The sequence below is a fragment of the Spirosoma oryzicola genome (assembly GCF_021233055.1).
Classification (GTDB): domain Bacteria; phylum Bacteroidota; class Bacteroidia; order Cytophagales; family Spirosomataceae; genus Spirosoma; species Spirosoma oryzicola.
On record NZ_CP089538.1, the window covers coordinates 5,167,631 to 5,282,973 of the forward strand.

Below are 115,343 nucleotides of genomic sequence, written 5' to 3' on the forward strand. Positions count from 1 at the left end.
CAACCGAGGCAACAGCGGCTCTGGCCCGTTCAATAAAAGCGGGACCCGTTTGCCAGACGACCTGCACACCCGCATCGACAAAGCGTTGAAGACCAGACTCCAGGCTTTCGTTCAGGGTTCTGGCTCCCTGGCTGCCGCCAATCACCAGCAGGGTCGGTCGGCCCGGCTCCAATCCGAACAGGTTTCGTCCGGCATCGACTTGCGTATCGGCAAACTGAATATCGCTACGAACTGGATTGCCGGTTAATTTAATTTTATCTGCCGGAAAAAAAGCCTCCATTCCCGGATAGGCCACACAGATGCGTTTCGCCCACCGCGCTAAGGCCTTATTGGTTATACCAGCGTACGAATTCTGTTCCTGGATGAGCGTGGGAATCCCTTTCATCGACGCAGCCAGCAGCAACGGCCCACTCGCGTAACCACCGACGCCAACAGCTGCATCGGGTTGGAAGTCGCGTACAATCTGCTGCGCCCGCAGAAAGCTCCGGCCCAATTTGAACGGGAAAGCCAGATTAGCGAGCGTCAGTTCTCGCTTGATGCCGACAACCGGTAACCCCACGATCTGGTAACCAGCCCGCGGTACTTTTTCCATTTCCATTTTGCCCTCTGCTCCCACGAACAAAATTTCGGTAGCTGGATCGATGGTTTTCAATTCATTAGCAATCGCGATAGCCGGATAGATATGACCGCCGGTTCCGCCCCCGCTGATAATTATTCTCATAGTGTTCAGTTTGCGGTTTACAGCTAGCGGATACAAGCTCATGGCTGTCTATCACGCTATACCAAACCGAATACCTAAATTTTACTCTCGTCGGCTTCGTCCCGGCTGACGCTCAGCACAATACCAATGGCTAATCCCGTGAAGATCAATGAGGTCCCCCCCATGCTAAGAAGTGGCAGCGGTTGCCCCGTAACCGGAGCTAACCCAATGGCTACGCAAATACTGGCAAATGCCTGGAAGACAATGCTAAAGGTTAATCCAGCGGACAGAAGCCCGCCAAACGGTCGTGTTGTTTTTTGTATAGCCTTGATCCCTCGCCAAAGAAACCAGATGTAAGCCAACACGACCGGAATACCACCCAGCAACAAACCGTATTCTTCAACAATGATCGCGTAAATAAAGTCGGAGAATGGGTTCGGCAGGGTGTTTCGCTGGTGACTGTTACCGGGTCCCTGCCCCGTCAAACCACCATTAGCAAGCGCGATGTACGACTGCTCAACCTGATAGACGACAGATTCGGAGTCCATAAAATTTTTGATCCGGTTGGTAGCCGTACCAAATCGCTGGCCCAGGTATAATCCAATACCGCCAAAGACAATACAGGCGCTCACCATGATTGCCAGATACCGAACCGGTACCCGACCAATATACATCAACAGAAAACAGGTCGCACCCAACAGCAAAGCAGTTGAGGTATTCGACAGGACAATCAGCGAACAGATAAGCGCGATCCAGAAGATCATGTTGATCAATACGCTGGGGTCGCTCATGAACCGTTGCCGCTTAGCCAACATAGCCGCCAAGCTCGAAATAAGCGCTAGTTTGGCTAAGTCAGACGGTTGAAAGGTCTGATTGATAATCGGAATCGTAACCCAGCGTGATGCGTCGTTCAAGGTCGACCCCTTAAAAAAAGCCCACAGCAGCAGGGGGATGGACAGCCATAAACCAAACTTTGCCAATCGGGCGTAGTAGATGTAGTTGATGCGATGGGCAAAATAAGTACACACCAGACCCAGCATCAGCAGTGATCCATGCTTGAGCAAGAAAATCTCGGTGTTGCCGTCTAACTCCCGAAACGCTTTTGTACCGGTTGCACTATATACGACCAGTACGCTCATGATCGATAAATACAACACAATCCACCAGATTTGGCGGTCGCCTTTAAGATGCGTACGAATCCAGTCGCGAAGGGCCATGATTGTAAAAAGATAGTATGTAGACGATACGGTTGCTAAATTTTACTATGGCCTGTGCTAGACCTCATCGATTAATTTTTGAACGGCAGCTTTAAACTGATTCCCCCGGTCTTCGTAGTTCTTAAACAAATCGAAACTAGCGCAGGCGGGCGACAACAGTACCGCATCTCCCGGCTGTGCCCATTCAAGTCCTTTCGCCACAGCGTCCGTAATCTGCTGCGTTTCGTAGATGGCGGGTATCTTGTTACCGAAGTAATTTATGAGTTTCTGATTGTCAATGCCTAAGCAAATCAACGCTTTTACTTTCCGGCTTACCACTTCGTCCAGCTGGCTGTAATCGTTCCCCTTATCCTGACCGCCCGCAATCCAGATTGTTGGTGCTTCCATGCTCGATAATGCATAAAATACCGAGTCTACATTGGTTGCTTTTGAGTCATTGATAAACTGAACGTCGTTTATCGTTCCGGCTGGTTCGAGCCGGTGCGCGGCATTCTGGAACGTTTTCAATCCTTCGGTGATCGATTCGTTGTCAATACCCACCGCTTTGGCCGCCAGTACAGCCGCCAACGTATTGATAGCGTTGTGTGGTCCCCGGAGCGTGGTATCGGTCATTGCCATCTGGAACGATGAATCGCCCAATGTTGCGGTTAGCTGCCCATTCTGAAAGAACCCACCTGGACTGGGTGTTGCTTGCAGCGAAATCGGCAGCTTATTTACCGATGGATTACGCTTCGCCAGTTCATCGAGGATAGGTTGACTTTCCTCAAAGTAAATGAACGTATCACTGGGCTGGGCGTTCTGTAAAATCCGGAATTTTGAATCGATGTAATTCTGAAAGTTGTAGCCGTACCGGTCCAGGTGATCAGGTGTAATATTAAGCAATACCATCACATCGAGATGGGTATCGACCATATCATCCAGCTGGAAACTACTCAACTCTAACACGTAGTAGTCAAACGAACCGTCGATCACCTGAGCGGCAAAACTATCGCCTACGTTGCCCGCCAGTCCGACATTTAGCCCCGCTTTTTTCAGCAAATGATAGATTAGCAGCGTCGTTGTCGTTTTTCCATTGCTGCCTGTGATTCCGATCAGCTTGGCGTTCGTGTAACGAGCAGCAAACTCAATCTCCGAAATAACCGGTGTACCTTGTGCTTTCAGCTTTTGCACCAGCGGCACCGTTGCCGGAATGCCGGGGCTTTTCACGACTTCTACAGCGTCAAGAATCTTTTCTTCGGTATGTTCTCCTTCTTCAAACGGAATACCAGCGGCTCGCAGCGTAGCCCGGTAGCTTTCTTTCAAAGAGCCCTTATCCGACAAAAAAACGTCAAACCCTTTTGCTTGGGCTAATAAGGCCGCCCCTACTCCGCTTTCTCCTCCGCCAAGAACCGCTATTTTCTTTGCTACCATAATGAATTAAACAAGTAGCAAAATAACGCATAAATGAAGAAGCCCCGGTTACGCACCGGGGCTTTTCCTGTATTTTTCGATTGTAATTACGGTTTAGAGCCAAGTGAACTCGAAAGACGGGCACGGTTGGCTAGCTTGACGATTAGAAAAACAACCCAGGCGATAATCAGAAACTGAATGGCTACGTTCAGGAAGTTTCCGTAACGGATTGCCACTTCAGGCGTTGTCCCAACGGCTTCTTTCAACACTATCTTCATCTGGCTAAAGTCAATACCCCCAATGACTAAACCTAGTATCGGATTGATTATATCCTCTACTAATGACGTGGTAATTTTTCCAAAAGCCGCGCCAATGATAATACCAACGGCCAGATCTAGTACATTCCCTTGCGCAATGAATGCTCGAAACTCGCTCAGCATAAGACGGTTATTTTAGTTCTGAAATAGTCATTAACGCTGTCAAACTATATAATCCTTATTTCAAATCAAAATCGTCCCGGTAACGGATCGGTCGATTTAAGTGGATCTCTTTTCTGCCGAAATGAACTGATGTTGTACACTAACCCAATGGCCAATGTCTGCTGTATTTGAAGCGATGAACTGAAATCTTTGTTGTACAAAGCAATCAGGCCAAAGGTTGTGTTTAGATAGCGACTTACTTTAGCGGTCAGGAGGAGGTCGAGCCGGTGGTTGACATTCCTCAAATTCTCATAAACGGTAAACAGTTGATACCGGGCGTTCAGCGCTATGTTCTGGGTCAAGTTTCGGTTTATAACTGTTTGTAACTGAAAGGCCAGCCACTCTGTCCGCATCTTTCGACCGGGTTGAACACCATAAGCCACTTGGGTAGGATCGGCAACAAACGTACCATCCGATAACTCGCGCACCCGTACCGCGTCGTCGGACACGAATGTAAAGCGGGGAGCAACGGGGCTCATCCGAAGCGAAAACCAGTCATTTGGCCGATAAGCCACCCCTACACCAAAGGTGAGCTGGGCGGGCGCAAAGAAATTCGACACCTTCAGCCGGGGCTGATCGGCGGGGAGCTTATCGTACCGGTAACCAGGGGCAAAAAAGGTGTTGAACGTCCCGGAGACAAATAAATCCCATTTGGGAGCAATCTTGCGGCCCAGTACCGAAATCAAAATAAGCTGATCAGCAGCCTTGCGCGTAGTACCGACCTGCGTGACATAGCCCAACTGAAGATCAGCGGTGTTGTCCCATGACATTTTTTCTTTTTCGTAGAAGGCACGCGCTGCGACAACAGCTCCTAACGATACGGAATTGACGCCCCCCCCTGACCAGTTGCTAAACGATGCCTGGTTGAAGTTGATACCGCCACTAAACGATTTTTGCCAGTACGAGGTGTCGGGCTTCACCGCGACGGTATCTTTAAAATTAGTGGTGATTCGGGTAGAATCTTGTCCAAAGGCATGGGCCAAGCTCAGCCAGCATACGGTGGTGTACAGTAATTTTTTCATACCCCGTATAGACGGACAACCTTTGCCAAAGCCACAGCAGAAAAGCCTTTTAATTGAAAATTTCTACTTTTTTGGTTTGTAAGACCTGCATTGGAAAAACAGTTGTTGTATCGCCGGTCTGAAGCGTCAGGCTAGTCCCATCAACTTTAATGATTTCTCCCTTTACGTCGTCGATTTGGATGACTTGTCCTTCTTTGTATTTACTTCTGGAATAGAACGAAGACAGGATGTTTGACATTACGTCCCGTGAAGCAATTCCGTAGCCGACGGCAAACGCAAAAATTACGCCCCCGATGATGAGGTTGAAACTCGACTCCAGCAATTCTGTATTGATTCCTGCCTGACCGAGTGCGCTGATAACGGTAATGACGAGAAAGAAAACAAAAACTATCATACTTAGCAGACGCCCCGACGAGATGTTGAACGATTGACACATGCTCAACACGGCTTCCCGCAACGTATCAGCCACCAATACACCCACTTGTAGCATGATGGCTGCCGCAATCACTTTTGGAATAAAGCTGACCAACGACGAGACCATATCCGTGATAGCGGCCACACCCAAGGTTTCGGTAGCAGCCGTGATAAAAACCAGCAGGACAAAGTAGTAAAGTACTTTTCCGATAATTTCGCTTAGCTTGATTTCGGTGTTGAGTTGCTTGATAATGCTTATTTCGTTCAGTCGGCTACCGATTTTGTCGAATCCAACCTGAGCCAGCACACGCCGAACAATAAATGCCATCAAACGCGCAACGCCAATACCAATTAACAGAATGACAATGGCCCCCAATATGCGTGGCACAAACTCGACGAACTGATCAATAAGCGTTTGAAATGTATTGCGTAAAACTTCGGTAATATTAGGGAGTTCTTTCATAAAGGTACGGTGTTCACTATTAATACAATTGGGCTATTGAGCAGGGTTAGCCAATACAGATACTACGCCAAACAGGTGGCCAACATAAAGCTCCGTTACAGTAGCAAAATCTCGGATTAAGTCTATTTCCGAAAAAATTTCGGCTTTTAAGTGGGGTGGACATTCGGCGTCCGGTTCCATTTCCAGAAATGGGTTAGGCGTTTCCATCGCAATAATTAGTTTTTATTTAAAGGGCCATCGAATAGACAAAGCAGCTTTGATAGCCAGGAGTAACCAGAATACGGCTCCTTCCAAATAGTACTTCCGAAGTTTGTCACGCGTTCGCTTTAAGCGCATTTTTATAGCGCTTTCTGTAGTACCATGCATATCGGCAAGTTCGCGGATGCTGACATCATCCTGGTATTTCATGAGCAACAGGCTTTGCTCGGTCGGGTCCAGGTGCTCCATAGCTTTTTTGAGCTGCTGCGCTTCCAGTTCGGCCAACTCCGCCAGTCCATCGTCGCTGTTATCAACTTCCAGACGTTCCCAACCCTCGTCCATGTAGATTTCTGAGCGTCGGTGTGGCGCTCTTACGTGGTCGGTGCAGTAGTTATAGGTGATTGAGTATAGCCAGGTAGAAAACCTTGATTGCTCCTTAAAGCTGCCTATTTTGATGACAAGCTTTAGAAAAATATCGTGCGTAAGGTCCTCGGCCTGCTGGCTATCTTTAGTGAACGAAAGGCATTTTCTGTAGACCTTATCACAGTAGCGCTCATACAAACGCTCGAAATACGTATTCTTCTGCGTTTCAATATATAACCGGACCAATTCTTCGTCCGTCAATTGCTTCATTAGTTCGGTGGGGCTATTAGAAACTCACAAAGCAGACAAAGTAACGGTTTTTGACTATTTAGTTAACAATGAGCTTGCATTAACTCATAAAAATGGCTCTTCCTGGCGTTAACTATTCGATTTTCTACTACGAAATCGCCAATTAATTTATAAGCATTTAGATGGCGTTTCCGTAGTCAACTTTCTGGAAAAACAAAAAGCCCGGCTCCGAGCCAGGCTTTTTGTAAAATGAGTATCGCTAAAAACTTAACCGATTGCTACGCGTTTGAACGCCGATACGGTCAGACCTTTGCTTGTTTTGTCGAGCAGTTGTGCGATCGTCAAAGAGTTGTCTTTCACGAACTCCTGATTCAACAACGTATTCTCTTTGTAGAACTTGTTCAGCTTGCCCAGTGCGATTTTTTCGAGCATGGCTTCAGGCTTGCCTTCTTGACGAGCCTGTTCTTTACCAATCTCGATTTCACGCTCAACGATAGTCGAATCAACGCCGTCTTTGTCCAAAGCAACCGGCTTCATGGCCGCAATCTGCATGGCGATGTCTTTACCCACTTCGGCTACATCCGTACCGTTTGTGTTGGTCAGGCCAACCAGAACGCCCAGTTTACCGTTTGAGTGAATGTAAGAAACGACTTGATCAGCGGTGACGGTTTCGAACGAAGCAACGTCGATTTTCTCACCAATTTTACCCATCAGGTCCGTGATATGATCCTGAAGAGCACGGCCATCAGCCTGAGGTGTAGCCAGCAAAGTAGCTTTGTCAGTTGCATCTGTTGCAACTGCTGTGCTAATTACGGCCATTGCCAGATTCTGGAAATCAGCAACTTTCGAAACAGGCTCCGTTTCGCAAGCCAGTGCAATTACTTTACCACTTTTTCCGTCGGGGCTAACGTGTGCCAATACAACACCTTCGGCCGTTGCGTTGTCAGCCCGTTTGTCAGCTATTTTCTGACCCTGCTTCCGCAGAATCTCTTTTGCTTTTTCAAAATCGCCTTCGGCTTCGGTAAGGGCCTTTTTACAGTCCATCATACCTGCTCCGGTCTCTTGCCGAAGTTTGTTTACGTCAGCAGCGGTAATTGCCATTGTTTTGGAGTTTTCAGTTTAATTGTTTTCCGTTTTCAGTCTATGATAAACCGAAAATGAAATCGAAATTAATTTTTATAGAATAGCCCATAGCGGATGGCTACGGGCTATCGTTTGACATTCAATATTCAGTTAGGCTGGATAGCACCATCTGTACCCTGAATGTTTTATGCTTCTTGCTCATCTTCAGCAACAGCCGCTGGCGAAGAGGTAGCTTCTGGCTGTGATTCGCCTTCGGCTTTAGCCTGAGCAAGATCTTCAGCACGTTTCGCTTCTTCTTCTTCCTGGACGCGCTGATCGTCTTTATCCTGCTTCCGCTCCATCAGACCTTCTTCGATGGCCTTACCGATAGCAAGCGTAATCAGCGATATTGACTTATAAGCATCATCATTAGCTGGAATAGCGAAGTCAACAGCTTCTGGATTCGAGTTTGTATCGCACATAGCAAATACAGGGATACCCAGGCGGTGTGCTTCAGCAACAGCGATGTGTTCGCGTTTTACGTCAACAACGAACAGAGCAGCTGGCAGACGGGTCAGATCGGCGATACCACCGAGTACACGCTCCAGTTTTTCTTTATCACGGGTCCGTGTCAAACGCTCCCGCTTGGCAATGCTTTTGATGGTCTCCTCATCTTTCAGCATTTTGTCCAGCGTTTGCATTTTTTTCAGCGATTTGCGGATCGTCGCGAAGTTCGTCAACATACCGCCCTGCCAGCGGTCGGTAACGTAAGGCATTTTCAGACGACGCGCTTCTTCCGAAACGATCTCCTGCGCCTGTTTCTTCGTGGCCACAAACATCACTTTCCGGCCCGAGCGAACGATACCTTTGATAGCGTTCGAAGCCTCTTCCAGCGCGGCTACTGTTTTGTTGAGGTCAATAATGTGGATGCCGTTCTTCTCCATGAAGATGTACGGAGCCATCCGGGGGTCCCACTTACGCGTAAGGTGGCCAAAGTGCACACCAGCGTCGAGGAGGTCTTTATATTCGATTTGTGCCATTTCCGTTAAGAAAAATGAGTTTTTAAAAGTACGCAGCACCACCCGTCGGCATCATCTAAGGGCAGTCTGGACGAGATAAAGTTTCCAGTTGGTTTGGCCTGCGTTTTCCTTGTCAATACAAGTGAAAGCCACAACCGAAACAACCGTAAACTGATATTAGCGTTTCGAGAACTGGAACCGACGACGTGCTTTCCGGCGACCGTATTTCTTACGCTCAACCATGCGCGAGTCACGCGTCAGGAAGCCTTCTTTCTTGAGGGCAGGACGGAAGTCACCGTTCAGTTCAACCAACGCACGAGCAATTGCCATGCGAGTAGCTTCAGCCTGACCCGATACACCACCACCACGAACGTTTACTTTTACGTCGTAGCCGCCAACACCGTTAACGGTTGAGAAAGGCTGGTTCAAGATAATTTGCAGTACTTCGGTAGGGAAATATTGTTTGTAATCTTTCCCGTTTACCGAGATGGCTCCGCTGCCCGCCGACAGATAAACGCGGGAGATGGCAGTTTTACGGCGGCCAATGGTGTTAATACGATCCATTATGACTTAGAATTTAACTGCTTTAGGTTGCTGAGCCTCGTGCGGATGTTGATCACCAGCGTAAACGTACAGATTCGTGTACAACCGACGACCAAGCCGATTTTTCGGCAACATGCCTTTTACGGCGTGTTCGATGATGCGCTCGGGGTGCTTTTCCAGCAACAACCGGGGCGTAGCGAACCGTTGACCACCCGGATAACCCGTGTGGCGGACATAAACTTTGTCGGTCAACTTCGAGCCGGTCAGGCGAACCTTATCGGCATTGATGACGATCACGTTATCCCCGCAGTCAACGTGTGGCGTAAAGTTGGTTTTGTGTTTGCCGCGGATCAGACGTGCGATTTGACTGGCCAACCGACCAAGCACTTCGCCCTGAGCGTCAACCACAATCCACTCCTTTTGCGCCGTTTCTTTGTTGGCAGAGATGGTTTTGTAACTGAGCGTATTCACTGTTATGGAGACTAATTAATTGATTTCTAAAACGTTGCTTAAATAAAAAGCACTCCCGCTTCGAAACGGGAGTGCAAATATAGGCGTTATCTTGCTGAAAAACAAGGTCCTGCCGATTTTTCCTTCTTAGCGTAGTTTCAGCGTTGCCAAAGCCAGTACGGCCAGAATGATTCCGACAATCCAGAAACGGGTTACTAATTTGGCTTCGTGGTACCCTTTCTTCTGAAAATGGTGATGCAGGGGCGACATGAGAAATACGCGTCTACCCTCTCCGTACTTACGCTTGGTGTATTTGAAATAGCTGACCTGTATGATGACCGATAGATTTTCGATCAGGAAAATTCCGCAGACGAGAGGAATCATTAGCTCTTTACGGATCGCCAGAAACAGTACGGCAATAACACCACCAATCATTAAGCTGCCGGTATCGCCCATAAACACCTGCGCCGGGTACGAATTGTACCAGAGAAAGCCCACGCAGGCTCCCACAAAAGCCGCGCAGAAAACGACCAACTCACCCGAATTGGGAATGAACATGATCGTTAAGTACTGCGATGCAATCTTGTTGCTCGATAGCCAGGCCAATATCGCTAAGGTTATTCCTATGACAACCGATGTACCAGCTGCCAACCCATCAATCCCATCTGTAATATTAGCACCGTTCGAGACAGCCGTAATGATAAAGATACACACTAATACATAGACAATCCAGGTGTAACTATCAGGTAATAAGCCAAACAACAGCGAGCTGTAATCGAAGTCAATGTTCTTGACAAACGGAACTGTTGTCAGCGTGGACTTTATATCGGTGTATACATCGGGGACGGCGGATGTATTCAGCAAACGCGGAGCGTACTTACGAATTTTAACGTACTGGTTGAAATAGAGCGTCAGGCCGACAATCAATCCTAATCCGATTTGCCCGACCACTTTAAATCTGCCTTCTAGTCCTTCTTTATTCTTTTTGAAGACTTTGATGTAATCATCCAAAAAGCCGATCAGTCCCGTCCATACGGTTGAAACCAAGGCGAGTACGATATAAACGTTTGACAACTTGGCAAAGAGCAGGGCGGGGATCAGCAACGACGCCAGGATGATAAAACCACCCATTGTTGGGGTTCCGCGCTTCTGCATTTGTCCTTCCAACCCAAGGTCCCGAATGGATTCACCGATCTGAAGATTTCGCAGTATGTCGATAATACGACGACCAAAGACAGCCGCAATCAGAAGCGAGGTGATGACAGCACCGAGTGCCCGGAACGAAATATATTGGAAAACCCCGGCGCCAGGGAAGTTGTAGCGTTCGTCAAGAAAATGAAAGAGGTAATAAAGCATAAAGTGTGATGACCGGGCCGCCGGTGCGGTGAATGAGCGATTGGGCGATTGAGTGAATAAAAATAAGCGTCAGCTATTCACTCAATCGCTCAATCGCTTAGTCACAATTAGATTACACGCCAAAGTTACTGATTTCCGCGTTCCGAGAAAGTCTCCCGCAATACGGCCCGGTCATCAAAATCGTACTTAACGCCCTTAATTTCCTGATAGGTCTCGTGACCTTTGCCCGCTACCAGAATAATGTCGTGTGGGCCAGCCAATGAAACAGCTCGCCGGATGGCTTCGTGACGATCTTCAATCGTTACCGTTTTTTTGACATCAACGGGAGAAACACCAGCCTGCATTTGCTCCAAGATCGCCATCGGATCTTCATTGCGCGGATTGTCGGAGGTAAGAATAACCCGGTTGCTGAACCGACAGGCAATATCAGCCATAACGGGTCGCTTGGCGGCATCGCGATTGCCCCCACACCCCACAACGGTTATCACCTGCGGTAAATAGCCCTGTTCGTTAGCCTGACGCAGTCCGTTGATCGTTTCCAGCACATTTTGCAAGGCATCGGGCGTGTGAGCGTAATCGACGATACCAACAATCTTGTCGTCGGAAATAACCTGCTCAAAACGGCCCGGCGGTGGTGTAATACCCGATAACAACGTAAGCACTTCGTCGGCATCTTCGCCTAACAGGATCGCTGCACCATAAACGCTCAGTAGGTTATAGGCATTAAATCGACCAATGAGCTTAAACCATACCTCTTTGTCGTTGACCAGCATGTTTAGCCCAAACAGGCTATCGGCCAGAATTTTACCTTTGAAACTGGCAAGCGTCTGTAACGAGTAGGTTTCTTTTTGGGCAGCCGTATTCTGGAGCATAACCAGTCCTCGCTTATCGTCTACATTGGTCAGTGCAAACGCCGTGGCAGGAAGCTGGTCGAAAAAGCCTTTTTTTGCCCGAATATAATTGTCGAAGGTACCGTGAAAGTCGAGGTGATCGTGGGTAATGTTCGTAAAGATCCCACCCGCAAAGGTTAGGCCGGCAATGCGCTCCTGCACGACCGAATGTGAGCTTACCTCCATGAACACATGCGTGCAACCGTTGGCCAGCATCTGCGTCAACAACTGGTTGATGGTGATCACATCGGGGGTAGTATGCGTGGCCGGAATGATCTGATCGTCAATCTGGTTCTGAACCGTCGACAGCAGCCCACACCGGTAGCCTAATCCACGAAAGAGCCGGAATAGCAGGGTAGCCACAGACGTTTTACCATTGGTTCCTGTTACGCCCACCAATTTGAGTTTCCGCGATGGTTGATCATAGAAATTGGCGGCTACCAATCCCATCGACCGGGCGGAATCCAGCACCCCTACGTAGGCAACCTGCGGATTAATGTCATCCGGAAGTTCTTCGCACAAAATCGCTGCGGCTCCCTGACGAACGGCGGTTGCGATAAAATTGTGGCCGTCGGTAACGGTTCCGCGCACGGCCACGAACAAACTACCCGGACCAACCTTGCGGGAGTCCATGGTGATACCGGTAATCTCGGTTTCCATACTGCCCGAAGTCGCCAGCAGGGATACTTTATAGAAAAGGTCTTTAAGCTGCATATAGATGGAACGAGTCTCATACCCGTCTTGCGATTGCAAAAAAACGGATTGAGACTCGTTCTACCTAATTTTCGGGAAGACGACCTGTATTGTCAGGAATCAGTAAAACGCGTGATAGGCTGCTAAGTGAGTGGTGTCGGCGGGGCCGCCCGCGCGGTTCTCAAAAACCGACACCACCAGAGAAGAATATTAGAGTAGGCAAATCCAATAGTTCGGACAATATAGGAAGACGACCGGGCCGTACTTTAGCCCATTTTCAGTGTAATCACCTTCGAACTTACTTCGTCAGCCCCTGCTCCGGGCGTAATGGATTGCTCTTTAACCTTCCCGTGTCCTTCGATAACGACTCTGAAGCCACGATTTTCCAGCAGATACACAGCATCACGCAAGGTTAGCCCGCGCACATCAGGAACCTGGCCGGGCCGGGTTGGACGCGATTTCCAGCGACCATTCTTCGTCACCTCTACCCAGCCTTCCGTAGCGGGTTCGTTCTTGATGTTCAGCGTTCCGTCTATGGTATGCAGGTCATCGGCGTATCCGGCCAGCAATCCGGTTGTTGAACGTGGTTGCGACGCCTTCGCGCGAATCGGGGCATGCATCCGAATATCGTAGGCAACAATCCGGTCGGCTACCTCTTTGAAAACAGGAGCGGCCACAGCACCCGCATAAAGCAAGTCAATGTTGTCGCCCTGCGGTGTATCGACAACCGTGATCATGCTGTATTTGGGTTTATCAGCCGGAAAATAGCCGATAAATGACGTATAATATTTTCCGACCTGGTACCGACCGTTGATAATTTTTTGAGCTGTACCCGTTTTACCCGCAATCGCGTAATTAGGATTATTGATATGTTTGGCAGTCCCGTGCTCCACAACGCCCCGTAATAGTTCCTGCGCTTTGCGGGCGGTTTGTGGGGAACAGATTGGCTCTGGCAATACATAAGGAGCATTGTCCTCGATAACTTCATCGGCCAGTTTAACCTGCTTGACAATCATTGGTCTTACCCATTTACCGCCGTTAGCCACGGCGTTATAAAATGCCAGCATTTGCAAGGGCGTAATCTGCATTTCGTATCCGTACGACATGGAGGTGAGTGACACCTTACTCCAGCCTTTCATGTCGGGGTTACGAACAATTGGATTGGCTTCGCCTTTCATGTGAATGCCCGTTGGCTTGTCCAGATGAAAGCGACGCAGGTATTCGCAGTAGCGGTCGGCCCGGCTGTAGAAATAGCTTTTCATAAGCAGGTGCGTGCCGACATTCGACGATTTTTCGAAAACCTCGCGGGCCGTAATCGTTCCTTTTCCGTGCCGGGAAGCATCGTGAATGTTAAGACCGTTGTAGCGCGCTGACCCATTTCCCGTAGCCACCAGTTGGTTAAGCGAAATGGCTTTCTCTTCCATCAGGGCCATCATCGTGGCTAACTTAAACGTAGAACCTGGATCGGTACGTCCTGCTAAGGCATGGTTGAAGTTCTCGACGTATCGATTCCCTTGTTTTGTCAGATTGGCCATCGCCCGAATTTCACCCGTGGCTACCTCCATCACGATGACGCTTCCTTTGGCCGCGTTGTATTTCTCAAGTGCCGAGTGCAAAGCCGTTTCGGCCATATCCTGATAGTTGACGTCGATGGTGGTGTACAGATCCATACCGGGTTCGGGCTTCATCTCTGGTCCATCGTCAACGGGTTTGCGAACGCCCCCCGATAGCACCTCGACCAGCCCAACGGCGTTTTTACCCGCCAGCGCCGGTTGAAAACTAGCTTCCAGTCCCATCAGACCGCGCCCGGTTCGAGCGTCAAGATTGCCGATTGTCCGCTCTGCCATGCGCCCGAACGGATGGTATCGATCGTAGTAGGGCCGCAACACCCCGCCCCGAGCCGCCACTTTCGGCGTTGAGCGGAAGAATGGCCACTTTAGCATGTATTGCCGTTCCTGAAACGTAACACGCCGACGATTCAGCAGTACATACCGGCGTTTACGAGCGCGGGCATCGCTGACCAGATCCGTATAATCCCTGGCCGAACGGTCGCCATAAATGCGAGAAAGCAGCAGACCCAATGAATCTTTCTTTTTCTCGAAATAATCGGGCTTGGCCATCGTCGGATCAAGGCCAACCACGTAGCTCGGTAATGACGTTGCCAGCAAACTGCCGTCGGTGGCGTAAATATTGCCGCGCATAGCCCGGATGGTATCGCGCTGGATAAGCGTTGCCGCTACGCGATCACGCCAGAATTTTCCTTTGAACGTTTGAAAATACTGCACGTACACAAGCCGAAACACGACACTCATCGCCAGGACGATAACAATGTAGAAGACGTGATTAGCCCGCTGAATGATGTCCTGTTTAATGTTCATCGCTTTTGACAACTACTTTGTGGGGTGGGTTCTGGCTATCCGTCAATCCTAGCGCGGCCATGCGTTTGCTAAGCTCAGACTGTTTGCCACTTTTCATAAAATCAGCCTGCAAAACGGTATACTGCGACCGGAGTTCATCGACCTGCGTTTTGGTCCGCTGAATCCGACGCACCAGCCGTTCGGCATTGTGGTTTAACCCAATGTAAATAACGAGCAGAAATGTGACCCACAGAATGCGGTCGATGTGCCGAATAGGCCAGGCATTGTCTTCACCGAACAGCCGGTCCAGTCCAATAAAGTCATTCAGCCACGAGGCAATCCAGAGCCTGCGCCGTTGCTTTTTCTGCTTAGCCCCCTGCTCGGGTTGACGAAATGTATTTTTAGCCATGATAGGTCGGGATTCCTGTGCACAAAGTAACAAAAAACGTCCGGCCACTGGTAGCCTATAAATAAGAAACGATGGCCCCCTCTTGAGAAAGAGCCATCGCTTCCAGCAAACATAACTAGCTTACTTTATTCTTTCCAGCGCCACTCGTTGGCAATCTGCAACGGCGTTCTGAGACCCTGAGCGACCAGATAATCACGCGTTTGCGTATCGGTCTGGCGACGGGTTGGAATGTCGTCGGCATCGGCAAGTGCAAAGAGCAGCATGGTTGAATACCGAACCGTATTTTTTAGCTGATCGGCATCGACCAGGTTGATCCGGTCGCAGTTGGCGTGGTAGCAATCCAGCACTTCGCGCGAAAGATGACCGTTCATGCCAACCACGGGAACGCCTTCGAGCATAAAGGGCTGATGATCGGAATGCAGCCCAGCCTGATTTTGCATCTGGTTGGCAAACGCCGGTTCTGCCCGTTTCATGGTTTCACCGACGGTGCTCAAAAACGGAACGATATCGGAGCGGCCGAAGGCATTCAGCCCCGTTGGGTCGTTGGTCATGTCCAGGTTCAACATGTAGCGAACCTTATCGAGTTGTCCTTTCTTTTTCAGATTTTCAACCATCGCCCGCGAACCAAGCAAGCCCTGCTCCTCGCCCATAAACAGGACAAACTCAATTGTCCGCTTTGGTTTTAGTTTCAATGCCTTGAACGTCCGGGCGATATCCATAACGGCAAACGAACCAATCCCGTTGTCAATCGCCCCGGTTGCCAGATCCCAGGAATCCAGATGCCCACCGACGATGATTTTCTCATCGGGGTACTTCGAGCCTTTCAAGGTAGCAATCACGTTACGCGCCCGAATTTTCCGGCTCGTATTCGCCATGTCGATTATCGCGTGCAAAGGACTCATTTCTTCCTGCATCCACGCCCGCAAAGCCTGCCCACTTTCGTAGGAGATACACACCGACGGAATGGGGATCAGCTTGCCCGTAACCGATGCTGTACCCGTCAGCAGTACATTGCCCGGTACGAGGTTGACCATGATGACACCCGCAGCACCGTATTGAATGGCCAGGGCCGTTTTCTCAGAACGATGCAGATTTCGAGCGCCTTTCGTTGGTGCCGCCAAACCAATGTTGACAAGCGCCACTTTACCTTTCAGCTTATCTTTCAAAGCCGCAAAATCGCCCTCGAGTCCGTTGCCGACATCGATGATTTCGCCTTTTACGTGCGCATCCACCGGCGAATGAGCCAGCGATACCACCTGTAGTTCACGAAAATTATCACTGCGATTGGGCACAACCGACAGCGTAACCGTGTCGCGCGTCCAGGCTTCCACCTCAAAAGGCTCGTACTGAACGTCTTTGAACCCATACGACGACAGTAGATCAAAGGCGTAGGTTTCGGCGCGGGTTCCGTTTGGGCTGCCCGTCAGCCGGTGTCCTACCTGCTTCGTTGCGTCGGAGAGTGTTTCGAAAGCCCGGCTATGTTGCACAACCTCCTCATTGATCCTGAGAAAGGCTTTTTCGAGCGAAATTGAGTTGAACGTAAAAGCGGCCAGCAAACCGGCGGTACCGAAACAAAAGAAGACGAACCGAAAAGAAGATACGTAAAGAGTTCGGTGCATAAAGGCGTGTTTAATTCTTCGCTAAATATACAAAAAAGGTCGCTGATTATGGGACTAAAAAGGTAGACACCCTATCTACTAAAAGCGTTCGTTTTAAGACCTAAACTATTTTTACGGTGACAGGTGCGTCATTTATTATTGTTCGGGCGTTTGGTGCTTCATCGGTTTCAGGTAAACCGTTTGCCGACCAGCTAACCAAACCGGATCAATACCAGTCAGACCAAAGACGCGATCCCAACTCCGCTCGAAGCAGTGAGCCGCATCAGGAAACGTAATCGAAACGGCCAGCGCGCGTTCGTAAAAAGACAAAGGGTGCCGTACAATAGCTTCCCGGTGAATAGCGAACTGCGCACCGAGCACAAAGGTGTACAGGTCTGGTCCATCGGTATCAAACAAAGCCCGGTGAAAGCCGCGCAGGTCAAGACCGCGTCCGTCTTCGTTTTTACTCCACGGTTGAAAGAGCCGCTCCCCCCGGTTGTCGTCCGTATCGATTAAGTGCCCTAACCAGCGAAACGGCATTTGAACCGGATCGCCAATGGTATCAGGCTGTCCGGAAAAGGATCGCATCGTTTTTTTGAAGTCGTACGCATGGTCAAACGGCTTTCCCTGACAAAATACGGTCCATTGGGCTAGCGAATCGTAGCGGCTGACGATGTGATGCAAGTACGTATGCGCTTCCCGCCCAATGTTAGGAAGTGGAATAGCCCCCGCTCCCGCCGAATGATCCGCGCTTTTGTCGTAAACAGTCATGCGAAGCTGCGCAGGCAGATTACGGAGCCAGTTCAGGTTTTCGGTATAGCGGGCAACAACGAGTTCGAGTGGTAGCACAGAATCCAATAGCGTTTGCAGAATTACGGCAAAGAAACCGGGTTTGCGCCGTTAATCCTTTATTTTCTCGACGGTCAGTCTGTAAACCTTTATTTTTACAAGCCAGCTCCAGAAACGAACTATGAAACGAACGTGTTTTACGTTTATAACCACACTCACGCTGTACAGCATGACGCAAGCACAACCCCTTACGGCTCCCAAAGCCGCTATCAAACCGAAAGAACTGATTACCAACGGTCACAAGCGGACTGATAATTATTACTACCTCAACGAGCGCGAAAACCCGGAGGTCATCAAATACCTCAACGCCGAAAATGCCTACCTCGAACAGGTACTCGCTCCGGTCAAAGGCTTACAGGATAAGCTCTTCGAGGAAATGAAGGGCCGGATCAAGCAACAGGACGAATCGGTTCCATACAAAGAAGGACCCTACTATTATTACACGCGCTACATAACCGGGGGCGAATATCCAATCTACTGCCGCAAAAAAGGCTCGCTGGAAGGTGCCGAAGAAATTATGTTCGACGGCAATGCCCTGGCGAAAGGCCACAACTATTATCAGCTTGGTGGCTATGAGGTATCAGACAATGACGAGCTGGCCATTTTTGCCGAAGATACTGTTAGTCGCCGGTTGTACACGCTGCGCATCAAGAACCTGAAAACGGGTCAGGTTTATCCCGAAACCATTGCGGACACGGAAGCGGGAAGTTTTGCCTGGGCTACGGATAACAAGACGCTTTTTTACATCAAGAAAGATCCGCAAACTTTACTCGGCTATCAGGTATACCGCCACGTGTTAGGTACCGATCCAAAGACCGATGTGCTGGTGTACGAGGAAGAAGACAACCAGTTTTACATGGGCCTGGGCCGGTCGAAGTCGAAAAAATACATCACGATTGGTTCGGACCATAACGGTGTATCAACGGAATACCGGCTACTCGAAGCTAGCCAGCCGATGGGTACGTTCAAATCGTTTCTGCCCCGCGAGAAAGGCCACGAGTACGAGATTGTCCATTACAAAGATAAGTTCTACGTTCGTACGAACTGGAAAGCCGAAAACTTCCGCCTGATGGAAGTACCCGAAGGCAAGACCACCGACCGTACCGCCTGGAAAGAAGTGATTCCTCATCGCCCGGACGTGTATCTGGCCGACATTGACGTATTTGCCAATCACCTCGTATTGGGCGAACGCAAAGCGGGCTTGACCAACATTCGGGTAATCAATCAGAAGACGAAAACCGACGAGTATCTCGACTTTGGCGAACCGGCCTACGTAGCGGGCATCGGCTACAACCCTGATTTCAACACCAACGTGTTGCGGTACAGCTACGCATCGCTGACAACGCCCAACTCGACTTTTGATTACAACATGGACACCCACGACAAAACGTTGCTCAAACAACAGGAAGTGCTGGGTGGCTTTGACAAAAATAATTACGTATCGGAACGGTTCTACGTCACCGCCCGCGATGGTGCGCAAGTGCCGGTTTCGCTGGTGTACCGCAAAGGCACAAAGAAAGACGGTTCGGCTCCGCTGCTTCAATATTCGTACGGATCGTATGGCTACTCGACCGATCCCGGATTTAGCTCTACGCGGTTGAGTCTGCTCGACCGGGGCTTTATCTACGCCATTGCGCACATCCGGGGTGGGCAGGAAATGGGCCGTCGGTGGTACGAAGATGGAAAGATGCTGAAAAAGAAAAACACCTTCAACGACTTCGTAGATGTATCCGAATACCTCATCAAAAACAAGTACACCAGCGCCGACAAGTTGTTTGCCATGGGTGGCAGCGCGGGTGGTTTACTGATGGGTGCCGTAATTAATCAGGCTCCACAACTGTACCGGGGCGTTGTGGCAGCGGTACCGTTCGTCGATGTTGTGACCACGATGCTCGACGAAAGTATTCCGCTCACGACGGGCGAGTTTGAGGAATGGGGCAATCCGAAACAGCCGGTTTATTACGATTACATGCTGTCGTATTCGCCTTACGACAACGTCGAGAAAAAAGCGTACCCGAACCTACTCGTAACTACGGGTCTGCACGATTCGCAGGTGCAATACTGGGAACCCGCCAAGTGGGTCGCGAAACTCAGAACGTTGAAAACGGATAACAACCAATTGCTGCTGCACACCAACATGGAAGCGGGGCACGGTGGCGCATCGGGACGATTCCAGGCATTGAAAGAAATTGCTCTGGAGTTTGCTTTTATGCTCAATCTGGTTGGCGAAAAACAATAAGCCCGTTCTTTAATCGAACGCCCTCTGCAAACGAATTTTTCCGTTTCAGAGGGCGTTTCCCGTTATATGTCATCAAACCAGCCCCAGGTCGTTCGTATTCCGACGCTTAGCAAAGACAACCCGTCTTTATCGAAAAATCAGAAAGAATTTAACCGGCTGACGGCGAAAATAGGTGAGCTAGAGGACGAGCTGAGCCAATTCCGCGCGCAGGCAACGACCATCCAGCAACGAATTTACACCGAATACGAACCGCTGTTGCGGGAGTACAATGGGCATAAAGCAACCCTTGTGCGAGTTTTCGACCGCGCTTATGAACGTCCCGAAGCGACCAAGAACGAAAAGAAAAAACTGGCCGACCTGATCGTCAATCTAGCGTATGATCTGATCAGCGAACACGGCATGGACGATCTCAAGCCGATTTTCGACAAGTATGACCCCGACGGATTTGACACCACCGATGCAGAGGCCGACCAACAGGTTTCGGAAGCGATGAAAGAAATGGTTAGCTCGTTGTATGGCATTACCTTCGACGATCAGATTGATGTCAGCACCAGAGAGAAATTCATGGCTTATCTGGACGAACAGTTGCAAGCGCGTCAGGGCGCTGACCAGCAACGTCAGCAGGATAAGGCAGACAAGCGGGCTAAAAGACCAAAGTCGGCGAAGCAGCAGGAGCGCGAAGCTAAAAAGCAGCTTGACGCACGTAACATCACCAAGGCCGTGCGGACGCTTTACATGGATCTGGTGAAAGCCTTCCACCCCGACCGCGAACCCGATGAATCCGAGAAAATCCGGAAAACCGAGATCATGCAACGGGTGACCGAAGCATACGAAAAAAGTGATCTCTTGGCGCTTCTTCGCCTGCAACTCGAATTCAACCGGATCGATCAGCAGCACCTCGAATCGCTGGCCGACGAACAGTTGCGCTACTACAACAAGATTCTGAAACAACAGGCCGACGAGCTAAGTAGTGAGCTGTTTGATCTGCAAAGTCAATTAGCGTCGATGCTGGGAAAACCGTTCTCGGTAGTTCGGTCGCTCATTGGCCTGGAGATGAGTTTCAACAACAGCATCCGCGATCTAAAGAAAAGCGTTAAAGAAGCGAAAAAGGACGTGAAAGACCTTTCCGATCCGGCTATTCTGAAAGTGTGGCTGAGATCCTATCAGATTCAGTAAGCTGTTTTCATTACTTACTAAGCACGATTGTCCAGTCGGCTCCGCTGAACACTTTGTACTTATCCGAAAAATTCCCCTGGTTGACAGCTACCGAAAAATTGAGCAGGCTGTTAACATACGCGACGTCATCACCAACAGCCGCTTCCCCGAAGGTGTTGACCATCCGAACCGCTTTGTCGTAGATTGTCTTGTTCTGGTGCAGAATCTTGACACGTACGCTATCGCCCGATTTAACGCCCAGTTTTTCCAGCATAGCTTTCGGTATGTTGGTCCAGACGTTACCGTACTGAACATCCAAAATCGGAATATTGCCTTGTAGTACGCCGTTTGCGTAGTCAGCTTTTTGGTACGGTAAGCTCACTACGGTGCGACGAACGGTATTTCCTACTTGCTGAAAGGTAATGGTGCGGGAGGCTAGGCGAGCCGCCGTGTAAGCGTACACGTCGCGCCCATGAAACGTATAGGATTCGTTTGAATTCTTAAGCCGGTTGACAGCCTCATCAATCTCCCGAACCTCCTGAATACCCAGTTTCTCCGCGATCAAGGTTAGTGTTCCGTTGTCGGGCGTGACGATGTAATGGCCTGTTTTCGTCAGTAGGACAACCGAATGGCGGTCGGTGCCAACGCCGGGATCGCAGACCGAGACAAACACCGTTCCTGCCGGGTAGTACGGAACGGTCTGGTACAGTCGATAAGCCGCTTCCCAAATGTCATAAGCCGGAATCTCGTGGGTCAGATCAAACAGCTTTAGGTTCGGTGACACACCCATAGCGACGCCCTTCATTGCCGACACCGCGCCGTCTTTCAGGCCAAAATCAGATTGAAAAACAACAATGCCATTTTGGGCGAACGCTAGTTGCTGGTAACCCAGAAGAAGCAGAACTAAGAATTTGTACAGTGTTTTCATGGTGGGTAGTCATACAATAAGAAAACAAATATACAGTACTGACATCTTTCTGTTTAACGCGATGACCTTACTTAAATAAAGTCCTGTCGGCCTTATTTTCCCGAGCGTCTAGTCATCACAAAAACAAACCCGCCAGCAACCTAAGTCACTGACGGGAAAATGAGTAATCGAATACGAAGAAAAATTATGCACCTACTGCCACCGGACGAGCGACGGGTACCGAAACGCTGGCTGAGCGACGCCCTGCATGAACGAGCGAATAAATGAACACCATGCCAAAGCCGACCATCAACATAATGTGCAGAAAAAACATGCGAAAATCGTTGACGTAAAAGGCAAGAACCAGACCGCCGACGAAATACAGAGCAAGTCCACCCTCGGCCAGCGTCAGCCAGCTGAGTTTTCGACTGACGTACTTGTTCGCATCCCAACTGTCCTTTGCCGTTGTCACGTTGAATTTTGGGGTTCGAACAAACGGTGTCTTACGACCAATGTAGCCTTCGATAACGGCGATTGTATTGTGCAACGACAAGCCCATCATCAACGACGAGTACATGGGGAAATACCAGGCCAGCTTCGCTTTGTTTTTTTGTCCCAACAACCAGAACGGTATTCCGTAGAACGTTATCAAAATTAACAAGTTGCCTTGAAACAGATTGATTATACGAAATATGTACTCCCATTCCGGGTGGCGATGGCGTATGTAAATAAGCGGCACGCTCATAACGCCGAGTAATAGCACGAGTATAAATGTTGCACTGCTAAAGAGGTGAAAAAACGCGTGAAGTTTCATCGCGAAGGACGTATTCGGTGACCTCAATACTTTGACGAAAAGCTTACGGGCGCACTCAGCGGCTCCCTTCATCCAGCGGTACTGCTGCGATTTTAGCGCATTCATCGCTACGGGTAACTCTGCCGGAGAGCCTACGTCTTCGCGGTAAACAAATTTCCAGCCGCGCAACTGAGCCCGGTAGCTTAAGTCCAAATCTTCGGTCAGCGTATCGCTTTGCCAGCCACCCGCATCGGCGATGGCTACTTTCCGCCAGACGCCCCCCGTTCCATTGAAGTTAGCCAGAAAACCAGCCGCGTATCGTCCGCTTTGTTCAATGGTAAAGTGTGCATTCAGTCCAAACGCCTGTAACTGGGTCATAAGCGAAAAGTCTTCGTTCAGATGCTCCCAGCGAGTTTGAACGATCGCTACTTTAGGATCGCTGAAATGCGGTACTGTTTTCAGCAAAAAATTAGGATCGGGCACAAAGTCCGCGTCGAAGATCGCGATGAACTCGCCTTTCGCAAACTCTAGTCCGTATGCCAGCGCTCCCGCTTTAAAGCCCTTACGCACCGGACGCCGGACGTGTTCAATGTCAAATCCCTGGCTCTGGTACTCATTTACCTTAGCCGAAATGATCTGAACGGTCTCATCGGTCGAATCATCCAGTACCTGAATATCGAGTTTGTCTTTGGGATAATTCAATTGCACTACCGCGTCAATCAATCGCTCGATCACGTAGAGTTCGTTGTAAACCGGCAACTGAATCGTAACGCGTGGCAGTGTATCCGAACTGCTGGCCGACAAAACCGCTGCCCGACGCTTTCGCTCAGAACGTAAATAAATGATGATTAGACTTAGCTGGCCGCAGTTATACAGGAATAACAGCATCAAAGCCAGTCCATACAAAAGCAGGACGGTAATTTCCATGTTGGTGAAAAGACAAAATCGTTCTAACGTTAAATTTGCACGCTACTTTTAGTATCTGGGGTAACGGGGTGTTTAAGCAATTAGGTTTTCGATCCGGTAAAATCCACGGAATACCTTACTGCTCATCAAACCTGCGTTACCGTTCATTGACGGCGCATTCACAGGAAATTCCGATCAATCAGCATCGAAGAGAACAAGCGCTTTCCGCTTTTGTTGCCAATTTTGAGCGTAGGCGAATTGTATCCTCTACCGGTACCGAAAAGCAGCCGGGCTGACCGTACCGACTACCTTGCATTTATGCGGCTGATTGTTGCAAGTTGCTCCGCTCATTTACCATCGAAGCCATGATGGAAATTTCAAGTAAAATGTTCTATACTTGGCCTATGGAAATATCCTTTATTGGCGCAGGTAATCTAGCATGGCATCTCGCTCCGGCTCTCGAAAATGCGGGCCATCACATCAACGAGGTTTACAGTCGGCAACTTCAGCACAGCCGACAACTAATCAGCAATCTCTACGACGCGCAGACGCATTCCGACCTCAACTTCGCCGATAGCCCCTCTCAACTGTTTGTTTTGGCCGTCCCCGACGACGCGCTCGAAACGGTTTGTTCCCGCTTGGTTTTGCCCGAAAAGGCCATTCTTGTTCACACATCGGGCAACCAATCCCTTAGCGTGCTGGAAAACTGGATGACCATCTACAGCGACATCCCCGTGCAAACTGGCGTCTTTTACGGCTTACAAACCTTCACCAAAGGCCAGCCGTTTATGGACTTCAGAGGAGTGCCCCTCTGCATTGAAGCAACAGATAAAGAAACGGAAGATGTACTGGTCCGATTAGGGCAGGAGCTAAGCGACATTGTGTACATTATCACATCTGCCGAACGTAGAGCCCTGCACGTTGCCGCTGTATTTGCCTGCAACTTCACGAATCACTTACTGGCTATCGCCCACGATCTGACGACGACCAACGGACTGGAATTTGATTTACTACAGCCTATCATTCGCGAAACCATTCGAAAAGGACTGGCCGTTGAAAACCCAGCTACGGTACAGACCGGGCCCGCCCGCCGAGGGGATCTGACAACGATTGAAAGTCATTTGTCGTGGTTAGCAATACATCCCCAACTAGCTGAAATCTACCAGCTGATGACCCAAAGTATTAAGCAACAGTATAGCTAATCATTGCTAGTCTACTTATTCTAAGCCATGGAAACCTATTGATTTACAGAAACAGGACTATATCAACTACTTGTATCAAATAAATCAATTCTATAATTTTACACTACTATTCAACGATCTCTCATTCTTCTATCCTTGCTTCGTGCGTATCAATCAAAAGTTGGTAAGCTAATAGTTTATATACCAACGGATTATTCTTAATTAATTTTACTATAGGTGAACTTTACAGGGTTCTATTTTATTTATTGATCGGTATGGGTTCGTTAAAGCGATTAGAGGAAACGTCAGTTTCTAAAAGTACCGAGCGGCTTGCGTTGTACGAGAAGTACGGTGCGATGGCTTACGGTGTTATCCTGCAAATAATTCCGCAGCCTGAGCTTGCCCAGCAGGTTATGGTCGATTTGTTTGCGTCACCACAACTTGAGCAATGTATTAAAGCACCCACGAGTCCGGGCTGCAACATTGTTCGGCTCGCCCGTTCGAAAGCACTGGAAGCCAATTTGAGGGCAACCTCTTCCGCTCCTCTTTCCGAACCACCACAAAGCAAGGATGACAACGCAGCAAGCCTTGTTTTTGATCTGTCATTCCGCCAGGGATACCCATTGAGGACGGTAGCTGAACGTTTACAAATGCCTTATGCAGATGTAATGAAGTCTATTCGTAATTATTTTAAGTATCTTCGTACATCATAACTGTACTCACATTGAAGAACTATCAATATTTAACGGATGGCATTCTGGAGTCCTATCTGTTAGGCTTAGCTTCTGACGATGAGAAACAGGAGGTAGAACGCTTGTTGACTACTGATCCGGACATTTTATCTCAGTTAGAAGAATTGGAGACAGAGATGGAGCAGCATTTTATGAGTAACGCTGTACCTCCCCCGCCAGCCCTCAGAACGGCCATTTTTGAGCAGATCAATAAAACCGAGCTAAAAAAGCGCGAGCAGGAAGACTATACCCGTTTCAAACGCAGACCCGTAGAGGAAGAGCCCGCCAAGCCAAACTACATCGACGTAGAAGTAGACGATACCCATATCCGGGTGCACAAATACTGGCGGCCTGCTTTCATCGCGGTCTTTGTTCTATCAAAGATTTTTCTCATTCTCGGTCTGTATTATTACTTCAAAACAAATAGCCTGGAACAGGAAATTACCCGGCTTAAAGCTGCTACGGAACAGACGACTCCCGTATCGCCCGGACGAACACCCTAGCTTTTCGCCATTATATTAATTGACGACAAAATGGTCTATGTCTTTACGATGTGCCATTTTGTCGTCAATTTTATATCCATGAAGCAAACCATTCTTTCTTGTTTAGCCTATTTCACGGTCGCGTTTTCGACATTTGCTCAGTGGCAACCCCAATTGGTACAAACGGATGCCAGTTTCCGGGCGGTGAGCGTAGCCAGTCCTGACATTGCCTGGATCGGCGGAACCAAAGGAACCTTTGTTCGTACCACAGACGGCGGAAAAACCTGGCAAACCGGTACCGTTTCCGACGCACAAGCCTGTGACTTTCGCGATGTGCAGGCCGTTGACGAGCAAACTGCTTACCTGATGAGCGCTGGCCCTGCCGAGAAAGGCCAGGCCCGGATCTATAAAACGACCAACGGTGGCCAAACCTGGTCGCTGCTGTACCAGACGCAGCAACAAGGCGTTTTTTTCGACGGTATCGACTTTTGGGACAAGCAGCATGGCATTGTGCTTAGTGATCCTATCGATGGCAAATGGTTTATCCTGACGACCGACGACGGTGGACAAACCTGGAAACAGGTCCCCGCCGGTAACCTGCCCCCAATGCAACCCAACGAGGCCGCCTTTGCCGCTAGTGGAACCAGCCTTATTGTTCAGGGCAAGCGCGATGCCTGGATCGTATCGGGGGGCGGAACAAATGGTCGCGTTTTTCACTCCAAAGATCGAGGTCAGACATGGACTGTTACGAATACACCCCTTCCAGCGGGAGAAGCTACGGGTTTGTTCGGCGCACGTTTTTTCAGCGAGAAGGCCGGAGTCGTAGTTGGCGGTAACTATAAACAGGAACAGCAGCCAGGACCCAATGCGGCTATCACCCGCGACGGAGGACAATCCTGGCAACTCCTGGCACCGACCAACCCACCGGGTCTCAAAGAGGCCGTCGCCCTAATTCCCGGCGACCGTCTGCTCGCGGTTGGTCCTTCGGGCACAAGCTTATCGGCTGACCAAGGTCAAACCTGGCAGAAATTAGATAACGACGGTTTTCACTCGCTTGCCTGCGCTAAAGGGACCTGCTACGCCGTGGGCGCTAAGGGTAAGATAGCCGTGCAACGGTTCAAGTAATTCATTTTAGCCGTTTCCGTCAACCTGTCGGAGCGACTCGTGGTGTCTGGTTCTCAAACCAGACACCACGAGTCGCTCCGACAGGTCTTTTCGTCATATTCTACGGCTCCAATCACGCAGTCATAAGTTGATAAGGTAAGGGAATAAATTGTACCGTATAATTTACATTCCTCTTTAAAATAGGAGTCTGTATCTGTTCGTTATTCAGCCGTACGGACGATCAATTCTCCTCGTTTATGCCTGTGAAAGCGGCTTTATCTTTACCCACTATCTTGCTAAGTGCGGCCTTATCAGGTACCCTGATGGCCCAGACACCGGCTCAGGATACATTCATCTGCAAATACACCGGTGGCAACGTTGGTCCTCAGGTTATTTGCTCAAACGTCAATGCTCCGTCTACCGGCCATGCCGAACGCGTCGTGGACCGTATTCTGAAGCCTATTGGCCTGATGCGTAATTTCAAGGTTATGGAGTGCGCCAATACGGACAACTGTTTTGCGACAGTCGTTAAAGGCCAACGGTTTATTATCTACGATGCCGCTTTTATGCAGGGTATTGAGGAGGAAACCGAGACCGACTGGTCGGCTATCAGTATCATGGCGCACGAAATCGGTCATCACCTACAGGGGCACACCATTGACGGACGGGGTGGCCAACCCCAAAAGGAAATCGAGGCCGACAAATTTTCGGGTTTTGTACTGCACCAACTAGGCGCATCGCTCGATGAAGCAACCGTAGCAGTACGGGCACTCGGTGATGAACACGCCACATCGACGCACCCGGCTAAACCCACTCGCATCGAAGCGATCCGGAAAGGATGGCTGGAAGCAGAAGCGATGTACCCCAAAAGCCGGGTGTTGGTCAAAGCGCCAACGGCTATGGCTCCTAAACCCATCGCGACAAACAGCAATCCGTCGGTAGCCTCCCGCCCGGTCGTTGTACCTAGCACCCCCACCCGCGCGACGGTGGGATGCGTTTCGGGCGACTGCGAAGACGGAAAAGGTACATTCGTGTATCCGACCCGCGAACGGTACGCCGGCGAGTTTGAAGAAGGCGACAAACACGGCGAAGGGGTAGAATACTACGCCGATGGGAAAGTAAAATACAAAGGCAACTTCCGGGACAACCTCCGCTCCGACTACGGGGTTTATTTTTACCCGAATGGCGATAAATATGCGGGCTGGTTCCAGAAAAATGTTCCGCACGGCAAAGGCACGTACTACTTCGCCGACGGAGGCCGTTTGGTGGCTACATTTAAGAACGGTCAGCCGGGGCCAGACCGAGTTTTATACAGTGGCAGTAAAGCGGAATAAGAACCACCAGCTACCACCCACTACAAACAAGAAGGACTTGCCACTGGCAAGTCCTTCTTGTTTAAAATGCGAGCATTGTCTTCTCGATAATATCGCAGGCTTCGTGCATCTGGTCCTCACTGATAACCAGCGGTGGCGCGAACCGGATCTTATCACCGTGCGTCGGCTTGGTCAGCAAACCGTTATCTTTTAGCTTTAGACAGATCTCCCAGGCTGTTTCAGCGCCCAGATCAGGCCGTTCGGTAATGACAATCGCGTTGAGTAATCCCTTACCACGAACCGACTTCACCAAATCCGTTTTGTGGCTCAGTGCCGTCATTCGGGCGCGAAAAACTTCGCCCATCGCCTGCGCATTTTCAGCTAGTTTTTCGTCTTCCACCACCTGAAGTGCTTCCATTGTTACGACACAGGCCAGCGGATTGCCCCCGTAGGTGCTACCGTGTTCGCCCGGCTTAATGGTCAGCATCACTTCATCAGATGTCAGTACCGCCGAAACGGGCATCGTTCCGCCCGAAAGTGCTTTGCCCAGCACGAGTACATCCGGCTTCACTTCTTCGTGATCGCAGGCCACGCGTTTACCCGTACGACCGATACCCGTTTGAACCTCATCGGCAATGAACAGAACATTGTATTTCGTGCATAATTTACGAACACCACGCAAGTAGCCTTCGTGGGGAACAACCACGCCCGCTTCGCCCTGAATGGGTTCGACCATAAAACCCGCAATGTTCGGATCGCTCTTGAAGGTTTCTTCTAATGCGTTCAGGTCATTGTAGGGAATAATGATGTAGCCGGGTAAGAGCGGCCCAAAGTCGTTGGTACTACTCGCATCCGTCGAGGAGGAGATAGCCGCTAATGTACGACCCCAGAAATTACCGGCAGCGTAAACAGTTTTTGCTTCATTCTGCAGAATGCCTTTCACTTTGTACGCCCATTTGCGCGTTAGTTTAAGGGCCGTTTCTCCACCTTCGGCTCCGGAATTCATCAGCAGTGCTTTGTCGTACCCAAAATAATCACACAGGTACTTTTCGCACAGGCCGGTTTTATCGTTGTAAAAAGCCCGTGACGTAAGCGTCAGCCGTTGAGCCTGCCGAATCATGGCGCTGATAATTCGCGGATGACAATGCCCCTGACTCACGGCACTATAAGCCGACAGAAAATCGAAATAACGTTTATCCTCCACATCCCAGACAAAGACCCCTTCGCCCCGCGTCAATACAGCCGGGATCGGGTGATAATTGTGAGCGCCGTAGTTCCATTCCAGTTGCATAGCCTGGTCGGTGGCAGAGATTGGCATTGTCGTATCCATAGCTGGCAGTGAGACGTTAAAAGTGAGTACGTTTGTGAGGAGATTACAAAGGGCGGATACAAACAAGTACCTGCCCGAAGCTACTGGGTCTAGTAGCCCGTTGTCTGTTTCGGCAACCATTCGATGAAACAGACCGTTTTTTCAAATATACATTTATTCGGGCAGACGCCCAAGTCTATGTCACCTACTTCTCAAAAGAACGAAACTCCTGACTTGACCGACGCTGATTACTACTACACGCCTGAAGGCTATGTAGTCTTTACGGGTACTTATCACCTCAAACGCGGGTATTGCTGCCAGAACGGTTGCCGTCACTGTCCGTACGGATTCAAAAAAAAGAAGCAATGAGTTGCAGATAATGAATTGATTAGCTAATTTTGCGCCCTCATACGGAAAACGAGTACGGTAATGGCCAAAGTTTGTCAAATCACAGGAAAGCGCACGCGTACGGGAAACAACGTTTCTCACGCCAATAATAAAACCAAGCGTAAATTTTTCCCAAACCTGCAAAAGAAGCGGTTCTTCGTCGAATCAACCGGCGAGTGGGTTACGCTGAAAGTAGCTACGTCAGCTATCAAGACTATCAACAAGAACGGTCTGGAAGCAACGCTTCGCAAGGCATACGAGCGCGGTACGCTGTCCGTATAGTCTTTCGCACGATATTCATTATTGAGCCTCTTCCGCTACGGAGGAGGCTTTTTGTGTTCAGAATGAGTCAGCTATACGCTGTGTTTTGGCTGTAAGACAATGCCCGCAAAACCCTAAGCAATGAAACTGAATTTTGAAGATCTCATCGTTTTTGAGAACGATGATTACATATTGATTAACAAGCCTCCTCACGTAGCCTCACTCGATGAACGTACGAGCGACCGGGGTGGGCAAAGCATTGTGCGGATGGCAAAAGCCTATCATCCCGATGCACAGCTTGGTCACCGGCTTGACAAGGAAACATCGGGTATTTTAGCGATTGCAAAGAATCCGGACGCTTACCGGCATCTGGCTATGCAGTTTGAGCATCGCGAGGTTACGAAACGCTATCACGCGGTTGCGAATGGCGTACACGATTTCGACGGCATTTCGGTATATCTACCGATTTCGCCCATTAAAGACGGTACAGCCGTTCGGATTGACCGCGAGAAAGGTAAAGTTGCTGAAACCATCTTTAACACCTTACAGGCTTACCGCACTACCACACTGGTCGAATGTATGCCCATTACAGGACGGATGCACCAGATTCGGGTGCACCTGATGTGCTTAAAAGCGCCCATCGTCAACGACGCTACGTATGGCGGAGAACCGGTTTATTTGTCGGACGTGAAGCGGAAGTTCAACTTAAAGCAGGGAACAGAAGAACAACCTCTTATTCAACGGGTTGCGCTTCACGCCTATGCATTAACGTTCACGCTGCTGGATGGCGAAGAAAAAACATTTGTAGCCCCCTACCCAAAAGACTTTGGGGTATTGGTTAAGCAGCTGGAAAAATTTAGTTGAGCTGTTTGTGATTTTCGATTTACGGTTTGTGGTAGTTTCGCGTTGCTCTATCGTTTTAATAAACTGTAAATCGAAAAACTACAACTGCCCATGTTCGTTCATACCGTTTTCTTCTGGCTTAAGCACCCCGAAAATCAAGACGACCACAAAGCACTCCGTGCTGGTCTCGATTCGCTCAATGGCATCAAAGACATCTCAGCGGCTTACATCGGAACGCCCGCCGAAACCCGGCGCCCGGTTATTGATCACTCGTACGACTTCTCGCTGACCTTTGTCTTTACGGACAAAGCGGCTCACGATGCTTACCAGGTGCACCCGATTCACCAGGAGTTTGTGGCCGAGTGTTCTCACCTCTGGGAGCGTGTGCAGATTTACGACGCGGTAAGTTAGCCAAGCGAAATAAGCAGGGAGCGCGGGGAAAGTAGAATGACACCTCTCCCCGCGCTCCCTGCCTTGCTTTTACACAAACACTTCGATTTTCATATCCATATTGCCTTTAACGGCTTTCGAATACGGACAGACAGCATGCGCCGTTTCGGCCAGTTGCTGAAGCTGATCGTGTTCCATGCCCGGCGCTTTCACGACAATTTTACCCGACAGAAACATGCTTTCGCCGTCCTGATTAAGCGAAATACTGACCTCAACGGCGTGTTCGGGCAGAATAACCTTTTTCTTCTTGGCGACGGCCATCAGTGCTCCATTGTAACACGAGCTGTAGGCAGCGGCAAACAGCATTTCCGGATTGGGCTTTCCCCCTTTTCCGTGCATCTCAACAGGTCGCCGGATGTCCATTTCCAGCACTCCATCCAACGATTTAACATCTCCTTCGCGCCCTCCGATATTACTAACCGTGGCAGTGTACAGCGTATCCATTCGTTAAGTTTTCGAGTTTATCTGCTTTTACGCAGTAAGTGATTAACCGTACTCGTCCCGAAAAGTTGGCGCTTGTCATCCCGGTCCACTTTTAACAATAATCGGTGATGCCTGCGTGAGTTGTTTACCGATTCATTAGCAGGCATTTAGAAGCCATAGAAATCGACCGAACGGTCTGAGTGGATAAAGGCAAAGAATTTGCTTAAATTTATAGAAACGCAACTGAATAGACATCAGTAACGATCCGCTCCCTCTACTTACCGGATAGTGACATTACACCATTTTGAACTACCTTTGTCTTAGGGGTTTATTTACGCCAAAGGTGCAATAGAACGGGGTGAGTCGCGTTTTTCGTTAACTATAGCACTACGACCGCTGACCAACATGAATACGTCATATAGATTTTGCCTTACTCGTCAACTAATCGGGCTGGTTGGTGGCCTGAGTATGGTGCTATGGCTCAGCTGTACACCAGCGCTGGCTCAGCGCAAACGCGCTAAAGCGGATTCAACCATTGCCAAGCCGGGTTCTGGCTCAACCACTACGGTGCGCATGGAGGAAGAAACGCTCTTTGCCGAGGGAATGCGGTACATGATGACTGACGAACCGGCAAAGGCAATTGCGCAGTTCACTAAAATTCTCCAAAAGTACCCCAACAATGCAGCGGCTCAGTATTCTACCGCCAATGCGTTGCTGAAAAGCGGAAAAGTCACCGAGGCTATTCCGCATGCGTCTAAAGCGTATTCGCTGGATAAAGAAAATAAATTTTACTCGCTCCTGCTGGCCGAACTCTACGTTAAACAGAAACGCTACGGCGAAGCGGAAGAACTTTACGAAGCGTTGCTGAAAAAGGGCGTTGAAAATGCGGAGTACGGTGTTGAACTGGCTGCTATCTACCTCTTCGACGAAAAACCCGACAAAGCGCTTGAAACGTACGATAAGGTTGAGCGAGAACTGGGTTTAAACGAGGAAATCACCCGGCAAAAGCAGCGGATCTACCTCAAGCAGAACAAAATCGATAAAGCCATTGCGGAGGCTGAAAAATTAGTGGCTTCCGAACCAAGTGATCCTGACTATTTGCTCGAAGGAGCCGAAATGCTCGTAGCCAACGACCGCACTGACCAAGCCATAGTCTGGATCGACAAGGCACTGAAACTTAACGCCGACTTACCACAAGCGCATGTCCTGCTCGCCGATATCTACCGCAAAAAAGGCGACATGGACCGCGTCAGTAAAGAACTAAACCAGGTTCTGTCTAATCCAAATCTGGAAGCCGGTTTAAAAGCCCGAATCTTATCAAGCTACGTTGGTATGACGGGTGAAAATGCAACGGCCCAGAAGGATGCGCTGGCAATGGCGCAGAATCTGGCCAAAACGTCACCCAACGATCCCAAAACGCAGGTGATGGTCGCTGACTTACTAATGCAGCAGGGTAAAAAAGTTGAAGCGCGGGATGCGTACGCTAAAGCGGCTCGCCTGGATGGGTCAATCTACGAAGTGTGGGGTGCGTTGCTGCAATTGGATGGCGAGCTAAATCAGGTTGACAGTTTGCTCACGCATTCGCAGCAGGCACTCGAAGTGTTTCCAACGCAGGGTCTGTTCTGGTACTCCAATGGCTCAGCCAACTTGTTTAAACGGAAGTATCAGGAAGCCGTTGATGCATTCGAAGAAAGCAAAAAGCTGCTGGCGGCTACCAGTAACACCGAGCTTAAGCGCGGTATCGACGCTCAGCTCGGCGACGCATACAACGGCCTCGGCGACTATGCCAAGTCGGACGAAGCGTACGAAGCCGTGTTGAAAGCCGACCCGCTAAACGATCATGTGCTGAATAACTACAGCTATTTTCTATCGTTACGGAAGGCGAACTTACCGCGTGCACAGCAACTAGCTCAGAAACTCGTCGAACGGCATCCCACCAACGCGACGTACTTGGATACATACGCCTGGGTTCTTTACGTAGCGAAAGACTACGCAAAGGCGAAGCAGTACTTGGAAAAAGCGGTGGCTGATCCGGCTGGTGCCAGCGGTACAATTATTGAACACTACGGCGATGTTTTATATCAACTCGGTCAGCACGACAAAGCGGCTGAACAGTGGAAACTCGCTAAAACGAAGGGTGGAGGCAGCCCGGATCTAGATAAGAAAATTGCCAGCGGAAAGTTGTAAAACGGTTTTCAGTCTGTTGTCCACACACTGAAAACTGAAAATAACCCAAATGAATAAATACCTGTTGTTTGCCCTTCTTCTAGGCGTGTTGGTAAACTCGGAAAGCTGTCGACGTCGGCAGTTGTCTCGTTCGAGTGGCTCTCAGCCGACCGTTACTGTTTCAACACCAAATTCTACCACTGCCGTAACTGCCGATTCTTCCGTTGCCACACGACCAGCCGATTCTTCGGCAACTCGACCAACAACCCGCCCAGGCATTGAAGAGGCTCGTTCGAACGTGGCCGAGATTGACTTTCGCTACCTGACGGCTAAATCAAAGATCTCATTTAAAAGCCCGAATCAGGATATCGACAACGCGAACATCAACATCAGAGTTCGTAAAGATAGCGTTATCTGGCTGTCGGTGTCAAAGCTTGGTATCGAAGCCGTGCGGGGAATGATTACCCGCGATTCGATAACCATCATCGACAAGATTCACAAGGAGTACTCCGTTTATGATTTCCCGACACTAAGCAAGCAATTCAATTTCAACATGAATTTTGAGCTATTGCAAGCGTTGATCATTGGAAACCTTCCTTTACCCAAACGGCCGGCTCAAAAAATCAAGAACGAACGGGATTACTTACTGCTGCGGCAAAGTGAGGGTAAAGTGCTGGTTGAAAATTACATTGGCGAACAGGATCGGAAACTAAAAAAACTGATGGTAACCGAACAGCCAACGAAAAATACGTTGCGGTTAGATTATGAAGATTTCACATCGCTCAATAACTTTCTGTTTCCGTATACCAGCCTCGTGACGCTTGATTATAAGTCACGTACCGACGGGCAGTTTTACCAGACGCTACTTCGCATCAAACACAACAAAGTTGAGCTGGTTGATAAAAGTCCGGGCTTCCCGTTTACGATTCCAGCCAGCTACCAACGTCGCCCCTAAGTAATTTTGTTTTCCAGCCCTTATGTTAGTCAAACCGTTTTCGCTTCCTGTTCCTTTCTCGATAAACTTGGGTTTGCTGCTAAGCCTGTGGTTTGTGGCGATACCCGGAATGGCCCAGCTAACCCAACGGAATCGGCAAACGCTGGAAAAAGAGAAAAAGCAAAACCTGGAGAAGATGGGGCAGATTCGGAATATTCTCAAACAGACTGCATCCGAGAAACAGGTTGGCTTGGGACAGCTCAAAGCACTCAATCAGCAAATCAGCACCCAGTCGCAGCAGATCAATCTACTAAACAAGGATCTACGCCTGACAGAAACGGAGATTGGCGAATTACGTCAGGCCAGCACTACCCTGAAGCGCGACCTCTCCAAGCTCAAAGCGGAGTATGGCTCGATGGTGTACGCGGCTGACAAACGCCGTCAGCAAGTGAATCCAATGGGCTTTCTGTTCGCATCCGATAACTTTAATCAGTTGGTTGCCCGTTACCGCTACCTTCGTCAATATTCGGATGCCCGGCAAAGTCAGGTTCGGCAGATGAATAATGTTCAGACGATGCTCCAAGGCAAGCAGGAGGCTACGCAGCGCAAGCGGAAAGAGCAGCAGGGAACGCTGACAACGAAGGTAAACGAAAGTAAAAAGCTCGAATCCCTGAAGGAAGAAAAGAATCTGGTTGTTAAAGAACTAAGCCAGAAGGAAACCGAACTTCGCACGGAACTGGCCGAAAGCCGCCGGTCTATTGATCGGCTGGAAGCCATGATCAAGCGCCTTATCGTGCGGGAAGCGAAAGAGCGAGCCGAGCGTGAAGCCCGCGAACGTGCCGAACGCGAACGGATCGCGAAGGCCGAAGCAGCCCGTAAAGCCGCCGAACGGAGAAGAGCTGAAGAAGCCATTGCAGCCGCCGAAAAAGCAGGCGAAAAACCGGCTCCCGCCGACGTAGCAAAAGTGGAAAGCCCACCAGCGCCCGAACCAAAGAAACCTGACGAACGACGTAATAATAATCTGAACGATGAAGAAACGGCACTGGCTTCTTCGTTCACGGCTTCGCGTTCCCGGCTTCCCTGGCCCGTCGGCAAAGGCTTTATCTCGGATCGATTCGGGCGTAAGCCGCATCCTGTACTAAAAGGTATTTACGTTGAAAACCAAGGCGTAGATATTCAGACCAACGCGGGCGAAGGGGTGCGCTCTGTTTACGACGGTGTCGTCCAGGACGTAACCAACATGCCTGGTATGAACAACGTCGTAGCCATTCAGCACGGGGATTACTTCACGGTGTATGCCAAGCTCAAAAGTGTTTCGGTTCGTGTTGGCCAGCGCGTTAAAGCCCGCGAATCGATTGGCACGGTCGCGACCGACAAGAACGGCGTTTCTGAAATTCAATTTCAGATCTGGAAAGAGTTTACGAAGCTTAATCCGGAGTCCTGGCTTCAGCCCCACTAAGCAGACATCGGCCTTCGGTCGGCAGTCGGTAAAAAGCTGTACCTTTGCAGCGATTTGATTGCTTATTGACAACTGCCTGCTGGCCCCTGCTATGTCTGTTCATAATCCCGATATCAAGCGCGTTACCACGCACACCATTCAGGAACTGAAAAATAAAGGTGAGAAAATTTCAGCCCTCACCGCCTACGATTACTCAATGGCGCGCGTGGTGGATGCGGCTGGCGTTGAACTGATCTTAGTTGGTGACTCCGCTTCGAACGTGATGGCGGGTCATGAAACGACGCTACCCATCACTCTCGACCAGATGATCTACCACGCGAGTTCGGTGGTACGCGGTGTAAAGCGAGCTTTGGTGGTCGTTGATCTACCCTTCGGTTCCTATCAGGGCAATTCTTCGGAAGCTCTTCGTTCGGCCATCCGCATCATGAAAGAGTCGGGGGCTCACGCCGTCAAGATGGAGGGTGGTCAGGAAATTCGCGAGTCTATCGTGCGTATTCTGAGCGCGGGCGTACCGGTAATGGGCCACCTGGGATTGACTCCCCAATCGATTTACAAATTTGGGACTTACGCCGTTCGGGCCAAGGAAGAAGCGGAAGCGCAAAAGCTGATCGATGATGCAAACATGCTTCAGGACATCGGCTGTTTTGGTGTTGTCCTCGAAAAGATTCCGGCGGCTCTTACCAAAACGGTTTCCCAAAGCCTTACGATCCCAACCATAGGGATTGGCGCGGGACCGGATGCCGACGGTCAGATTCTGGTAATCCATGATATGCTCGGCATCAACAATGCGTTCAAACCACGTTTTCTACGTCAGTATGCCGATCTGCACACGGTAATGACGGAGGCCATTGCCCACTACGTCGATGACGTAAAAGCCAACGATTTTCCGAACGAGAAAGAAGCATATTAAGTTAATAGATAGTCAATTAGTTGTCATTGTCAATACGAGGGTGAGCAACTGTACATTATGAGAAAGAAACCATTTCAGGTTGTATACGAAGACAATCATTTGCTGATTGTCAATAAAGACCCAGGGATTCTGGTTCAGGGTGACCGTACAGGCGATGTCACGCTGCTGGAATTGCTGAAGCAGTACGTTAAAGAGAAGTACGACAAACCCGGCGAAGTGTTCTTGGGGCTTGTGCATCGGCTCGACCGGCCCGTCAGCGGACTTGTGGTATTTGCCCGGACGTCGAAAGCGCTGGAACGGATGAACGAAATCTTCCGGAAACGGCAGGTTCAAAAAACGTACTGGGCTGTCGTCCGGCAGAAACCGCCAAAAAACGCAGACAAACTGGTGAACTGGCTCGTGAAGGACGAGCAGAAAAATCAGGTTACCGTCTATGACTACGAGGTCCCTAACTCGCAGAAAGCCGAACTATCGTACCGGGTGTTAGGTCGAATCAATGAGCATTACCTGCTGGAAGTAAATCCGATTACGGGTCGTCCCCATCAAATCCGGTCACAGCTGGCGCACATGGGTTGCCCGATTCGGGGTGATGTCAAATACGGTTACGACCGGGCTGTAGCCGACAAGAAGATTTATCTCCATGCCCGTCGTCTGTACTTTATTCACCCGGTCAAACAGCCCGACGCACCTGACCGCCCGATTATTTGCAAGGCGGGTCTGCCGAATGATCCTTTCTGGGAAGAATTTCTGGAGTTGGACGATGAAAACTACAAAGACAAAAACATGGATTTCATTTACGAGTAATCCATACCGAGCTATCGTTTTGGGTAAACGAATCAGGTTATGACCTCGGGTCAATAAGAAAGGCGGAGCTGACTAGCCCCGCCTTTGCTGATTCAGGTTGATTCAACAAAATGACAACTAAAATCGTGTAGTGAATGATGAGATGAGCAATTAATAACCGCCAATGGGAAACGAATAACCCAGCGATACGGCGACACCCCGGTTGCGGGCGTTGATGTTGACGACGGGCACTTGCACCTGACGCGTGAATCCGTGCGTGTAGCGGCCTTCGATAAAGAACTTACCAGCACCGGCATCCATCGCTAAGCCCAATCCACCGACAGCACTGGCATCCCAACGGTTGAGCATATCGCCGTAATTAACGTTAACGTCAATCGGCCGGGTTGTAATAAGGGCGGTAGCACGGGTACGAACACGGCCGCTGAGGGCGTAACCCACCGAGGGACCAGCTATCAGATAGGGCTGCACGGGCCCGTCAGTTAGGTTGACCTTGAACAGCAATGGCAATTCAATGTTTTGCGACTGGTAGGCAATCCGCGCGCCGAGTGGCAACGTAAATCCACCTAAATTAAGATCCATGCTTTGTTTGACGGCAAATCCTTTTTGTACGTAAGCGACTTCAGGACGGAACGAAACACGGTCGCTAAGAGGAACATCCAGGAAAATAGCAGCGGTAGGACCTGCCGATAGTTGTAACACCGGATTTAAGCTATTGAGAAAATCAGGCTTTGAGGCAAACCCCCAGTTGGCACCACCCCGAATACCGACCTGAACTTGGGCAAATGCCGTTTGAGCAGTTACTAGGGCGACAACAAATGCAACAACACCGGCAAGCACAATACGTTTCATGGGAAATTGATTGGTAAACTGTGAAATGAAATTAATTGTGTAAAGCGTCGGCGATAGGCTATCTGTTATTTTGTTTAACTTGACAGTTAGACGCAGCAAGCAGTAAAAAGATTAACGACAGATTGAAAATATTTTACAATGCATTATGAATGAGCAACTAAATTTTTTATCAAACCGTATTGAGCCGCTTCGTCAGCAATTGACGAGCCATCCCTTGTACGCTTCGGTACAAACCATTGACGACTTGCGTGTATTCATGCAATCGCACGTGTGGGCTGTCTGGGATTTTATGTCGCTTCTCAAAGCGCTGCAACGTAAACTCACCAGCGTTGATGTTCCCTGGCTACCCGTTGGCAATCCCGAAACACGGTATTTGATCAACGAAATTGTGGTGGGTGAAGAAAGTGACGTTGATCCCGACGGTAACCGGGCAAGCCACTTTGAGCTTTACCTGAAAGCAATGAACGAAGCGGGAGCAGATACCCGTTCGATTGAATCGTTTATCGGCGAACTGACCGCAGGGCGCTCACTCGACGAATCACTGGAAACCATGACTGCACCAGCGGGCAGCCGTCAGTTTGTCAATTTCACGTTTGACCTCATCAACAAAGGTAAACTTCACGAAATCGCTGCGGTCTTTACGTTTGGTCGTGAAGATCTAATTCCGGATATGTTTATCGCCCTGGTACGGCAACTACGCGATCAGTCTCCTACCCAGTTAGGTCTGTTCACGTACTATCTGGAACGTCACATTGAAGTCGATGGTGATCACCACTCACATCTGGCGAAAGCGATGACGGCTGAGCTTTGCGGAGCGGACACCCAAAAATGGGAGGATGCTACCTTAGCCGTTGAAGCCGCCTTACAAGCCCGACTCGCGCTGTGGGATAGCGTGTATAGTCTAATTTCTTTGCCAGAGCAAGCCTAAAAACCCCTTACAGCCCTAAACTGAGTTGGTTCAGATTTAGGGCTGCTTCATAACCTGTTGTTCGTTCTTCTTCCCGAAAACATTGTAGCAGGCTTACCGCTTTAGTAGTTTAGTGCTTCCGTTTGTAATCGTCCGCTTGGTGAAAGTGGACCAATTAAGAACGCTCTGCTACTCTTAACCTGCGATGAAATACGTAAAGCCAACTAAATTTAGCTACCTGCCTAAATTTCTAATGCCCTTGGATGTGCTCGGCATTTTCGAGCGGGACCCATTTGGCAATTCGCTTTTAGTTAGACGTATGCTAATCGGTATCGTGGGCTGGCTTACCTACGCTCGTTACACCGTCGTCAACCGGATTCAGATCGAGGGTACCGAAAATCTAGAAAACTTACCCATCAATAACGTCCTGTTTCTGTCGAATCACCAGACTTACTTTGCCGACGTTATTGCTTTCTTCCATATCTTCTGCGCCGTTAAATGGGGCTTTCAGAATACCATGCTCCCGCCGGTTTATTTGCTAGGCCCCCGCGCCCGACAGTATTACGTAGCGGCATCGGAGACGATGAAGAAAGGAATTGTTCCGCGTATTTTTTCGGCGGGTGGAGCCATTACCATCGAACGCTCCTGGCGCGCTGAAGGGCGGGAAGTCCAACGCGCGGTTGATACAACGGCCAACGATAAGATCGCGAAGGCTCTTGAGCACGGATGGGTGGTTAGTTTTCCGCAGGGAACAACGAGTCCATATGCACCCGTGCGCAAAGGAACGGGTCACCTGATCAAGAATATTGACCCGATTGTGGTGCCTGTTGTCATTAACGGTTTTCGACGCGCCTTCGATAAAAAAGGATTGCGGTTCAAAAAACGAAATACCCTATTAACGGTAAAATTTAAAGAACCCCTGACTATCAGTCCCGAAGACAGCGTCGATGATATTGTTGCCAAAGTCCGGCACGCCATTGAGCAGGACGCGCCGGAATGGGTCAAGTGATTTTTACAGCAACCAGCGGAAGAACAGGTACAGCGTGAAAGACAGCAATACCGATACCGGTAATGTGAGTACCCAAGCCAAAGCAATATTCCGAATCGTACCCGCCTGTAAGTTTTTAACTCCTTTGCTGGCAACCATGCTACCCGCGATTCCGGAAGAAAGAACGTGGGTCGTACTCACGGGTAATTTCAGCGCAGAAGCCAATCCAATCATGCTGGCAGCTACCAATTCTGCTGATGCGCCCTGAGCATATGTTAGGTGCTGCTTACCGATCTTTTCGCCGACCGTTACTACAATCCGGCGCCAGCCGATCATCGTACCAAGACCCAGCGAGAGAGCAACCATCAGAATAACCCAAAGCGGGGCGTAGTCCGTGAACCGGCGCAACCCACTTTCCTCGCCCAAGCTTTTGCGCATTAGAGCCAGTTGGTTCGTGCTCAGATTCGCCCCTTCGTCTTCCACAATTTTGTTCATGTTGCTGTTGATCAGCAATAGGTCACGACGAACACTCAACCGCTCCTCCTTCGGAATTTTGTTTTCTGGCATCGGAGCGTTGATCATTGCTTTCAATTCGGCCAGTTCAGTACGCGTACGCGCTAGTCGATCCCGATTGACTGGCGCAAGTTGATTAGAGTCCAAAGCGGCAATCGTTTGTTCGATACCGGCAATGTTGGGTTGCAGCAAACGTGGATCTAGATCAGGTTGTACGGCAAAATGAAACGGTACAATACCAATCAGAATAAGCATGATCAGTCCAACCCCTTTCTGTCCGTCGTTGCTACCGTGGAAGAAACTGACCAGCGAGCAGGTTGCAATCAGGACACCCCGAATCCAGGTCGGCGGCAGGCTATTCTTTTTAGGTTCTTTGAAAAGCTGGCCTTTTACCTCTTCGGATACGGATCGACGTATCACGAACATCAATACAATAGCCAGACTAAAGCCTAACAGTGGAGACAACAGCAGTGCTTCACCGGTTTCGATGGCTTTTTCCCAGTTCACGGCTGAACCGGCTTTGTTGTCAGGCATAGTCGAGAAGGCGAGCCCTACCCCCAGAATCGAACCGATGAGCGTGTGCGAACTGGAGCTTGGCAAACCAAAATACCAGGTTCCCAGATTCCAGATAATGGCACTCAACAGCAAAGCGAGTACCATCGCGACACTGTGATAAACGTTCTGATCGACGAGTAATTCAACCGGGAGCAGGTTGACAATTCCCATAGCTACACCGATTCCACCGAGCAAAACGCCAGTGAAATTACAAATCCCCGACCAGACAACGGCAGCTGTCGGTTTTAGTGAATTGGTGTAAATAACCGTAGCAACAGCGTTGGCTGTATCGTGGAAACCGTTAACGAACTCGAAAGCACAAGCAGCGAATAAGCTGATAAAGAGGAGGATAAAAACATCCGTTTCTAATCCAAACATGGGTGGGTGATCTTCGATGATTAGGCGTACAGCAAGTCCGTAAGCCGATGATTGCCACAAAAGTACGGTAAACTAACCAGAGCCATATTACCAAATTGTTAAGCAAATGTAATATGACATCAACGCTGGCCCTGTATTTTGCCAGCGTTAGGCTGTTTGCTTTTTACCGGCCAGCTGCCCACAAGCGGCATCGATGTCTTTCCCACGGCTCCGGCGGACGTTCACCGTTACTCCCCTATCGTCCAGAAAGCCAGCAAACTTATCCAGCGTCTGCGGGTCGGTATTCTTGAAATTAGCCGCAGCAATCGGATTATACTCGATGATATTAATTTTTGCAGGAACCCGCTTGGTGAACTTCCACAGTTCCTGCGCGTCCTGTACCGTGTCGTTGAAGTTATAAAACAGGATGTACTCGAACGTAATGCGCGTACCCGTCTTTTTGTAGAAATAGCTTAGCGCATCACCCAGTGCCTGTAGCGTGTTGCTTTCGTTGATTGGCATGATCTGATCGCGCTTTTGATCGTTGGCCGCGTGAAGCGAAAGCGCCAGATTGAACTTTACAGCATCGTCGCCGAGCTGCCGGATCATCTTGGCAATACCTGCCGTTGACACCGTAATCCGCTTCGGCGACATGTTTAATCCATCCGGTGCGGTAATTCGGTCAACGGATTCAAGTACGTTTTTGTAATTCAACAGCGGTTCACCCATCCCCATGTAAACAATGTTCGAGAGGGGAACGTCGTAGTTTTCTTTTGCCTGCCGATCAATGGCAACGACCTGATCGTAGATTTCGGCGGCATCGAGGTTGCGCTTGCGGTCCATGTAGCCCGTTGCGCAAAATTTACACGTTAGTGAACAACCCACCTGGCTCGATACGCAGGCTGTCATGCGGTCGTTATCATCGTTCCGCAGAGCCGGGATTAGAACACCCTCAACCAGATTATCGTCAAACAGCCGGAACGATGATTTGATGGTTCCGTCACTACTGCGCTGCTGCTGATCGACCGTTAGAGAACGAATCTCAAAGTTGGTACTCAGCAGCTCCCGTGTCGACAGCGATAGGTTGGTCATCTGCTCAAACGACTGCGCCGACTTTTTCCAGAGCCATTCATAAACTTGCTTGGCCCTGAAACCCTGTTCGCCATGTTGCGTAAGCCAGTCTTTCAGTTGAGCGGCTGTAAGTTTGCGAATATCCTGTTTCATCTTTTGTTTATGCGTAAACGAGCGAATAAGGGATTAGCGACTTGTTATAGAATCCATTCACAAAATCGCTCAATTACCAACTCGCTATTTATTTTCGGCCCGCCATTTTTTTCCAGCTTCCAGTCCTTTAGGCACCCAAACAGCCGCTTTGTCCATCACTTTTGGCGCAATGGGTCGTATCAGCGGGTAAAGAAAGGCTCCTTCCACCTGGCGAGGGGGTATTTTGACACCCATATAGCTGAACAACCAAAGGATTACACTAATTCCAAAAATCCACGTAAAAAGACCAACGGCGGCTCCGGCAATACTATCGAACGTCCCTAAAATGGTGTACCGCAACGACCGACGCAGCGAAAAACCCATCTTATTGATCATGAACACCGTAGGAAAGAAAATAAACGAGAAGCCCATCCAGGGTAGCAGTCTGCGGGCTAGTTCGCGACTGATGTAAGGACTCAACAGTTCGATACCGAAAGCCAAAAACTTGAATCCTACAATCATGGCCACTACAAACGCAATGACCGCAACAACCTCGATCAAAAGACCCTTGCGGTAACCATTATAAGCGCCCCAGGCCAGGGGGACAAACATAAGTAGATCGAGCGTATTCAACGAGCAGGTAAATAGGTGAGCGAACGAGCGAATGAATGGTCCAGCTTTTTCGCTCGTTCACTCATCCGCTCATTTCCGCTTAAGATAGTAGTTGCTTGACAGCCGCCGATATTGCTTTTCCGTCGGTCTGACCGGCGAGTTCTTTCGTGGCAACGCCCATCACTTTTCCCATATCGGAAGGTGCCGACGCGCCAACACGCGCGATAATAGCCTGTAATTTTTCTTTCAGTTCATCTTCCGAAAGCTGCTTGGGCAGATATTGTTCGATGATCGCAATTTCGGCTTCTTCCGTAGCCAGTAAGTCAGCCCGGTTCTGTTGCCGGTAGATGTCGGCAGAGTCTTTACGCTGTTTTACCGCCTTCGTTAAAATGCGCGTTTCGTCTTCGGTTTTAAGTTCTCCAGCAGCTCCCTCTTTCGTTTCTTCGAGCAAAATCATTGATTTGATTGCCCGCAATGCCCGGAGTTTATCTTGATCTTTGGCCAGCATTGCCTGTTTAATATCGGCGTCAATTTGTTGTTTCAGAGCCATACGTGTAAAGCGAAAAGGTGAATGAGTAAAAGAGCCATACGAATCGATGAACCTTCACTCTCCCGGCAAAGTTACAAAACCAGAAGGACCATTCACCGGTATGGCGACTGGTTCTTTCGTTCATTCACTTTTTCGCTCGTCAAAGAAATGACTCGTTTAAGCGTTAATATCAATAAAATTGCCACGATCCGGAATGCGCGTGGCGGCAACAACCCCAATCTTGTTCAGATCGCCATCGACTGCGAACGGTTTGGCGCACAAGGTATCACCGTTCACCCCCGCCCCGATGAACGGCATATTCGCTACCAGGATGTGCTGGACCTAAAAGAGGTGGTCACCACCGAGTTCAACATTGAAGGCAATCCCGACGAACGATTTATTGAGTTGGTAAAACGCGTAAAACCGGAACAGGTAACGCTCGTCCCGGATGCGCCCGATGCGATCACCTCCAATGCGGGCTGGGATACCATTCGTCACGCTGACCACTTGCGGTATCTGGTCGATACGTTTAAAGAGGATGGTATACGGGTGTCTATTTTCGTCGATGCTGACGAACGTATGGTCGAAGGGGCGAAGGCCGTTGGCACTGACCGGATCGAATTGTACACCGAGCCTTACGCAACGCAGTACCCAACAGACCAGGAAGCAGCGGTCACTTCTTTTGTGCGGGCGGCACAGAAAGCCCACGAACTAGGGCTGGAACTTAACGCCGGGCACGACTTAAGCCTCGAAAACCTGCGTTTTTTCAATGAACGAATTCCTTATCTGAAAGAAGTCTCCATCGGTCATGCACTTATCTCCGATGCGCTTTATTTTGGGCTGGAAAACACGATTCAAATGTATTTACGCTGTCTGGTTCAGGATTCGTAAAATTGTGATGATCCGCAGCATTGTCTGTCTACCTTTATAGTCAGATTACTTAGCGTAACTACGGTTTGGTCAATGGTTCATCAGTTATCCGTCGAGGACTTTTTAGCGAAATCCCAAACATTACCCGTTATCGATGTTCGGTCGCCGGGCGAATACGATCACGCTCACATTCCAGGCGCGGTTAGCATTCCTTTGTTCGACAATGAGGAACGGGCGCAGGTCGGCACCAAGTACAAGCAGGCAGGTAAAGATGCAGCGGTTTTATTGGGTCTCGATTTGGTTGGCCCAAAACTTACAGGGTTCGTCAAGCAGTCGAAGAAGCTGAATGCGCAGGACAAAGAGGTTTTGGTGCACTGTTGGCGGGGTGGTATGCGCAGCGGCTCTTTTGCCTGGCTGCTCGATACCGCCGGTCTGACTGCATCGACGTTGGTAGGTGGCTATAAGGCTTACCGAAACGCCGTACTGGCGGCCTTTAGCCAACCCCGAAAACTGGTAATTTTGGGCGGTAAAACGGGTAGTGGCAAAACCGAAATCCTGAAGGAGCTGGCCCAACAGGGTGAGCAGGTTATTGACCTCGAAAAACTGGCTCACCACAAAGGTTCATCATACGGCGCTATTGGCCAACCTCGACAGCCAACAACCGAGCAGTTTGAAAACAGTTTGTTTGCCCAATGGCGACAGCTAGACCCCAATCGACGCATCTGGCTGGAAGACGAGAGCCGAAGTATCGGCTCCTGCTTTGTTCCGATGGCGCTGTGGCAACAGATGCGAGTAACTCCCGTTGCCTTTGTCGATGTGCCCAAAGCGGCTCGGATCAATCGGCTGGTATCCGAATACGCTGGTATCGATCATACGTTACTCGTTGAAGCAACCGAACGAATACGCAAGCGGCTTGGCGGCAAAATAACGAAAGATGCGCTGGACGCATTGACAAAGCGCGACTATGCTACGGTTGCCGATTTAACGCTGGATTACTACGACAAAGCGTACCTACACGGACTGTCACAGCGCGATCCGGCAACCGTTCATCCGCTGATTAGTCAGGACGACAAGCCAGCCGAAACGGCGAAGAGACTCATCAGTTGGGCCGACTCATTATAAACGGTTACTTTTTTGACGAATTCATCCGCCGAATTACTTCCCGTTTGCTAAACGCCAGCCGCCAGACAGCAAACGGAACTTCTTGTTTACCGAAGCAGGCTTCGCAAATCGGACTGTCAGCCGGGAGCGCCATGTTGTAGACGAAAAGTGTATCGCTAATCTTCTGAATGTTCGAAATCGGCGCTAGTTTTTGTTTTGCGTTGTACTGGTACGCATCCAGGATCTCGCGCTCTTTCTGGCTGAACGCTTTATTTTGCACATCCTGAGGTCCCAGCAGACGGATATCTAGTGCGTATCGTTCGGCAATAGCCTTTGTCCGAGGTAAATTTTGTAGCTGACAAAGTTTTGTCCGTTCAGCTGGGTTTGTTGTCTTCTGGAGGTCGGTGATTAATTCGCGTTGTACGGTTGCGCTGATCTTCCCGCCCAGATCATCAATCGTTTCGATTAAATCGACGTCAGTAATGCGTTTGATTTTCGAATCGGCCATTTCCCGCTTCAGCTCGTTGGTATATTGAACCCGATCGGGTCCACAGGAAACTAAAAAGCTGATTGACAAGACAGAAAGTAATACTGAGCGTATCATAAACAGGAACTTAATGCGGTTGCGTTTCGTCATTTGTATAGAAAACGATCCTGCAAACAGCTTGGTTGCACATCACAAACATAAAGCCTAACTGCCAGGATTTTTGTAATTTTGTTTTCAGGCCGTTAGACATGGGTAAGTTGGATTGATTATCCACCCCTCCTCGACATAAACGGTCCAACGTCCAATACTTAGTAGCTAACGTCTTTTCCAATATCTATGCTTGACCAGTTAGAAGCCATTAGCGAACGCTTCGACGAAGTAGCTCAGCAGATCGTGCAGCCCGAGGTCGTTTCGGACCAGAAACGCTTCATGAAAATGAGCAAAGAATATAAGGATCTCGACAAGATAGTTGTGCAATATCGAGCGTATAAGCAACTGCTGGAAGAGATTGATAATGCCAAACAGATTATTGCCACCGAAAAAGACGAAGATTTTCGGGAGTTGGCAAAAGCTGAGTTGGACGAGTTGCTGCCGCGTCGGGAAACGATGGAAGAAACGCTCAAAGAGATGTTGATTCCGAAAGATCCGAACGATAGTAAAAACGTCATTCTCGAAATTCGCGGGGGTACCGGGGGCGACGAAGCGGCCATTTTTGCGGGCGACCTGTTCCGTATGTACCAGCGTTTCTGCGAGAAAATGGGTTGGCGCATGTCGCTGGTCGATTTCACGGAAGGAACATCCGGTGGTTATAAAGAAATTGTGACAGAGGTAGAAGGCGAAGATGTATACGGCAAATTGAAATTCGAGTCGGGCGTTCACCGCGTACAGCGTGTGCCAGCCACCGAAACGCAGGGCCGGATTCATACATCAGCCGCCAGTGTGGCCGTGTTACCCGAAGCCGAAGAGGTAGACGTTGAGCTGAACATGAACGACATTCGCAAAGATACGTTCTGTTCATCGGGAGCCGGTGGTCAGTCGGTAAACACGACGTATTCGGCCGTTCGCCTGACGCACCTTCCTACGGGTCTGGTTGTCCAATGTCAGGATGAACGCTCGCAGTTAAAAAACTTCGATAAAGCGCTTACTGTACTGCGCTCACGGCTTTACGAAATCGAGTTGCAGAAGCACAATGAAGCCATTGCATCACAGCGCAAGACGATGGTCGGTAGCGGTGACCGCTCGGATAAAATTCGGACGTATAACTACCCACAGAGCCGCGTAACCGATCACCGCATTGGTCTGACGGTTTATAACCTACCGGCTGTAATGGACGGTGACATCGGTGATTTTATAGAACAACTTCGTATTGCCGAAAACGCCGAACGTCTGAAAGAGGGCGCTACAGCGTAAGGCCAAAGCCATAAACGTAAAAAGTCCGGTACCTTTGTGGCACCGGACTTTTTTTGTAGACACTCGTTGGTCTTATGCGTTGTTCGAGGTCAGCTTAGCGCCCAAGTACTCACGGTTCATCCGCGCGATGTGGTCCAGCGAAATCGATTTCGGGCATTCTACCGAGCAAGCGCCCGTAAACGAACAGGCTCCGAATCCTTCAGCATCCATCTGGGCAACCATGCGTTCAGCGCGCTCTTTGTGTTCGGCCTGGCCTTGTGGCAAGATAGCCAATTGCGATACTTTAGCCGATACAAACAGCATAGCCGACGCATTTTTGCAAGCGGCTACACAGGCTCCGCAAGCGATACAGGCAGCCGCGTCCATAGCCTCATCGGCTACAGTACGTGGAATAAGAATTTCGTTAGCATCCCGAGCCGAACCTGTATTAACCGACACGTAACCTCCCGACTGAATAACCCGGTCGAAGGCAGAACGGTCAACCATCAAATCCTTAATGACGGGGAAAGCCCGCGCCCGCCAAGGCTCTACCACAATCGTGTCGCCATCATTGAACGAACGCATGTGCAGCTGACAGGTTGTTGCCCCCGTTTGTGGTCCGTGCGCCCGACCATTGATGTACATCGAGCACGTACCGCAAATACCTTCGCGGCAATCGTGATCAAAGGTAACCGGATCTTCGCCCTTCCGGGTCAGCGAGTCGTTCAACACGTCGAACATCTCTAGAAATGACATATCCTCGGATATGTTATCCAGTTGATATTCGACCAGTTTACCTTCTGTATTGCTATTTTTCTGTCTCCAGACTTTTAGAATAATTTTCATTGCTTGAGCGTTTTCAAGTCTCCGGTTCTTACCAGATACTTATCACTGAAAACTTATTTGTAACTACGCTGTGTCAGTTTAACATTTTCAAACACAAGCTCTTCTTTGTTAAGAATTTCGGGCTTGTCTTCACCCTGGTATTCCCAAGCGGCTGCGTATGTGTAGTTAGCATCATCACGGAGCGCTTCACCATCGGGGGTCTGGTATTCCTCACGGAAGTGTCCACCACAGGATTCATTCCGGTTTAAAGCGTCTTCGACCATCAGCGCGCCTAATTCAATGAAATCGGCCACGCGTGAAGCGGCTTCCAGTGCCTGGTTCATCTCCTGTGACTCACCCAGCACTTTCACATTTGACCAGAATTCCTTCTTAAGCGCTTTTATCTTCTCACGGGCAATTTGCAAGCCTTCGGCAGTACGCGCCATACCGCAATATTCCCACATGATGTGACCAAGCTCCTTGTGCAGATCATCGACCGGGCGCTCACCCTTGATCGACAACAAAAGATTGATCTGATCGTGAATTTTTTGTTCTGCTTCCTTAAAGGCAGGCGAATCGACTGGTATTTTATCAGCCGGGCCGATAGTAGCCAGGTAATCACCAACCGTGTAAGGAATCACAAAGTAACCATCGGCAAGGCCCTGCATCAGCGCCGAAGCACCCAGGCGGTTTGCTCCGTGGTCAGAGAAATTGGCTTCTCCGAGAGCGTACAGGCCAGGAATGGTCGTCATCAGGTTATAATCTACCCATAGACCGCCCATCGTATAGTGAACAGCAGGGTAAATCATCATCGGTGTTTCGTAAGGATTTTCACCGACGATTTTTTCGTACATCTCGAACAGGTTACCGTACTTGGCTTCAATCGTCTTCCGACCGTCGCGTTTGATTGCTTCGGCGAAATCCAGATAAACCGCCAGACCTGTTTTACTTACACCCCGACCTTCGTCACAAACGTATTTAGCATTCCGGGATGCAACGTCACGCGGAACAAGGTTACCGAATGACGGATAGCGACGTTCGAGGAAGTAATCACGTGCGTCTTCGGCTAAATCATTCGCTTTGATTTCTCCTTTTTGAATTCGCTTAGCGTCTTCTTTTGTCTTTGGAGCCCACACCCGGCCATCATTCCGTAACGACTCCGACATCAGCGTTAGTTTCGACTGATAGTGGCCTGATACGGGAATACAGGTTGGGTGAATCTGCGTAAAACAAGGGTTCGCAAACAAAGCGCCTTTTTTGTGCGCCCGCCAAGCTGCGGTTGCGTTCGAACCCATTGCGTTTGTCGAGAGGTAGAATACGTTTCCGTACCCACCTGAACAGATAAGTACCGCATGCGCCGAGTGAGACTCGATCTTACCCGTAATCAGGTTACGAGTGACAATCCCCCGCGCTTTTCCGCCTTCGACAACAAGATCAAGCATCTCGGTGCGTGGGAAAAGCTTTACTTTTCCGTTTGCTACCTGACGGCTCAACGCCGAGTAAGCACCCAGCAATAACTGCTGACCGGTTTGTCCACGAGCATAGAACGTACGCGATACCTGCGAACCACCGAATGACCGGTTTGCCAGCAGACCGCCGTACTCCCGTGCGAAAGGAACACCCTGTGCTACACACTGGTCGATAATATTAACGCTAACTTCGGCCAGACGATAGACGTTTCCCTCACGGGCCCGGTAGTCACCGCCTTTAACCGTATCATAAAACAACCGGAATACGCTGTCGCCATCGTTCTGGTAGTTTTTCGCGGCATTGATACCACCCTGCGCAGCAATGGAGTGCGCCCGGCGTGGGCTGTCCTGAAAGCAGAACGCTTTCACGTTATAACCTAACTCGGCCAGCGACGCAGCGGCAGAAGCTCCGGCTAATCCTGTACCGACTACAATAATTTCGTATTTCCGCTTGTTGGCTGGGTTAACCAGTTTCAAGCCAAATTTATGCCGGGCCCACTTCTCGGCTAAAGGCCCTTCAGGAATTTTAGACTCCAGTTTCATACCTTCTTAAAAAGTAAAAGGCAAAAGCGTGAAAGAATGAAAGAGTACACGTATCGCTCCTTCCTTCCTTCGCTCTTTCACTCATTATATAATTCCATGAACCTGTAAAAACACGTAAACGGGCATAGCGGCAAAAGCAGCAGGAATGACAATCGCAAAGAAATACTTACCCACGAACTCGATGAGTGGTGTATATTTCTTGTGCCGGATGCCCAGTGACTGAAAACCGCTTTGAAAACCATGCGCCAAGTGGAAGCCAATGGCAACCATACAAATCACGTACAGCAGTACATACCACCACTGACTAAACGCTTCTTTCACAACGGCGTACAGGTCTTTGTACTGCTTGCCATCATACTCAGCCATCGGTACCGAACCAAAGTGCATCTCGTACCAGAATGTCTTCATGTGAATAACAATGAATAGAAGCAAAATGGTCCCGAGGATGCCCATATTGCGTGACGACCAATCACTATTTGCTTCAGGCTTGCTGTACGCATATTTAACAGGTCGTGATTCCTGGTTATGACGCGTTAAGACCCACGCCATCAGCGCGTGTACCAGAATAGACGTGTAAAGCAGATACGAGACAGTGAGAATAAGCGGATTGTGGGTCATGAAGTACGTATACTCATTGAAAGCCCGTCCGTTATCCCCCTTGAAAAGCTGCAAATTACCAGCCATGTGAACAATTAGGAAGGTACTGAGAAAAAGCCCCGTCAACGACATGATCACTTTGCGACCGAGGGAGCTGGATAGTGTTTGTATTACCCAAGCCATATGGTAAATGACACGAAATTTTAGTGGTAAACTATTGAAAAAAAGCCGCTTCAAACGGCGCATCAAAGCTAAAGCACAAACCCGACGCAAACAACTTTACAGCTTATTTTCGATGAACTTCTGTCTAATATAGAGCCTGTAAAAATTAGACAAATCACCTGTTTTCATAACATAGTGCGTCAATTTTTTGTTTGCCCGTCTTTATGAAAAATCAGGCAAAGGATAACAATTTTTCATGCCCCCATTCTTTCATTAAAATCTTCTATCCACCACATTTGTCATCTAACCGTTTCGGGCAGTGACGAGCGAATTCTTGAATAAATGCAATTGGTCTTGTTATTTTGCCCATAATACGTGCACATCTGAACGTGCATCCACTAATTGACTTGCTAATGGCCAGTCTTTATTTTTTATGAAAGCATACGTATTTCCAGGCCAAGGTTCCCAGTTTCGGGGTATGGGTCTCGACATTTACCAGAACTCGGAAGCCGCTCGCCAACTTTTCGACCAGGCAAATCAAATACTAGGTTATGATTTGACCCGAATCATGTTCGAGGGAACGGACGAAGAGCTGAAACAAACTATTTACACTCAGCCAGCCGTACTGCTGCACGGTGTCGTACTGGCATTGACCAACGAGTCGTTTGCACCGGACATGGTAGCAGGTCACTCCCTTGGTGAACTTGCAGCGCTGACAGCAGCGGGTGTATTGTCCTTCGAGAACGGTTTGACATTAGCGTCTATTCGTGCAACGGCCATGCAGCAAGCCTGTGAACTGGCACCATCGAGCATGGCGGCTGTGTTAGGCTTAGCGGATGAAGTAATCGAGCGGATATGCGCCGGTATAACAACCGAAATCGTCGTTCCTGCTAATTACAACTGTCCGGGCCAGGTTGTCATTTCAGGAAGTGTTGCTGGACTCGAGCAGGCAGCCGAACAACTCAAAGCAGCCGGGGCAAAACGTGTCGTGACGCTGGCGGTCAGTGGGGCCTTCCATTCTCCTTTCATGGAACCCGCCCGTGAGCAATTTGCTCAAGCGGTTGAGCGTATGCCATTCAATGAACCTCGCTGTCCGGTTTATCAGAACGTGAATGCGCAGCCGACCAACGATCCGACTGCAATTAAAGCGAACCTGATTGCTCAACTGACAGCACCTGTTCGCTGGACGCAGTCGGTAGAACGCATGGCGGCAGATGGAGCAACTGAGTTTATTGAGTGCGGTCCGGGCAAAGTTTTACAGGGTTTGGTCAAGAAAATTGTCCCAAGTGCCACGATTACGGCTGTCTAGGAAATTTTTTTGCGCTGATTGTCAGCAAGAAACCAGAATAGCGAGACAAAAATCAGATTTTTTTAAGGCTAACACTTGTTTTTGACATTCTAAGCCTATTATCTTTGCACTCGCAATTGCCCGATCGTCTAAGGGTAGGACGACAGATTTTGGTTCTGTTTGTGGAGGTTCGAATCCTTCTCGGGCAACTTTAAAAGCCGCTTAACATTGATTAAGCGGCTTTTTTTGTATCCCTTTTCGCAGAGGCATCAACATTTGGTACTTTTATTCAGGATTTATTAATCGTTAGTTAATTTTTTTTCCTAATCAAAAATACCTACTATTGCCAAGCGATGGACGTAGTCGTATAATTCGCTATATACCTGAAATAAAACGAAATAGCCCGTTTAATATAAGATTGCTGGATAAAATTCGTTTTGTAAACAGAGAACGACAACTGGTATAATTGGTATTTATAACCATAGTTTAACGTTACAAATTTTCCGTTCGTAAGTTCTCAATGTGACCGTACCTTTCTAATTACGTCCAATTGATATAAGATAATGAATTTTAATGCATTTTAGATACATGGAGAAGGACGACAAGGTCAGACGTAACCGCGCTAAAACAACTCAGCGCATTGTAGAAGCGCTGGAAGAAGTAATCGCAGAACGGGGCTTAGAAGGCGTAGGTGTTAACAGAGTAGCTGAAAAGGCTAACGTCAGTAAAGTACTGATCTACCGTTATTTCGGCGGTATGGAAGGACTTCTTGAGTACTACGTGAAAATGGGTAAACTATTTCCAGTATTCAATCCAGCTGTTCTTGATCAAATTCGTCCTTTACAAGATTCCGACGTAGCACGTATCTGGTATCGTCAGGTTATTCAGACCTACCGCTACTTCCGCACGTTTAAAGCAGCCCGTGAGATTCTGAAAGCAACTGTTATCGAAAACGATTCGATTGCAGAAACAACAGCAAAAGCACAGGACGAAGAGATGACTCGGCTTGTTGAGCAGCTTTCGTTTGTTAAAGGAGCTGATACGCAAGCGATTTCGGCGATCATTTTGGGCGCTATGACTTACCTTACGATCATGGCTCAGAACGACCGCACAATGATCAGTATTGATCTTCGGAGCGAAGAGGGTTGGAAGCGGATCGAAAATGCCGTTAAGACCATTTACATCTCTCTGAATAAAATGGCTATTCAGTCGAAAGAAGTTAACCTTGAATTGCAGTCGGCTCACCTGCCGATGGCTCAGTGGTAATTAAGGCTTACACATAAAACGGGTTGAACAGGCAGGGCTACGGCTGCTATCTGTTCAACCCGTTTTGTTTTATTTCTGATTTACCTTGTTTCTTCCGTTACCATCTTTATTAAACTGGGCCTTTACGCAAATTAGGTGCTTGAGCTTATTTTGTTCTGGGTGAGCGGAGCAAAGGGAAATGGAAAGTTAGAAGCTATCCCTGATAACTACAATCCTTGTAAGACCAGTTAGCGAACAAAGAGTACGGACGGGAGGAGCAACTTATCGACCGCGCCCATGACCTGACCGACCGGTTCGACCAAGCCGGGGCCTGCCTATTCGAATCAAACTTCCTGAGTCGGTGCGTAGTAGACCATACCGAACGCATATTCCGTAAAATGTTTTGGACGCATCGGAAGTCTCATTGCTAAAGTCATAATAACCTGTTGTTAACCCAATGGCAAAGCGGGGTGCAATCTGAGCTATGATATTGTACGTCAGTTCCAGCATCAGACTGCCCTGCTGATCGAAGACCCGTCCGGCACCAATGGTCATCTCGTTCGCAAAAACGCCGTAGTTCGCCACGTCCATTGTAACCCGGCCCTCCACAAAGAATGTTGAGTCAGGACGAAGCGCGTTTCGCCCAACCGCAATGCCCAGGTCGATTACGTTGAAGGATTTGCCAACCTCAATGCTTTGCGCGATGCGATCTTTAGGCTTCCCAGCACCCGTATAAATCAGGAATGGTGAAGCACGAACATACCAGGGGGCTGCCTTGAAGTTAAAAACAGAACGGGTCGTATCTTCGGGAGAACGGCTCAAGGCACGGTATGCATCCCGATTCTGGGCCGCTCTCGATTTAAGCGAATCGGTCGGGCTCTGTGCTAACAGGTTGGTTGATTGTACAAGTAGTGTGGTTAAAAAGAACGCTAGTAAACGTACCTGCATGACGACTGGATGATAGATGTCTATTTATAATAGTCTCTAAAAAGAAGAACCGCTGGATCAGCGGTTCTTCTTTTTAGGTTGTACTTACTATCGGCTAGCGACAGCCGTTTTTCTGGTCTGTATTTTCTGAATTACCCACTTACCAACTTTCTCTCCTTCCACTTGTCCATTCTCTAATGCCGAGCGGTAGTGAATTCCGCCGTACATACGACTAATTGAGGCTTCGTCAGCCGCGTTCCGGAATGAAGTAAACGAGCGTACCCCGTGACCGTATGGATGCTCCGTTGAGTCGGTGAAAGCAATATTATCACCAATCAGGTTGGTCAGTACAGTAGCCGCTGCGGTCGAAATAACACTGTGCCCGCTAGGATATTCGGGAAAAGGGGGTGTTTGTAAGAACGGCGTCCATTTGGGATCGATCGATTTATTGATAACCGTTTCGGGCCGAATGGTCTTCGTTCGGTATTTTTCGTCCCAGCAGGAAATAAAGCCATCGGACAGCGCAAACGAAGTTAATGCATACGCTTCAACGGTACGCATCATGTTCAGCTTCTTCTGCCGTGCTACCGTTTCTGCGATAGCGAGCCAATGCCCGCCGGGTGTCATTTTCTTACTGGCGTACATCACGTGGCCAGCTACGTTCATAACGAACGCATTATCATCCCAGAAGTAAGCAATGTCCTGCTCTTTCTTATTTAGTTTTTTGCCGACCTGATATACTTCGTCGAGTTCCTTTTCGTAGGGTGTGCCTTTCTTCAGACTGAAAGGAAAGGGTCGAGGAGGCATAAACTGATTACAGGTATCCATGGCCCAGCAGCGCAGTTTGTTCCATTGAGGCTCCGCAGCATCCATATAAGCGGGCGGTGTCGGTACCCAGGTTCCTTCTTCATTCGTCACGGTATGTTTGAAGCCGCGCGTCTGTTTGTAACTGTCTTTGGCCGCGTAATCCAGAATATGCTTAGCGACCGCTTCACCATACGCCATCGACCGCTCGTAAACCTCATCTGGTACACCATCTTTTTTGTACTGCTCGTAGAAAGGCTTCTCGAAGGTATCGTAAAATTCAACGGAGAAGGTTAGCGCCCGCGCAACCGTCAGAAACGCGTGGGTACTGGCCAATGGAAAGCAGTACTCCTGACCAGGCTGTGGCTTAGGGCTTGCCTGAAAACGCTTTAGTTTACCACCCAGTGATTCGTATTGGGGGTCAAAAGGAACGAGTGCTTCGTAACCAGCTAGATTGGCATAGGAATAGATTCGGCTCGCTACCGGTGGCGAAAAAATATCGTGAATGATAACCTCCGTTAGTTTATTCAGAGCCGAATTATAGTATTCCGGATTAGACGCTTTAGCATTATATTCAGCAGGAGATGCGGACTTTTGACAGCCAACTACGGCTACCCAACAGGCAGCCAGCAGGCAACTAAATCGAAGGGTAAATTTCATAGAATCAGTAACAAGTAAGACGGTACAAACTGGATTTCAACTAATCCATACGTACAAAATTAACGGAAAATACGGGACAAAACGGAGTATCTTCGACTACTTTATTTCAAAAGCAACGGCTTAAAGAGCTGTATACCTGCGCTGTTACGGGCAACGGCGATCAGCATTCCTTTTGTCGTACGAAGGGGACGAATATCCCGGATTTCCCCATTCAGCATAAAGCCAGTATCGACTGGTGATAAGGCCGTAAAATGCCCTTTCCCGTCATTTTGTAAGACTAAGCCATAGTTGGCGTCGTACCGCCCCTGATAGGTACTGACATTATAAAAATTGCCGCCACCCAACACATCCAGATCGCCGTCCTGGTCGATATCAATTGCCTGTAACGCAAAAAGCTTCGATACCTGCGCCATCATCGGAAGTTCGTGCACGACAAATTTACCGTTTCTGTTTTCCAAATAAACCGACGCAAATTGGTTCGCAGTAAATTCCTCCGCTTCGTTCAGCTCCTGGCTGCTCAGCACGTTTTCCAGCGGCTTCCCGGCAAATGATACATAGTCGGTAAAGCGCTTGTTGATTATGCCTGGCATCTGTTTGCCCAGCTCGTCTTTGAAGGCGAGGGGATACCACTCCTTACCTCGGTTGTACGCGATGATCTGCTCCGTTGTCTGGTTGTTGTCAACGTCTTTTACCCACATGCGCAACTGTGAGTCAGGTGTCTTCCGAAGCTTCGTGTTTGTTCCCAGATTGCCCGCTACAAGATCAATATCGCCGTCTCGGTCAAAGTCAGCGGCAATAATGCGCTGAAAAAAGCCATTTAATGGCGTTTCGCTTTCGGTGATCGTGCTAACCTCCGAAAGTTTGCCTTTATCATTGGCGAAAATCTTGATCGGCATCCAGTCACCGGCCAGAATCAAATCCTGATCTTTGTCGCCATCGTAATCGGCCCAGACAGCATCGGTAATCATTCCCGCCTTTCGGAGACCGCTAGCCAGTTTATCCGTCTGATCGGAGAAGTGTCCTTTTCCGTCATTGATCAGCAGGTAGGAGTTCGGCGACTTCCCGTAGTTGAAACCAACAACACGACCGCCAACAAATAAGTCCAGATCACCATCCTGATCGATATCAAAGGGGCGAACGCAGCTTTTGTTGTCGTACATAGGCGGAAGCGCACTGGTAGCCCGGCTAAAATTACCCTGACCGTCGTTTAGGTAAAGTCGATCAAACTGTTCGGGCATTTTATCGTAAAACTCGTTGCCACCCGATACGACATACAGGTCAAGATCTTTATCACCGTCCGCATCGAAGAACGTAGCGTCTACATCTTCATAGGTCGAATCGGCAACAAAGGCTCGTTGAACCGACGGCTTGAAACGTCCATCGGACTGCTGGATCAATAAGCTGCCAGCCTGCCACTTGGCCCCCCCGGCATACACGTCCTCCAATCCATCGCCGTTTACGTCACCAACAGCCAAATGCGGCCCTTCGGTCGATATCTCAAACGGCATCAGGGGTTCACGCACAAAATCGAAATACTCTCTGTTCTCCTTATGCTTGTACGGAATGGAATCATTCGTGGTCATATCGGCGAAGAGCGGGGAGATCGACGGAGCCGTATACCGGAAGTTTTTCCCATCCAGCTTTGCGTTGGTCTGCTGTAGTGTAATTGTTTGATTGGCCTTTACATTCCGCTGGATTTCCATCTGCTGGTTTGGCCAGATCACAATCAGTGAATCAACCGAATCATGTTGTCCAACACCAAACAGCAGTTCTGGCGCAACGGATGATTCAAACCCACGCGTCGGCATCAGCTGCTGAACAAGCGTCGTGTCCTTGTATTTGAGAATTACTTTCGCGCCTACCCCGAACGTATTTGGTGCCTCGCCTTTTAGTTTGACCGTCAGGTGTTTGTTATTCGGAAAGAGTTCGTTAGCATCGTTGCGATACAGTCCTGCCGGATCGTCAATGTTATTGGTAATCAGATCCAGATCACCGTCGTTGTCCAGATCCGCGTAAGCGGCCCCATTCGAAAAATTGGGTGTCTCGAACCCCCAGGCAATGGACTTGTCTTCAAACCGCAGACTTGGCGTTCCCCGGTACAGATAGTTATGTACCTTTCCTTCGGGCATAAGTTTCGTAGCCCGTTCATCGAGCGAGCGCGACGTTTCCATCGCATAGCGCAATGAGTCATCGGCGGCAAACTTCACGTAGTCCAGGTTGTTTGGGCGGTGAACGATGCCGTTGGCAACGAACAAGTCTTTTATTCCGTCGTTATCGTAGTCGGCCAGTAGTGGTGACCAGCTCCAGTCGGTAGCCGCCACACCCGTCATAGCCCCAACATCCATAAACTTCTTTCCTGACAGATTCAGTTGAAGGCAGTTCCGGCTATACTGGTTCATGTAACCGTGAGCCAGCTTATAAAAATAAATGTCCAGCGGATCTTCACCAAGCGATGATTTTTCGACGGTTTCATCTTCCGGGTACATGTCAAGCGTCATGACATCGGCAAAGCCATCGTTGTTTACATCAGCAATGTCGTTACCCATCGAGAATCGGCTGGTATGCTGAAACGCTTTTCGAACACTTTCCGTAAACGTACCATTCTGATTATTAACGTAGTAGTAGTCGTCCTCGTGGAAGTCGTTCGAAATGTACAGATCTTCCCATCCGTCGTTGTTCAGGTCAGCGACGGATATGCCTAAGCCATAGCCCATAGCTGCCCCGTAAATTCCAGCTTTTTCGCTTACGTTAACGAAACGGGCCGTTTTGCCAGCTGGTGCTTTCCCCGCTTTGGTTACTAACTGATTTTCGTACAGATAGTCGCCTGACTCGTTATGCCGCAGATTACGAGCCGTTACACGATCATAGCTACGAGACGTGTGCACGGCATGATTTAACAGGTAGCAATCGAGGTCACCATCGTGGTCATAATCGAAGAAGGCAGCCTGCGTTGAAAAGCCCGTAAAATCGAGTCCGTAGTCAGCCGCTTTTTCGGTGAATGTACCATCTCCGTTGTTGATGTATAACTCGTTAGCCCCTTCAAGACCTCGGAAATTACCGACGGCGCAGACGTAAATATCGAGGAATCCGTCACCATTTACATCCGCCATCGTTGAGCCGGTCTGCCAATCCGAAAACCCCTCAACACCCGCTTTGGCGGTTATATCCTCAAATTTAAAGTTTCCTTTATTAAGGTATAACTTGTTTTTTCCCTGGTTCGAGACAAAGTACAGATCGGTCAATCCGTCATTGTTGATATCACCCGCTGATACCCCGCCCCCGTTGTAGAAGTACAGGTAATCGAGAATATTTAGCTTTTCGGAAGGCACCAGACGATTTGCAAATGAGACACCCGTCTGGGTGGAATCAAGAGACTGAAAAAGCGGCTTTTCTGACTTGAATGAATTACAGCCTGCCAGCAGTGTACTGGCAGCCAGCATCAATAAACCAATTCGTTTCATTATAGGCGAGTCGTTGACACCTTGCTGCTTACCGCCTGGTGTCAACTTTTTTTAGCGTGCCATAGCGGTTCTGGAACCGTTGGCAGTGGGTGTTTTAAGCGTAAATAATTGCGCGCGGTCGTTGTTCTTCGCCAGAATCAGTTGTCCCTGCGCCAGGCGTTTCATCCGTCGGACCTGACCACGTACAAAGAAACCCGATACGGCGGGATTAATTGACGTGTATTTTACAGAATGCTGTTTGGCTTTTCCTTCGTTTCGTAAGATAACTCCATAACTAGCGTCGTAACGGCCAATTTCGGGCAGCACATCGAAGAAATTACCCGCCAATGCCAAGTCGGTTCGACCGTCGCCGTCGTAATCGAGGAATGTCGCATTGCACATGGGCGAAAACTGGGCTTCGGCCGGTAGCGTTTGCAGGGTAAGCTTACCTTTTCCATCATTCACCAGCAGTACGGACCTGCTTATAAACGATTGCTTGACGACAGCCTGCTTTAGCTGATCTTCATCCAGTATGTCCGTGATTTTTTTACCAGCATAATCATTGTACTTCACGTATTTCTTTTTGATGCTAGGCATCTCTTTCTGCAAATCATGTTTCAGTACCATCGGGTACAATTCACCCGTTTCGTCGGCGCAGTTGATAATCTGCTCCATGGTGCCGTTGTGATCAAAATCTCCCGCGTAGAGTTCAGCGGGTACCGTCTGACTTACCCGAATGCGCGAATTAAGGCCTAAGTTACCGACAACCAGATCCAGATCGCCATCCCCATCCGCGTCGCCTGCCGTTACGCAGTTCCACCAGCCGTTGGTTTTTAAGGCTTCTCCATTGATCCCGGTGATCGTCATCACCGACGATTGACTCAACTTACCGCGCTTGTTTTCGAACACGCGTATGGGTTCCCAATCACCGACAACCAGTAGTTCCGGGTACTGATCGCCGTTGAGGTCGGCCCAGGTAGCAGCCGTAACCATACCCAATTGATCCACTTCGGGCAGGAATCGTTTGGTATAGTTTTTAAAATTTCCGGTGCCATCATTGGTGAGCAAATAGCTGGCGGGATTGACGCCATACTGACCCGGAATCATTCGAGCGCCAATAAACAAATCAATATCACCGTCCTGATCGTAGTCGGCAGCGGCTACGCACGAACCACTCGCTTTTAAATTAGGCAGGTTCGTTTCTGAACGGGTGAAACCCCCTTTCCCATCGTTCAGGTACAAACGGTCCAGCAGTTCATCAGCATCAGCGCCAAATTCGTTACTCCCTGATACCACATACAGGTCGAGATCCTTATCGCCGTCAGCATCGAAAAGTACGGCGTCTACAGCTTCATAGGTCGTGTCCTGCCTGATTGCCGTTGGCGTTTTATCCGTAAACGTACCCCCTGCCTGCTGCACGAACAGTTGATGTGATTGGCCGCTTGCTCCACCAAAGAATATATCGTCTAAACCGTCTCCATTCACGTCGCCGGTAGCCATTGCCGGGCCCTGCGTAGAAAATTGCTGCTTCAACAACGCATCGCGATTGTAATCGACAAAGGGACTTTCCTTGTGGGTGAACGCTAGTCCCGCAGCGAGCGTATTATCCTGAAAAACGGGCTTTTGAATGCTACTGGAAGGCTTCCATATCTGGTTAGCATCCTGCTGACGAACGGTCAATAGCTGATTCGCTTTGGGATGCAGTATGGTCTGCATTTTATCATCGGGCCATACCACCACAACCGAATCAATCTGCGGCTGATTACCCAGGCCAAACACCATGTTCAAATCGACGGACGACTGGAATCCACGATTCGGCATCTGCTGTAACAACTGCATCCGCGAACCCGTCGAATCCCCCGACTGATAAACCATCACTTTGGTTCCGATAGCGTCCTGGTTTAGGCCCTGCCCTTTCAGCTTTACTTTTAAATAATTCGTGCTGCGCTTTTCCGTCGATTGATTTTTATAAACGGCGACGGGCGAATTGACATTATTTACGATCAAATCCAGGTCGCCGTCATTGTCTAAGTCTCCATAGGCGGCCCCGTTCGAAAAATCGGGTTCCGAAAGTCCCCAATCCAGCGCCTTGTTCGTAAACTGTAAGTTTCCGTCGTTGTGAAAGGCGTAGTTCGGAACGGCTTCCGAGGGCGCTTTATCCATGAAGTCTTTGAAATTAACTCCCCCCTGCCGGGCAATCTGAGCCATGTTTTCGCTATCGCCCAAAAAGTTGATGAAGTCCTGATTCGTTACATCTTTCGCGATTCCATTCGCGACAAAAATATCTTTAAGACCATCGTTGTCCATGTCGAATATCAACGCGCCCCAACTCCAGTCCGTCGCATCAACACCCGAAAAACGCGCTACATCGCTGAAAACAGGTAGTCCGTTGTTATCCGGCTGATTGCCGTTGTTCAGATGCAGCATGTTCTGCATAAACTGGTAATGGAAATCGCGACCGAGCTTAAGCTGTTCCAGATCGTGGCTTTCGAACGTCGACGTTTTTTTCAGGCGCTGGTCATTACCGGGCAGCATATCGGTCACAAAGATGTCGAGCTTCCCGTCATTATTGACGTCGGCCACATCCGCTCCCATTGATGACAGGCTGATGTGCGGCATCGCGTCTTTTATCGACTCTCGAAACGTACCGTCGTGGTTGTTAATGTACAGATAATCCCGCTCGTAAAAATCGTTGGAGATGTATACATCCGGCCAGTTGTCTTCATTTACATCACCAATGGTAATGCCTAGTCCGAAACCGATCAGGCTTCCATAAATTCCTGCCTGCTCCGATACATCGGTAAAGGTGGTCGAAGTAGTTGCTTTTCCCTTGCTCCGCTCTATCGTCCAGTTACGGAATAACTTATGCCCGCCCAACGAGTCCCGCTGATCCCGTATGTTGGCATAGGATAATCGTTCGACAGGCAAGAAACTGTTGTTGAGCAGATACATATCCAGATCACCGTCGCGGTCGTAATCGAAGAAAGCCGCGTGTGTCGAGTAGCCTTTATCGTTCAGACCATATTCGGCGGCTCGTTCCGTGAAGGTTGGGACACCATTCGCATCGTTACCGTTATTGATGAATAGCTCGTTTGCCCGATCATCACCCGGCTGGTTACCGGCATTACACACGTATAGATCCAGCCGTCCGTCGCCGTTAACATCCACAAACGTAGCGCCCGTGCTCCAGGCCCGCTTACCAGCCACTCCTGCTTTCGCCGTGATATCGTCAAACTGGAAAGACTCCTGCCCCTTCTCCGATTTATTCAGGTATAACTGGTTATCGCCCATGTTCGCGATTAGGAACACATCGGACAAACCGTCGTTGTTAACATCGCCAATAGCGACTCCGCCACCGTGATAGAAGTTACGGTAGTTGAAAACATTAAGCTCTTTGGAGTCGGTTACTGTATTGGTAAAATTAATGTGGGTTTCGTCAGGCGACAACTTACGAAACAAAGCATCAGCGGACTGCTGTTGCCCTAACTGACAACCAGCTAACAAGCTTGCCATCAGAATAATCAAACTAATGCGCATTAGTACAGCTAGATGAGAAATAAACCGTATTGAAGCGAAGGCCAAAGAAAGCATTCAGAAAATGCTGATCGTTAAGGGGCCACAAATATAACGAATCGTCAAGGTTAATTAGTCCTTTCCCGCTAATTAATTAGCTTTTAATCAGCTTATAAAACAAAAAAAGCAGACTCCGTAGAGCCTGCTTTTCTATCCGTTAATCCTAAGTATTAATAACCAGGATTTTGCTTCAGGTTTGGATTGAGGGATATCTGGTCTCTTGGGATTGGGAACAGCGTCCGGTAATCCTGTGAGGCAGCTTTCAAGCGCCATGCTTTGGTGTACTGTCCAAACCGGATCAGGTCTTGACGACGGTGCATTTCCCACGCCAGTTCGCGTCCGCGCTCTGCCAGCAGCTCATTCAACGTAAGTGTCGTCGTTGTGTAAGCCGACATACCGGCACGGGCACGAATTATGTTTGCATCCGTAACGGCAGCTGCCGCATTGCCAAGACGCAGGTTAGCTTCAGCCCGCATCAGGTACGCATCACCCAAACGGTAGATAATGAAATCGTTATCCTGCCACGAATCCTGCGTAAAGTTGTTCCGCTGAATCTGGTATTTCGCGTTCCGAGCACCAGCCGACCGACCTACATAACCAGCCTGATAAGCAAGCGTCGTTACTTCAGGATTAAGAACTACCGGTTGCGAATCATCGATCAACGGCGTACCATCCGCTTTATACTGCGGTCCAACGAGCCACATTCTTTTGCGGGCGTCTTTGTCATCGAACGAGTTATAGAACTCCGTAACTGCACAGAATCCATTCCAAGGCTGTTGCCCCAGGTTATAGGTCAGCTGATGCAGGTAGTGCAGGGTCTGCATCTGCGGGCGGAATCCAGTCCGTTTGGTGCTGCTGAACGGCGTAGCCAGAATGATTTCGGCCGAACCCTGGTTCTGAGTCGAGAAGTTGCTTAAAAAATCAGAAGCCAGTGCAAACTTGCCCGAACCAATGATCGTATCCAGACGGGTCACGGCATCTTTCCAGCGTGGGGTACCCGTATAAACCTGTGCGTTCAAGTACAGTTTAGCTAGGATCATATCTGAGACGTACTTATTCATACGCCCGTAATTCGCTCCTCCTACTGTACTCGATAAAGCAGCCCGGTTATCCAGCAATTCTTTTTCAACAAACGCAAATACCTGCGCACGGGTGCTCTGCTGGGGTGTCGATCCTCCCAACTGATTGGCAATAATTACATTACCAAACAGGTCCATCGCCTGGTAGTGGAAAAATGCCCGCAGCGTTTTCAACTCGGCAATGCTAGTCGCGTCAGTAAGCGTTCCTAGCTGCTGATTAATCGCTGTGATATTGTTATAACACCAGTTCCAACGATCATTGAATACGCTGTTATCGGTAACAGGATCCCAGGTGTGGGTATAATACCGAACCCACTTGTCGCCATCCTTCCAGTCACCTCCACGGGTAGGTACAACCTGTTCGTCCGTCGTCGTGTTCAGATCGGTCATGTTGCTCCAATAGTCACCAAGACCATTGTAAAGCGGTCCGATCAAGGCATTCCGCTGAGCTTGTGTATTGCCAAAATCACCCGATGTAGGCAATACATCGAACGTTTTTTCGGTCAAGTCTGTACAGGCTTGTCCAGCTAATAGCAGCGCTGCACAGCCCATTACGACTTTTATACTTATAGTTTTCATTGCTTTTTGAATTAGATCTTTATAGCACTTTGTTCGTAAGATTCTAACGAAGCATTCACAGACCAAGTACGTATTAACTCTTTAGATTTGTGAATGCCTAGCCTTAGAATGTCAGATTCAGACCCAACTGGAATGTACGTGTTTTTGGATAGAAACCAGCGTTAGCATCGTCCAACCCGACTGGGTTCGGAGCTTGCCCGATTGGCAGGTTACCTGTCGTTACACCACTTGATGCAGGATTCGACACTAAGCCATTGGTGTTGTTACTAGCTAGGTTACCAGCTGCCTGTAACTCAGGATCGATACCTTTGTATGCCGTAATGACGAACAGGTTGTTACCCCCCACATAAACCCGAGCACCCGAGAAGTACTTGTTTGGCCGAACGGGGACGTTGTAGCCGATCTGCCAGTTGTTCAACCGAACAAACGTACCGCTCTCGATCCAGTTGGTCGACAGTACGTTGACGCCGTAGTTGTTTGGTAGCGACGTTACGTCACGCAACATATTTGTTTCCAGGATCGATCCAGGAATCGAGTAGTTCGAACGCGTATTGTTCAGAATTTTGTTACCGAACACACCACGCAACAGGAAGTTCAAATCGAAGTTTTTGTACCGGAACGAGTTAATAAACGAACCATTCAAGAATGGCTGCGGATTACCCTGGTTGATTGGGTTGCCAGCAGCAACTGCTGCTGCGGCATCAGCCAATGCTACACTCGGCGTAGGGGTGTCGCCCGAAGCGGGACGCAACAAGGGTTGTCCATCCGAATTGTAGCTGCCAGCAAACGTGGGTACGTTGTTGAACTCGCCCAACGGACGGCCCACTGTCAGGATCGACGCGTATACGTCAGACAAGCCTCGACCACTGAACGGATTGAAGCGAACCTGACCGATGTTGAACTGATCATTCGTTAGCGATACAATTTTGTTCTTGTTGTACGAGCCAACGATCCGGGCATTCCAGTTAAAGTCGCCTTTCTTGATGATGTCGCCACCAAACGAGATTTCAAACCCGCTGTTGCTCATGCTACCAATGTTAGCCAGGATGGTATTAGCAAAGTAGTTTACTCCATCAGCAGGTACGTTGATATTATACAGCATGTCGCTTGTCAGCTTGTTATAATACTCGATCGATCCCGAGAAACGGCTGCTAAACATCTGGAAGTCGATACCAACGTTGGTTTGGCCAACAACCTCCCATTTGAGGTTGGGGTTAGCATTCTGCGTGATACCATAACCTGGCAGGAAGTCGCCGACAGTACCATCGTAGTAGGTACCTTTCTGACCATACAGCTGAGTTGATGTGTATGGGTTGATACCCTCCGAGTTTCCTGTCTGTCCCCAACCTACCCGTAGCTTCACGAAGTTCACCACGTTTGATTTGGGGAAGAACGATTCATTCGAAAGATTCCAGCCCGCAGCGATCGATGGGAAAATACCCCATTTGTTGTTCGTACCAAATTTAGAGCTACCATCCCGACGTACCGTAGCCGTCACATTATACTTGTCAACCAGATTAACCGTTGCCCGACCGAAGAACGAGATCAGTTTGCTTTGGTTCCGGTACGAGTTGGCAAACGTGTTACTTGGGTAAATCAGTGTACCACTTCCCAAACCTAAGTTGTTGAATCCAGTAGAAGTCGTCACAAAGGCGCTGTTCGCAGCGGCAAATCCATCATTGTCCAATTGCTGGAACGAATAACCGCCTAACAACGAAAGGTTACTGCTTGTACCAAGGCTCCGGTTGTACGTAAGCGTCGTTTCGAGCAGTTGGTTGAGCGTATTATACTGACGGCGTTCAGCCCGACCGTTGTTACCAGCGTACGCTTTGATAGCCGGGTTCGTTACGTAGTTATTGTTGGTCTGGTCATTCTGCAATTGAGCATTCACACCGAAGGTTAAACCGTCGATAATCTCGTAACGTAGGTTAGCACCCAAGATAGCGGTGTTACGTGTCCCATTGTTAGTTACGTTCTCCAGCATAGCAACCGGGTTGTTCAAATCGAACGCGCCACCCACTTCAGCGTAACCACCAAGGTTATTAGTCAAACTAGTAGGGTCTGTATACCGAACAGGCAACGTAGGCAGAAACTGAGCAGCACGACGCAGAATACCATTATCAGAAAATTTCTGATTGGTGCGCGTGTATTGCAGGTTATACTGAACGTTCAACCGGTTGTCCAATGCTTTCTGATCTAAGTTGATGCGGCCAATGATCCGATCAAAACCCGTGTTTTTAACAATACCCTGCTGATTGATATAATCAACCGAGCCACGGTAGCTAAATGTCTGCGAACCGCCCGATACCGCAATATTGTGGTTGTTCGTGATCGCTGTACGCGTTACCTGGTCGATCCAGTTCGTGTTGTAATAGTTTCCGCTGGCATCTTTTGGGAAACGCTGACCATCGCTAAGTGCCGAAGCCCCTTTGATTTGCGTTACCGCATTAACGTAGCCTGGGCCATCAAGTAAATCAAGGCGTCTTGAAATCGTTTCAACACCCACGTAGTTATTGAATGCAACCGTCGCCTGTCCTGCTTTACCACGCTTGGTTGTAACGATGATTACCCCGTTAGCAGCCCGCGAACCATAGATGGCCGCTGCCGACGCATCTTTCAATACGTCCATTGACTCGATGTCGTTCGGGTTTACCTGGCTGATTGGGACACCAATCATACCGTCAACTACGTAAAGAGGCTCAGAACCACCAGCCAGCGAGGTATACCCGCGCAGACGAACGGTTGGCTGTTGGTTGGGGTCACCCGATGGAGTCGTGATAACCAGACCAGCTACTTTACCTTGAATAGCCTGTAACGGGTTGGGGTTGATACCAGGGTTAAATTCTCTGGAAGTTACCTGTGCTACCGAACCTGTCAGATCTTTCCGTTTCGCAGTACCGTAACCAACGACAACGACTTCTTCAAGTGCTTTAGTGTCGTCCGCCAGTTTTACGTCAACCGAAGACCGGTTACCAACAGGTACTTCCTGGGAGGTGTAGCCAATGAAACTTAGTACAAGCGTGGCATTGTCAGGCACATTGTTAAGCGTGTACTTACCGGATGCGTCTGTGTTTGTCCCCCGCTGTGTACCTTTAATTTGTACACTTACCCCCGGCAAGGTAGCTCCTGACGGATCAGTTACTGTACCTGTTACAGTCCGTCCTTGCGCCCATGCCGCCGAGTTGCTCAACAGCAGCATCATTACCAGCATTGTCAGGAAGCTTCCCAAAGCGTTCCGTCCAAACAGCTGGGGTTGGGGAGTCCCAACCTGACCTACGTAACCCGCGAAGCGGCTCATTTTGTAGGATTTGTCCATCATAGGTTTTAGTAAAAATTTGAAAATAGTAAAGAGATTTGCTAGTGAAAGCTAATAAACTAAATACTCTTAAATTATGTTTTGTCGCCTTTAAGTACAATTTTTAAGAATAGAAGAACCGAACGTACTTACGTAGGAGTATAGCAACTAGGCATGAATTTATAGAATATATGCTTGAACCAGCGAGCAAATTACTAAACGACATATCTAAAATCCAAGCTTAAAAGGTTAATATTAGCTTAGGGAAAGACAATATTGTATCAAAATTATTGTTAAAAATTCCCAGTAAAATACCACTAATCCGATAGGAGTATAAATACTCTGAAGCCTATCCCCTTGATTATAAATGAAATGATTCTTAAGATAAGTATAAATATTTATAAGTTTTCCGAGTTTCGTTACTAATAGAATTTCATAGGCTCACACTAATATTTTTGGCTGATTTACAACTATTTTTGCCTTTATTCTGGCACAGGCCATTGATTAAGAATTATGGATTCAGAGGTTATAAGGCATCTTGCCAGTCAGCTCTCCGGCGATGTCTACGACGATAGTACGTATCGTACACTTTATGCAACGGATGCTTCGGCTTATCGAGAGGTACCAACTGCCGTTGCTATTCCCAAAACGATTGATGACCTAAAGACGCTGATTGCCTTTGCCCGCGAGCACAAAACGTCGCTGATTCCCCGCACGGCAGGGACATCCTTAGCCGGTCAGGTTGTTGGCAGTGGTATTGTGGTTGATGTGTCGAAGCACTTTACGAAAATTCTGGAAGTCAACCCCGAAGAGCGCTGGGTACGTGTTCAGCCCGGCGTCGTGCGCGATGAGCTTAATCTGTTTTTGAAACCGTACGGCCTATATTTTGGTCCCGAAACGTCCACGGCTAATCGCGCTATGATCGGCGGTATGGTGGGCAATAACTCCTGCGGCTCTAACTCGGTCGTTTACCGGGCCACCCGCGAACACACGCTGTCGGTAAAAGCGTTACTGGCCGATGGATCGGAAGCGGAGTTTGGCGATCTAACAAGCTGGGATTATACAAAGCTGGTTGGCGATGCAAGCCGTAAAAATGGCTCGGCAACGTTGGCTGACAAAATACTGCTCAAGACAAACGCTATTTTGGCGGATCCGGTTAACCAGGAAGAGATACGGCGGAACTTCCCAAAGCGGACCATCGAACGGCGAAATACGGGTTACGCGCTGGACGCGCTGCTCGACATGGTCCCCTTCGCGTCCGATGGCGAGCCGTTTAACCTGGCAAAATTCATTACCGGCTCCGAAGGAACGCTTTGTTTCTTAACCGAAATCAAGCTGAATCTGGTCCCCCTTCCTCCAAAAGAAAGTGGGCTGGTTTGTATTCACTGCCATTCGATCGATGAATCGCTTCGTGCGACGCTGGTGGCCCTGAATTATAAACCTTACGCCGTTGAGCTGATCGACGATATTATTCTGGAGCGGGCCGATACGAATCCAGAACAGCGCAAAAACAGCTTCTTTGTCCAGAAAACGCCGACGGATCACTTCCCGATTATTCTGGTTGTCGATCTCTCGCGCGACACACGGGCGGAAATCGAGTTGCTGGCGGCTCAGATGGAAGCGGAGTTACGGGCAGCTAATCTGGGCTATCATTACCCGCTCCTATTCGGCGAAGACACCAAAAAGATCTGGACCCTCCGCAAAGCCGGTTTGGGCTTGCTCGGGAATCTACCCGGCGACGAAAAAGCCGTCGCTGTTATTGAAGATACGGCGGTTGATGTTCATGATCTTCCCGACTACATCCGCGATTTCAATGAAATCCTGAAAAAGCATAATATGCATTCGGTGCACTATGCGCACGCAGGATCGGGCGAACTACATCTTCGGCCTATCATCAATCTGAAAACCGAAGAAGGTCACCGTCAGTACCGGCTTATTGCGGAGGAAATTGCGACGCTGGTCAAAAAGTACGACGGCTCACTCTCGGGCGAACATGGCGACGGGCGATTACGGGGCGAGTTTATTCCGCAAATGGTTGGGCCGCACAACTACGAACTGATGCGGCAAATTAAGCATACCTGGGACCCGCAGGGAATTTTCAATCCCGGTAAAATTGTAGAAACGCCCCCCATGGATACGTTTCTACGGTACGAAGCGGGTCAGCAGACGCCAGAGTTCAAAACGTATTTCCGGTACAAAGATCAGAACGTACTTCAGCACGCCGAGCAGTGCAACGGTTCGGGCGACTGCCGGAAAACGCAGGTATCCGGTGGAACCATGTGTCCTAGCTACATGGCCACCCGTAACGAGAAGGATACGACCCGCGCTCGCGCCAACGTTTTACGCGAGATGCTGACGCGCTCCCCCAAGGAGAATCGTTTCGATCACGAAGAAATAAAAGAAGTGTATGACCTTTGTCTTTCCTGCAAAGGATGCAAAAACGAATGCCCTTCCAACGTTGATGTTGCGAAGCTCAAGGCCGAGTTTCTACAACAGTATTACGACACAAACGGCGTTCCAATTCGCTCACGACTGATTGCTAATTTCGCCCGGCTGTCGAGTCTTGCTTCTTTGGTTCCCTGGGCCTGGAATGGTGTCTTGGGAACGCCTTCGCTTCGACGGGTAGCCAATCGCCTGGTTGGTTTCCACCCCGACCGGACGATGCCTTTGCTAGAAAACACGACACTAAAAAAATGGTGGTCAAAACGGGCTAGTAGCGGTAAACAAGCGTCAGCAACAGCAGCATCCGAACCACGCACCGTACTTCTTTTCTGCGATGAGTTTACCAATTACAATGATGTTGAAGTAGGTCAGAAAGCAATCCAGCTGTTCGAGCGGTTGGGGTATACGGTTGTTATTCCTGAGCATGGCGAGAGTGGCCGCGCGGCCTTGTCCAAAGGCATGCTCAAATACGCTAAAACACTGGCTGAGCGCAACGTCCGGCTTTTGAAGGATGTCGTCACCGCCGAAACGCCACTGGTTGGTCTGGAACCATCCGCTATCCTGACTTTCCGTGACGAATACCCCGATCTGGTCGATGAATCGCTCGTGGCCGATGCGAAGAACCTGGCTCAGCACACGCTGACATTCGAAGAATTTATCGCGCGCGAATCGGATGCTGGTCGTATTGGCTCCGGTCAATTCACGGATGAAAAGCGGTTAATCAAGTTGCACGGGCACTGCCAGCAAAAAGCGGTCTCGTCATTGGTACCGGGTAAAAAGGCGCTGTCGCTCCCGCAGAACTACACGACGCAGCTTATCCCATCGGGTTGTTGTGGCATGGCCGGTTCGTTTGGCTACGAGGCCGAGCACTACGACGTTTCGATGCAGGTTGGCGAATTAGTTTTATTTCCGACCGTCCGGCAGCAGCCCGATGATGTTCTTATCGCAGCCCCCGGCACCTCCTGCCGCCATCAGATCAAAGATGGTACCGCTCGAAAGGCCAAGCACCCGGCTGAGATTTTGTTTGACGCTTTAAAATAAAATGATAAAGAACCACCGCTTTCACCCAGATCGAGCGGTGGTTCTTTACAAGATGGGGCAGAAATTAAAAATTCTGTTTCAAGAAATGCTCATACTATTCTGTATTGATACAATTCAAGCGTATACAGCAAAATAATTGTATAAACGCCTAAAATAGCTATTGCATATTAGGAAACAATATTTTACTTTCGGTATACTAAACACAATCCTAAACATCAGCCTTGTTGAATGACACCTTGTCTACGGCTTATACTAATTTGCCTGTGCACCTTGTCTGTGCACTTTTCGGTGGCTCAACGGGCTCCTCTCGTGCTTCCCCCCCTGTGTGCAACACCCGATCTGACGGAAGCCCAACGCCATGAATTATCCCGCGAGGCAGCCTTTGCCTTAAGTGTGAAACAAGCTTCAGGCGAAGCCTTGACGGGTATTGTATACGTTCCGATCCGCCCCCACATTTTCCGGAGCAGCAATGGAACCGGCGGTATGACGATGACTAAGCTGAACAATATCATCGCTATCACCAACAGTTATTATCTCCTTAACGGCAGCGGAATTCAGTTTTATTTCTGCGGTACGTCACCCGACTACATCGACAACGATAATCTGTATAATAGCTTCCCGGCGTACAGCGAAACCTCGGTGAATGGCCGTGACGCGACCAATGCGATGAACCAGTACTACGTCAATGCGTTCGATCAAAGCGGCCTGGGCGGCTATGCGTATTTTCCGGGAAATAGCCTTCAGTCAACCCGTTCGTTTATCCTCAATGAGTCCGATGAGGTCGATCTCGCAAACCGACTGCTGCCCCACGAAATCGGGCACAACTTTAACCTGTACCACACGTTCGGCAATAGCGGTTCGGGCACCAATGAACTAGTGACCAGAGGTGCTGGCGCTAATTGTACAACAGCTGGCGATGAGCTTTGTGACACCCCCGCCGATCCGTACGGACTGCCTGGTGCAACGACGGTTTATATCAATGGCTGTCAAACCTATAACGGAACGGTTACCGATTCGCAGGGAAATCGATACGCGCCTTCCATCACCAACATTATGTCGTACTATTTTCCGTGTACGCACGATTTTACGGAAGGGCAATACAACCGAATGCAGGCCGGTCTGGCACTGCGACAAACACACACCGCCTACTCACTGGGTTGTCCGGCTACAGCCGTAACGGCACCTAGCAATGTGGTTGCCGCGATAAGCAATGGTAACGTACTGCTGTCATGGCAGGATAACGGAACCAACGAGATGGGTTACTTCATCGAGCGTTCGACCAGTTCCAATACCGGCTTTGTACCCATCGGCGGAGTAGGACCTAACACATCCAGCTATACCGATACCAAGACAGCGCCTGTAACCACGTACTATTATCGGATACGTCCGTCAAACAGTACTACGCAAGGACTTAGCTCAGTAGCTAGTGTTACAACATTGGCTTGTCGCCCAACCTACAGCGCGTATGCCTGCTCAGAGAACGACGGATTAGATGGCTTTTCCCTTAATGGCGCTACGCTCAGTCAGAATTCAGGTTGCTCAGCGGGAGGGTATAGTCTAGTGAATGCATCGTCGGCTCTTGTCCAACCCGGCCAGTCGATTCCTTTTACGGCGACTTTATTACCTTCACAATACAGCCAGGGGGTGTCTATATGGGCTGATCTCAACCGGAATGGCTATTTTGAAACCGACCGGAACGAATTGCTCTACCAAACACCTAACACCGTTACGGGCCAGTTCTCGGGAAATTTGGCTTTACCGAACACGTTGACAGCGGGTACGTTGATGATCCGTGTCGTTGTCACCTATAACGGGATTCCAACCGATGCATGCGGCATCTATTCGTATGGCGAAACGGAAGATTACCAGATCACCGTTGCCGGCCAGTCGCAGGCTGATCTTAAACTAAGCATGAAGTCCAGCGCCCGCATACCAGCGCTGAATCAGCCCGTCAGCTTTTCGGTAACGATTCAAAACAACGGGCCATCCAACGCAACGGGTGTTAGCTGGCAAAACAACTTACCGCCTAACCTTACCTTTGTTAGCGGGGGAGCGGGCGTATCAGGTTCGGGTAGCGCCGTTGGCGGAAGCGGTATAAGCCTGAACAGCGGTGCGTCGGCTACGTACGTTTACCAACTCAGACCGACTCAGGCAGGCGCTTACGTAAATGCCGCTCAGATTTTGACCAGCGATCAACCCGACCCGACCTCCCAGCCAGGCTCTGGTACCGGCGATGGACAGGACGACGCAGCAAATACTGACTTCCGAACGTCAACCAGTAGTTCATCCATCTACGTATCGCCTAATCCTAACCAGACACCCCTACCCGCGCCCCAGTCCAATCAACCCGCGCCCGTAGCGAACAAAGCCGATCTGTCGATGAGTATGCAAGTCAGTAACCGAGCCCTTCGCGTTTCTCAGCCCGTAACATTCACACTGACGGTAGCGAACGCGGGCGGACTGACAGCCACCAACATCGTCGTGCGGGACACGTTACGCAATCTTACCCTGACCAGTACCCCGGCGGGTATGAACGTGGTGGCTATCGGAAACGGCTACTCGATTGTCGAAGGAACCATTAGCTCGCTGGCGGCAGGTGCAACCGCTCAGTTTGTATTGACCGCCCAGCCTACTCAAGTCGGAAACCTGATGAATGCGGCTCAGATCTGGTCAGCTGGTACGCCCGACCCCGATTCGACACCGGGCTCCGTTACGCCTAATGCGAATAACCTGAACGGCGAAGACGACGTAGCTTGGCTCGACTTACGAGTAAGCCCATGATGCCTCACTTACCGAACGGCCATTGCTGACGTACGCCAGCTGATACAAGGAAGGCGACGATACCCAGGCCAATGACGGTTAGGCCAGAAAGCATGAACGTCAGTCCGGTCGAAAAGAAGATGAACAGCCACACGGTAATCGCTAACAGCACGGGTAGCGGGTATAGCGGCATTCGGAAAGGAAATTCACGGATGGCTCGTCGGCGGTGAAGCAACAGCAAGCCAACGGCCTGCCCGACAAATTGCACAACGATCCGCATCGCTAAAATAGCCGTAATCACATCGCCCAGCCGGAATAGTAAGCTAAACACAAAGCCGACACCCCCTAAGAACAACAGCGAGATATACGGAAACTGGCGCGTCGGGTGCAACCGCGCGAAAATCGGAAAGAATTGCCCATCGGCGGCAGCTGCGTACGGCACCCGCGAATAGCCCAGCAAGACGGCAAACAACGAAGAAAAAGCAACCAGCAAAACCAGAACGGTTGCCAGCTTAGCAGCAGCCGGACCGTAAAGCGTTTCGACAAACGTGCTGACGATAAAGTCACTGTTTTGAGCCTCCTGCCAGGGCACGACACTCACCACGCTCAGGTTCATCAACAAATAAAGTCCCGCGATACCCGCAATAGAGATAAACATACTGGCGGGAATGTTGCGCGTTGGTTTTTGAATCTCTCCGCCAAGGTGACAAACATTGTAGTAACCCAGGTAACAGTAGATCGTTTTGACCGATGCTTGCCCAAGACCAGCGGCTATTAATCCACCACTCACCGATCCCATCGAACTTAATGTCTCCGTCAGCGGAATGCGGGCGTTGCTTAAACCGCCAACAATAATCCAGCCCAGCGTCAACAACACCGCCCCCCACATAACCAGCCCGATTTTACCAATCGAGTCAATTTTTCGGTATAACAGGATGATAATGACCAGCACAACTCCGCCCGATACCGCTTTACGCTGCCATTCGTCCAGCGGTATCAGGTACGACATGTACTGCGAAAAACCGATAGCGCCCGAAGCCATCACCAGCGGAGCCTGGATCATGGTCTGCCAGACGTACAGAAAAGCCAGCAGACGCCCCCAACGCTGTTCTCCGTACGAGATTTTCAGAAAATTATAGCTTCCGCCTGCCTTGGGAAAGGCAGCTCCCAGTTCAGCCCAGACAAATGCATCAACGACCGAAACGAGCGCACCTAGCACCCACGCCCACATAAACTGCGGTCCGCCGAGGGTTTTTATGACCAATGGCAACACAACGAATGGTCCGATACCGACCATATCGATCATGTTTAGCGCTGTGCCCTGAAGCAACGTAAGCCGCCGTGGTAATGCGGAGTCAGTATCCAGTCTGGACGGATTAGACGGCTCTGAGGAGCTGGAAGATGTAGAATCAATCAATAGCGTAAAAGGAAAATCAGAGTGACCTACCAAATGATCAGGCAACGGTCATTTTACGCGTAAAAGTTCGATTCTGCTTTTCATTTTGACGGCTTAGTCAATAACCCGCTGGAAATACGAAGGCCCGTCGATTTGTTGCAAACGAAAAACGTCGTCACAAGACAGCTCGTAACGACGTTTTTCTTAAAGCTACAGGTCTGCTTAGTTCATCAGTTGATCGAAGGACAAACTGACGTAGTACATCGATCCCACGCTGGGGTTACCCCAGGACTGCGTATAAAGTTTACCCAGCAAGTTGGTACCACCGACTTTTAGAATGGATTTAACTCCCGGTATTTTTTTGCTGATCTGCGCATCCAGCGTGCTATAGGCGAGAATAATGGTCTGCTGACGAGCCGTAGCCTCTGCATTAGCAAAGCTAGCTTCCCACAAAAAGGAATCCTGAGCCCGCCAAACGACGTTGAAGCCAAAACCGCTACCAGCAACATTCCGATTGCCAACCGATAGGTTGTACCGATATTTAGGCGTGTTGAACTGCGTCACGAAACCCGCTGGCAGCTTATCCCGGTCAATCAAGTAGTTCGACGCTACGTTAGCACCAACCGTATAGTTACCGGGTAACAGGTAATCCAGACCAATCGCCCAGCCTGCATTTTTTAACTGAGTGCTTGAGTTGACCGGGTAGAAATAAACGTTACGCGTTGACGCACTGATGAGTTGCAAGGCCGTGGCCGGATTGGTGAGCGAAACGGGCTGCACACCCTGTACGACCGTTTGCGTACCCAACAAGTTCAGGAACCGGTTATAGTAATAATAGGCGTCGATAAACAACTTATTTCCGAGCAGTCCCTTATAGCCGACTTCGTAGGTTTCTACGCGTTCGGGATCGTAGCCCGGATCAGCGGCTGGTCTCAATAAGGCAAGGGCTTGTGGCAAAGCAGCGGCTCCACCCGTCTGCAAGGCGGCTCCAAAAGCTTGTACTGACTGAAGCGTATACACCGGACTGCCGCTGAAATTATACCGTTGCTTGAACAAAGGCAAACCACCGATCAAGTGAGCCGAAGGTGTGTTCAGATCGATATACTGGTCCTGCGTTGTTGGAATACGGAAACCGCGTTGGAACGACGCCCGAACGTTGTGCACCTTCGCTAAGGTCAGTACCGCCGATAGACGGGGGCTTATCTGCGCTTTGAAGTTCTGGTTTTTGTCGTAACGCAGGGAACCGGTTAGCTTCAATACATCAGCCAACGTTTTCGACGCCTGCGCGTAAGCACCGTATTCATCAATCGTAAATTCTTTGCCATTTTCGTCACGAGCAAATAAGGTACCTTCCGAATTCAAGGCATACCGCCGAACATTACCGCCAACGATCAGTTCGACCAGTTTTGGATCAATTACCTTGTTGAAGTTGTACATGGCCTCACCGTGGTAAAGATTGGTTTTGTCGAGAAAGCGCGCGCCCACGCCCTGCGCATCCCCCGGAATCGGTTTTCCAGATACGGCATCAAACGCCTGTTGGAAGCCAGCGGTACCCGGCATCAACCGACCTTGATCAGCCGTGCCGCGCGCGACGTTCAACCAGTTCGTTTGTTGACTGGCTGCGTAGCCCTGCGCTGTGGCTACGGCAGCGGCCTGATTCTGCCCACTGCTAAGAGCCTGTAAAAGCGCTCCGGCGTATCCCTGAAACGCGGTTTGCGTGTACGTTCCGAAGAACGTCGGAAACCATTTGGCGGCACTACCGCTCCAGTACTCGTTGATTCCCTGACCCAGTATCCCCGTTGCGTACGCGTCGCCCGAACGCTCCTGCGTCGTATACGCTCGTACAAAGAAATTAGACCCTTTCAGTTCGAGTTTATATTGACCAAGTTTGAATCCTTTGATGTAATACCGGTCAGCTCCTGTGTACACCGTCGTACCCGTACCCCAGTTGGCCTGTACAATTGCTTCGACATTTTCGTTTAGCCGGTAGTGCAATGCGCCATTCAGTTTGAGGTTATTGACATTGTAGTCGACAAGCTCGTTTTCCAAATAACCCGTCCGCGAAATGTTCAGGTTGGGAATAATCGCATTGAAAAGCTGCTGTGGGGTCAACCCGGTCAGCTGCGGTAACGTTTGATTACCCGCCTGTGGAATCTGGGTGGTCGCAATCAATCCCAGTACCTGCGATGAGCCGTTGGCGCCCGTTCCGGGTTGTCCATTAGCGAACAAGTTCGAATACAGGTTAGCACTCGCATCACCGTAAATATTGATACCATCATAGCCTGGGTTATTCGCCCGATTGCCGGTTTGCAGATTATAATTATTCGAGAAGCTTTGATCACGGTAGTCGGTAGCCTGCCAGTCTTTAGCCGACAGATAAGAAACCCCGACCTTAAACGCCAATCGGTTATTGAACGCCTTCGCGTAGCGGAAAGCGGCATCGTAAAAAGGCGTCGTTGCGGTCGAATGATTGCTGGCATTCATCACACCCCCTTTAACATACGCACTGAGTCCCTGATACTGAAACGGATTTTTAGAAGTCATCAAGAGCAAACCGTTAACGGCGTTTGGACCGTAAAGGGCTGATGCCGCACCGGGCAGTAACTCAACGCTTTCCAGATCCAGTTCTGACACCCCGGCGATATTACCCACCGAGAAGTTCAAGCCTGGTGCCTGATTGTCCATCCCATCGAGCATTTGCACGACACGGGTATTGCCGTTCGCACCGAAGCCGCGCACGTTGACCGATTTGAAGGTCAGACTTTGCGTAGCCATATCGACCCCCTTGATGTTTTGTAGCGCATCGTAAAACGAAGCCGACGGCGTGGCTTGAAACGATCGAATATCCAGCCGCTCGACCGATACCGGCGATTTAAGTACGCTTTCCTCGACCCGCGATGCCGACACAACTACTTCCTGGCCGATCGTGACCTGCTCTTTCAGACTTACGGTTATGTCCGAGCGGCTGCCGGTGATGACCAATTCCTGCGCCTGAAAACCTACGGCTGAAACAGCGATTGTGAAGGGCGTAGGCGTGTTGGTTGTTAACGAGAAGTTTCCTTTCTGGTCGGTTATTGTGCCGATTACCTTACCCTTAACGGCAATGCTGATACCGGCTAGTGGCTCTTTTGTCTCTGCTGCGGTTACCGTCCCCGCAATGCGCGTTTGGGCCATAGCCGCTGTGGTCAGCAGACACAAAAAGAACACATGAATTAGTGAATACGTAGTGGATTTATGCATAGATAGTCAATAAAAAAAGGTTGTTTATAGACGCTTTCTCTTCTCCTCTAAACATACGGATAACTCTTCTCTCCGTACAAAAAAATCTTGTTATTAAATAAATTATTTTCAGAAAATAGCCTTGTTACCTATGCGCTAAAACCCGAGAAACATCCCTGTCACTGGCAGCTTTAGCTTGTTCGCGTTAAGGTTTCGGAAAACGAACTAGTAAATCTAAATACCAGCTACCTTTAGTAATAAGCGTTCCATTTTTCAACCGAACTTCTTACTCCAATGACGAACGAATCGAACCGACGCGATTTCCTTAAAACGTCCGGGCTATTGACAGGCAGTGCGCTACTGGGCGGTTTGCCATTTGGTGCACAAGCCGAGATGGCTGGCTATGGCTACCATACTTCGGCAAACGACACCATAAAAGTAGCGTTGATCGGCTGTGGCGGACGGGGCACCGGGGCCGCTCAGCAAGCCTTAAGCACGAAGCAAAACGTTAAAATTGTGGCACTAGCCGACGCCTTCCGCGACCGGGTGGACGATGCCTATAAAGCGCTGACCGAGCGCGGAGCCAAAGCCGCCGACGGAACGCCTAAAGTAGACATACCAGAGGACCGTAAATTTGTCGGATTCGACGCTTACAAGCAAGCCATCCCGTTAGCCGATGTCGTTATTCTGGCTACGCCACCGGGCTTTCGGCCAAGTCATTTTGAAGAAGCCGTTCGTCAGGGTAAGCACGTGTTTATGGAAAAACCGGTGGCTACCGATGCACCGGGCATCCGGCGAGTACTGGCTGCTGCGGAAGAAGCGAAACGGAAAAAACTGAACGTAGTCGTTGGACTCCAACGGCGTTACCAGCCTAGCTACCGCGAGATGATCAAGCGGATTCACGACGGCGCACTCGGCGACATTGTGGGTGGACAGGTTTACTGGATCAGCGGTGGGGTCTGGCACAAGCCACGTAAGCCCAACCAAACCGAAATGGAGTATCAGATGCGCAACTGGTACTACTTCAACTGGCTGTGCGGTGATCATATCAACGAGCAGCACGTCCACAACATCGACGTAGCCAACTGGGTCAAAAACAGTTATCCCGTGTCTTGTCAGGGAACGGGCGGACGTCAGGTTCGGACAAGCAAAGAAGATGGCGAAATCTTTGACCATCATATTGTCGACTTTGTTTACGCCGATGGTACAACCATCAATAGCCAATGCCGACACTACGAAGGCACCTTTAGCCGGGTAGACGAAATGTTCCTGGGCACCAAAGGTAAAGTTGAAGGGATGGAGAAAAGAACCAGCGTCTTGATGGGTTATAACGGTCAGCCTATCCATACGTATGACGCCAAAGCGGATGGCAATCCGTACCAGATTGAACATGACGAGCTGTTTGCTGCCATTGCCAAGGGCGACTACAAATTTGCCGACGCCGAACGGGTAGCGAAAAGTACCATGACGGCCATTATGGGCCGAATGGCGACTTATTCCGGTAAAGTGGTGAAGTGGGACGAAGCGTTAAATTCCCAGATTGACCTCTTTCCAACTACCCTCGCCTGGGACGCTATGCCTAAGAGCCTGCCAGACAAAGACGGTTTCTACCCAATAGCCGTACCTGGTAAAACGATAGCCGTTTAACTAACTCCATTGTTAATCAATCGCTGGTCTGACTTGCCGGACTAGCGATTGATCAACCGTAAATAGCCAGACTGTTTAAAAGCGGCCTGACTGTTCTTCCAAGACTTCACTCCGTTCGGTCAGGTAACTATGATTACGCTAAAAAAGCGCATCGTCACAATTCTCATGGTCGTTATCTGGGGAATCACGGCCATCCTGCTGTTTAACACAACGCATTCGAAAGGCATCTTTTCCATTCTATTCAGCGGCATTTTTATCAATGTCTTGCTGGCTGTCTATTACAGTTGCCTTGGACAACGCATCGTTAGTTTACGCGACTGGTTAAGTCGATAAGCCATTGGCCTCTAAACGCTGATCTTCAACGGCCATAACCAATACCAGGCCAGCCATTTCACGCGCTGACCAGGGTGAAGGCTGTTAGCAGAGGGCCAATTGTGCCAAAATAATGGTTATAGCTGTAGGATAACCGATTTAACAGCTATGTTCAACTCCTTCTTCCTGGCACTGGCCCTAAACAGCTTCGGCATGCTCCTACCGGTTCAACAGCAGTCAACGCCCGCTCACGCCGTAAGTCCCAAATACATGTCTACGCCAACCGGCTATGTAATGGTCCTACGACAAGGCGACAACGTTCTTTACGAACTGGAGCAGTTAGCGGTGAACGAAAAGATTCCCAGCGCCAGCTTCAGCGGCTTTGGCTTTGTTCACCCAACCTTCGGATTTTGGAACGCCGAGAAAAAAGACTACGATCCCAAATCCATGCGAGACACAGAAATGGCCAGCATGACCGGTAGCATTGCCTGGAAGGACGACAAGCCCGCCTTGCATGTACATGGCGTCGTTACGGATAAAAACTTCAACGCTTTTGGTGGTCATATCCTGGCGCTTGAAGTTGGCACTGGGTCGGTAGAAATTACAATCACCGTTCACAAAAAACGGCTGGAACGTGAGGTCGATCAGACGACCGGCGCGGCTGTACTGCGCTTGTAGAAAGTAAGTCCTGTCGTTTGTGCTAGGGAAGAATTCTCTTGAAACCAGCCGATTTCCATGCGTGCCGTTTGCCGGTTTTGTTTTCGAGAAAGAGTAGCTCGGCTCCCGGAAAGCGCTTGAGCAACCGCCGACTTTTCCGTAAGCCAGCCACGCTGAATACTTTCGTCAGTGCATCGGCATGATAGCCATCCGGAGCGAGTACGGTAGCTTGCACGAAGTGGTGCAGCCCTAACCCGGAGCGTGGGTTCATGATGTGCGAGTAACGTCGGCCTTTGTGTTCCAGAAAGCGGTATGTGTCACCCGATGTCGTTATAGCCGCATTTTTCAGTAAAACAGTAGCCGTATCTGAACTGCCTGCTTTGCCAGAACCGAGGCTTACCCGCCATCCCGCCGGATGGTCGGGCGGTGCATCGCTTACAAGGATGTCTCCTCCAATGTCGAGTAGAGCCGAGCGGATTCCGAATTGATGCAGTACCGTGAGCGCTTCGTCAATGGCAAATCCCTGCCCAATGCCGCCAACATCCAGCCGCATCCCCGACCGCCGAAGTTTTACGGTTTGATTGGTCCGATCCAGTTTCATCAGCCGATACCCAACGGCCCGTCTGGCCTTGCGTCGCTGGCTAGCCGTAGGAAATTCCTTGCGCCGGACGGCTCTCCGCCATAACAACGACAACGGCCCAACCGTCGGATCGTAACGTCCGTGCGAAAGCTGGGCTATGGATTGCGCTTTCTGCAAGACATGAAATAAATCGGCGGACACCGTTATCCACTTACCCGAACCGCTGGTTGCCGACAACCGGTTTATTTCTGAACCGTCCAGATAATCGCTCATGATCGCATTCAACGTATCCATTCGGACCGAAACAGCCCGATTGGCCTGATAAGCAACTACGCTATCCGGTGTGTAAAAAATGACGTTGAATTCCGTGCCCATCAGGCCCTGAGTAAACGAGAACCGCTGTAGCCGGGTCTGAGCATTCCCTGACAGAGGTAGCAACAACCAAGCGCCCAGCGAAAACAGCCGCCAATGTGCCTTTGTATTAAAGAGAAAAGAGCGCTTATGCTGTACTTTTACGAACTGAACAAAGCTGTTTACCTGAAATTGAGTTTTAGGTAAACAGCTTATCCCTTGTCTTATGGTCACGATCAAAAACAAATTCGTTTTACTGGCCGCTGGTTTCTGGCTAACTGGTATAGTGCTGCTATTGGCTGGTGCCTGGGCCAGACGTACGCATTCCGATACCGCCGACACCTTGCTCAGTTTGGGCATCATCGGGCAGGCTATTGGCTTCGGCTTCCTGGGTTTCGTTATTATGCAGGCCGTTCTAAACAAAAGTAAGCGATAAACGGGCTACAGCCGTGCCGCTTTGTCACGCAGATACATGTCGGCCAGCACCAGCGCAGCCATTGCTTCTACGATGGGCACAGCGCGGGGTACTACGCATGGGTCGTGCCGCCCTTTTCCAGAAACCGTTACCGACTGACCATGCACGTCCACGCTTTCCTGGTCCTGCATGATGGTAGCTACGGGTTTAAACGCCGTCCGGAAATAGATAGCCTCTCCGTTGCTGATTCCTCCCTGAATACCACCCGACAGATTCGTTTTTGTCCGAACACGTCCCTGCTCATCGGTGTAAAATTCGTCGTTGTGCTGGGAGCCGTACAGTTCAACTCCGGCAAAGCCGCTTCCGTATTCAAACCCTTTGACGGCATTGATACTAAGCATCGCTTTGCCTAGTTCGGCGTGCAGTTTATCGAAAACGGGTTCGCCCCAGCCAACCGGAACCCCCGTAACGACGCAGTCAACCACGCCACCAATTGAATCGCCCTGCTTACGCGTCTCGTCGATGTATTGAAACATGCGTTCTGCCGTTTCAGGATCGGGGCAACGAACCGGGTTTTCTTCCGCCAACGCCAGCGTTAATTCCGAGTAGGGCTTATCGAGTTTGAGCGCCCCAACCTGCGACACGTAAGCCTGAACCTGAACACCCAGTTCCTTTAGTAGCAGTTTTGCGATGGCACCGGCAGCCACCCGCGCGGCTGTTTCGCGCGCTGAAGACCGACCACCGCCCCGGTAATCGCGGGAACCGTACTTCGTCTGATAGGTATAATCGGCGTGAGAAGGCCGGAACTGCTCGGCTATGTGTCCATAGTCTTTACTCCGCTGATCGGTATTGCGAATAAGCAGTGCGATTGGTGTCCCCTGCGTTTTTCCCTCAAACACACCCGACAGCACGTCAAACTCATCGGCTTCCCGCCGTTGGGTAGTGATTCTGGACTGTCCCGGTTTACGACGGTCTAATTCATGCTGAATGAAATCCGTATCAAAAGACAGCCCGGCTGGACAGCCATCGATAACAACGCCAATGCCGGGACCGTGTGATTCGCCGAAGGTAGAAATTTTGAATAGTGTTCCGTACGTACTGCTCATGCTTGCTTATGGAGACTAGTCGTGGGCGTTTAAACAGATCGTCAACGACCAGTTATTGATCCATTCGTTTATTTCTTAAAGAATACAAAGATGACTCCTAATAACATTATTACAATCAACACATTGGCAATTGACCGGATTAAAGCCGGAACACTCATCGATTGCTGGGTGCTGTCTATTGCTTCGATCCCGCTGTACAACGAGTTGCCGGTTGTTGCTGGTACAACCTCACCGGTAGTACCCGATAAAGCGGCCTGTACGGTTGCGTTGGCCAATAAGCCGGCTCCTTTTCCGCCGACCTGTAGCTGCGCCCGAGGACGAAGGGTATCGTAACGCGCGGTATGCGGATTGAAGTATATCCACTGAAAACGGTTAACCAGCGGAATAGAACCGTCCTGATGAGGAACGATGAAGTACGTGAATAACTTGCGGCCCGTCACCTGCGTACCGTTGTTTTCGATGGTGTGTCGCTCTTTGGGCGGAAATATGTCAACGGCGGTGGTATCGTTCAGTGTAGCCGGAGCGGGAAGGGTCGCGATGTTGCCTTCTCCCGTTACCGTAAAGGTGTAGCGAATGCTTTGCCCCACGCGCACCCGTTGCCGTTCGAGGTTTTCTTCCAGCCGAAACGTACCAACCGGGACGCGGCCGCGCAACGGATGAGCCGGAAGCGGTCGGACGGCAATGGTGATAGGCTTACTGGTAAACGTGATCGTTTCGGGTTTAGCCGATGGTGGACCGATAATGGGTCGTTCCTTTTCCATCCACAAGGTCACTGCCGGTAATTGCAGGGTACGGTTTGCCAGCGGAAAAAAGACGGATTGATACAAGCGGTACTCCCGGAATTTTTTTCCTCCCACCAATACAGGTACCGGATTCAACTCCGTGATGCCAACGCTTTCCTCCCATGCATTGGCCGGACGGATTTTTTTAGTGATCGTCTGCAACTGCTTATCGAGTGCCCTGAACTGGAGTCGATACGGGTAATTGTCAGCAATAAAGAACGACAGGGTCAAGGCGACATCCTCACCAGCGTACAAGGTAGCTTTCGACGCTCTCAGCGATAGAAAAGCCGCTCCACTGGATGGGATAGCCAGCGTAACAGCCGTCGATGTAACCGGACCAGACGCCACACCTGAAGGCCGAACCACCACGATGGTCCCTTCGGATTGTACCGTTTCGTCATTGACTTCTATGCTAAAGGGAGGAATGCGAAAACGACCGGGAGCGCGAGCCTGATAATTCTGCGTGATGACCTGATTCGTGATTGTTTTACCCCCAATTTCACTGGGTGTCACGCTGGCCGATGTACCTTTTTTTGTGAACCCCGGAATGTCAGGAAATAGAACAGAAGGACGTGAATCGCTGTTAGGAATAATAATGGATATTGTAAAGGGCCACTCAATCGGAAAATTAGTTTGCCCTAGCTCAATAGTAATGTCATTATCAATCGCTTGCCCAAAAGTAACGGCAGAAATTAAATAAAATAATACAAAATATTTTAGGAATATTTCTATAAACATTGTTATTTTTGAGCAACAATTTATAAAGAACGCCGTTACGGATTTAGGTACTTTATCAGAACGAACTAACTACTATCTTTCAGTATCTGTAAGCTTCTTTAACCAAAAAATGAGATACTATGCTTTCAATGCTAGAGTATATCAAAACGATCCTTCAAAAGGTAAGCTTTGACAGAGGATTATTTGAAAAAGAGTTGGCGAAAGCCATTAAAATGCTCATTCCTAAAGAAGTAAAGCAACTCAGACGCTGGTGTTACGCACAATTCGGTAAAATGTATCGTGTCGTGCTGAACCGCTGCTTTGCGCGGGTGCCACGAGTACGATTTACTTGACGACTGCACGAACGCCACTACAAAAATAATCCCCCGGCTTTACAAAAACCGGGGGATTATTTTATTTATACCAAAAAGCAGCGAAGCGGCCCGTAGCACTATTTACAACGTGACCTGTTCCCGCATATCAGGGATTCGAACCGTACGGAAACCAGCCCCTTCTAATTTTTCTTTCCAGACTACTTGCTTGTCGTATTCTCCATGAACCAGAAATACGGTTTTAACGCGAGCGGGGTCCTGACAACTTAAGAATTGAAGCATTTCGCGGTAATCACCGTGAGCCGAGAATGAGTCCATAATCTCGACTCTGGCAGCTACATGATAGCGTTCTCCAAAGATGGTAACTTCTTTGTCACCCCGCTTGAGTGCCCCACCCAGACTGTTCGGTGACGCGTACCCAACCAGCAAAATAGTCGTATTCGGCTTCTCGACGTTGTTTTTGATGTGATGCTTGATACGACCAGCTTCCGCCATGCCCGATGGTGCGATAATAATACACGGCTCCTGGCTGTTGTTGATCGCTTTTGATTCCTCTACATCGGACACGTAACGCAAGTTAGGGAAGCAGAACGCATCGCCGTCTTTTTTAATATACGCCAGAATTTCGGGGTTGAAGTCTTCTTCGTGATCCCGCATAATATCGGTGGCTTTTACGGACATCGGGCTGTCTATGTACACCGGTATTTTTGGCAAATGACCTTCGCTCGACAGTTGATCCAGCGCGTAGATCAACTCCTGCGTCCGGTCAACGGCGAAGGCAGGAATAAGAAGTTTGCCCCGCTCCTGAACGCAGGTTTGCTGCACAATGCGTAACAGATGCGCTTTCATGTCGGGCTCAGCTTCGTGGAGTCGGTCGCCGTACGTTGATTCGCAGATAATATAATCAGCCTGCGGAAACTTGTCGGGGAATCGTAAAATCTTGTCGTCGGGTCGGCCAATGTCACCACTGAAAAACAACCGTTTTTCGGTCCCCTCCTCCCGAATCGTCAGGCTAACCGACGCGCTACCCAGCAGATGTGCGGCATCGGTCAACAATCCGGTTACTTCATTGCCTATTGCAAACGGCTTGTTGTACTCCACCGGTTGCATCTGCCCGAGGGCTTTCTGAACGTCGTCTTCATCATAAAGCGCTTCCAGATCAGGCTGACCTCGGTGCTGCCGTCGTCTGTTCACCCGTTCGAGATCGCGCTCCTGAATGCGGGCACTGTCCATAAGCATTACTTCGCAGAGATCAATAGTAGCCGATGTGGTGTAAATAGGGCCGGTGAACCCTTGCCGCACAAGTCGGGGAATGAGTCCGGTATGGTCAATGTGAGCGTGCGACAATACCATGTAATCAACGTTGGCGGAATCGAAGCCAAACTGTTGGTTGAGTTCGTCGGTATTGATGCCTTGAAATAATCCGCAGTCAAGCAAAATCTGGGTGCCGCTAGCTGTAGTGATCAGGTGTTTACTACCCGTTACGGTGCGGGCTGCTCCGAAAAACTGAATTGTCATTGTTTTAACGTACGGTTGTCGTTGGTTATAGGATTTGATAGACTTTTGCGTTTAGTAACTACGTATAGTCAGCAGTAAGACACCACCAGACACCGTAATGAGTACAGCACTATGGGAAAGCAGTCAACGCATTGCCAGACGAGTCTGGAAGCCGTTTGCCGTTAAGCTAGTTCTTACTGCGACATTGCTTTTTCTGATGCTGGATCTACTGTTTCCCGTAAAAACGGCTGTTTCCTACTCGACACTGATCACAGCACGCGACGGAACCATTCTTCACGCGTTTCTTAGCCGCGACGACAAATGGCGGATGTACGCCGAACTTCCCGAGATTACTCCTACTCTCCGCGACGCTATTTTGTTCAAGGAAGACAAATACTTCCGCTATCATATTGGTTTTAATCCCATAGCGATGGTGCGGGCCGCCGGCCGAAACCTGCTATCAGGTCGCCGAACGTCAGGAGCGTCAACGATTACGATGCAAACGGTCCGGCTCCTTCACCCTCGCCAACGCACGTACGGCAGCAAGCTCATCGAACTGTTTCAGGCGATGCAGCTAGAACTTCATTACTCGAAGGATGAGATCCTGCAATTGTATTTGAATCTGGTTCCGTACGGCAGCAACATTGAAGGCTTAAAATCGGCGTCGTTGCTGTACTTTGGCAAACCACCGAAGCTACTGAGCCTGGCCGAGCTGACCACGCTGACCATTATACCGAACCGACCGTCGAGCCTAAGGCTGGGGGTGAACAATGCACTGATCATTGAGGAAAGAAACCGTTGGCTAGCCCGTTTCCGAGCTAGTAAACTCTTCGATGAAACAGCCATTGCAGATGCCCTGGACGAACCCCTTACCGCTTATCGACGCGCAGCCCCGCAGTTAGCACCCCACCTTTCCGGACGACTGCGAAGCGAAAATCCCCGTGTACCGATCATTCAGGCATCGATCAGTCCGGCGATGCAGGCCACTACTGAGCAGTTGGTGAGAAACTATGTAAATCGAACGCGCGCTTACAATATCCACAACGCAGCGGTATTGATTGTGGATAACCGAACGCAGGAGGTAGTTGCTTATGTAGGTTCCTCCGACTTTGGCAATGCTTTTGACGGCGGACAAGTGGATGGTGTCCGAGCAGTGCGTTCACCGGGAAGCGCTTTGAAACCACTCCTCTACGGATTGGCATTCGACGCGGGCCTTATCACTCCCAAAACGAAATTAAACGATGTTCCCACAAATTTTGGTGGCTACGAACCAGACAATTACGACCGCAAATTCAACGGTCCGGTAACGGCAGAATTTGCCCTGGCTAACTCGCTCAACATTCCGGCGGTTGCTTTACTGAACGAACTTGGTACGCCAACGCTGATGTCAAGCTTACGCAAGGCAGGCTTTACAACCATCCGTAAACAAGCCAAAGATTTGGGGCTTTCCACCATTCTGGGAGGCTGCGGGGTTACGTTGGAAGAAATGACGCGACTCTACGCCGGATTTGCCAATGGCGGAGTCATGGGCGAATTGCGATTTACGAGCAAAGCTTCGCCAACTCGGCGGGACACAAAACTTCTTTCGCAGGAAGCCGCCTATCTCATCACCAATACGCTCACCCAAATCACCCGCCCGGATTTACCAAACAATTTTGATAACAGTTATCACTTGCCGCGCATTGCCTGGAAAACAGGGACCTCGTACGGTCGGCGCGATGCGTGGAGTATTGGCTATAATCAGCGGTACACGATTGGCGTATGGGTCGGTAATTTTTCGGGTGTGGGTGCCGCCGAACTCAGCGGGGCCAATACCACTACACCGTTGCTCTTTCAGTTATTCAACACGTTGGATTATAACTCGCCCAAAGGCTGGTTTTCTAAACCGGGTAATAGTTTATCAACTCGGCTTGTCTGCCCCGAAACGGGTGATGTTCCGGGCGAGTTTTGCACTAGTCACGTAACGGATTATTTCATTATGGGCGTGTCTCGTTACCGGCGTTGCCAACACCAAAAAGCGGTTTTTACCAACGCGGCAGGTACCTTGTCGTACTGCGCCCATTGTAAACCCGACAGCGGTGCCATCCGCCGATCTTACCCGAACTTATCGCCGGACGTGATCGCTTTCTACCAAAGCAAGCACATTCCCTTTGAGAAAGTGCCCCCGCATAACCCAAACTGCGAACGTGTTTTTGGCTCGACAGCTCTAAAGAGTGCGGGACCTCAGATAATCAGCCTGAACGATGGCAGCGAGTATTTCATCAATCCAAAGCAACCAGCTGATCTGGAATTAAGCTGCCAGGCACCCAACGACGTACAGACGGTATTCTGGTATCTGAATGACAAGTTGTACCGAAAGTCGTCGCCCACCGAAGCCGTCTTTTTCAGACCACGCCCCGGCTCGTTAAAAATTTCCTGCGCGGACGATAAAGGGCGCTATAGCGACTTACGCGTAATCATCAGAAATGAGTAGCATACCAGACAATTACTACGAGTATCCTACGGACTTTCGTTCGTTGACAACCGCTCAATAAGTCATTCATTCTAAATTGATCGGCTCCACAATTTTGAGTAGAATTTTTCGTCTACATTCGATCTCTCACCGCTATAGCCACGAAAATGCGTTCCCGGATTCTACGTTTTAGCAGATTACTTTTCCCCGTATTTATTCTCGTTTTTTTTCTCATCAACTGCTCCCGGTTACCGTTCAATGAAGTTACGGTTGTAGGCCGCAACTTTGACGACGAGGTACAGCAAACGCAGAACCTTACCTTTTCCTTTAACAAAAACATCGGGCCAACGAATCAACTCGACCAGTGGGATTCGACGCAATACGTTCGCTTTATACCCGCCGTTCGGGGCAAGTTTAAATGGACAAGTCCGAATGAGCTGGTTTTTTCACCCGCTGCCGCCTTCGATCCTGCAACGGATTACCGCGCTGAATTAACCGACGATCTGCTGAAACGGTCGGACAAAAAAGACCTGGCCATTTCGGGCGATGAGATCACGTTCCACACGCCATATCTGCAATTGACCAGTACCGAAAGCTGGTGGGCAAAATCGCGGGAGACGGGCCAGCCGGTAGCGAAAACCCGACTCAACTTCAACTACGCTGTTAGTGCCGCTGAGGTAGCGGGGAAGTTAACCGTCCTGGCCGACGAGAAAAAACTAGCCGCGCAGGTTTCGCCCAGTGAAACGCAGAACAATGTCGCTTTAACACTGGCCGATGCCCCGGCCCTGAAGAATGAGCAGCCACTGACGGTAAAACTGGATAAAGGCGTTAAAGTACCAAACACGGCTTACACCAGTAAGGAAGTTATCGAAGCTACCGGTACGCTCCCCTCCCGCTACCGGATCGATATTGCCGATGTGCAGACCAGCTTTGAAAATACGCAGGGTGTCGTCCGTGTCATCACCACCCAGGAGCTTCAACCCGGTGAGCTTAGCCAGTATTACACCATCCAGCCGCAGGTCGAAACAAGCGCAGAACTGACCGAAAACGGGTTTGTCATTCGGGGCAATTTCAGCGAAACTGACACCTATGTTCTGACGCTTACCGATCAGATACGGGGAACGCTGGGCACTAAACTCGATGAACCCGTTACGCGGGATTTGTTTTTCGGGAAAATGCCCGCCAGTATTCAGTTCGCCAACCGAAAAGCCCTGTACTTATCGTCGAACGGTGCGCGTAATGTCGGCCTGCAAATTGTGAACGTGCCCAAGGTACAGGTCAGGATTGCTAAAGTCTACGAAAACAACATCCTCAATTACCTCCGCTCGAACCGCTACGAGGAATACGCACCAAACGCCAACGGCGAATGGAAACCCTCCGGTCAGTTCAATTACGGCGATGACGAACCCGGCGACCTCAGCGATGTGCTGGTCAACAAAACTATCGAGACGACTGATCTACCGAAAGTGCGGGGTGTATCGGCCTTAAATCTGGCGCTCCCGGACGCGGCCCAGCCGAATGGGAATGGGAATCCATTTCGGGGCGTGTATTTAGTAACGGTTGGCTCGAAAGACGAAGCTTACATGCGGGCAAGCCAGCTCGTGTCTGTGTCCGACATTGGACTGGTAGCCCGACAGACAAACGACGAGATACTGGTTTGGGCCAATTCTATTCGTACGGCCGAACCGTTGCAGGGCGTGGACATAACACTCATCAGTAGCAACAACCAATCGGTTTATACGCTTAAAACCGACGGCAGTGGTTTCGCCCGGTTCGATAAAATAACCGAAAAAGCGCCCGGCTTCAAGATTGCCCTGATCACCGCCCGGACAACCGACAGCGACTTCAACTTTATGTTTTTGCCCGATACGCAGGTCGAAACATCACGCTTCGAGGTGGAAGGCAAACGGGATAACCCATCGGGCTTCGATGCTTTTGTGTACGGCGATCGCGACATTTACCGACCCGGCGAGACGATTCATTTCAATACCATCATCCGGTCACAAACCTGGCAAAGCGTTGGCGAGATACCAGTGCTGATCCGTCTGCTGCTGCCCAATGGCCGCGAATTACGCGTTTTTCGGAAAACAACCAATAAACAAGGTGCCGTTACAACCGATGTTCCACTCGACCCGGCGGCTGTAACGGGTAGTTACACGATTGAAGTTCTCAACGCCAACAATGTGTTACTCACTTCTCAGACAGTCAGCGTTGAAGAATTCATACCGGACCGCATCAAGGTAGACTTGCTCACCGATCGAACCAGTTACAAATCCGGCCAAACGTTGACGCTTTCTGCAACCGCGCTGAACCTGTTCGGACCACCCGCTTCTGACCGGGCCTACGAGATGGAGTTGCAACTAAAGCGGAAAGTGTTCGCGCCAAAAGGGTTTGAGGACTATTCGTTTACCATTCCAAACGAGACGACGTTCCCGAAAGAGCTTCGCCAGGGACGCACCAACGCCAACGGACAGGCCACCGAACGCTTTCAGTTTCCGGCTTTATACCAGGATATTGGGTTGCTCGAAGGCAAACTGTTCGTGACGGTTTTTGACGAAAATGGCCGTCCGGTCAACCGGCTCCGTCGCTTCGACGTGCTAACCCAGGACACGTTTTTCGGCATCCGGCTCCCGGATCGGTACGTGGCGACCAACGCCCCCGTTGCTGCTGATCTGATTGCGCTCGATCCTGCCGGGACGGTGCACTCGTCGGCTTCGGCACTCGTTGAAGTGATTCGCTACGATTATCAGACCGTGATCGAAAAGAAAAACGAGCAGATTCGGTACACGACCAAACGGCGCGAAAAGACGGTGTACACCAACACCTTACTTTTTAGGGCGGGAAAAGCCCAATTTCGCTACGTACCAACGGTTTCGGGCGAATACGAAATACGGGTCCGTCGGGCGGCTGGTTCGGGGAATGCGACGAACTACATGGCGACAACGTTTTACGCGTATGGCTACGGCAGCACCTCGGCTTCTTCGTTTGAGGTTAGTCAGGAAGGGCAAGTGCTGATGACGCTCGATAAACCCGTTTACCAAACCGGCGACAAAGCAAAAGTCTTGCTCAAGACGCCCTTCGACGGTAAACTGCTGGTTACGGTTGAGCGGAACAAGGTACTTGAGCACCACTGGCTAACGACGAGCAACAAATCAGCGGAGTGGAGCTTTGCTATCGGAGCTGAACACTTACCTAATGTGTACGTAACGGCAACGCTTATTCGGGCCATCGACGGCGCTAATCTACCCTTGACGGTAGCGCATGGTTTTGCTTCACTATCCGTGGAAGACGCCGACACCAAATTGCCCGTAACGATTACGGCGGCCGCGCAGTCTCGTTCGAAAACGAAGCAGACGATCCGAATCAAAACCGCCCGTAATGCGCAGGTGACGGTAGCCGTAGTCGATGAAGGAATTTTGCAGCTTAAAAACTTTAAAACACCCGATCCACACGGCTTTTACTACCAGAAACGCGCGCTTGAAGTAGGCAGCCACGACTTGTACGCCTTGCTTTACCCTGAACTTTCGTTGCGGTCATCGTCAAGCGTGGGGGGCGACGGCTACGATCTCGAACGACGGGTGAATCCGCTCAGCAATGGCCGCGTAAAACTGGTTGCTCTATGGAGCGGCATTCTGGATGCGGGCCTGAATGGCGAAGCCGAGTTCACAATCGATATTCCGCAGTTTTCCGGCGATTTACGAGTCATGGCCGTCGCTTATAAAGACAACGCGTTTGGGTCAGCAAATAGCAACATCAAGGTAGCCGATCCGATTGTGATCAGTGCAGGCGTACCTCGTTTTCTGACGCCCGGCGATCAGATTGAATTGCCCGTCAATTTGAGTAACACGACCAAACAGCCCGCTGTGGTTACCGCCCGGATTAGCCTAACCGGCCCGCTTATTGCCGATAGCCTGACTACGCGGAAACTGACGATTCAACCCGGTCGCGAAAGTCGTAGTACGTTCCGAATCTCAGCGAAACAAGCGATTGGTCCCGGCGCGATAACAGTAACCGTTGATGGCCTGGGCGAAACGTTCACCGAAAAAACCGACGTAACGGTTCGACCAGCGGCTTCTTTGCAGAAAACAACCTTGTCGGGAGCAGTAGCCAGCGGAAAAACCACGACGTTGAAACTAGCAAGTGATTTTCTGCCCGGAACGGCCCAGGCAAGCGTTTCGTTAAGCCGTTCGCCGGTAGTGCAGTACGGGAAAGAGCTATCCTACTTGCTCGGTTATCCACACGGCTGTATTGAGCAAACCATCTCGAAAGCGTTTCCGCAGCTTTACTTTGCCGACCTGACAAAACAGTTTGGCCCAAACACCTACTTCGTCCGCAACGGCGATAGTGATCTGAATCCGTCAACCAACGTCAGACAGGCCGTTCAAAAAGTAGAAGGCTTACAAGCAGCAAACGGTGGTTTCTCGATGTGGCCGGGTCAAACAGAGATCGATGAGTGGGCAACGGCCTACGCCGTGCATTTTCTGAGTGAAGCGCAGGAAGCAGGTTATGAAGTACGCGGTTCCGTCTTGAGTTCGGCTATCGATCACCTGACTACGTTCACGAATAACCCGTCTACCGAAAATGCGGTTACCTTTGACGAGTCTGGCGGCAGAACGGTAAAGAAAGTAGCTAGTCGGACTGCTATCTACGCGTTATATACGCTGGCGGTGGCCGGAAAACCGAACCGCTCGGCCATGAATTACTACAAACAAAACGCCGGTTCGCTAACCCCCGATAGCCGTTACCTGTTGGCGTCAGCTTATTTCCGGATTGGTGACACCCGCAGTTTCACAGCTTTGTTGCCGAAGCAATACACCGACAATACGACCAGTCGGCAAACAGGCGGTAGCTATGCGTCACCATTGCGCAACCTCGCTCTCGTACTTGACGCATTAGTAGACACCGACCGGGATAATCTGCAAATTCCGACGCTGGCCCGGCAGTTGTCCAGTGCGCTTCGGCAGTCCAGCTACCTTAACACGCAGGAAGCTGCCTTTGCTTTTCTGGCGTTGGGTAAACTAGCTCGTCAAACCGCGACGAGCACCGCAACGGCAACACTGGCGGCTGGCGGTGCATCGCTGGGCACCATGAACAGCGGGTTTCTCACTATAAAACGTGTACCAACGAACCAGCCGTTACTACTTACAGCCAAAGGATCAGGTAGCGTTTATTACTTTGCTCAAAGTGAAGGTGTTCCGGTCAATCACCCCATTGCGGATGAAGACAAGGGGCTTCAGGTGCGCCGGACTTACCTAGACAGGGATGGCAATCCACTAAGCACTATTCGTCAGAATGATCTGGTGGTCGTAAAAATTACACTTGCCAGCGCAAACGGTCTGAACGTGGAAAACGTAGTGATTACCGACCTGCTGCCCGCTGGTCTGGAAGTAGAAAACCCGCGCTTGACTGAGCAACGCGATATGCCCTGGCTCAAAAACCCGGCTAAGCCTGACCATTTCGATTTACGCGATGACCGGATCAATTTCTACACATCGGCGTCCGGAACCGAGCAAACGTTCTATTATCTGGCCAGAGCCGTTACCAAAGGCCGTTTTGTCTTAGGCCCTGTATCAGCTGATGCTATGTATAACGGCGAGTACAGAAGTTACAACGGTGCAGGGGTAATCGTAGTGCGATGATGTGTCCATAAAGCATACTATGTGTAGTTGTAGGTTGTGGATTGTTCATTTATCTCCACAGTTTTTAGGGAAATAGCTTCCCCACTTGTTCTTGTCTCCTTGCTTTACGGCTCTAAAAACGGCATGGTACGTTTTTTGAGCCTTTTTCTGTAGCATTACCAACAAAATGACACTTAACGTTATGGAAAGAAGAACATGGGTTGTAGCGGCCATGCTGGCAGCCACCACAAGTTTAACATCCTGCGCATCGTTTGAGAATTGGCTATATGGCGACTCAAAAAATAGTCGGCAGGACATGGTGCAACGAGATCGCACCAGCGATACGCGCGATTCACGTCGACGCAACGACGGTGACGATGATGACAACAAACAGGGTGGCTTGTTTAGCCGTCGTGATCGGAACAACTCGCGTGACGACCAGATGAGTCGGAACGACTCCCGCTCTAACTCATCAGATTCTTACCGTAATTCGTATCGGTCATCGAATAATCGCAGCGACCGGCCAAGCCGTATGTCGGGCAGCGACTCTTATTCGTACAACAATCGATACAACGATCAATCATACGACAACCGCGATTCCTACAACGACCGGTACGATGATCGCGATCGTAACTCAGACAACCGGGATTCCGATAACTACCGTAACTCGTACAATAACCGAAACAATAATGACGACCGCGATTCTTACAACTCACGGTCTGATTATAACAGCAACCAGGGTCGGTACGACAACTCAACCTACAACGACCGTCGCTACGATGATCGGGACTCGCGTCTCAACAACAACCGGGATGACCGAGACAGCTACAACGACCGGCGTTATGACGACAGAAACAACCGGAACAGCTACGACGATCGTCGCGACAATGACCGCGACAACCGAAACTCGTACCGGGATGATCGGAATCGAGACAATCGGGACGATGATCGTGACAACCGGGGTGCTTTATCCAACTTGTTCAATCGCCGTGACGACCGGGACCGCGATGACCGAGACAGCCGATCCAATGATCGGGATGATCGTCGGGACCTCGATGATCGGGACAACCGCCGGGACCGGGATGACCGCGACGACAAAAACAGCCGGTACAACGACCGAGACAACAGATCCAACGATCGGGATGACCGTCGGGACCGCGATGACCGGAACAGTCGGAACAACGATAAATTCAGCGATGATCGGAAAGAGCTAACGGATCGCATTTCGGAGCAGATGGACAAGATCGATGATCAGCTCAACGACGCGAAGGCCGAGGTGAAAAACGAAAGCAAGAAAGATCGTAAGGCACGCGAAGACCGGGTTAGAGATCTGGAAGATAAGCGTCGTCAACTGTCCGATTCGTACTATAAAGTACAGCGCTCAAGCGAAGATGACTTTAAAAAGGTGAAACGCGAAGCCAACCGTGCCGTCGATGATGTGGAAGAAGCCATCGAAAAAATGGTTGACAAAGTTAAAAAATAGAACGCTATCTTAGGCGTAAGATTTGGACTGGTCGAATAGATCAGTCCTTTTTTTGTTTTTGCTGTCAACGTCCCGGGAACGACAGATTATATTTGCGCTATGGCACTTATAAAACCCGTTCATGGGATTTACCCCTCATTTGGCGACAACTGCTGGTTCGCCGAGAATGCAACCATCGTAGGTCAGGTCACAATGGGACGCGACTGCACTGTCTGGTTCAACGCGGTTGTGCGGGGCGACGTGAATTCAATCACATTAGGCGATCGCTGCAACGTTCAGGACGGTGCTGTTATCCACTGCACCTACCAGCGCCACAAAACCACGATTGGCAATTACGTATCCATCGCCCACAATGCCATTGTTCATGGTTGCACCATTGAAGACAAAGTTCTGATTGGAATGGGGGCCATTGTTATGGATGGAGCCGTTATCGGAACGGGCAGCATTATTGCCGCAGGTGCCATTGTTACGCAGAATACCATTGTACCACCCGGTTCAATTTATGCGGGCAATCCGGCTCGTCTGCTGAAAGCGGTTTCGGCGGAGCATGAAGAGATTTTCATGCGCACAGCTACTAATTATGTCATGTACGCAGGCTGGTTTAAGGAGTAACTCATGGACGATTTTTTCATTTACCTTCGCCTTGGCTTCGACCATATCACTGATCCCAGCGGCTACGATCACGTTTTATTCGTTATTGCCTTGTGCGCCGTCTACACGCTTCAGCAGTGGCGACAGGTATTAATTCTAGTGACGGCATTTACCATCGGTCACTCGATTACACTGGCGTTGGCTACGCTTCAGCTTATTACGTATAAAACTGAAGTCATTGAACTACTCATTCCGATCACCATCCTGATCACAGCCATTACCAATTTCTTTTTCCAGGAGCCTGGCTACCGATCGTTGCCAGTTTCTCGGCAAACAAACCGTCCGTGGCGCTATGGTTTGGCCCTGGTTTTTGGCTTAATTCACGGCATGGGTTTTTCAAACTACCTGCGCAGTCTGCTAGGTCGGGAGGCCGACATCGTCAAACCGCTGCTGGCTTTCAACATTGGTCTGGAAATCGGTCAATTAGTGATTGTTGGTTTTATCCTGACGCTAGCCTACTTAGCGCTTAATTTACTCAGAACTAGCCGACTACGCTGGACACTTATCTTGTCGGGTTTTGTAGCAGGAATGGCCGCATCGCTCATTATCAACAACGAGTACCTAGGTGAATTGATGAAGTAGGCTGAGCACCTTTCCGGATTGTCTTTTCCTTCCTCAAAATACAAATACGGCAAACCTCTTTTTTTTGTAATTTTAGCACTCCTATCAACAACTATAGCTTGATTTATGCAAAAGATAATTTTGCTAGTAACGAGTTTAACCATTCCAATGTGGTTTGCTCGGGCACAAGCGCCGACGACGCAACATGCCAACACGCGTTTTGAACAGTTGGGACCAACGCTGCCTACACCGAACACATTTCGTACAGCATCCGGAGCACCGGGAAAGGACTACTTTCAGAACCGAGCCGATTATGACATTAAAGCTACGCTGGACGACACCAATCAGAAATTAACCGCTTCGGAAACGATCACGTACCACAACAATTCGACGGATGCTCTTCCCTACCTGTGGTTACAGCTTGATCAGAACCTGTTTCGCCCCGATGTAATTAGCAGAACCTCGCAGACCGGCGGCATAAACGCCGAACGGGGTGCTTCGCTACAGCAACTTACGGCCAATACCAGCCTGGCCGAAAAAGATTACGGTCAGAAAATTACATCGGTACGCGACCAATCGGGCAAAGCGCTTAAATACACGATCAATCAGACAATGATGCGGATTGACTTGCCCACACCCGTAGCTCCGGGCAAGTCCGTAACGTTCTCTGTTGACTGGAACTTTAAAATCGTTGACGCGAAAAGTGTAGGGGCTCGGTCGGGCTTCGAGTACTTTCCGAAAGATGGCAACTACATCTATGAAATGGCCCAGTGGTTCCCACGTTTGTGCGCTTACAACGACGTAAATGGCTGGCAGAACAAGCAGTTTCTGGGACGTGGTGAGTTCACGCTCATCTTCGGCAACTACAAAGTAGCGATCACTGCGCCCAACGACCACGTTGTTGGCGCAACCGGCGAACTGCAAAATCCCGCTCAGGTGTTGACCGCTACGCAGCAGAAGCGCCTGACCGAAGCGAAAAATCGCGGTGATAAAGCGGGCGAAAATCCTGTTCTGGTTGTTACGCAGGCCGAAGCCGAAGCCGCCGAAAAAGGCAAAGCCACGGGTACCAAAACCTGGGTCTACAAAGCCGATAACGTTCGCGATTTTGCCTTTGCCAGCAGTCGCAAGTTTATCTGGGACGCGCTTCAACCAACGGTGGAAGGCAAGCGCGTTTGGGCAATGTCGCTCTATCCGAAAGAAGCAAATCCGCTTTGGGGTCAGTACTCAACGCGGCTTATCGCCCATACGCTACGCTCTTACTCACGTCGGACCTTTGCGTATCCATACCCAGTAGCATACTCCGTTCATGGTCCGGTTGGTGGTATGGAGTACCCAATGATGAGTTTTAACGGGGCTCGTCCAGAAGCCGATGGAACCTACTCCGAAGGCACCAAAAACTTCCTCATTTCGGTCGTTATTCATGAGGTCGGTCATAACTACTTTCCGATGATTGTCAATTCCGACGAACGGCAGTGGTCATGGATGGACGAAGGACTGAACAGCTTTCTCGAAGGTTTGGCCTGTCTCGAATGGGATGCAAATTTCCCGGCGCACGGCATCGACCCACAGTACATTGTGCCGTACATGCAGCTCGATTCTACCCAGCAGGTTCCGATCATGAGCAGTTCGGATAATATTCCGGGCAATACATTCGGTCCGAATGCGTACACCAAACCCGCCACGGCGCTTAACATCCTGCGTGAAACGGTGATGGGCCGCGAACTATTCGACTATGCGTTCAAGGAATATTCGCGTCGGTGGGCCTTCAAATCGCCCGAACCCGCCGACTTCTTCCGCACTCTGGAAGATGCCTCGGGTGTTGATCTGGACTGGTTCTGGAAAGGATGGTTCTACACGGTTCAACCCGTTGACCAATCGCTGGTGAAAGTTGATTGGTATCAGGCCAATTCGCAGAATCCAGAGATCACCAAAGCCGAAGCCCGCGCAGCCGCACAACGTCGACTAAATACGATCAGCAAACAGCGCGACGCGCTCAGCAAAGACGAAACCGTAGTATCGCAGGACAGCACCATGCGTGACTTCTACAATCAGTACGACCCATACGCCGTTACCGACGAAGACCGCAAGAAATATCAGGCTTATGTGGCGTCCTTGTCAGCAGAAGAACGGCTACTCGCTGAAGCGGGTACTAACTTTTACACCTTGTCATTGCAGAACAAAGGTGGTCTGCCGATGCCCGTAATCATCCGGATGGAGTTTGAAGATGGAACTGATTCGGTAGCTCGCTTCCCAGCCGAAATCTGGCGCTTCAACGATGTATCGATCAAGAAAGTAATCGCAACGCCCAAGAAAGTAAAGCAATGGACGCTTGACCCTTTCTACGAAATTGCGGATATTAATACCGAAGACAACTCGTTCCCACCGGTAGCCAGACCGACACGTTTCCAGCTATTCAAGCAGCAGGGACGAGGCAGTAGCGCATCCAATCCGATGCAACAACAACGTCAACAAGCACCAGCCAGACAAGGCACTGGCCGTAATTAACCCAAGCGTTTAACTTAAAATCTACTATGAGAAAGACAGTGCTGATGGCTGGCCTCGTCCTATGGTCAGCCACGCTGATGGCCCAGGCTCAACCGGCTCCGACTCAAAACGCGAACACGCGCTTCGAGCAGTTGGGACCAATGTTGCCGACGCCAAATACCTTCCGAACGGCTGCTGGCGCACCAGGAAAAGACTATTTTCAAAACCGCGCCGATTACGACATCAAGGTTGAACTTGACGATGCCAACCAAAAAATCATTGGTTCTGAAACGGTAACGTATCACAACAACTCAACCGACGAGTTACGCTTTATCTGGCTGCAACTCGATCAAAACCTGTTTGCGAAAGGCTCGATTGGTAGCGTTACCCGCACGGGTGGCGTCAACGAAAGTGGAATGAGTTTTGCTCAGCTACAAAACCTGACTTCCGTTCGGGAGCGTAGCAGCCAGCAGGCTTCGGATAAGTACGGCTACAAAATCACGTCCGTAAAAGATGCGAAGTCTGGCAATGCGCTCAAATACACCATCAACCAGACAATGATGCGGATCGACTTGCCGACGCCCTTGAAGCCCGGTGCAAGTTATTCGTTCAACGTCGATTGGAACTACTTCGTTACGGAGTACTACGGACGGAGCGGTATGGAGTTTTTCGCCAAAGACGGCAACTACAATTACTTCATTGCGCACTGGTTCCCGCGTTTGTGCGCTTACAACGACGTAAATGGCTGGCAGAACAAGCAATTCCTGGGTCAGGGTGAATTCACGCTAATCTTCGGTAATTACAAAGTGGCCATCACTGCGCCAAGCGACCACGTTGTTGGCGCAACCGGCGAGTGCCAGAACTACAAGCAGGTCTTATCGGCTACGCAGCAGAAACGGATGGCACAAGCAGCCACGTCGAAAACGCCAGTTATCATTGTCTCGCAGGCTGAAGCCGAAGCCGCCGAGAAAGCAAAACCCGGCGATACGAAAGGCAAAAAAACCTGGATTTTTGACGCGAAAAATGTTCGTGACTTCGCGTTCGCCAGCAGCCGTAAATTTATCTGGGATGCGATGCAAACCGACGTATATGGCGACGGACACAAGATCTGGAGTATGTCGTTCTATTCTAAAGAAGGCAATCCATTATGGGGCCAGTATTCAACCCGCGTTGTTGAGCATACGCTGAAATCATATGGTAACCGCACAATCAAGTATCCGTATCCAGTTGCAATTTCCTGCCACGGCACACCGGGCGGTGGTATGGAGTACCCGATGATTTCGTTTAATGGTGGCCGTCCTGAAGCTGATGGTACCTATTCTGAACAGACCAAAGCGGGTATGATTGGGGTAATCATTCACGAAGTGGGTCACAACTTCTTCCCGATGATCGTCAACTCCGACGAACGGCAGTGGACCTGGATGGATGAGGGCTTGAACACCTTCTGTCAGTATCTGGCCGAAAAAGAGTGGGACTACAATTTCCCAAGCCGTCGGGGTGAGCCGCAATACATCGTGGATTACATGAAATCGGATAAAGCGGTCCTGTCGCCCATTATGACTTCATCCGATAACGTGATCAGCCTCGGACCAAACGCTTATGCCAAACCCGCCACGGCGCTTAACATCCTGCGCGAAACGGTGATGGGCCGCGAGCTGTTCGATTATGCATTCAAGGAATACGCGCGTCGGTGGGCCTTCAAATCGCCCGAACCCGCCGACTTCTTCCGCACTCTGGAAGATGCCTCGGGCGTCGATCTAGACTGGTTCTGGAAAGGTTGGTTTTATGGCGTCGAACCTGTCGATCAGGATTTAGTAGAAGTAGATTGGTTTCAGGTTGATTCAGGTGATCCGGTAGCGACCAAGGCAGCCGCTAAAGCTGAAGCGCAACGCCGGGCTGGTACGGTCAGCAAACAACGTGATGCAGCAACACAGGCCGAATCGGTTGTCGCCAAGGATTCAAGCATGCGCGATTTCTACAACAGCTACGATCCGTACGCCGTTACCGACACCGACAAGAAGAAATACCAGGATTACCTAGCAACGCTGAGCGAGAGCGAACGGAGTGCGCTGGAAAAAACGGCGGGCACCAACTTCTACACACTATCCCTCAAAAACAAAGGTGGTGTTCCGATGCCAGTGATCATCCGGATGGAATTTGAAGACGGAACCGATTCAGTAGCTCGCTTCCCAGCCGAAATCTGGCGATTCAACGACGTATCGATCAAGAAAGTGATTGCTACATCGAAGAAAGTAAAGCAATGGACGCTTGATCCGTACCAGGAGATCGCTGATATCGACGCCGATAACAACTCATTCCCCCGGGTGTCTCAGCCGACACGCTTCCAGTTGTTCAGGCAGCAGCAGCGTTCGGGCGCACAAAGTCAGAACCCGATGCAGCAACGTCGGTCTAATCAGCCGCCCGCTACACAAGGAAGCAGCAAAAACTAAGTAGAGTTTAGAGAATGAACAGTAAAGCAGACAAAAAAACGCGCTACTTTATTGTTCATTCTCTACTCTTCACTACCTTTGCAAACCGATTCGGGATGTAGCGCAGTCCGGTAGCGTGCTTGCATGGGGTGCAAGAGGTCGTGGGTTCGAATCCCGCCTTCCCGACATAATCAACAGCCACTTACAAAATTTGTAAGTGGCTGTTTTTAGTTTAGGTCACTGCTTAACTCAGAAATTAGCACTCCCCTTACGCGATAGGTTCATTTTCAATGAGTTGAAGATTTAAATTTATCAGCAGACTTCGTTTGCCTATTAACGAACAACGACAGATCTCACCAAACAATAAATTACTTTTATTCTTTCTTCAATCCTCTTCTACTTTAAGCGATCAAGAATCCTTACTCTCCTGGCAATCCGCACCTGTATGCAACGTTTCTCTTTACTTACCGTATTCTTTTTTGGCTTATTGTTCCTGATACTTGACGCTTGCCAGCCCGCCGATTCGCCAGCGGTAACTCCGGGTCCTCCGGCCTCTACCTCCACACCAGCCAATCGGGTTCGCATCAAATCCTTGTCGCAGGATATGCCCAACAATGCCAGGAAGATTACGGCTTTCACCTACGACGCCCAAGGTCGCTTGAGTTCTTTACTTTCCTACGAATCGCCTGACAGCACGGTTACCTGGATTGAGAAGAGTAGCTATCAGTACGATGTTCAGAACCGACTAATACAGCATCAATATCAACAGATTGCCCGGCCCAACAGCATTTTCGGCCCTATGACTTACCGGCATCAGTACAGCTACACTTCGACGGGGCAGCTCAGTGAGATTCGCTACGCTTACAGCAACTTCGCTCTGCCCGGCCAGCGGGCTATTGACTTGTCGGTGTTAAACAACGCCAATACATTGGCAATAATCGCTTATCCTCGTTACAACGCGTCTGGTCAGGTTCTCGAATTAAAGAAAGTGATCTATCAGCAAGGACAGCAAACTGCGTTCACCCTTAGCTACGAATTTTCCTATACAGGTAGTAACGTCACCTCTACCACAAATACCAACTCAGGTTATCAGGGATCGGTACCCTACAAGCAAACTGACCAATACAGTTTGACATTTGACGACAAAATCAATCCGTTTTATGGTCTATACGTGATTCCAAAGTACTACGGAGGGATCAACGATTACTTTCTAAACCTGCACACGCTTAGCCCTAACAACGTTCGAACAATTGGCGGGCTTACCTACCGCTACGAGTATAACGAAGCGAACTTGCCAACCGTGCGGTATACGTATAGTGATAAGTTGGTAGAAACCTTACGATTCGACTATGAATCGTACTAGTACTAACTTGTATTAGAAATAAATACTGGCTTAGCGTATGCTATAGACTTAACTCAAAAATTAATTGGTGCTTGCACCGAATCCTATTTTCCCAAATAGGATTGGGGTAATTCCTTGTGAAATAGTCGTAATTCACATGAATCAAATCGAACCCGTGCTGCTGGTATAGTGCCATTTGCCCAATGCTCGAATTGCCTGTTTTAATCACTAACCTTTCTAACCCTTGCTGGCGGGCAGCATCCGTTACATGAGCTAGTAAGGCCTTACCGAATCCTTTCCCTTGGTGGGCTGGCTCAACAGCGATATTCATAATTTCACCCGTCGACTGCTGAATTTGCAACAGGCAGATGCCCACAACCTGATCCAGATCTTTAAGTAGATAAACCTGGCTGAGCGGCAGATAAGCCTCAACAAGCTGCTGATTCTCATCGGCTAACAGCAACAAGTGCATAGGAACCCGTTCACTAGGTTGCGCTTGGTCAATCAGATAGCTCACTTTCTTTTTCGGATTTGGTAAGCTTCAATATTGTCAGCCTATTAGAGTCGTTGACCGATTAACAGAATTACGCATTCTTGACGGAATAAGTACATCATACCGTCGCAGCTACTACTTATTTCCGTATTAATCTATTATATCACTCCTCCTATTAAACCTGTCATATATGAGATGCATAGGTCGTCGCAAGAATACCTATATTGACAAATTCAGCAAGAAAAGTAAAAAAATACCTGTTATTTTTACAAACCTTACTATGTGAAAACTGGCTGTGCTGATCGGATATTCGTTACTAAAAGTAATTTCTTTTTCTAAGTGGAGATCGAATAAGAACACGCTCTGTTCATTTGAACGTCATCGATTGCTTTCTGCTAAAACCACTCATTTAACCAGAACGATTTTATTTGAATCAATTTTACTTTTTGTCCATATTAATTGGTGTCAACAGTTATCAGGGAGAATCCTCTATCAGTCGATTAATCCAGCGGGCTTACTAGGGCGTACCTTTTCTAGAAAATTAAGCGTCCTTCTCGTCTGCTTATTGCCATTTCTAAAGGCGGGCGCAAACCCAGTTTTGAATCAGTTGCCCACTCCCCTTTCATCGGAACCTAGAACGTTGACTGTCGAGTACCTGACTGATACCACTGACGCGCTTACCATCGGACAGTTAACCAATCCTAAGATTCGATGGCAGGTCGCCATTGATCCTGCCCTGATTTTGGGCTTCACTACCCATCCCGTCTGGTGTCGATTTACGCTTCAGCAAGCCGTCAAAACATCCGAAAAGTACGCCTTGGAGCTAACGAATTTTTACGTTGACAGCTTGACGCTATACCAACCCGACTCGGCCAATAAGTGGATTGTGCAGCATTCGGGTGATATGATTCCGTTTGCGGCACGGCTTCCTAAAACCCGCTGTCCCACAATTTACGTAACGGTATCAGGAACGGCTCCGCAAACATTCTACGCTCGAATTTTATCGACACAACATCATAGCTATCAATGGCAGGCTTGGAGTCAGTCTACGTTTCTCACGGATCGTTTGCCTGACATGGACCGATACATCGTGTTTACGCTTGTGTTCATGCTCACGCTGTTTCTGCTTGCTCTACTATTGTTCATGTACCCATTCGTGGTGCTACGTTCCTATGCCCTATGGGGATTAGCCGTTTGTATAAGCGTATTATTCGGAAGCGGCTACTCAGGCTATTTATTTCCCCACTCAACTTACTGGGCTCACACGAGCAACTTTGTCACCGTGGGCTTTTTGCTGCCGGCTTTAGCTTACTATGTTGTTCAGGCCTGTCATCTACCCAAAATTCTGCCCTCCCTAGTGTGGTTATACAAAGGCTTTGGCGGCTTAGGCTTTTTGTATTCGATCGTGAGTTTTTTTGTACGGCATGCATACATAACCTGGACACTTATAGCAGCAATGGCTGTTATGCTGGGATTTACCCTGGCCTTATTGGTAGCGCTGTATGTACGAGGTGTCCGGCCCGCCATCTGGAACGTACTAGCTTTGTTACTGTTATTACCCGTTTACACTTATTTTTACGGACGGAACGCAGGTTTTTTCACCGGATCTATCAGTGAAGAATCGCTTAAATTTTTAATGTTCCTGAGTTCTGCCGCAGAGCCTTTTTTTATCGTCGCGATGCTTTGGCAATCGACTCGTGACCGCATCCGAACTGCTAACAGCTTAAGCCTCGAACAAGCCCATCGTGAGAATATTCAGGTCCTTGATAAGCTTAAAACGGATTTTTCTACGAACGTTTCTCATGAATTACGGACACCCATTATGCTACTTCTGGGACCGTTACAAATCCTATACAATCGCTTTCCCCATAATGAACTATACGCGTTGATGTTACGCAATGCGGAGCGGCTTCAGACACTGACCAACCAACTGCTCGATTTAGCTAAACTTGATGCGGATCAAATGCAGAATTCACCCACAGTAGGCGATTTTGCCGCTGATCTATCTGGGTGGGTAGCCTTGTTCGACGCTCAGGCGCAAAGCCAGTCGGTTGCGTTGACGCTACACCAAAATGAGACCAGCCGCCTAGCTTCATACGATGCCGACAAAGTGGAGAAGATTGTAACAAACCTTCTTAGTAATGCGATTAAGTTTACACCAAAGGGCGGCTTAGTCGTTGTAAAAGCTTTTTATTCCGCTACCTCGGTACTGATTGACGTGCGCGACACAGGCGTAGGAATTTCCCCTGAGGTGTTACCCCACGTATTTGATCGTTTTTACCAGGAGGCCAATACGAATCGGGAGAAAATAGGCTCCGGGGTCGGATTGGCGCTTGCTTATGAGCTGGTGCAGCTCTTGGAGGGTAGTATCGAAGTACACAGTCAGCTTGGCGAAGGGACAACTTTTGTGCTATCGCTCCCTATTCAGACGGTGGCAGACCAGTCGATACAGCATAAAGATATTTTCCCCACTCCTTCACCCAAACGTTCAGATTTTGAGCAGATCGATCGAATGATAACCGATGCTGATTTGCCAAGTACCGCTGATCTATTTGCTGATGAATCAGAGCCGTTGACAGAGAAGCCCTTATTGCTATTGGTTGAAGATAATGACGATTTACGAACCTACATCCGAATGACTTTAGCCTCGCAGTACACTTTACTCGAAGCTGTTGATGGCCAACAAGGGTTAGAAATGGCCCTTGACTCGATGCCCGAACTGATTATCACCGACCTGAAGATGCCTCGACTCGATGGCCTGGATTTGTGCCGTGCGCTACGAGCTGATTCTCGTACGGATCACATTCCACTAGTGATGCTTACGGCTAAAGCTACTGTCGAAGACCGTCTGATTGGTCTTCAGACCGGGGCTGATGACTACCTGACAAAACCGTTTCTGCCAATGGAGTTGTTGTTGCGCCTACAAAATCTTCTTCAGCGTAAATCGTCCCAACAGGCTTACTGGCAACGAACCTTTGCTGGCTCGACCATCCCAAATCTGTCGGATACCGCAACCCTTCCTGACCAGGAAATTACCGAACTGCCAGACTTCCTAAAGAATGTGTATGACTTACTGGAGCAACACCTTGATCAATCCGATTTCGAAGTAGATCAACTAGCCGATGCCCTAGCCATGAGCAGCCGTACATTGAACCGCAAAATGAAAGGTATATTGGGTCTTACTACGCGTGAAGTAATCCGCACGTATCGCCTTCGACGTGGCAACGAATTATTAGAACAAGGTATCCAGCCAACGCAGGCCGCTTATGCAGTCGGTTTTGGAAGCTTATCCTCTTTTGGCCGGGCTTACAAAGAGCAGTATGGTTTTGCGCCCTCAACCCGAAAAGGTTTATCCAAGACGACCTAATAAAACGGGACTTTCACCAACAGCCTGTTTCGGTGTCAGGAAACGTGTCAGCACAAAAGATGACCACTGGACATATTTTGTATAAAAAATTTCAGATGCGTAAATCTTTGTTATGTAGAAAGTGCTATTCTGGCGTTTTGGGTAGAGTTTTTGTCTGATTCGGTAGAGTTCAGTAGCTGACATATCCTGAACTTTGAACCAGCTAAATAACCTAGATCATCCCTAGTTTTGTACTGCGGAGTTTGGCTGTATGTTCTAGATATTTCTGTCGGCAGTCATAGAATCCAACCGCTCCCTATCGGCTTGGTAACGCTGACTTTTCGTCGTAATCATCTGGATTGTGCGTTCATTCTTCCTGTGCTTTATAACGGGACACACTTCTATCCACACCTTCCTTCCTTCCTAACCCTTAATCAATTTTTACGGATGACTATTTCGTCTTATTCAACGCTGATTGTGGCCCTACATCCGTCTTATTTTCTTATCCTTCGCAAACCTGAATCGAGTCGAAACAAGAGTCGCTCGGCTCTTCCTAAATACGTTAACTAGCAAATAGAATGCTGTGTAACCAGAAGCACAGATGCTGATTTATTTCATAGGTCGACGAGTATATGATAGTTGACCAGGCGGCCTTTGCCAGCAGGTACACTTCCAATAATCTGCCCCAGGTAAGTAAAGGCTACAACCTTACTCACGATTCTGATACGAAGCACCGTGTTGATCACAACTATCTGTTTTCCATCCGCCTTTTCTGGATTTGCTTGACTTTTTACCTGATACTAGTAGCTGTTACTTACTACGTATAGACTGCTGAGTTCTAGCGCATTTTTCAAAGAAACTGGTTTAAACAGGACTTAGACATAAGCTACTAGTGAACTACTCATACCTTATGCCTAAGGGTTGCGATATGCTGCTTGTTCAATAAAAAAAACGCTGATAGAGCGTTTTTTCTTTTCATAAGGCGTATTTAGTTCATCAAGAAGGGATCGGGCTCATAATCCACTAGGTCTGTCACAAATGATGTTCCTCGCCAAAGCGACAGCAAAGCATGAGCAGTCAGCATACCACCAATGAATGCTACAATAGCTAGCAAGTAAGAGAAAGAAAGCCATTCCGACACGATCCAACCCCGCGAGAACGTGATAAACTGGTGTAGAAAACTGCCAGTTGTAACACACATCGTAGTAAGTACCGTTGTTGATCGAAAGTAATAACAGTACATCATAGCGACACTATTTTTTAACTATAACTGTTTTCACGACAAAGTGTCCTTTTTATTGAACTCATCCAAGATTTATTTTGAATAACTATCCTGGACAAACAAATTATAATAAACTTTTTGCCAAATTTGTCAGATATACGACAAAGCCGATTAATTCGATTTCAAGCGAACAAAAAATTTTTGTTGAGTTATGCAATTTGGCCAGCTCCTGCATCTAGTAGATAGAATTTGGCAGTGACCAGTAGCTAGAGAAATAACCTTAACAATTATTTTATGAATAAAGCACCGCCTTTCGCCAGTTTGGCAGTTTGTGGCTTCAGGAAATGTTGGACGCTTGAAAAACAAGGTTTTATCGGTATATACATCAATCAGTTATGGAGATTACCTTGCCTACTAGTTTTAAGTAATTGTTGATGTAATGTCATAAGCAAATAAAATTTGGCTAATACGTTTGCGTTGTATTCATCGGAAAAACTATAGTTTTGTAGAGGTTTCGACGGGTTTCACTCAAATTTTTAACTGAACAAACCAAAAGAGTCTAAATTTTTTGCTTTTTTTACCGGGCAAACCAACTTTCAAATTTAACCCTACAGTCCAGTTCCAATGAAAACACAAACTCCTTCTCCAGCACCAGCCAAAGCAGCGGCACCAAAAAAGAAGTCAGGTGGCTTGAACCCCGCACTCGTAATTCCAGTTCTGCTGCTGATTGGTATTCTGACGTACATGTTCGTCTTTGGTGATGGCAGCCACTTCCAGGAAGGTGACAACACGAAAGAACCACTACCCGGCGACTATTTCGGCACCGTGTACAAAGGCGGTTTTATCGTACCGATTCTATTTACCTGTTTCTTGACCGTATTGGTGTTCTCTATTGAGCGTTTTATCACCATCGGTCGCGCAAACGGTTCAGGTTCAATTGATGACTTCGTTCAAAAAGTAAAAGCTTCCCTCGACCGTAATGATGTAGCAGCGGCTATCCAAGCGTGCGACAAACAAAAAGGTTCGATCGGTAACGTTGTTAAAACTGCGCTGCTGAAATACCAGCAATTAGCCGTTGACACTCAGTTGGACAAAGAACAAAAATTGGTAGCTCTGCAAAAGGAAGTGGAAGAAGCTACTACGCTTGAACTGCCAATGCTTGAGAAAAACCTGACGATCATCGCTACGCTGGCTTCGGTTTCGACGCTGATCGCTCTGCTTGGAACGGTACTTGGTATGATCCGTGCTTTCGCAGCTATGGGTGCTACCGGTCAGCCTGATACAGGCGCTCTGTCAACGGGTATCTCTGAGGCCCTTGTAAACACAGCTCTTGGCATTGGTACGGCTGCTATCGCTACGATCATGTATAGCTACTTTACCAGCCGGATTGACGTGCTGACTTACAACATCGACGAAATCGGTCTGAGCATCCAGCAAAACTTTGCTGCTCACTACTAGTCGAGACAGTATACTTAACCACCTGCCCGGCCAACGTCGGGCAGGTAGAAACAAAACAACTCATGCCAGCAGTTAAAATCAAACGTGCCAGTTCTTCGGTGGACATGACGGCGATGACTGATGTGGCGTTTCTGTTGCTGACGTTCTTTATCTTGACGGCACAATTCCGCTCACAGGACGCAGCAGCTATCGAAACCCCTTCGTCGATTTCCGGCATCAAAGTTCCTGATAGCGACATTATGACCATTGGTCTTGGACGTGATGGAAAAGTATACTTCGGTATTGACAACCAGCAGCACCGGCTCGAAATGCTGGACAACATTGCGGCTGCGAAAGGAATCACGTTCTCCCCTAAGGAAAAAAACGAGTTTTCTTTGATGTCAAACTTTGGTATGCCCATCAATCAGTTGAAATCGTATCTGAACCTTCCTAAGGAGCAACAGGCAAAAGTAAAACAGCCTGGTATTCCTACGGATTCAACAGGAGCAGCTCCGACCAACGAATTAAAAGATTGGGTATTCAATGCCCGTAAGGCTAACAACGGACTTCGTATTGCTCTGAAAGGTGATAACCTCGCTAAGTTCCCAGAGTTTAAGAACGTGTTAGCTACGCTACAAGCGCAGAATATCAACAAATTCAACCTGATCACAGGAACGGAAGCTCCTCCGGCAGGTTGGAAAGCAGACTAATGTAGTCATAGTTTTTTGATAAATGGATTTCTAAAGAGATCACTTAACGAAAAACTAAAACCAGACAAACCCATGGCAGAAATTAACACCGGTGGTGGTGGTGGTAAGCATGATGGTGGTAAGGTACGGTCCAAGAAAGCATCGACACGGGTAGATATGACCCCGATGGTAGACTTAGGCTTCCTTCTAATCACTTTCTTCATCTTGGCCACCACCTTGAGCAAGCCATCTTCGATGACGCTCAACGTACCGGACAAAACCAAAACAGAAGAGACGGAGCCTATCAAGGCGTCCAACGTAATGACGATCTTCTTGGGGAAAGATAACAAGGCCCATTACATTTTCGGTAAAGCGGCCAATGAAGATCCCGAAGTAAAGACCGTTAGTTACGGCTACGATTTCCGGCAGGCTATCCAAGAAAACGCACGGAAAGTAGCTGCTGACAAATTTGTTGTGGTTATCAAACCAACCAAGTTGTCGACCTACAAAAACATGGTTGACGTACTGGATGAAATGGCCATTACGAAAACGAAACGGTACGCGCTGGTAGATCAGCTGACGCCGGATGAGAAAAAGATGCTCAAGGACAAAGTAAAAATCGACGTATAACACCATGGCAGAATTAGAATCCCAGGCAACACTCGATGATATCGTGTTTGCCAATCGGAACAAAGCGTATGGTGCTTACGAACTGCGGAAGACTTATCCAAGGACCGTTACACGTGCCCTGATCATTGGTGGTATTCTGTTTACACTCGGTGTATTAACACCTACCATCATAACAGCTTTGACTCCGGAGCCAGAAGAACAGGCAATGGTTGAAGTGGACTTAATGAAGCTTCCACCACCGCCAATTGACCCGAACGAGCCGCCACCGCCACCACCACCACCGGTCGAAATGCCGAAGGTGAACACGGTGAAATTCCTTCCACCGGAAGTAAAACCGGATGAGGAAGTACCCGAGGAAACACCGCCACCGGCAGTTGAAGAACTGAAGGAAGCTGTAGCCGCTGAAAAAACGCAGGAAGGGGACCCCAACGCAGAGGAAGTAATCGCTGCTCCTGAAGCAACGGCTGCTCCTACTAAAGTTGAGGTGGCTGTTGAAGCCGCTCCGAAAGAAGAGGAAATCTTCACTGTGGTAGAGCAACAACCTGAATTCACGGGTGGTATGGCTGCACTGGGACAATACCTGGGAAAAAACCTTCGCTATCCAGCAGCTGCTCAGCGGGCTAACGTTTCAGGACGGGTATTCGTAAGTTTCGTTGTTAATACCGATGGTAGTATTCAGGACGTTCAAATCTTGAAAGGCTTAGGTTTCGGTACCGATGAAGAAGCGAAGCGCGTAGTACAAGGTATGCCAAAGTGGCGCCCAGGCAAACAGTCAGGTCGTCCGGTTCGTGTAAAATACAACCTACCGATCAACTTCACGCTGGAATAAGTAATCTATGCGCGGACAAAATCGAGGTCCATCCAAGGTAACGCTGTATATATCAGTATTAGCTTCGATGGCATACTTGGGAGGAGGCATCGCACTGATTGCCTCCTCTCAGTCTTTTGGACTGTTACCTGAAGGAGGGTTCATTCGGTACGGGTTAGCAGCACTCCTTTTACTTTATGGAAGTTTTCGGGCTTATCGAGCTTACCAAGGTCTGCGAGGCAATGACTAAACTAAAGATTTTCGGGCTTTTACTGATCGCAGCTTTGCTGGGAAGCTGCGATGGTAAGCCACCGCTGGATAATCCGGCTCGCGGCACTATTGTGATAGCAGCCGACGAATCGTTTCGCCCATTGGTTACGCAGTTGACATCTGCTTATTCGGGTATTTATCCCGACGCTCACTTCAAAGTGATTTACAAGCCAGAGCAGGAAGCTATCAATCTGATGCTGAAGGATAGTGCCCGAATGGCATTCACGACCCGGTTATTGACAGCGAACGAAAAGGCCGTTTTAAACCAGCGTAAGATCGTTGGAGCGAGTACAAAACTGGCTACTGACGGTGTCGCACTCATCATCAATCAGACTAATACGGACAGCCTGATGACAATGGATGAATTGAAGCAGGTATTTACGGGTAAAATAAAGCAGTGGTCGCAGTTAAAGGGTGGTAACCAGTCAGGTCCGATCACGCTCGTTTTTGACAATAACAATTCCAGCAATTTAGAGTTTGTATTGCATAAGTTTGAGATCAAGAACGTAACGGGTCTGCGGATTTTTACCGCTAAATCGAACCGCGAGGTTATTGACTTCGTACGGCAGAATCCGTCTGCCTTAGGTTTTATCGGCGTGAACTGGATTAGCGACGGTGATGAGCCACTTACTGCAGAGCTGTCGAAAGACTTACGGGTAGTAGGTATCTCACCGAAAACGAATCCGACGGAACGGGCTGATTACTTTCAGCCATTTCAGGAAGACTTAGGTATGCAACGATATCCACTGCGTCGCCCTGTATACGCACTGAGCCGGGAAGCCCATCCTGGTCTGGCGGGAGGCTTGGTCAATTACGTTATTCGGGATGCTGGTTCGCTTATTATTTATAAA

General features: G+C 49.4%; 89 protein-coding genes and 2 tRNA genes (2 of these 91 running past the window's edge). 46 read left to right on the forward strand and 45 right to left on the reverse strand.

The annotated features are described in order from the left end of the window. The 18 genes from murG to LQ777_RS21890 all read right to left on the reverse strand — a co-directional run. Positions 1-721, reverse strand: partial view of an undecaprenyldiphospho-muramoylpentapeptide beta-N-acetylglucosaminyltransferase gene (murG, locus tag LQ777_RS21805; RefSeq protein ID WP_232560052.1) — the 5' portion only. Its footprint begins 392 nt before the window's first position; only the first 721 of its 1,113 coding nucleotides appear in the window; it begins with the start codon at positions 719-721; its stop codon lies beyond the left edge, outside the window. Positions 722-795: 74 nt separating this feature from the next. Further along, complete coding sequence (locus LQ777_RS21810) at positions 796-1,917, reverse strand: FtsW/RodA/SpoVE family cell cycle protein (protein ID WP_232560053.1); 1,122 nt, start codon at positions 1,915-1,917, stop codon at positions 796-798. A 57-nt stretch (positions 1,918-1,974) separates the two neighbouring features. Continuing rightward, positions 1,975-3,327, reverse strand: a complete 1,353-nt coding sequence (gene murD / locus LQ777_RS21815) for a UDP-N-acetylmuramoyl-L-alanine--D-glutamate ligase (RefSeq protein ID WP_232560054.1) — start codon at positions 3,325-3,327, stop codon at positions 1,975-1,977. 86 nt (positions 3,328-3,413) lie between these two features. Beyond that, entirely contained in the window at positions 3,414-3,746 is a 333-nt protein-coding gene (gene mscL / locus LQ777_RS21820; protein ID WP_232560055.1) for a large conductance mechanosensitive channel protein MscL, read from the reverse strand. 65 nt (positions 3,747-3,811) lie between these two features. After that, positions 3,812-4,807 carry a DUF3078 domain-containing protein gene (locus tag LQ777_RS21825; protein ID WP_232560056.1) on the reverse strand — a complete coding sequence of 332 codons (996 nt, stop codon included), beginning with the start codon at positions 4,805-4,807 and terminating at the stop codon, positions 3,812-3,814. 49 nt (positions 4,808-4,856) lie between these two features. Beyond that, entirely contained in the window at positions 4,857-5,684 is an 828-nt protein-coding gene (locus LQ777_RS21830) for a mechanosensitive ion channel family protein (RefSeq protein ID WP_232560057.1), read from the reverse strand. A gap of 33 nt (positions 5,685-5,717) precedes the next feature. Continuing rightward, positions 5,718-5,891, reverse strand: coding sequence for a hypothetical protein (locus LQ777_RS21835; protein WP_232560058.1), 174 nt, complete (start codon positions 5,889-5,891; stop codon positions 5,718-5,720). Positions 5,892-5,906: 15 nt separating this feature from the next. Continuing rightward, on the reverse strand, positions 5,907-6,515 hold the full coding sequence (locus tag LQ777_RS21840; protein WP_232560059.1) for an RNA polymerase sigma factor: 609 nt from the start codon (positions 6,513-6,515) through the stop codon (positions 5,907-5,909). Between the two features lie 246 nt (positions 6,516-6,761). Further along, on the reverse strand, positions 6,762-7,595 hold the full coding sequence (tsf, locus tag LQ777_RS21845; protein ID WP_232560060.1) for a translation elongation factor Ts: 834 nt from the start codon (positions 7,593-7,595) through the stop codon (positions 6,762-6,764). A gap of 167 nt (positions 7,596-7,762) precedes the next feature. Further along, on the reverse strand, positions 7,763-8,596 hold the full coding sequence (gene rpsB, locus LQ777_RS21850; protein WP_232560061.1) for a 30S ribosomal protein S2: 834 nt from the start codon (positions 8,594-8,596) through the stop codon (positions 7,763-7,765). A 156-nt stretch (positions 8,597-8,752) separates the two neighbouring features. Next, the gene (gene rpsI / locus LQ777_RS21855; protein ID WP_232560062.1) at positions 8,753-9,139 is read right to left on the reverse strand and encodes a 30S ribosomal protein S9; all 387 of its coding nucleotides are present in this window, start codon (positions 9,137-9,139) and stop codon (positions 8,753-8,755) included. 6 nt (positions 9,140-9,145) lie between these two features. Beyond that, complete coding sequence (rplM, locus tag LQ777_RS21860) at positions 9,146-9,589, reverse strand: 50S ribosomal protein L13 (RefSeq protein ID WP_232560063.1); 444 nt, start codon at positions 9,587-9,589, stop codon at positions 9,146-9,148. Between the two features lie 126 nt (positions 9,590-9,715). Further along, the gene (mraY, locus tag LQ777_RS21865) at positions 9,716-10,924 is read right to left on the reverse strand and encodes a phospho-N-acetylmuramoyl-pentapeptide-transferase (protein WP_232560064.1); all 1,209 of its coding nucleotides are present in this window, start codon (positions 10,922-10,924) and stop codon (positions 9,716-9,718) included. A gap of 125 nt (positions 10,925-11,049) precedes the next feature. Then, positions 11,050-12,528 carry a UDP-N-acetylmuramoyl-L-alanyl-D-glutamate--2,6-diaminopimelate ligase gene (locus LQ777_RS21870; RefSeq protein ID WP_232560065.1) on the reverse strand — a complete coding sequence of 493 codons (1,479 nt, stop codon included), beginning with the start codon at positions 12,526-12,528 and terminating at the stop codon, positions 11,050-11,052. 245 nt (positions 12,529-12,773) lie between these two features. Further along, positions 12,774-14,885, reverse strand: coding sequence for a penicillin-binding protein (locus tag LQ777_RS21875; protein WP_232560066.1), 2,112 nt, complete (start codon positions 14,883-14,885; stop codon positions 12,774-12,776). Further along, positions 14,875-15,273 carry an FtsL-like putative cell division protein gene (locus tag LQ777_RS21880; RefSeq protein ID WP_232560067.1) on the reverse strand — a complete coding sequence of 133 codons (399 nt, stop codon included), beginning with the start codon at positions 15,271-15,273 and terminating at the stop codon, positions 14,875-14,877. The genes LQ777_RS21875 and LQ777_RS21880 overlap by 11 nt, the downstream gene beginning before the upstream one ends. Before the next feature lie 125 nt (positions 15,274-15,398). After that, positions 15,399-16,892 carry a M20/M25/M40 family metallo-hydrolase gene (locus LQ777_RS21885; protein WP_232560068.1) on the reverse strand — a complete coding sequence of 498 codons (1,494 nt, stop codon included), beginning with the start codon at positions 16,890-16,892 and terminating at the stop codon, positions 15,399-15,401. A 135-nt stretch (positions 16,893-17,027) separates the two neighbouring features. Next, complete coding sequence (locus tag LQ777_RS21890) at positions 17,028-17,720, reverse strand: DUF3431 domain-containing protein (RefSeq protein ID WP_232560069.1); 693 nt, start codon at positions 17,718-17,720, stop codon at positions 17,028-17,030. A 121-nt stretch (positions 17,721-17,841) separates the two neighbouring features. Here LQ777_RS21890 and LQ777_RS21895 point away from each other — a divergent pair, with 121 nt between their 5' ends. After that, entirely contained in the window at positions 17,842-19,959 is a 2,118-nt protein-coding gene (locus tag LQ777_RS21895; RefSeq protein ID WP_232560070.1) for a S9 family peptidase, read from the forward strand. A gap of 66 nt (positions 19,960-20,025) precedes the next feature. Further along, positions 20,026-21,135: a hypothetical protein gene (locus LQ777_RS21900; protein ID WP_232560071.1), complete on the forward strand. Its 1,110-nt coding sequence runs from the start codon at positions 20,026-20,028 to the stop codon at positions 21,133-21,135. 10 nt (positions 21,136-21,145) lie between these two features. On the opposite strand, the gene LQ777_RS21905 is transcribed toward LQ777_RS21900, so the two are convergent. Next, complete coding sequence (locus LQ777_RS21905; RefSeq protein ID WP_232560072.1) at positions 21,146-22,042, reverse strand: SAM hydrolase/SAM-dependent halogenase family protein; 897 nt, start codon at positions 22,040-22,042, stop codon at positions 21,146-21,148. A gap of 184 nt (positions 22,043-22,226) precedes the next feature. Then, a complete protein-coding gene (locus LQ777_RS21910; RefSeq protein ID WP_232560073.1) occupies positions 22,227-23,741 on the reverse strand; it encodes a cellulose synthase family protein in 1,515 nt (504 codons plus the stop codon). Positions 23,742-24,124: 383 nt separating this feature from the next. Between LQ777_RS21910 and LQ777_RS21915 the strand changes: the two genes are divergently transcribed. From LQ777_RS21915 to LQ777_RS21935, 5 genes are all read left to right on the forward strand, one after another. Beyond that, positions 24,125-24,922, forward strand: coding sequence for a Rossmann-like and DUF2520 domain-containing protein (locus LQ777_RS21915; RefSeq protein ID WP_232560074.1), 798 nt, complete (start codon positions 24,125-24,127; stop codon positions 24,920-24,922). Positions 24,923-25,176: 254 nt separating this feature from the next. Beyond that, a complete protein-coding gene (locus LQ777_RS21920; RefSeq protein WP_232560075.1) occupies positions 25,177-25,614 on the forward strand; it encodes a hypothetical protein in 438 nt (145 codons plus the stop codon). 11 nt (positions 25,615-25,625) lie between these two features. Continuing rightward, complete coding sequence (locus tag LQ777_RS21925; RefSeq protein ID WP_232560076.1) at positions 25,626-26,135, forward strand: hypothetical protein; 510 nt, start codon at positions 25,626-25,628, stop codon at positions 26,133-26,135. Positions 26,136-26,213: 78 nt separating this feature from the next. Further along, the gene (locus tag LQ777_RS21930) at positions 26,214-27,239 is read left to right on the forward strand and encodes a WD40/YVTN/BNR-like repeat-containing protein (RefSeq protein ID WP_232560077.1); all 1,026 of its coding nucleotides are present in this window, start codon (positions 26,214-26,216) and stop codon (positions 27,237-27,239) included. 236 nt (positions 27,240-27,475) lie between these two features. After that, the gene (locus tag LQ777_RS21935) at positions 27,476-28,552 is read left to right on the forward strand and encodes a hypothetical protein (RefSeq protein WP_232560078.1); all 1,077 of its coding nucleotides are present in this window, start codon (positions 27,476-27,478) and stop codon (positions 28,550-28,552) included. Positions 28,553-28,613: 61 nt separating this feature from the next. On the opposite strand, the gene rocD is transcribed toward LQ777_RS21935, so the two are convergent. After that, a complete protein-coding gene (gene rocD, locus LQ777_RS21940; protein WP_232560079.1) occupies positions 28,614-29,861 on the reverse strand; it encodes an ornithine--oxo-acid transaminase in 1,248 nt (415 codons plus the stop codon). Positions 29,862-30,038: 177 nt separating this feature from the next. Here rocD and LQ777_RS21945 point away from each other — a divergent pair, with 177 nt between their 5' ends. From LQ777_RS21945 to LQ777_RS21960, 4 genes are all read left to right on the forward strand, one after another. Next, positions 30,039-30,209, forward strand: coding sequence for a C1orf53 family protein (locus LQ777_RS21945; RefSeq protein ID WP_232560080.1), 171 nt, complete (start codon positions 30,039-30,041; stop codon positions 30,207-30,209). Between the two features lie 60 nt (positions 30,210-30,269). Further along, on the forward strand, positions 30,270-30,509 hold the full coding sequence (rpmB, locus tag LQ777_RS21950; RefSeq protein WP_232560081.1) for a 50S ribosomal protein L28: 240 nt from the start codon (positions 30,270-30,272) through the stop codon (positions 30,507-30,509). Between the two features lie 120 nt (positions 30,510-30,629). Further along, positions 30,630-31,352: an RluA family pseudouridine synthase gene (locus tag LQ777_RS21955; protein WP_232560082.1), complete on the forward strand. Its 723-nt coding sequence runs from the start codon at positions 30,630-30,632 to the stop codon at positions 31,350-31,352. A 90-nt stretch (positions 31,353-31,442) separates the two neighbouring features. After that, positions 31,443-31,742 carry a Dabb family protein gene (locus tag LQ777_RS21960; RefSeq protein WP_232560083.1) on the forward strand — a complete coding sequence of 100 codons (300 nt, stop codon included), beginning with the start codon at positions 31,443-31,445 and terminating at the stop codon, positions 31,740-31,742. Between the two features lie 69 nt (positions 31,743-31,811). Here the strand turns inward: LQ777_RS21960 and LQ777_RS21965 are convergent, their stop codons facing one another. Then, a complete protein-coding gene (locus LQ777_RS21965; protein WP_232560084.1) occupies positions 31,812-32,225 on the reverse strand; it encodes an Ohr family peroxiredoxin in 414 nt (137 codons plus the stop codon). A 384-nt stretch (positions 32,226-32,609) separates the two neighbouring features. Between LQ777_RS21965 and LQ777_RS21970 the strand changes: the two genes are divergently transcribed. The 5 genes from LQ777_RS21970 to LQ777_RS21990 all read left to right on the forward strand — a co-directional run bounded on the left by LQ777_RS21970 (position 32,610) and on the right by LQ777_RS21990 (position 38,477). Beyond that, positions 32,610-34,391, forward strand: coding sequence for a tetratricopeptide repeat protein (locus tag LQ777_RS21970; RefSeq protein WP_232560085.1), 1,782 nt, complete (start codon positions 32,610-32,612; stop codon positions 34,389-34,391). 49 nt (positions 34,392-34,440) lie between these two features. Next, positions 34,441-35,325, forward strand: a complete 885-nt coding sequence (gene lolB1 / locus LQ777_RS21975) for a lipoprotein insertase outer membrane protein LolB1 (protein WP_232560086.1) — start codon at positions 34,441-34,443, stop codon at positions 35,323-35,325. Positions 35,326-35,434: 109 nt separating this feature from the next. Then, positions 35,435-36,763 (forward strand): murein hydrolase activator EnvC family protein, encoded by a 1,329-nt coding sequence (locus LQ777_RS21980; RefSeq protein WP_232562893.1) that lies wholly within the window; start codon positions 35,435-35,437, stop codon positions 36,761-36,763. Positions 36,764-36,854: 91 nt separating this feature from the next. Beyond that, positions 36,855-37,673, forward strand: a complete 819-nt coding sequence (gene panB, locus LQ777_RS21985; protein ID WP_232560087.1) for a 3-methyl-2-oxobutanoate hydroxymethyltransferase — start codon at positions 36,855-36,857, stop codon at positions 37,671-37,673. A 57-nt stretch (positions 37,674-37,730) separates the two neighbouring features. Then, a complete protein-coding gene (locus LQ777_RS21990) occupies positions 37,731-38,477 on the forward strand; it encodes an RluA family pseudouridine synthase (protein WP_232560088.1) in 747 nt (248 codons plus the stop codon). A 150-nt stretch (positions 38,478-38,627) separates the two neighbouring features. Here LQ777_RS21990 and LQ777_RS21995 read toward each other — a convergent pair whose 3' ends face one another. Continuing rightward, entirely contained in the window at positions 38,628-39,326 is a 699-nt protein-coding gene (locus LQ777_RS21995; protein ID WP_232560089.1) for a porin family protein, read from the reverse strand. 145 nt (positions 39,327-39,471) lie between these two features. On the opposite strand from LQ777_RS21995, the gene LQ777_RS22000 reads away from it, so the two are divergent. After that, a complete protein-coding gene (locus LQ777_RS22000) occupies positions 39,472-40,254 on the forward strand; it encodes a DUF3050 domain-containing protein (RefSeq protein ID WP_232560090.1) in 783 nt (260 codons plus the stop codon). A 184-nt stretch (positions 40,255-40,438) separates the two neighbouring features. Then, the gene (locus LQ777_RS22005) at positions 40,439-41,242 is read left to right on the forward strand and encodes a lysophospholipid acyltransferase family protein (RefSeq protein WP_232560091.1); all 804 of its coding nucleotides are present in this window, start codon (positions 40,439-40,441) and stop codon (positions 41,240-41,242) included. Positions 41,243-41,245: 3 nt separating this feature from the next. Here LQ777_RS22005 and LQ777_RS22010 read toward each other — a convergent pair whose 3' ends face one another. The 4 genes from LQ777_RS22010 to LQ777_RS22025 all read right to left on the reverse strand — a co-directional run bounded on the left by LQ777_RS22010 (position 41,246) and on the right by LQ777_RS22025 (position 45,011). Beyond that, entirely contained in the window at positions 41,246-42,667 is a 1,422-nt protein-coding gene (locus LQ777_RS22010; protein WP_232560092.1) for an inorganic phosphate transporter, read from the reverse strand. 147 nt (positions 42,668-42,814) lie between these two features. Beyond that, positions 42,815-43,870, reverse strand: a complete 1,056-nt coding sequence (rlmN, locus tag LQ777_RS22015; protein ID WP_232560093.1) for a dual-specificity RNA methyltransferase RlmN — start codon at positions 43,868-43,870, stop codon at positions 42,815-42,817. Positions 43,871-43,954: 84 nt separating this feature from the next. Next, positions 43,955-44,461 (reverse strand): CvpA family protein, encoded by a 507-nt coding sequence (locus LQ777_RS22020; protein ID WP_232560094.1) that lies wholly within the window; start codon positions 44,459-44,461, stop codon positions 43,955-43,957. Between the two features lie 100 nt (positions 44,462-44,561). Beyond that, the gene (locus LQ777_RS22025) at positions 44,562-45,011 is read right to left on the reverse strand and encodes a GatB/YqeY domain-containing protein (protein WP_232560095.1); all 450 of its coding nucleotides are present in this window, start codon (positions 45,009-45,011) and stop codon (positions 44,562-44,564) included. A gap of 147 nt (positions 45,012-45,158) precedes the next feature. Between LQ777_RS22025 and LQ777_RS22030 the strand changes: the two genes are divergently transcribed. Next, positions 45,159-45,881 carry a pyridoxine 5'-phosphate synthase gene (locus tag LQ777_RS22030; protein ID WP_232562894.1) on the forward strand — a complete coding sequence of 241 codons (723 nt, stop codon included), beginning with the start codon at positions 45,159-45,161 and terminating at the stop codon, positions 45,879-45,881. A 72-nt stretch (positions 45,882-45,953) separates the two neighbouring features. Beyond that, positions 45,954-46,982: a tRNA 2-selenouridine(34) synthase MnmH gene (gene mnmH / locus LQ777_RS22035; RefSeq protein WP_232560096.1), complete on the forward strand. Its 1,029-nt coding sequence runs from the start codon at positions 45,954-45,956 to the stop codon at positions 46,980-46,982. Between the two features lie 4 nt (positions 46,983-46,986). On the opposite strand, the gene LQ777_RS22040 is transcribed toward mnmH, so the two are convergent. Next, positions 46,987-47,565: a hypothetical protein gene (locus LQ777_RS22040; RefSeq protein ID WP_232560097.1), complete on the reverse strand. Its 579-nt coding sequence runs from the start codon at positions 47,563-47,565 to the stop codon at positions 46,987-46,989. Positions 47,566-47,784: 219 nt separating this feature from the next. Here LQ777_RS22040 and prfA point away from each other — a divergent pair, with 219 nt between their 5' ends. Continuing rightward, a complete protein-coding gene (prfA, locus tag LQ777_RS22045; RefSeq protein ID WP_232560098.1) occupies positions 47,785-48,858 on the forward strand; it encodes a peptide chain release factor 1 in 1,074 nt (357 codons plus the stop codon). Positions 48,859-48,930: 72 nt separating this feature from the next. Here prfA and LQ777_RS22050 read toward each other — a convergent pair whose 3' ends face one another. From LQ777_RS22050 to LQ777_RS22060, 3 genes are all read right to left on the reverse strand, one after another. After that, on the reverse strand, positions 48,931-49,683 hold the full coding sequence (locus tag LQ777_RS22050) for a succinate dehydrogenase/fumarate reductase iron-sulfur subunit (RefSeq protein ID WP_232560099.1): 753 nt from the start codon (positions 49,681-49,683) through the stop codon (positions 48,931-48,933). Positions 49,684-49,736: 53 nt separating this feature from the next. Continuing rightward, positions 49,737-51,674 (reverse strand): fumarate reductase/succinate dehydrogenase flavoprotein subunit, encoded by a 1,938-nt coding sequence (locus LQ777_RS22055; protein WP_232560100.1) that lies wholly within the window; start codon positions 51,672-51,674, stop codon positions 49,737-49,739. Positions 51,675-51,758: 84 nt separating this feature from the next. Further along, complete coding sequence (locus tag LQ777_RS22060) at positions 51,759-52,454, reverse strand: succinate dehydrogenase cytochrome b subunit (RefSeq protein ID WP_232560101.1); 696 nt, start codon at positions 52,452-52,454, stop codon at positions 51,759-51,761. A gap of 412 nt (positions 52,455-52,866) precedes the next feature. Between LQ777_RS22060 and fabD the strand changes: the two genes are divergently transcribed. From fabD to LQ777_RS22075, 3 genes are all read left to right on the forward strand, one after another. After that, positions 52,867-53,742 carry an ACP S-malonyltransferase gene (gene fabD, locus LQ777_RS22065; protein WP_232560102.1) on the forward strand — a complete coding sequence of 292 codons (876 nt, stop codon included), beginning with the start codon at positions 52,867-52,869 and terminating at the stop codon, positions 53,740-53,742. 117 nt (positions 53,743-53,859) lie between these two features. Further along, positions 53,860-53,930 (forward strand) — tRNA-Gln (locus LQ777_RS22070). 379 nt (positions 53,931-54,309) lie between these two features. Beyond that, the gene (locus LQ777_RS22075) at positions 54,310-54,987 is read left to right on the forward strand and encodes a TetR/AcrR family transcriptional regulator (protein ID WP_232560103.1); all 678 of its coding nucleotides are present in this window, start codon (positions 54,310-54,312) and stop codon (positions 54,985-54,987) included. A 261-nt stretch (positions 54,988-55,248) separates the two neighbouring features. Here LQ777_RS22075 and LQ777_RS22080 read toward each other — a convergent pair whose 3' ends face one another. From LQ777_RS22080 to LQ777_RS22105, 6 genes are all read right to left on the reverse strand, one after another. After that, entirely contained in the window at positions 55,249-55,914 is a 666-nt protein-coding gene (locus LQ777_RS22080; protein WP_232560104.1) for a hypothetical protein, read from the reverse strand. 87 nt (positions 55,915-56,001) lie between these two features. Then, positions 56,002-57,357 carry a vanadium-dependent haloperoxidase gene (locus LQ777_RS22085; RefSeq protein WP_232560105.1) on the reverse strand — a complete coding sequence of 452 codons (1,356 nt, stop codon included), beginning with the start codon at positions 57,355-57,357 and terminating at the stop codon, positions 56,002-56,004. A 101-nt stretch (positions 57,358-57,458) separates the two neighbouring features. Continuing rightward, positions 57,459-60,818 (reverse strand): VCBS repeat-containing protein, encoded by a 3,360-nt coding sequence (locus tag LQ777_RS22090; RefSeq protein WP_232560106.1) that lies wholly within the window; start codon positions 60,816-60,818, stop codon positions 57,459-57,461. A gap of 51 nt (positions 60,819-60,869) precedes the next feature. Beyond that, positions 60,870-64,334, reverse strand: a complete 3,465-nt coding sequence (locus tag LQ777_RS22095) for a VCBS repeat-containing protein (protein ID WP_232560107.1) — start codon at positions 64,332-64,334, stop codon at positions 60,870-60,872. Positions 64,335-64,540: 206 nt separating this feature from the next. Next, complete coding sequence (locus tag LQ777_RS22100; RefSeq protein WP_232560108.1) at positions 64,541-66,028, reverse strand: RagB/SusD family nutrient uptake outer membrane protein; 1,488 nt, start codon at positions 66,026-66,028, stop codon at positions 64,541-64,543. Positions 66,029-66,131: 103 nt separating this feature from the next. Beyond that, complete coding sequence (locus tag LQ777_RS22105; RefSeq protein ID WP_232560109.1) at positions 66,132-69,347, reverse strand: SusC/RagA family TonB-linked outer membrane protein; 3,216 nt, start codon at positions 69,345-69,347, stop codon at positions 66,132-66,134. Positions 69,348-69,836: 489 nt separating this feature from the next. Here LQ777_RS22105 and LQ777_RS22110 point away from each other — a divergent pair, with 489 nt between their 5' ends. Both LQ777_RS22110 and LQ777_RS22115 read left to right on the forward strand, forming a co-directional pair. Next, positions 69,837-72,806, forward strand: coding sequence for an FAD-binding and (Fe-S)-binding domain-containing protein (locus tag LQ777_RS22110; protein ID WP_232560110.1), 2,970 nt, complete (start codon positions 69,837-69,839; stop codon positions 72,804-72,806). A 276-nt stretch (positions 72,807-73,082) separates the two neighbouring features. After that, positions 73,083-75,587: a GEVED domain-containing protein gene (locus tag LQ777_RS22115; RefSeq protein WP_232562895.1), complete on the forward strand. Its 2,505-nt coding sequence runs from the start codon at positions 73,083-73,085 to the stop codon at positions 75,585-75,587. 4 nt (positions 75,588-75,591) lie between these two features. On the opposite strand, the gene LQ777_RS22120 is transcribed toward LQ777_RS22115, so the two are convergent. Together LQ777_RS22120 and LQ777_RS22125 are read right to left on the reverse strand one after the other, a co-directional pair. Then, positions 75,592-76,872 carry an APC family permease gene (locus LQ777_RS22120; RefSeq protein WP_425276957.1) on the reverse strand — a complete coding sequence of 427 codons (1,281 nt, stop codon included), beginning with the start codon at positions 76,870-76,872 and terminating at the stop codon, positions 75,592-75,594. Positions 76,873-77,184: 312 nt separating this feature from the next. After that, complete coding sequence (locus LQ777_RS22125; protein ID WP_232560112.1) at positions 77,185-80,202, reverse strand: TonB-dependent receptor; 3,018 nt, start codon at positions 80,200-80,202, stop codon at positions 77,185-77,187. Between the two features lie 273 nt (positions 80,203-80,475). Between LQ777_RS22125 and LQ777_RS22130 the strand changes: the two genes are divergently transcribed. From LQ777_RS22130 to LQ777_RS22140, 3 genes are all read left to right on the forward strand, one after another. After that, complete coding sequence (locus LQ777_RS22130; protein WP_232560113.1) at positions 80,476-81,828, forward strand: Gfo/Idh/MocA family oxidoreductase; 1,353 nt, start codon at positions 80,476-80,478, stop codon at positions 81,826-81,828. Between the two features lie 129 nt (positions 81,829-81,957). Next, positions 81,958-82,161 carry a hypothetical protein gene (locus tag LQ777_RS22135; protein WP_232560114.1) on the forward strand — a complete coding sequence of 68 codons (204 nt, stop codon included), beginning with the start codon at positions 81,958-81,960 and terminating at the stop codon, positions 82,159-82,161. Positions 82,162-82,308: 147 nt separating this feature from the next. Then, entirely contained in the window at positions 82,309-82,818 is a 510-nt protein-coding gene (locus tag LQ777_RS22140) for a PPC domain-containing DNA-binding protein (protein WP_232560115.1), read from the forward strand. Positions 82,819-82,840: 22 nt separating this feature from the next. Here the strand turns inward: LQ777_RS22140 and LQ777_RS22145 are convergent, their stop codons facing one another. Beyond that, on the reverse strand, positions 82,841-83,962 hold the full coding sequence (locus LQ777_RS22145; RefSeq protein ID WP_232560116.1) for an FAD:protein FMN transferase: 1,122 nt from the start codon (positions 83,960-83,962) through the stop codon (positions 82,841-82,843). Between LQ777_RS22145 and LQ777_RS22150 the strand changes: the two genes are divergently transcribed. Further along, positions 83,955-84,164, forward strand: a complete 210-nt coding sequence (locus LQ777_RS22150; protein ID WP_232560117.1) for a hypothetical protein — start codon at positions 83,955-83,957, stop codon at positions 84,162-84,164. The genes LQ777_RS22145 and LQ777_RS22150 overlap by 8 nt on opposite strands. A 5-nt stretch (positions 84,165-84,169) precedes the next feature. Here LQ777_RS22150 and aroC read toward each other — a convergent pair whose 3' ends face one another. Together aroC and LQ777_RS22160 are read right to left on the reverse strand one after the other, a co-directional pair. Further along, positions 84,170-85,249: a chorismate synthase gene (gene aroC, locus LQ777_RS22155; protein WP_232560118.1), complete on the reverse strand. Its 1,080-nt coding sequence runs from the start codon at positions 85,247-85,249 to the stop codon at positions 84,170-84,172. Between the two features lie 68 nt (positions 85,250-85,317). Further along, entirely contained in the window at positions 85,318-86,769 is a 1,452-nt protein-coding gene (locus tag LQ777_RS22160; protein WP_232560119.1) for a BatD family protein, read from the reverse strand. A gap of 119 nt (positions 86,770-86,888) precedes the next feature. Here LQ777_RS22160 and LQ777_RS22165 point away from each other — a divergent pair, with 119 nt between their 5' ends. Further along, positions 86,889-87,101: a hypothetical protein gene (locus tag LQ777_RS22165; protein WP_232560120.1), complete on the forward strand. Its 213-nt coding sequence runs from the start codon at positions 86,889-86,891 to the stop codon at positions 87,099-87,101. Between the two features lie 102 nt (positions 87,102-87,203). On the opposite strand, the gene LQ777_RS22170 is transcribed toward LQ777_RS22165, so the two are convergent. Further along, entirely contained in the window at positions 87,204-88,598 is a 1,395-nt protein-coding gene (locus tag LQ777_RS22170; protein WP_232560121.1) for an MBL fold metallo-hydrolase RNA specificity domain-containing protein, read from the reverse strand. A 97-nt stretch (positions 88,599-88,695) separates the two neighbouring features. Here LQ777_RS22170 and pbpC point away from each other — a divergent pair, with 97 nt between their 5' ends. From pbpC to LQ777_RS22215, 9 genes are all read left to right on the forward strand, one after another. Next, positions 88,696-91,050: a penicillin-binding protein 1C gene (pbpC, locus tag LQ777_RS22175; RefSeq protein ID WP_232560122.1), complete on the forward strand. Its 2,355-nt coding sequence runs from the start codon at positions 88,696-88,698 to the stop codon at positions 91,048-91,050. A gap of 146 nt (positions 91,051-91,196) precedes the next feature. Further along, entirely contained in the window at positions 91,197-96,668 is a 5,472-nt protein-coding gene (locus LQ777_RS22180) for an alpha-2-macroglobulin family protein (protein WP_232560123.1), read from the forward strand. 181 nt (positions 96,669-96,849) lie between these two features. After that, positions 96,850-98,130 (forward strand): BAR domain-containing protein, encoded by a 1,281-nt coding sequence (locus tag LQ777_RS22185; protein ID WP_232560124.1) that lies wholly within the window; start codon positions 96,850-96,852, stop codon positions 98,128-98,130. Between the two features lie 99 nt (positions 98,131-98,229). Further along, entirely contained in the window at positions 98,230-98,742 is a 513-nt protein-coding gene (locus tag LQ777_RS22190) for a gamma carbonic anhydrase family protein (protein ID WP_232560125.1), read from the forward strand. Positions 98,743-98,745: 3 nt separating this feature from the next. Then, positions 98,746-99,363, forward strand: a complete 618-nt coding sequence (locus LQ777_RS22195) for a HupE/UreJ family protein (protein WP_232560126.1) — start codon at positions 98,746-98,748, stop codon at positions 99,361-99,363. 105 nt (positions 99,364-99,468) lie between these two features. After that, positions 99,469-101,847, forward strand: a complete 2,379-nt coding sequence (locus tag LQ777_RS22200; RefSeq protein ID WP_232560127.1) for a M1 family metallopeptidase — start codon at positions 99,469-99,471, stop codon at positions 101,845-101,847. 26 nt (positions 101,848-101,873) lie between these two features. Further along, positions 101,874-104,276 carry a M1 family metallopeptidase gene (locus LQ777_RS22205; protein ID WP_232560128.1) on the forward strand — a complete coding sequence of 801 codons (2,403 nt, stop codon included), beginning with the start codon at positions 101,874-101,876 and terminating at the stop codon, positions 104,274-104,276. 91 nt (positions 104,277-104,367) lie between these two features. Next, a tRNA-Pro gene (locus LQ777_RS22210) sits at positions 104,368-104,441 on the forward strand. A gap of 259 nt (positions 104,442-104,700) precedes the next feature. Further along, positions 104,701-105,618, forward strand: coding sequence for a hypothetical protein (locus LQ777_RS22215; RefSeq protein ID WP_232560129.1), 918 nt, complete (start codon positions 104,701-104,703; stop codon positions 105,616-105,618). A gap of 40 nt (positions 105,619-105,658) precedes the next feature. On the opposite strand, the gene LQ777_RS22220 is transcribed toward LQ777_RS22215, so the two are convergent. After that, positions 105,659-106,114, reverse strand: coding sequence for a GNAT family N-acetyltransferase (locus LQ777_RS22220; RefSeq protein WP_232560130.1), 456 nt, complete (start codon positions 106,112-106,114; stop codon positions 105,659-105,661). A gap of 616 nt (positions 106,115-106,730) precedes the next feature. On the opposite strand from LQ777_RS22220, the gene LQ777_RS22225 reads away from it, so the two are divergent. Beyond that, a complete protein-coding gene (locus LQ777_RS22225; protein WP_232560131.1) occupies positions 106,731-109,457 on the forward strand; it encodes an ATP-binding protein in 2,727 nt (908 codons plus the stop codon). A gap of 967 nt (positions 109,458-110,424) precedes the next feature. Here the strand turns inward: LQ777_RS22225 and LQ777_RS22230 are convergent. Then, positions 110,425-110,637, reverse strand: a complete 213-nt coding sequence (locus LQ777_RS22230; protein ID WP_232560132.1) for a hypothetical protein — start codon at positions 110,635-110,637, stop codon at positions 110,425-110,427. 645 nt (positions 110,638-111,282) lie between these two features. Here LQ777_RS22230 and LQ777_RS22235 point away from each other — a divergent pair. From LQ777_RS22235 to LQ777_RS22255, 5 genes are all read left to right on the forward strand, one after another. Beyond that, positions 111,283-112,116: a MotA/TolQ/ExbB proton channel family protein gene (locus LQ777_RS22235; protein ID WP_232560133.1), complete on the forward strand. Its 834-nt coding sequence runs from the start codon at positions 111,283-111,285 to the stop codon at positions 112,114-112,116. Between the two features lie 62 nt (positions 112,117-112,178). Continuing rightward, positions 112,179-112,805 (forward strand): ExbD/TolR family protein, encoded by a 627-nt coding sequence (locus tag LQ777_RS22240; protein ID WP_232560134.1) that lies wholly within the window; start codon positions 112,179-112,181, stop codon positions 112,803-112,805. A 72-nt stretch (positions 112,806-112,877) separates the two neighbouring features. Continuing rightward, positions 112,878-113,414, forward strand: coding sequence for an ExbD/TolR family protein (locus tag LQ777_RS22245; RefSeq protein WP_232560135.1), 537 nt, complete (start codon positions 112,878-112,880; stop codon positions 113,412-113,414). 4 nt (positions 113,415-113,418) lie between these two features. Further along, positions 113,419-114,243, forward strand: coding sequence for an energy transducer TonB (locus tag LQ777_RS22250; RefSeq protein ID WP_232560136.1), 825 nt, complete (start codon positions 113,419-113,421; stop codon positions 114,241-114,243). Positions 114,244-114,419: 176 nt separating this feature from the next. Further along, positions 114,420-115,343 carry the 5' portion of a PstS family phosphate ABC transporter substrate-binding protein gene (locus LQ777_RS22255; RefSeq protein WP_425276914.1) on the forward strand. The gene runs 54 nt beyond the window's last position, so 924 of the gene's 978 nt are visible here — the first part of the coding sequence; its start codon is at positions 114,420-114,422; the stop codon falls past the right edge of the window.

Excerpts from the sequence above, each read along its gene's own strand:
- LQ777_RS21810 (WP_232560053.1), bottom strand. The coding sequence starts at position 1,917 with ATGGCCCTTCGCGACTGGATTCGTACGCATCTTAAAGGCGACCGCCAA.
- murD (WP_232560054.1), bottom strand. The coding sequence starts at position 3,327 with ATGGTAGCAAAGAAAATAGCGGTTCTTGGCGGAGGAGAAAGCGGAGTA.
- mscL (WP_232560055.1), bottom strand. The coding sequence starts at position 3,746 with ATGCTGAGCGAGTTTCGAGCATTCATTGCGCAAGGGAATGTACTAGAT.
- LQ777_RS21825 (WP_232560056.1), bottom strand. The coding sequence starts at position 4,807 with ATGAAAAAATTACTGTACACCACCGTATGCTGGCTGAGCTTGGCCCAT.
- LQ777_RS21830 (WP_232560057.1), bottom strand. The coding sequence starts at position 5,684 with ATGAAAGAACTCCCTAATATTACCGAAGTTTTACGCAATACATTTCAA.
- LQ777_RS21835 (WP_232560058.1), bottom strand. The coding sequence starts at position 5,891 with ATGGAAACGCCTAACCCATTTCTGGAAATGGAACCGGACGCCGAATGT.
- LQ777_RS21840 (WP_232560059.1), bottom strand. The coding sequence starts at position 6,515 with ATGAAGCAATTGACGGACGAAGAATTGGTCCGGTTATATATTGAAACG.
- tsf (WP_232560060.1), bottom strand. The coding sequence starts at position 7,595 with ATGGCAATTACCGCTGCTGACGTAAACAAACTTCGGCAAGAGACCGGA.
- rpsB (WP_232560061.1), bottom strand. The coding sequence starts at position 8,596 with ATGGCACAAATCGAATATAAAGACCTCCTCGACGCTGGTGTGCACTTT.
- rpsI (WP_232560062.1), bottom strand. The coding sequence starts at position 9,139 with ATGGATCGTATTAACACCATTGGCCGCCGTAAAACTGCCATCTCCCGC.
- mraY (WP_232560064.1), bottom strand. The coding sequence starts at position 10,924 with ATGCTTTATTACCTCTTTCATTTTCTTGACGAACGCTACAACTTCCCT.
- LQ777_RS21870 (WP_232560065.1), bottom strand. The coding sequence starts at position 12,528 with ATGCAGCTTAAAGACCTTTTCTATAAAGTATCCCTGCTGGCGACTTCG.
- LQ777_RS21875 (WP_232560066.1), bottom strand. The coding sequence starts at position 14,885 with ATGAACATTAAACAGGACATCATTCAGCGGGCTAATCACGTCTTCTAC.
- LQ777_RS21880 (WP_232560067.1), bottom strand. The coding sequence starts at position 15,273 with ATGGCTAAAAATACATTTCGTCAACCCGAGCAGGGGGCTAAGCAGAAA.
- LQ777_RS21885 (WP_232560068.1), bottom strand. The coding sequence starts at position 16,892 with ATGCACCGAACTCTTTACGTATCTTCTTTTCGGTTCGTCTTCTTTTGT.
- LQ777_RS21895 (WP_232560070.1), top strand. The coding sequence starts at position 17,842 with ATGAAACGAACGTGTTTTACGTTTATAACCACACTCACGCTGTACAGC.
- LQ777_RS21900 (WP_232560071.1), top strand. The coding sequence starts at position 20,026 with ATGTCATCAAACCAGCCCCAGGTCGTTCGTATTCCGACGCTTAGCAAA.
- LQ777_RS21905 (WP_232560072.1), bottom strand. The coding sequence starts at position 22,042 with ATGAAAACACTGTACAAATTCTTAGTTCTGCTTCTTCTGGGTTACCAG.
- LQ777_RS21910 (WP_232560073.1), bottom strand. The coding sequence starts at position 23,741 with ATGGAAATTACCGTCCTGCTTTTGTATGGACTGGCTTTGATGCTGTTA.
- LQ777_RS21915 (WP_232560074.1), top strand. The coding sequence starts at position 24,125 with ATGGAAATATCCTTTATTGGCGCAGGTAATCTAGCATGGCATCTCGCT.
- LQ777_RS21920 (WP_232560075.1), top strand. The coding sequence starts at position 25,177 with ATGGGTTCGTTAAAGCGATTAGAGGAAACGTCAGTTTCTAAAAGTACC.
- LQ777_RS21930 (WP_232560077.1), top strand. The coding sequence starts at position 26,214 with ATGAAGCAAACCATTCTTTCTTGTTTAGCCTATTTCACGGTCGCGTTT.
- LQ777_RS21935 (WP_232560078.1), top strand. The coding sequence starts at position 27,476 with ATGCCTGTGAAAGCGGCTTTATCTTTACCCACTATCTTGCTAAGTGCG.
- rocD (WP_232560079.1), bottom strand. The coding sequence starts at position 29,861 with ATGGATACGACAATGCCAATCTCTGCCACCGACCAGGCTATGCAACTG.
- LQ777_RS21945 (WP_232560080.1), top strand. The coding sequence starts at position 30,039 with ATGTCACCTACTTCTCAAAAGAACGAAACTCCTGACTTGACCGACGCT.
- rpmB (WP_232560081.1), top strand. The coding sequence starts at position 30,270 with ATGGCCAAAGTTTGTCAAATCACAGGAAAGCGCACGCGTACGGGAAAC.
- LQ777_RS21955 (WP_232560082.1), top strand. The coding sequence starts at position 30,630 with ATGAAACTGAATTTTGAAGATCTCATCGTTTTTGAGAACGATGATTAC.
- LQ777_RS21960 (WP_232560083.1), top strand. The coding sequence starts at position 31,443 with ATGTTCGTTCATACCGTTTTCTTCTGGCTTAAGCACCCCGAAAATCAA.
- LQ777_RS21965 (WP_232560084.1), bottom strand. The coding sequence starts at position 32,225 with ATGGATACGCTGTACACTGCCACGGTTAGTAATATCGGAGGGCGCGAA.
- LQ777_RS21970 (WP_232560085.1), top strand. The coding sequence starts at position 32,610 with ATGAATACGTCATATAGATTTTGCCTTACTCGTCAACTAATCGGGCTG.
- lolB1 (WP_232560086.1), top strand. The coding sequence starts at position 34,441 with ATGAATAAATACCTGTTGTTTGCCCTTCTTCTAGGCGTGTTGGTAAAC.
- LQ777_RS21980 (WP_232562893.1), top strand. The coding sequence starts at position 35,435 with ATGGCCCAGCTAACCCAACGGAATCGGCAAACGCTGGAAAAAGAGAAA.
- panB (WP_232560087.1), top strand. The coding sequence starts at position 36,855 with ATGTCTGTTCATAATCCCGATATCAAGCGCGTTACCACGCACACCATT.
- LQ777_RS21990 (WP_232560088.1), top strand. The coding sequence starts at position 37,731 with ATGAGAAAGAAACCATTTCAGGTTGTATACGAAGACAATCATTTGCTG.
- LQ777_RS21995 (WP_232560089.1), bottom strand. The coding sequence starts at position 39,326 with ATGAAACGTATTGTGCTTGCCGGTGTTGTTGCATTTGTTGTCGCCCTA.
- LQ777_RS22000 (WP_232560090.1), top strand. The coding sequence starts at position 39,472 with ATGAATGAGCAACTAAATTTTTTATCAAACCGTATTGAGCCGCTTCGT.
- LQ777_RS22005 (WP_232560091.1), top strand. The coding sequence starts at position 40,439 with ATGAAATACGTAAAGCCAACTAAATTTAGCTACCTGCCTAAATTTCTA.
- LQ777_RS22010 (WP_232560092.1), bottom strand. The coding sequence starts at position 42,667 with ATGTTTGGATTAGAAACGGATGTTTTTATCCTCCTCTTTATCAGCTTA.
- rlmN (WP_232560093.1), bottom strand. The coding sequence starts at position 43,870 with ATGAAACAGGATATTCGCAAACTTACAGCCGCTCAACTGAAAGACTGG.
- LQ777_RS22020 (WP_232560094.1), bottom strand. The coding sequence starts at position 44,461 with ATGTTTGTCCCCCTGGCCTGGGGCGCTTATAATGGTTACCGCAAGGGT.
- LQ777_RS22025 (WP_232560095.1), bottom strand. The coding sequence starts at position 45,011 with ATGGCTCTGAAACAACAAATTGACGCCGATATTAAACAGGCAATGCTG.
- LQ777_RS22030 (WP_232562894.1), top strand. The coding sequence starts at position 45,159 with ATGACTCGTTTAAGCGTTAATATCAATAAAATTGCCACGATCCGGAAT.
- mnmH (WP_232560096.1), top strand. The coding sequence starts at position 45,954 with ATGGTTCATCAGTTATCCGTCGAGGACTTTTTAGCGAAATCCCAAACA.
- LQ777_RS22040 (WP_232560097.1), bottom strand. The coding sequence starts at position 47,565 with ATGATACGCTCAGTATTACTTTCTGTCTTGTCAATCAGCTTTTTAGTT.
- prfA (WP_232560098.1), top strand. The coding sequence starts at position 47,785 with ATGCTTGACCAGTTAGAAGCCATTAGCGAACGCTTCGACGAAGTAGCT.
- LQ777_RS22050 (WP_232560099.1), bottom strand. The coding sequence starts at position 49,683 with ATGAAAATTATTCTAAAAGTCTGGAGACAGAAAAATAGCAATACAGAA.
- LQ777_RS22055 (WP_232560100.1), bottom strand. The coding sequence starts at position 51,674 with ATGAAACTGGAGTCTAAAATTCCTGAAGGGCCTTTAGCCGAGAAGTGG.
- LQ777_RS22060 (WP_232560101.1), bottom strand. The coding sequence starts at position 52,454 with ATGGCTTGGGTAATACAAACACTATCCAGCTCCCTCGGTCGCAAAGTG.
- fabD (WP_232560102.1), top strand. The coding sequence starts at position 52,867 with ATGAAAGCATACGTATTTCCAGGCCAAGGTTCCCAGTTTCGGGGTATG.
- LQ777_RS22075 (WP_232560103.1), top strand. The coding sequence starts at position 54,310 with ATGGAGAAGGACGACAAGGTCAGACGTAACCGCGCTAAAACAACTCAG.
- LQ777_RS22080 (WP_232560104.1), bottom strand. The coding sequence starts at position 55,914 with ATGCAGGTACGTTTACTAGCGTTCTTTTTAACCACACTACTTGTACAA.
- LQ777_RS22085 (WP_232560105.1), bottom strand. The coding sequence starts at position 57,357 with ATGAAATTTACCCTTCGATTTAGTTGCCTGCTGGCTGCCTGTTGGGTA.
- LQ777_RS22090 (WP_232560106.1), bottom strand. The coding sequence starts at position 60,818 with ATGAAACGAATTGGTTTATTGATGCTGGCTGCCAGTACACTGCTGGCA.
- LQ777_RS22095 (WP_232560107.1), bottom strand. The coding sequence starts at position 64,334 with ATGCGCATTAGTTTGATTATTCTGATGGCAAGCTTGTTAGCTGGTTGT.
- LQ777_RS22100 (WP_232560108.1), bottom strand. The coding sequence starts at position 66,028 with ATGAAAACTATAAGTATAAAAGTCGTAATGGGCTGTGCAGCGCTGCTA.
- LQ777_RS22105 (WP_232560109.1), bottom strand. The coding sequence starts at position 69,347 with ATGATGGACAAATCCTACAAAATGAGCCGCTTCGCGGGTTACGTAGGT.
- LQ777_RS22110 (WP_232560110.1), top strand. The coding sequence starts at position 69,837 with ATGGATTCAGAGGTTATAAGGCATCTTGCCAGTCAGCTCTCCGGCGAT.
- LQ777_RS22120 (WP_425276957.1), bottom strand. The coding sequence starts at position 76,872 with ATGATCGATATGGTCGGTATCGGACCATTCGTTGTGTTGCCATTGGTC.
- LQ777_RS22125 (WP_232560112.1), bottom strand. The coding sequence starts at position 80,202 with ATGCATAAATCCACTACGTATTCACTAATTCATGTGTTCTTTTTGTGT.
- LQ777_RS22130 (WP_232560113.1), top strand. The coding sequence starts at position 80,476 with ATGACGAACGAATCGAACCGACGCGATTTCCTTAAAACGTCCGGGCTA.
- LQ777_RS22135 (WP_232560114.1), top strand. The coding sequence starts at position 81,958 with ATGATTACGCTAAAAAAGCGCATCGTCACAATTCTCATGGTCGTTATC.
- LQ777_RS22140 (WP_232560115.1), top strand. The coding sequence starts at position 82,309 with ATGTTCAACTCCTTCTTCCTGGCACTGGCCCTAAACAGCTTCGGCATG.
- LQ777_RS22150 (WP_232560117.1), top strand. The coding sequence starts at position 83,955 with ATGGTCACGATCAAAAACAAATTCGTTTTACTGGCCGCTGGTTTCTGG.
- aroC (WP_232560118.1), bottom strand. The coding sequence starts at position 85,249 with ATGAGCAGTACGTACGGAACACTATTCAAAATTTCTACCTTCGGCGAA.
- LQ777_RS22160 (WP_232560119.1), bottom strand. The coding sequence starts at position 86,769 with ATGTTTATAGAAATATTCCTAAAATATTTTGTATTATTTTATTTAATT.
- LQ777_RS22165 (WP_232560120.1), top strand. The coding sequence starts at position 86,889 with ATGCTTTCAATGCTAGAGTATATCAAAACGATCCTTCAAAAGGTAAGC.
- LQ777_RS22170 (WP_232560121.1), bottom strand. The coding sequence starts at position 88,598 with ATGACAATTCAGTTTTTCGGAGCAGCCCGCACCGTAACGGGTAGTAAA.
- pbpC (WP_232560122.1), top strand. The coding sequence starts at position 88,696 with ATGAGTACAGCACTATGGGAAAGCAGTCAACGCATTGCCAGACGAGTC.
- LQ777_RS22180 (WP_232560123.1), top strand. The coding sequence starts at position 91,197 with ATGCGTTCCCGGATTCTACGTTTTAGCAGATTACTTTTCCCCGTATTT.
- LQ777_RS22185 (WP_232560124.1), top strand. The coding sequence starts at position 96,850 with ATGGAAAGAAGAACATGGGTTGTAGCGGCCATGCTGGCAGCCACCACA.
- LQ777_RS22190 (WP_232560125.1), top strand. The coding sequence starts at position 98,230 with ATGGCACTTATAAAACCCGTTCATGGGATTTACCCCTCATTTGGCGAC.
- LQ777_RS22195 (WP_232560126.1), top strand. The coding sequence starts at position 98,746 with ATGGACGATTTTTTCATTTACCTTCGCCTTGGCTTCGACCATATCACT.
- LQ777_RS22200 (WP_232560127.1), top strand. The coding sequence starts at position 99,469 with ATGCAAAAGATAATTTTGCTAGTAACGAGTTTAACCATTCCAATGTGG.
- LQ777_RS22205 (WP_232560128.1), top strand. The coding sequence starts at position 101,874 with ATGAGAAAGACAGTGCTGATGGCTGGCCTCGTCCTATGGTCAGCCACG.
- LQ777_RS22215 (WP_232560129.1), top strand. The coding sequence starts at position 104,701 with ATGCAACGTTTCTCTTTACTTACCGTATTCTTTTTTGGCTTATTGTTC.
- LQ777_RS22230 (WP_232560132.1), bottom strand. The coding sequence starts at position 110,637 with ATGTGTGTTACAACTGGCAGTTTTCTACACCAGTTTATCACGTTCTCG.
- LQ777_RS22235 (WP_232560133.1), top strand. The coding sequence starts at position 111,283 with ATGAAAACACAAACTCCTTCTCCAGCACCAGCCAAAGCAGCGGCACCA.
- LQ777_RS22240 (WP_232560134.1), top strand. The coding sequence starts at position 112,179 with ATGCCAGCAGTTAAAATCAAACGTGCCAGTTCTTCGGTGGACATGACG.
- LQ777_RS22245 (WP_232560135.1), top strand. The coding sequence starts at position 112,878 with ATGGCAGAAATTAACACCGGTGGTGGTGGTGGTAAGCATGATGGTGGT.
- LQ777_RS22250 (WP_232560136.1), top strand. The coding sequence starts at position 113,419 with ATGGCAGAATTAGAATCCCAGGCAACACTCGATGATATCGTGTTTGCC.